We start from the raw sequence: 83425 nt of genomic DNA, 5'->3' as shown, positions 1-83425 counted from the left end.
CCACGAAAACGATCGCGGCCAGCACCTCCCGGTCCCCGTAGCGCCGCCGTCCACCGCCCTGCGGCCGCGTCGGCGCCGGCGGCACCACGCGCTGGAACAGCTCCCACAACCCGTCCGGCACCATGCGTTCGACCATCGTCACCATGGCACCAGACTAGCGATCACGCCAAATGAGACGTCCTGTAAGACCGTGTCCTATGCAGTGAGGCGGAGGAGTCGCTTGGAGCAGCAGAGGGCTGCGGCAAGGCCGAGGAAGGCCAGGTAGTTGCGGGGGTGGCGTTCGTAGCGGTGGCTGAGCCGACGGTATCCGGTGAGCCAGGACATGGTCCGCTCGATCACCTACCTGCGGCGGCCGAGTCGTGCTGACGACTCGATGCCCTTGCGGGCGATGCGGACGCCGACACGTTTCCCGCGGAGCCATGTCCGCAGGTGAGAGATGTCGTAGGCCTTGTCCGCGTGGAGGCGATGGGGCTTGAGATGACGGCCGCGGTGGGGGTGGTGTCTCGTTTTGTGGCCCTGGACCATGGGCTTCAGGGCCTGGCTGTCGTGGGTGTTGGCGGCCGAGAGGCCGACGAGGAGGCGCAGCCTGTTCGCGTCCGACAGGACGAGCGTCCTGGAACCCGGCCTGCCCCGGTCCACGGGGCCCGAACCGGTGAGCTCGCCCCCTTTTTGGCCCGGACGTGCGCGGAGTCCAGGACGACACGGGAGACATCGAGCAGGCCGGCGTCGTCCAGGCGGTGCAGGACCGCCTCGTGCAGCCGACCCCACACCCCGGCCCTGGACCAGATCGGGAACCGGCGATGCGCGGTGGACTCCGACATCACGAAGCAGGGCGGCAGCGCCCGCCAGGCGCAGCCGGACACCAGCACGTAGACGATCGCGGCGCACACCGTCTCATCAGGCGTGTGCTGCGTCCCGCCACCCTGCGGCCGCACCCGAGAGGGCGGGATCAGCGGCTCCGTGATCTCCCACAACCCCTCCGGAACGATCCCCAACTCCACGCACCCCGCCCCATGACGTTCCCAACGACCGGCCCGCCACGCAGGACATGGTCCAAGGACCCGGAACCCCATGCCTCGCTTGGCGAAGGCCATGGAGGCACCACCCTCCGGGCTCCACCGGACCCACAGCTCGTCCGTGACCGTGGGAACAAGCGGGCGGAAGGCTTCCGATGGGGCGCGCATCACACGTCTCTTTAATATGTATTTGATATGCAACATTGATAGCGTGTCGATACGTCGTCGGCCGGTGGCCGACTGGCGCACCGTTCTGTTCCTGCCGCCACGGTTGCAGGGACGAGGGCCTCACGCCTCATCACGGTGCGGCGCGCGGCGCGCCGATAGTGGTGTGGCGCCGGTCCGTCCGTGTCGGTCCCTGGAGCCCTGATGTCCTACGACAACCTCGTGATCGTGCTGGCCACAGCGGCCGGCGTGCCGCTTCTGCTCTCCGTCGTACCCCGCCTGCCACTGCCGGGCGCGGTGCTGGAGATCCTGGCGGGCATCGTCCTGGGTCCGGCCGTGCTGGACGTCGTCACGGCGGACAGCGCCGTAGAAATGCTGTCGGTGATCGGGCTGGGATTCCTGCTCTTCCTGGCCGGACTCGAGATCGACATCCAGCAGCTCCGCGGGCCCCGTGCGCGCCTGATCGGCGTCGGCCTACTGGTGTCCGCCGTCCTGGCCCTGTCGGTCGGCCTGCTCATGCACCTCGCCGGCCTGGTCGAGAGTCCCCTGTTGATCGGCACAGCGCTCATGGCGACGGCACTCGGGCTGCTGGTTCCCATCCTGAAGGACTCCCGCGCGATCGACCAGCCGGTCGGGCAGCTGGTGATCGGCGGCGCCTCGGCAGGCGAGGTGGGCGCCGTCGTCCTGCTGTCGCTGCTGTTCTCGGAAAGGTCGTCCGACGCCGGTTCCAAGATCCTCCTGCTTCTGGTCCTCATCGGCGTCGCAGCGCTCATCGTCACAGCGTCCCTGCGTGCCGGGCGCCGACGCTGGCTGTCGGACACACTCGACCGGCTGGCCGACACCAGCGCCCAGATCCGCATCCGACTGGCGATGCTGCTAGTCGTCGGGCTCTCGGCGATGTCGCTCCATCTGGGCTTCGAAGCCATCCTCGGCGCCTTTGTCGCGGGAGCCGTGCTCCGACTGATCGACCCGGATGCCGAGCGCTCCCACCCGCGCTTCCATATGAAGCTCGCAGGGCTCGGCCACGGATTTCTCGTCCCGGTGTTCTTCGTGGCCAGCGGTGTCCAGTTCAACCTGGGCGCTCTGTTCGAGAACGCAGGAACCGTCCTGCGGGTTCCGATGTTCCTGGCCGCGCTGCTGCTGGTACGGGGTCTCCCGGCCCTGCTGTACCGGGCCGCCGGTCTGTCCTGGACCGAGGTGGCGGCCACCGCGCTGCTCCAGGCCACCTCGCTGCCGGTCATCGTGGCCGCAGCGACCATCGGCCTGAGACTGCACGCCGTACGGCCCGAGAATGCCGCCGCGCTGGTCGCCGCCGGACTGCTCTCGGTCGTCGTCCTCCCGCTCGTCGCCCTGCCCCTCCTCCAACGATCGAACGACCCGCAGACCCGGCTGCCGGCCGTGCTGGACTGATTCGGGGCCGCCGCCCGCCGTAAGGTTTCTCCGTGCCGTGATCCGTACCATCGGCGGGCACACCGCGACCGCCCCCGCTCCGCCGCCATCCGTACGGGCGCGAGGCTGGAGAGACCGATTCATGGAAGCGCACCGGAATTGCTCGGAGCCTCAGCGTCCTCGGGTGAGGTACCTGTGGGCCGATCGGCGGACGTCGTGAGGGTGCGCACTGAACCTTCCGCCGCCGTGCCTCGTGTAGGGCTTGGAATGCACGGGCGCACAGCAGCGGGAGGCGGGCATGGCGCGGCTGCACTCGGGCCTGGAGGACTTCCGGCTGGTGGGCATGGACGAGGACCCGACCCCTGGCGATCCCGGGCTGATCCGGGACGTGGCCCGGCGGTACCGGGACGTCGGGGACGCCGCGGAGCGGGCCCTGGGCGTGCTCCGGCGGGACGGGGAGCTCACGCGCGGCCGGGGGGCGGCGATGGACGCCCTGCGGGAGAAGGTCGGCGACGACCTGCCGGAGAAGCTCTCCAGGACCGCGACGTCCTACCACGACGCGGCCCAGGCCTACAGCGACTACGCCCCCCGGCTCCAGGAGGCCCAGGACACCTTCGACCGGGCCGTCGAGCAGGCGCGGAGCGCGTCGGCCCAGGCCGACCGGCCCCCGGTGGCGCTGGGTGAGAACCCCACGGACGAGGAGAGGGACGCGGCGCGCCGGAGGCAGGAGGAGATCGAGACGGGCCGGAGCGGGCTCGGGGCCGCCCGGAACCTGGCCGAGCAGGCGAGGGCGCTGCGCGAGGGTGCCCAGCGGACCTGCGCGGACGTGCTGGACCGGGCGGCGGGCGAGGCCATCCCCCCGCGGAACGTCTTCCAGCGGATCGCCGACTTCTTCAAGGACTTCCCGTTCGTGCAGATCCTCCTGGGACTGCTGGCCGCCGTCGTGGCGGTCTTCTTCCCCGTGGTGGGAGCCCTGCTCGGCGCGGCGCTGTTCGCGTTCACCGAGGTGGTCGCCGTGGCGACCGGGGGCTTCAAACTCGGCGACCTGCTGGTCGGGCTGATCGGGCTGGTCCCGGGAGCGGCGCTGCTCAGGTTCGGGGGCGTGGGGCTCAAGGCCGCCGCGGGTGCCGTAGGGCGGATCCTCCCGGGGGCGGGGAGGACCGTGGGCGGAAGCCTTTCGAGGATCCGGCAGACGCTCGGCAGTCCCCGGACGGTCGGAGCGGTGATCGGAGGCCCGGCCGCCAGGCCTGCGGTCGCGGTCACCGGGCACATCGCCGGGGAAGCCGGACGGGAGGCGGCGACCGAGGCGCTGAACGGGGAGCGGCTCGATGCCGCGGCGATCCTGGGGGCCGGCGTGCTCGGGGGCGCGGTGTCCCGCGGGCGGCTGCCGGGCAGGAGGGGCGCGGAGGGCGCGGGCCGGCCCGGCGGGTCAGCGCCGGGGCGGTCCAGGAGTCTCCCCGGGGGACAGGGCACCGCGGGCCCCGTGCCCCCGGCGCACCCGGTCGGCCTGCCCCCGGCGCGGCAGGACCCGTCGGTCGACCCCCACCTGGTGACGGGGGTGAGGCCCAGCGCGGAGAACCCGGCCGGACTCCCCCAGTTCCGTACCGACAACAACCCGCTCTTCCGCGACGACACGCGGCTCCCCGTGGGCCCGGACGGCATCTTCACCACGGGTTTCGCGCCGAGGGACCCGTCGCACACGGACCTGGCGGACTTCGTGGACCGGAACACCCCGTCGGCGTTCGTGTCGACGACGAGGCGGGAGGACCTGAACTTCCTCGGGGGCACCGGGCCGGGCGGCGAGCACGTCTTCCGGTTCCACATCCAGGCCCCCGGAGGGGTCGACGTGAACAGGACGCTGGGCAGTCACGCGGGCGAGGGGCAGCAGGAGGTCAGCTTCCCCGGCGGCATCAGCGCGGAGAACATCCGGGGCGCCCAGCTGGTGACCGGCGGGTCCGGTCCCTTCCTGCCGGTGACGGTGGGCAGGTTCGTGCCGAATCCGAACTTCAATCCGGCGTTCCTGCCGCTGCCCCCCAGTCCCCCGCCGGGCGGATCCTTCCCGGCCGACATCAGGCCCCACGTCCCCGGCGCGGTGCAGCCGGACGGGCCCGTCCTGCGTCCGCCGCGGATCCGGCCGCTGCCGCCGGCCGGCCGCCCGCCGCACGGCGCCCTGCCCCCGCCGCCGGGCCCGCCGCCGGTCACGGGGCTGCCGCTCCCGCCCCGGCCCAGGCCGACGGGACCGCTGCCCCCACCGCCGCCCGGCCCGCCCCCGGGCCCCCCGCCGGTCACGGGCCTGCCGCTCCCGCCCCGGCCCAGGCCTACCGGGCCGCTGCCCCCACCGCCCCCGCCGCCCCCGGGCGCCTGAGCGGATCCGTTCGCGAGCATGCAGAGGGAGGAAGGAACGACGGTGGAGGACACCCCGGCAGGCGAGACGGGTCCGCCCACGGCCACGGAGGAGGTGCGCGCACGGGCGCGGCGCTCCCCGGGACGGTGGCTCTACCTGGTGGACCCCTCCTACGACCCCGACGGCGCCGTGCCCCCGGACGGGATCGCCGGTGCCTGGGAGGTGGACGGAGAGGGCGCTCCCGTGGGGTTCACCGCCAACCCCGGTTACCGGCCGTCAGCACAGGGCCTGGGCCTCGCCGCACCCACCGATCCGGTGGACGCGGTGATGCAGGACGCCGCGACGGGCCGGGCCGCGTACGCCGAGGTGCTCGACGCGCTGGCGGGAGTCAGCGTGTACGTTCCCGCGGACTCCCGGGGACGACTGACGGCCCACCGGGACGGGGACGGCCTTTTCGTGGCCGTCCTCACCGACCCCCGGCAGGGGCCGGACGACGTGCCGCAACTGCTGCCTGTCGGGTTGGCGGATCTGGTCGCCGCCCTGCCGGAGGAGACCGCCGTGTGGATCAACCCGCACGGGGGCGTCTCCGTCGGCGCGAGCGTCGCGGACCTCCGCGCGGCCCTGGGCGTCCGGAGCGGGGAGCCGCAGACGGCGGAGGTCGGGGCCATCCCTCTCAAGGGCGTCGCGCCCGGGCGTCGCTGAGAGCGGGGGTACGCCCCGGGCCTCCCCGGCAGCCCACCGCGCCCCTCCCGGGATGCGGCACGGCGGCAGCGGGAGGGCGCCCGCCCCGAGGCGTCCGGGCAGGGCGGTGGGCCGGACGTTCGCCGTGGGTGGCCACGGGAGGACCCGGCCTGCACCGGACGAGCGGCGGGAGCCGCTGCGTCAGGCGGCGGACGTCGGCCCGGCCCCGGAGAGCCGGGCCGGGCCGGCGTCCGCCCGGGCTCACCGGGAAAGGCGCCCCTCGACGGCGAGCACGTGCTCCACGGCGTCGACCAGGAGGGCCTTGACCGAGTCGCGCCGCCGCGCGTCGCAGAAGAGCACCGGCACGTGCGGGTCGAGGTCCAGGGCGGCCCGGACCGTCTCCGCGGGGTAGTCGCGGGCACCGTCGAAGGTGTTGACCGCCACGACGAACGGCAGTCCGCGCCGCTCGAAGTAGTCGACGGCGGCGAAGGAGGAGGCGAGGCGCCGGGTGTCGGTCAGGACGAGCGCGCACAGCGCCCCGGCGGCCAGCTCGTCCCACATGAACCAGAACCGGTCCTGGCCGGGTGTGCCGAACAGGAAGAGGTCCAGCCGGTCATGGAGGGTGATGCGGCCGAAGTCCATCGCCACGGTCGTGGTGGTCTTGGCCTCCACCCCTGCGGTGTCGTCGACACCGAGGCTGCTCCGGGTGAGGTTCTCCTCGGTGTGGAACGAGGTGATCTCGCTGATCGCGGAGACCAGCGTGGTCTTGCCCGTCCCGAAGCCCCCGGCGACGAGGATCTTGACGGCCTGGGGCAGGTCGTCCTGGGGCGCCGTTCCCGGGGATCCACCCGGCAGGGCTCTGGTCATGACCACACTCCCACTCCGTTTCTGGGCGTTGCGTGCGCCGGCAGTGGCCGTGGACGGCCGCCGGCGGAGGCCGCTGTTCCGGCACCGCGCGGATCAGAGCGCGCGGAGTCCATCGAGCACCTCCCTGATGAGGTCGAGGCTCGGTCTGCCGCCGGCGTAGGCGGGCTCGCGAAGCCGGATGGCTCCCATGTCCAGCAGGTCGCCGAGCAGGACCCGGACCACCCCGACCGGCAGGTCGGTCCGGGCGGACAGTTCGCCCACGGACAGCGGACGGCGACACAGGGAGAGCAGGGCGCTGTGCTCGGGCTCCACGTTCACCCAGCCGTACAGGGTGTCGACGGCGGCGACGACGAAGGCCACCAGGTCGAAGACCTCCTGCCGGGACCGGGTGCGGCCGCGCACCATGGCGTAGGGGCGGACGAGGGGCCCGGCCTCCTCGTCGACCCATTCGGTGTCGATCACGGGGTCGTCCGCTGCCGTGGCCTCAGCGGCCCCGGGCGTCGACGGACAGGTGCTGGCCGACCCGCTTGACCAGCATGGCCATCTCGTAGGCGACGGCGCCGATGTCGGCGCCCTCGGGGGTGAGCACGGCGAGGCAGGCGTTGTCCCCCGCGGCGCAGACGAAGAGGTAGCCCGCCTCCATCTCGACCATCGTCTGGCGTACGGCGCCGCCGCCGAAGTGGCGGCCGGCCCCCTTGGCCAGGCTGTGGAAGCCGGAGGCCACGGCGGAGAGCTGCTGGGCGTGGTCGAGGGTCAGTCCGCCGGAGGCGGCCAGCATCAACCCGTCCGTCGAGAGCACGACCGCGTGGCCGACGTCCGGCACGCGGTGAGCCATGTCGTTCAGGAGCCAGCCCAGGTTCGCGGTCGTGTCGGTCACGAGTGGCTGCGTCATCGCGTGCTTCCGTTTCCGTGATGGGGGACGTGGGGACGGCGGGGTCGGGGTTCGGGGCCGCCGCCGGGGACCGGCTGCTCCAGCCGTCCGCGGGCGGCGCCGGACTGGAGGGCGGACATCAGCGAACGCACCTGGGTGGGGCGCCCGCCGTGTGCCGCGGGGGCAGGGGGGCGGGCGCCGGCCGAAGAGAACGCGGCCTCGAACAGGGGAGGGGCGCCGCGGTTCCCGTCGGCAGCCGGTGCGGGACCGGCCGGCCGGACCTGCGGCACGGAGCCGAAGGGGTCTCCGGGCCAAGGGCCTGGGTCTGCGGCGGTGCCGGCGCCGCCCGGGAGCGGAGCCCCGGGGTGCGGCACCGGCCCGGCGGGGGCCCGGACCGCGTGGGCGGACGCGCCTCCCCAGTCCAGCGGGCCGGCCGCCGCGGCGGGATCGTCCTTGAGCTGGGGGGCGAGGCTCGCCTGGCGGACGCGGCGCGGCAGGCCGTCGATGGTCTCCGGCTGCCGGGCGGCGGGAACCTGATGGTGACCCTGCCAGGCGTTCGGAACGGTCTCGGGGGCTGCGGAGGCCGCAACGACGGGCGGGGGCGCGGCGTGGACCTGCTGCGCGGCGTGGACCTGCGGTACGGGCGCGGCCAGGGCGTCGGCGACCCCGGGGAGGGGCGGCCCCTCGGGGAACGCGGTCCCCTCGCGGTGCGGCGGCGCGGGCATCGCGTGAGCGGTGGCCCCGGGTTGCCTGTCGTGCCCGTACGGATCGCCGGCGTGTCCGTGCGGACCGGCGGGCGGGAGGGCGGCGGCGGCGGGGGCGAGCTGCGCCGCGTCGCGCGGGGGGAGCTGCTCCAGGAGGGCGTGCGGGATCAGGACGACGGCGGTCAGGCCGCCGTAGGGCGAGGAGCGCAGGGCCACGTTGACCTTGTGCCGCTGGGCGAGGCGCCCGACGGTGATCAGCCCCAGGCGGGTGCTGTCGACGTCGCTGATGTCCACGGGGGAGGTGATGCGGGCGTTGGCGGCCTCGAGGTCCTCCGGGGCCATGCCGAGGCCCCGGTCGTCGATCTCCACGATGAGGCCGCCGGCCCCGGTGCCGACGCTCACCCGGATCTCGCTGTCGGACGGCGAGAAGTTCTGCGCGTTCTCGACGAGCTCCGCGAGCAGGTGGATGACGTCGGCGGCGGCGCGGCCGGCGATGCCGACGTCCGGCACGGGGGGGACGACGACGCGGGCGTAGTCCTCGGTCTCGGCGACGGCGGCGCGCACGACGTCCACGGCCGGGACGGGGCGGCGCCAGACGCGGCCGGGGGCGGCGCCCGAGACGATGATCAGGCCTTCCGCGTAGCGGCGCAGCCGAGTGGCGAGCTGGTCCAGGCGGTAGAGGTTCTCCAGGACACCGGGGTCGTCCTCCTGCCTCTCCATGGTGTCGAGCAGGCTGAGCTGACGGTGGACCAGCGCCTGGCTGCGGCGGGCGAGGTTGAGGAACACCTCGCTGAAGCCGCGGTGCAGGCGGATGTCCTCGGCGGCGAGCTCGACGGCGGTGCTCTGCAGGGCGAGGAACGCGTCGCCCAGCCGGGCCATCTCCCGGTTGACGAATTCCGGGCGTGCCGTGTCGACCGCGACGTCGACCGTCTCACCGCGGCGCAGGCGGCCGACGACGTCGCGCAGCCGGTCGTCGGTGAGGTTGCGCGCGGAGGTGCGCAGGCGGCCGAGGTCGCCGACGAGGGAGCGGGCGATGCGGACCGACAGGACGACGGAGACGACGAGGGCGACCAGTCCGAGGAGGCCGGCGAGGAGCAGCTCGACCAGGGCGCGGGTGGCAGGTGGGCCGGTGAGGGTGAAGACGACGTCGATGTCGTCCAGGGCGAGCCGGTTGGTGGCATTCCACTGGGCGTCGTAGGCGGCGCGCCAGCGGGCGATCGGGAACGGCAGGGCGCGGGCGTCCGGGCCGGCGTCGATGATCTGCTGCTCCATGGCCGCCACCTGCTGCAGGGGCCCGCCGGGCTCGGAGAGCCTGAGGAAAGGGGCCCGCTGGGCCGGAGGCAGGCCGGCCACGGCCGCGCGGTTGAGGTACCGCCGGGGGCCGATGTCCTGGACGACGGCGGCGTAGGCGCTGCGGCCCAGGCGGTGGGAGGGGCCCGCCGCGGCGGCGGAGACCAGGGCGTCCTCCTGGGAGAGGAAGTCTCCGCCGAGGACGAGCGTGTGCAGGGCCCGTCCGAAGTCCTGGGCGTCCTGGTCCGGCAGGACGGTCATGGCGTCGAAGGCCTCGGAGATCGCCGCGTTGACCATGGTGTACGAGGCGAGGACCCGGTCGGCGGCGAGGACACCGGCATCGACGCCCTTCCGGAGGTCGGTGATGCCCTCGAGGGCCTGCCGGGCTGCGTCGACGCTCCGGCGGACGCGGTCGTTCTCGTCCTTGCGGACGTCCGGGTCGTCGGCCTCGGCGAGGAAGGCGGCGACCGCGCTGTCCGTGCCGGCCCGGCTGCGGGCCAGTTCGGGCGGGACCGGGACGCCGCCGGGCCCCTCCTTCCGGACGTTGCCGACGAGGGCGACGAGGGAGGAGCGGCGCTCGGCCTGGAGGCCGATCACGACCTTGCCCAGGGGGCGGGCGAGGTGGGTGCCGATCGTGTTCACGCGGGAGAGGGTGAGGGCGTTGCCCAGCGACAGGTACGCGGCGTAGGCCCAGAGGGCCGCCAGCGATACGAGCGGGAGCAGCAGCAGGGCGGTCAGCTTGCTGCGAATGGTCATCCGACGCGATCTCATGAACATTTCCCCATATCCACTGCGGCAAGGCGCCGCACCGCGCCGGAAGGCGCCTTTCATTTCCGCACCGCATGCTTCCTCCCGACCGGGGGGCACGGGAGGAGCGGAATAGCCGGCGCAATGGCACCGGTTTTGTCAGGCCGCGGGCGCGGCCGGACGGGAATCGCACGGCAGTGGCGTCCGAGGCCGTCGGAAGCATGATTCCGGTGGACCCGGGACCGGGCGGGGCGGGGCAGTGTCCCTCGGCCCGCCCGTGCGTGCCGTTCCCGAGAAAACAGCACGCGGCGGCGTGTACGGTCGCTCAGGCGCCGCCGATTCCGGACGCGGACCCGCACGCAGGTCCGGATATGTCGCCCGGCATCCGGGAGGAGCCGGCCCTCTGCAATTTTCGGCACACGGGCACGGGACACCTGCTTTCTGTACTGCTTCCTGGGACACGCCGGGACGCAGGCCGGAAGTGTCCCGCCTGCCGGGCCCTCGGCCGGAAACGTTGCGCGTGCAGCGTACATGAACGAAACGGCGCCATAAGGTCGAGGAGCCGCCGGGGCGGAAGCACGGTCCTTTCGGACATGGGAAGGCCACGCCGCGTTCTTTTTCGCACCAGGGCGCATCCGTCCCGGGAGCGCGGCGGAAAGGCCGCGTCGGGCCGCCAATGAAGGACAAAAGAGGACACATGTGCGGCGTGCGGAGGCCAGGCCGAGGAAGGGCCCCGGTACGGCCGGCCGGACCGCCGGACGGAGGGCGGGCAAGCGTGCCCTTTCGGGCAGACCCGCCGGGCGGAGCGGCGCCAGCCCCGTCGCCGCGCCGGCGGCGCCCTCCCCGGGCGCCACGGCCACCCGGGGGCCGTCCTGCCGGGGGACGCAGGCGGAGCGGTCCGCCGTCCACGCCGGGAGTTGCGGCAGCTGCGGCAGCAGGGACGAGCCGTCCGCCGCCACCCGGTGCGGTCGTGGCCGGGCCAGGGCCGGTGGTCCGACCGGTCGCCCGCCCTGGACTCCTGCGCCGCCTGCGACCGCTGCACACACGGGAGGACGGGCCGGCCGGTCCCGCCCCGGGCGACCGGTACGGGGCCGGCCGCCTGGCGCACCCTCAGGAACGCGGCCGCGGCCCGGCACCGCCGGCGGACGCGGTCACGCCTCCTGGAGGCAGGCCGCCGTACGGGTGTCTACGGGGGCCCACGCGGGGGCGCCGTCCTTGTCCACCAGGACCGCGCGGACCCCCTCGGCGAAGTCGGGACCCGCCGTGAGCACCTCCCCCAGGCGCAGCTCGCGCTCCAGGCACGCGGCGAGCGGGGAGCGCGCCCCGCGGCGCAGGAGGGCGAAGGTGGCCGCCAGACTGGTGGGCGAGGCACGCCGCAGGTCCGCGAGCGCGCCCCGGGCCCAGGCGCCGCCGTCGGCCTCCAGCCTGGCCACCACCTCCTCCAGGGCGGGGGCGCCGAAGCAGTGGTCGACGCGTTCCCGGTGGTCGGCCAGTTCCGATGCGGGGGCGGGGCGCGCGTGGGAGTCCAGGACCCGGGGGAACTCCCGCGCGTCGGCGCGGGCCAGGTCGCGCTCCAGGGCGGGCAGACCGGCCGAGGGCACGAAGTGGGTGGCGAGACCGCAGGCGACCGCGGCGCCGGCCCCGATGCGGGCGCCGGTCAGCCCCAGGTACATGCCGGTGCCGCCGGGCAGCCGGGGCAGGAAGTGGCTCGCGCCGACGTCCGGGAAGAACCCGATGTGCGTCTCGGGCATCGCGAGGGAGGCCCGCTCGGTGACCACGCGCGCCGAGCCGTGCACCGAGATGCCGAGGCCGCCGCCCATGGCGAAGCCGTCGATGAGCGCCACGTACGGCTTGGGATACTCGGCGATCAGCCGGTTCAGGCGGTACTCCTCCGTGAAGAAGGCCCGCACGGCCTCGCGGTCGCCGGCCAGCACCGCCTCCCGGACCGCCCGGATGTCGCCGCCCGCGCAGAACGCCCGGGGGGAGGAGCTCGCCACCACGACGGCGCCGACGGCCGGGTCGTCGCGCCACCGCAGCAGCGCGGAGGAGAGCGCGCGGACCATGGGGAGGTCCAGCGCGTTGAGGGCCGACGGCCGGTCGAGGACCAGGCGGCCCACGCCGCCGGCCGTGTCCGTCCTGACGCATGAGTTCATCGTGCCTGCATACCACCGCCCCGGCGGGGGCGGAGCGGGAGGGTGCCGGGACGGCGTCAGGAGGGCGGGCCGGGGCGGGAGGACGGGCGGGAGCGGTAGGACGGGCGGGAGCGGCAGGACGGGCGGCAGGCGTCAGATGCGCCAGGAGCGGATGCGCTCGGCGGCCTGGTAGACGTCCGCCTTGCGGGCCTGGATGTCGCGGACGAGGTCGACGAGGGCGCCGTACGGCGGGTCGACGCCCTCGCCGCAGACGTGCATGTAGGCGACGGCGACCTGGCAGGCGTAGAGGCTGTTGCGGTACGGCAGCGGCTCCAGGCGGACCAGGGTGTGCAGGAGGGCCGCCGCCTTCCAGGCCGCGTCGGGGTCGGCGGTGGCCGGGCGGGGGATGCGGGTGCGGTGCCGGGCCACGGCGGCGACGAGGGCGGAGTAGTCGGCGACCGCGAGGTCCTCGGGGACGGCCTGCTCCTGGACGTCCAGCAGCCAGGGCACGTCGATGTGGACGGTCATCAGGCGGCTTCGACTCCCTGCGGGCCCGCGGCGGACGGGGCCTCGTCGGGAAACGCCTCGTCGAACTCCGCACGGTGGGCGTCGCCCCAGGCCGCGGCGTAGCGGACGAACTGCAGGCGCTGCTGCTCGCGCAGCGGGAGGTCGTGGACGTACTGCTTGAGGGACTTGCCCTCCGCGGCCGCGGCGGCGCGGACGGAGGCGAGCTCCTCGTCGGTGAAGGTGATGTTCAAGGACGGCATGCCGGAATGGTACCTGATAGGTACCGGCGCGGGGGCGGAGGCGGGGGATCCGCGGCGCGCCGGCCCGTCCGGCGGACCGGACGCCCTCCCCGGGAAGGGCGGCCGGGGAGGACGGCCGTGGGCCGCGCGGGCGGTCGAGGCGCCTGCGGGCTGCTGCCTGCGGGCGGGGGGCGGCTACCGGTGGCGCCGGTGGGTGGTGAGGCCGTAGCCGTAGGGGAAGAGCGGGTCGTGGCGCGGGTCGCCGGCGTTGACCGGCTCCTGGGCCTCGCTGCGCGGCCAGGAGACCGGGAGCCTGCCGGTGAAGGGGCGCTTGCCGAAGAGCACGTCGGCCACGCCCCCGCCCTCGCTGCCGGGGAGCCAGGACATGACGAAGGCGTCGGTCCTCGGCAGCCGGTCGGTGACGATCTGCGGGCGTCCGGCGACGTCGAGGACGACGCAGGTCCGGATGGCAGCGCACACGCGGTCGACGTTCGCCCGGTCGGCGGCGGAGAGTTCCAGGGTGTGGCCGTTGCCGACGTCGCCCACACCTTCGGCGTAGGGGGTCTCGCCGACGACGACGATGCCGACGTCGTGTCCGGCGGTGGGGGCGGAGGCGTCGGCGCTGTAGGTGACGTGGGCGGCATCCTGCCGGATGCCCTCGAGGATCGTGGTGCCGGGGATCGTGTCCCCGGACCGTCCCTGCCAGGTCACGGTCCAGCCCCCGGACTGGTTGCCCAGGTCGTCGGCATCGGCCCCGGCCACGTAGATGCGGGCGGAGGGCGACAGCGGCAGGGTGCGCTGCCGGTTGCGGAGCAGCACCTGGGAGGCGGCGACGGCGCGGCGGGCCACGGCGCGGTGGGCGGGCGAGCCGATCGCGGGGATGCCGGTGCGGTCGGTGTAGGGGTGCTCGAAGAGGCCGAGGCGGAACTTGGCGCGCAGGATGCGCCGCACCGCGTCGTCGATCCGGGACACGGGCACCCGGCCGGCCTCGACCTCGGCGGTCAGCGTCTGCTCGAACTGCGGGGCGCTGTACGGCTCCATGAACATGTCCATCCCGGCGTCGACGGCGGTACGGACCTGGGCCGGGAAGTCGCCGGGGAGCTGGTGGACGGCCTCCCAGTCGCTGATGAGGAAGCCGTCGAAGCCGTTCCTCTCCTTGAGGAAGCCGGTGAGCAGCTCCCGGTCGGCGCTCATCTTCACCGGGGTGCTGCCGGGCACGTCGGTCCAGCGGACGCTGGAGTAGGACGGCATGATGCTGCCGACGCGGTGCCTGCGGACGGCCGGGACGTACGGCGCCAGGTCGACCTTCGCGAAGTGCGCGTGGTCGGTGACGGTCACGCCCTGGTCGAGGGTGTAGGTGCCGGTGGTCGAGGTGCCGTACGCGGTGTCGCCGTCGCCGGCGAAGTGCTTGGCCGTGGCCAGGACGCGGTCGGGGCGGGCCAGGTCGCCGGGGCGGGTGCCCTGGAAGCCGTCGATGGCGGTCTCCATCCGCTCGACCAGCGCCGGGTCCTCGCCGAAACTCTCGTAGGTGCGGCCCCAGCGGTCGTCGCGGACGACGCACAGGCAGGGGGCGAAGACCCACTGCGGTCCGGTGGCGCGGGTCTCGGCGGCGGTGACGTGCTCGACCTCGCGCACCAGCGCGGGGTCGCGGGTGGCGCCCAGGGCGATGTCGTGCGGGAAGACCGTGGCGCCGACCAGGTTGCCGTCGCCGTGGACCGAGTCGATGCCGTACAGCAGCGGGATGTGCAGCCGGGTCGCCAGGGCCCGCTCCTGGTAGGCGTCGACCATGTCGGCCCACGCCTCCGGCGTGTTGGGGGTGGGTGCGGAGCCGCCGCCGGAGAGGAGGGAGCCGAAGGCGAGGTCGGTGATCCGGGACCGGTCGGCGTCGACCGAGCCGCGCTCGGTCTGCGTCATCTGGCCGACCTTCTCCTGCAGCGTCATGCGGCCGAGCAGGTCGGCGACCCGCCGCTCGACCGGCAGCCGGGCGTCCAGGTACGGCGCCGGCCGGTGGTGCGCGGCGGTCGCCGCCCCCGGCCCGGTGGCGGCGACGGAGGCGCCCGGGGCCGGGGCCGCGCCGAGGGCGGTCGCCGCGGCGGCGAGCAGCGCACCGGCGACGCGGCGCCGGGAGGGGCGCCGGTCCGGCAGGGCGTCCTGCGGGGGATGGTGTCTCAAGCTGCGCTCCTCGGGTGGGCGGCCCGTCCGGGTCCTCCGCGGGCCGGACGGGTCGGTTGGGCCGGACGGGTCGGTTGGGCCGGACGGGTCGGTTGGGCCGGACGGGTCGGGTAGGACGGGCGGGTCGGGCGAGGTTGCCGGGTGCCGATGTCCGGCGTCCGCGCTTCCCCGGAGCGGGTTTCCACCGGGGTACTCCTCGGTGCGGTGCGGCACCTGCGGCGTGGTGTGCTCGGCGGCGTCCGCGGCGGACCGCCGGTCCGGGGGCCGGAGGGCCGGGGGCCGGAGGGCCGGGAACGTCCGGCCCGGGGGGGGTGTCCGGGAGGACGGCCGCACAGTGCGGGGTCGAAGTGGACGGATGGGGGCGGTCGCACTTGGGAGCGCTCCCACCGATGGGCAGGCCGCGCCGATCCTCGCGGCTCTGGCAGGGGTGGCGGCGCGCCGCGCCGCCGGGGCGGCCGCCCGCGGCGAACCATCCTTGATTGGACACGGTCAATTTCTGCAGTCCATCAAGCCACCGGCCCCTCGGAGGTGTCAAGGTGCAGGTTCGCCTTCACCCTCCGAAGGCACGGAGGCGCACGCAGGACCGGGAGGGGGCCGGACGGGGACGGGTCGCGCCACCCGGGCGCCCGCCCGCCCCGTGCGGCCGCCGGTGCCGCGGGGGCGGCCCGGCGCCGTCGTGCGACGGTCCGTCAGAAAGGCAGTTCCGCAGCACGGCCCGGCTTGCTATCGTGCCGATCATGGACATCACCGGGCCCCACTGACAGGTCGTCCACCGCCCCCCGAACGCGTTCTCGTGACGGTTCCTCCGGGGCGGTACGCCGACCCGTCATGTCCGTTCGTGCCCCGGCCGCGCCGCGGCACGTGCACCCCGGAGACACCATGCCACGCCCCGACGGGGGCAGTGCGTCCTACCGCGCTGTCCTCGCACTCCCCCATGCCCGCCGCCTGTTCGCCGCCGCGCTCCTCGCCCGGCTGGGCTACGGCCTGACCGGCCTTCCCCTGCTGCTCGCCCTGCGGGAGGGCACCGGCTCCTACGCCGCCGCCGGTACGGCGACCGGCCTGTACGGACTGGCCGTCGCCCTGCTCGGCCCCGCCCGGGCACGGCTGGTCCGGCGCCGGCGCTCCGCGCTCGTACTGCTGGCCGTGGGCCACGCGCTCTCCCTGGGCGCACTGGCCGCCGCATGCGCCGTCGGCGTCGCGGACCTGCCCGCCGTCGGGCTCGCGGTCCTGGCGGGGCTGTGTCCGCCTCCGGTCGGTCCGCTGATGCGCGCCCTGTGGAGCGGGCTGACCCCCGGCGGGGTGCAGCGGCAGTGTGCGCTGAGCCTGGACACGGCGGCCGAGTCGGCCGTGTTCGCCGTGGGGCCGGTCCTGGGCGGGTCGCTGGCCGCCGCCTCCTCGGCCCCGGCGGTGCTGGCCGGGTGCGGGCTCCTGCTCCTGACGGGGTCCGGACTGCTGGCGGCGGCGCTGCGGCGCGCGCTCGACGCCGAAAACGCCACGCCCTCGGGCGGCGCCGGGGGCTTCGTCCTCGCGGCACGCCTCCCGCGCCTCCTGGCGCTGGTGTGGGCGGCCGCGGCCGCACTGGCCGCGTGCGAGGTCGGGGCCGTCGCCGCCTGGGGGGCGGCGACGGCCGGGGTGCTGACGGCGCTGTTCCCGATCGGCGGTGTCCTCGGCGGCCTGGTGTACGGCCGACGGCGGTGGCGCTCGTCCCTCGCCCGCCGGCCGCTCGCGATGGCGGCGGGTACGGCCGCCTGCTGGGCGCTGCCCGCCCTGGTCCAGGCCCCGCCCGCCGCGGGCGCGGCCCTGCTGGTCGCCGGCGTGTGCACCGACGTGCTGCTGATCGCGGCGTACCAGCTGGTCGACATCCTCGTCCCCGCGGGGTCGCGCACCGAGGCCGGCGCGTGGCTGAACACCGCTTACAACCTGGGCGCGGCCATGGGAGCCGCCGCCGGAGGCGCCCTGGCCGACCGGCCCGGACCGGCGGCGGCGTTCGCCGCCGGTCCGGGGCTCGTCGGGCTCTGCGCGCTGGTCTGCACACCGGGGGCACGGCGTCGCGGTGCGGCGGGGACCGCCGGGGCGGCCGCGGTGCCGCTGGCGGCGGGTGACCCGTCGCGGTCCCGCTGACCGCGTGCCTCCGGGGCCGCGCCGGCGGAGAGGCGGCCCGGGTCCGCGGGTATCGGGCGCGGCGGCCTGGAAGCGGGCGGCGGTGTACCGGGTCGGGCCGCACGGCCCGTATCCGGTCGGCGGCCGGGACGGGACCGGTCCACGCGTGGGACTCCGGCGGTGGGACTCCGGCGGTGGCGCACGGGGGTGCACGCACGGGGCGGGGCTGCGGCGCCGGGCGGCTGGAAACCCGTGGAGCGCACCGTATGGCCTGTGGTACCACTGGCGGGTCCACGAGAGTCGATCATGGAACTGCGCGAGGAGGCGTCCGGCATGGTGCTCGGAGAACTGGTGGGGCTGCGGGCGATGGGTCCGGCAGACGCCGGGGCGCTGTGGCGGTGGAACCACGACCCCGAGGTCATGCGCTGGATGAAGGACGGCTACGCCCAGCCGCTGGCCCGGACGGAGAAGTGGCTGGCCGAACGGCCGGGCAACGCGTACGGCGACCTGCTCCTGGGGATCGAGTCGCTCTCCGACGGGGTGCTCGTGGGCCTGGTCCGGCTGCACGGCGCCGAGCCGGAGACCGGGTGCGCCGAGCTCGACATCTACCTCGGCGAGAAGGCGTACTGGGGGCGCGGCCACGCCACCGACGCCATGCGGACGGTCTGCCGCTACGGCTTCGAGAAGATGCGGCTGCACCGGATCTCCCTCACCGTCGTCGAGGAGAACCACGCCGCCCGGCGCGTCTACCGGAAGGTGGGCTTCGTCGAGGAGGGTCGGCTCCGCCAGTCCTTCCGGCGCGACGGCCGCTGGTACGACAAGCTGGTGATGGGGTTGCTGGAGGGCGAGCTGCGGTAGGCCGCAGCCCGCCCCTCCCCGGTGCTCCGGGGCCGCCGGACGGCTGCCGCAGAGTCACGCACCGCTCCCCGCGCCGCAGGAGGCGGTGGGACCGATGAGTCCGGGCGGCCGCGGCGGTCACCCCTCGGTGACGACCGCACGAGAGGTGAAGGGTGAGGCGATGGGCTGCGCAGAGGTCAACGGGGTGCCGCTGTACGTCGAGGAGCACGGTTCGGGGGAGCCGCTGGTGCTGCTGCACGGCGGCATCGGGTCCGGGGAGATGTTCGCCCCGCTGCTCCCGGCGCTGTCCGCACGGCGCCGGGTGGTCCTGGTCGACCTCCAGGCCCACGGGCGCACCGCGGACGTCGACCGTCCGCTGCGGCCGGAGCTGATGGCCGACGACGTCGCTGCCCTCGTCGCACACCTCGGCCTGCCGCGGGCCGACGTTTTGGGCTACTCCCTGGGCGCGGCCGTCGCACTGCGCACCGCGGTCCAGCACCCCGGGGCGGTGCGCCGCCTGGTCCTGGTCTCGGCCGCCCTCAGGCGGGGCGGCTGGCACGCGGAGGCCCTGGCGGGCATGGACGCGATGAGCGCGGAGGCCGCAGAGGCGCTGAAGCAGTCCCCCGCCTATGCCTCCTACGCCCGGCACGCGCCGCGGCCCGAGGACTGGCCGGTGCTCGTCGGCAAGATCGCCGAGCAGCTCCACCGCGACTTCGACTGGACCGCCGAGGCCGCCCGCATCACCGCCCCGACCCTGCTGGTCTTCGGCGACGCCGACGCGGTGCGCCCGGACCACATGGTCGAGGCCTACGCCCTGCTGGGCGGCGGCCTGCGCGACCCGGGCTGGGACGGGTCGGACCGCTCCACGGCGCGGCTCGCCGTCCTCCCCGGGGCGACCCACTACGACATCCTCACCCACCCCCTCCTGGCCGGCACCGTGCTGCCCTTCCTGGAGGCCCCGGACCCGCAGACCGCCGCCTGAGTCCCGGACCGGGGCGGAAGCACCCCGGGGCGGCACCGGCGCGTTCCCGCCGGGGGCTGCCGCTCCGGAGGCGGTACGGGCCGGGACGTGGGCAGGACCGGGGACGGGGGCATCGGGCGGAGAGGCACGGAAAGGGGTTTCCGCGGGCAGGTGCGGCGGCGCTATCGTGCGGCCCGTGATCGAGAAGAGCGCGGCCCTGCCGCCGACGGTGTACCGGTCCCCCCCGGGGCGTGTCCTCCTCCTGTTCCTCGGATCGCTGGCCTTCTGCGTCCTGGGCACGGTGCTGCTGCTGCGCCACGACTCGGTCAAGGGCGTGGTCGGCGGGGCGGCCGCCGTGGTGTTCTTCGGACTCTGCGCGGTGGCGTGGGGGTCCCGGCTGGTGCGGCGCCGGCCCGAACTGGTCCTGGACGGGACGGGGCTGGACCACGTGCAGCTCGGGAGGATCACCTGGGACGAGGTGGGCGGGGTCCGGATCCGCGAGTTCCAGGTCAGGTCCACGACCCAGCGGGTGGTCGAACTGGTGCTGCACGACTCAGCCGGGTACCTGGCCCGCGCCCCGCGGACCGTACGGACGACCGCGGCGGCCAACCTGCGTTTCGGGTTCGGGCCGGCGAACATCTCCACGGTCTCCCTGCCGGTGGGCCCGGAGGAGGTCGTGCGGGCGATGGTGCGCCACCGCCCCCAGTTGAACGTCTACACGTGACGGGGGCCGGTGGGCACGGTTCCTGCGGAGCCGCTCCGGCCGCCCGGCGGGCCCGCAGCCGGGCGGGGTGCGGGGCCGGCTCGGACGGGGAAGGTGCGGTCGGGCCGGTCAGGTGACGGACCGGCGCTCAGGCCACGCGTCCCCACGCGACCGCACACGCGCAGGGGCGCTTCCCGGCCGCTCCCTGCCGGGACCCGGAGGCCAGGCGTCGCGGGACCGGCGCCGGCTCGGAGCCGCCGTCCGGGCCTCCCCGGCCGCGGCCGTACCGCCCGTGCTCCTTCCCGGACCGGCCGCCGAGGAAGGGGTGAGTCGGGCAAAGGTGAGGTATCGGGGCGGCCCCAGGGGGCATACGCCCCGGTGCACCGAGACGTGGATGAGCACTGAGCAGGACGGACGCCGATGGACCTCCTTTCCGAGCACTCCCCCACCGGGCAGCACGTGTGTGCGGACCTCGACGGCCGCCCCGGCAGCGTCACCCTGGCCCGCCGCACCGCCGAGGCCTTCCTCGCCGCGCTCACCCGCGCCGTCCCGCCCGGCGGCGAGGACACCCGCGACAGTGTGCTGCTGGTTGTCTCCGAACTGGTCACCAACGCGACGCGGCACGCCCCGGGCCCCCTCACCCTGTGCCTGACCCACCTGCGCGACGGTGTCCACGCCGTCGTGTACGACACCAGCACGCTCCTGCCCCGTCCGCGGACGCCCGACCTGGCGCGCGGCACCGGCGGCTTCGGCTGGCCGCTCGTCCAGCGTCTGGCCCGGGACCTGCGGACCGCCGTCCGCCCGGACGGCAAGGAGGTCCACGCCGTCCTCGCCTGGTAGGGGGCCGGTCCCTGCCCGCGGCGCGGGACTCCGTCCGGCGGGCCGGGTGCCGGGAGTGCCGGCCGGGCGGTGCCCGCGCCGCGGGCGGGGGCGTGGGTCAGAGCCGTCCGTACGGGATGTCGGCGGGCACCTCGGCGCGGCGGCGTGCCGCCTGGGGCTCCGCCGCGCGGTGGATCGCGACCATGGCCAGGTCGTCGCCGAGGTGCCCGCCGACGTGGCGCAGCAGGTCGCGGTGGACGGCCGCCAGCAGCTCCCGGGGCGGCAGCGCGAGCGGGGCGAGATCGCGCAGCCGGTCGGTGAGGGGGTAGAAGGCGCCGGTGGCGTCGCGGGCCTCGATGAGCCCGTCGGTGTACAGCAGCAGGGTGGCGCCGGGCGGGAAGGCCGCGGTGTCCACGCGCGGACGGGGGCCGTCGAGGTCGCCCAGGCCGAGCGGGGGCGCGGGCACGGTGGGCTCCAGCGGGGAGACCCTGCCCTCGTGGACGAGCAGCGGCGGGGGGTGCCCGAGGTTGACCATGTGGACCAGCCCTGCGTCGTCCTGCGGGATGTCCAGCACCACGGCGGTGACGAAGCCCTCCTCGCCCAGGCCCGCGGGCCGCGCGCCGGGTTCGCCGGCCTCCGCCGCGGCCGCCTCCTCCCGCAGGTCCTCGCGGTAGTCCTCCTCCAGCTCGGCCGCAAGGTCGCCGAGGGGGGTGCGGTGGCGGGCGGCCCGCCGGAAGGCGCCCAGGACGCAGCCCGCCGTCTCCAGGGCGGCCAGGCCCTTGCCCTGGGCGTCGCCCAGCAGGATGCGCGTGGTGCCCCGGAGGTCCGCGGCCGCGTAGAGGTCGCCGCCGACGGCGGCCTCCTCGTCGGCCGCCCGGTAGAGGGAGGCGAAGGTCAGGGCGCCGATGCGGCGGGGCAGCGGCCGCAGCAGGACCCGCTGCGCGATCGCGGCGACGGAGCGTGAGCGCGCCAGTTCCCGCTCCCGCCGCAGGCGTACGGCGCTGGCGGCCATGGCGGCCAGGCTGATCAGCGCGATCGTGGAGAGCTGGACGGGGAAGTTGGCCGCGTCGAGCAGCTGGTTGGCGCGGGCGGAGAGGACGACGCACGGGATCGTCACCAGGATGACGAGCAGCACGCCGGCGGGGGCGCAGAACACCGCCGCCAGGGTGGGCGCGGCCACCATCAGGGATCCGAACCGGATGTCGGGCGGCGTGACCTCGTCCACGGCGAGGAGGACGAGCGGCAGCGCCGTGACGGCCGCGAGGACCGTGCGCGGATGGCGCCACAGCCCGGCTCGAAGCAGTTCACCGATGCGGACAGGCACCGCAGCCACCTCCGGGAGGCCGTCGTCCCCCGCCTTCCAACCTCGCCCAGGGCCGGATCGCGGCGCAGGGCCCCTTCGGCCCCCGGGGCGGGGCCGAAAGGGCCCCGCGGAAGCCGCCGGTCACCCGATTGTCGCGCGTACCGGCCGGAGGGCGCCCCCCGGGGAGCCCCGGCCGGGCTCGACAGCGGGGCGGTGCGGGGGCGTCACGCGGGGCGGGCCGTGCGGCGCCGGGCGCAACGGACCGGCCGGGCGGGGACCGCGCCGTCGTGCGGGACGGCCGGGCGCGGAGGCCGTGCCGTCGTGCGGGACGTCGTGGAGAGCCGGGCGGGCCGGTGGGACCGGCCGCCGGCGTCTACCGCTCCGCGGGGCCGCCCGGCACGGCGAAGTCCAGGTGCACCACGGACGGGCGCCGGCTCCGGACCACGGGCAGCCGCAGGGCGTACGGGAGGAGCGCGCCCAGGACGCCCCGTCCGGGCGGCGGCACCACGTCCCGCACCGCGGCGATGCCGGGGTGGGCGGTGCGCACCCGCTGCTGCTCGGCGGCGTCCATCCCCCAGGGCATCGGCGGGGCCTGGTAGCCGCCGGAGCGCAGCCGCCCCTCGCGGGCCAGCCGGGCGAACCGGCGGGGCACGGCGTCGAACACCATCCCGCCGCCGGGGAATGCCTCGGCGCAGGCCGCGAGGAGGTCGCGGACCTCCCCGGGAAGCAGGTACATGAGCAGTCCCTGGGCGGTGACGAGGACACCCTGGGAGGGGTCGACCTCCCGGACCCAGCGGTGGTCGGTGGCGGAGCAGGCGAGCAGCCGCTGGCGCGGGCCGGGGGGCAGCAGGCGCTCCCGCAGCTCCACCGACTCCGGCAGGTCGACGGTGAGCCAGCGGGCCCGGCCGTTGTCGACCCGCCAGAACTGGGTCTCCAGCCCCTCGCCGAGGCAGACGACGGTGCCGCGCGGGTGGCGGAGCAGGAAGTCGGCGACCTCGGCGTCGAAGCAGCGCACCCGCAGGGCCTGGAGCTGCCCCTGGAGGCGGACGCCGGCGGAGTCCGGGTCGCCGAAGCGCTCCTCGAAGGGGTAGTCGACCTCCTCGACGAGCCGCACCGCCTCGGGGTCGGGCAGCAGGGTGTCGGGGCGGCGGGCCTCGACCGCGCGGTGGTACAGGGTCCACAGCGCGGTCTCGGGGACCGCCCCGAGCCGGGCCCGGGGGGCGGCGGGCACTCCGTCGGCGGTCATCCGGGTCCTTCCTGACTGCTGAGGGGGCCGCCGCTCCGGTGCGGGGGCCTGCCCGCATTCTGGCACCGCCGGGCCGGGGGGCGCCCCCGGCGTACGGCTGTCCGGCGGGGCCGTCGCCAGGGCCGTCGCCGGGTCCGGGGCCGGGGCCGGGAGGCGGGGAGGCCGCCCCGGGCGGCCGGGACCGTCAGGAGAGGGTGAAGGCGCCCTCCGGGGGTTCCGGGGAGGGGCGGGCGGCGGCGTCGGTGACCGGCGCGGCGGCGCCGGTGAACCGCTCCAGCGCGTCGCCGTCGACGACGCGGGCCGGGAAGGGGTCGGCGGCCAGGCGCCGCGCGAGGTCGGCGGCGGCGAGGGGGCGGGTCGAGCCGACCAGCACGACGTTGCCGAAGCGCCGGCCGCGCAGCACCGACGGCTCCGCCATCAGGCACACCTCGGGCAGCACCGCGCGGACGGTCGCGGCCTGGGCGCGGGCGAAGTCCAGCGGCGGGCCGTCGGCGAGGTTGGCCGCGTACAGGCCGCCCGGGCGCAGCACCCGGGCGGCCTCCCGGACGAACTCGACCGTGGTGAGGTGCGCGGGGACGCGGGAGCCGCCGAAGACGTCGGCGAGCACCAGGTCGGCGGAGCCGTCGGGGGCGGCGGCCAGCGCCTCGCGGGCGTCCCCCACGACGGCGTCGACGTGCACCCCCGGGCCCTGCCAGGGCAGTTCCTCGGCGATCAGCTCCAGCAGCGGGCCGTCGATCTCGACCACCCGCTGGCGGGATCCCGGCCGGGTGGCGGCGACGTACCGGGGCAGGGCGAGGGCGCCGCCGCCCAGGTGCAGGACGTCCAGCGGCAGGCCCGGGGCGGCGGCGGTGTCGACGACGTGGCCGAGGCGCCGGGCGTACTCGAACTCCAGGTGGGCGGGGTCGTCGGGGTCGACGTAGGACTGCGGGGTGCCGTCGAGGGTGAGCAGGCGGGCACGCGGCCGGTCGACGTCCGGGAGGAGGCGGGCGGTGCCGAGGGCGACGGCGCGCTGCACGGGGACGGGCTCGTCGGCGGGCGCGGGCTCGTCGGCGGGGGCTGCGGCGGACCCGGGGGCGTGCGGCTCGGGGGCGTCGGCCGGTTCGGGGTGGGGCACCGCACCATTCTCGGGCACGGGCCGCTCCCGGGCGCGGGGCGGCCCCACCGCCCCGGGCCCGGCCGCCCGCCGCCGGGCACCGGCCCGGCGGCGGGGAGGGGTGCTCAGCCGCGGACGGGGTCCGGCAGGTAGGCGGCCATCCAGCGGTCCAGCTCGCGGAAGACCCGGGCGCGGGGCTCGTCGGCGGAGAGCACCAGGTCGTGCACGCCGTCCTCGACGCGGACGGTGGTGACGTGGCGGCCGAGACGGGGGCCGAGGGCGGCGATGTCGTCGGCGCGCAGCACGGCGTCGGTCCGGTGCAGGGCGGCGTCCCAGCGGGTGGCGGTGCTGGAGGCGGTGGCCGCCATCAGCAGGACGGGGACGTCGATGTCCAGGCCGCGGCGCACCCGGCGGTGGCCCTGCTGGATCGCGGCGAGCCAGGCCGCGTACACGCCGAAGCCCTCGGCGGGCTTCAGGGCGAGGTCGAACTCCCAGGCGCCGCGGAAGTCGCGGTGCAGGCTGTGCACGTAGTGCGGGGCGGGCGGCATGGGCAGACGGCGGGTGCCGGCGAGGCGGCCGAGGGCGTCGACGGCGGGGGCGCCCAGGGTGCGGACCAGGGAGCCCGCCGGCATGGAGAGGAACGGGCTGTTGAGGAAGAGGCCGTCGACGACGCCCTGCCCGGCGCGGCGGTGCGCCCACAGGGCGGTGACGAGGCCGCCGGTGGAGTGGCCGTTGACGAGGAGCAGGTCGTGGCCGTCGACCTCGCGCACGATGCGGACCGCCTCGTCCAGCTCCTCGTCGTAGGCGTCGAGGGTGCGGACGAAGTTGGGCGAGTGGTGGGGGCGCAGCGAGCGGCCGTACTTGCGCAGGTCGAGGGCGTAGAAGTCGTAGCCGCGCTCGGTGTAGAAGTCGGCGAGGTGGGTCTGGAAGAAGTAGTCGACGAAGCCGTGGACGTAGAGCACGGCGCGCCGGGAGGGCCCGGCGCCGTCACCGGGGGCGGCGGCCCGGCGGCGGACGAGCGTGGCGAGGACCTCGCCCTCCTCGTCGGCGGCCAGGGGAAGGTCGACGGCCTCGTAGGGCTCGCCCAGGATGTCGGTACGGAACTCCACGCCGCAGACTGTAGTGACCGGGTCGCGGCCCGTGTCCCCCCTCGGGGCGTGGGCTTGGTCACGCCCGTGGCGGCCCGGCCCCGTCCCCGGCCCCGTGCCGGGCCCTGTGCCCGGCCCGGCGGGGGCGCCCGCCGGGCCGGGGTGACGGTCAGGGCCGGCGGGCGCCCCCCTTGCGCAGGGCCCGCAGGTACTCGCGGTTCATGGCGGCGATGGACGGCAGCGGGATGCCCTTGGGGCAGGCGGTAGCGCACTCCCCCGTGTTGGTGCAGCCGCCGAAGCCCTCCTCGTCCATGGCGGCCACCATGCCGAGCACCCGCGACTCGCGCTCGGGGGCGCCCTGCGGCAGCACGTTCAGGTGGACGACCTTGGCGGAGGTGAAGAGCATCGCCGAGCCGTTGGGGCAGGCCGCGACGCAGGCGCCGCAGCCGATGCACTCGGCGTGCTCGAAGGCGGTGTCGGCGGCCTCCTTGGGGACGGCCGTGGCGTGGGCCTCGGGGGCGGAGCCGGTGGGGGCGGTGACGTACCCGCCGGCGCCGATGATCCGGTCGAGGGCGGAGCGGTCGACGACGAGGTCCTTGACGACGGGGAAGGCGGCGGCGCGCCACGGTTCGACGTCGATGGTGTCGCCGTCGCGGAAGTGCCGCATGTGGAGCTGGCAGGCGGTGGTCCGCTCGGGGCCGTGGGCCTGCCCGTCGATGACCATGCCGCAGGAGCCGCAGATGCCCTCGCGGCAGTCGTGGTCGAAGGCGACGGGGTCCTCGCCGCGCAGGACGAGCTCCTCGTTGAGGACGTCCAGCACCTCCAGGAAGGACATGTCGGGGCTGACCCCCTCCACCCGGTAGGTGGTCATGGCCCCCTGCTCCTCGGGGGAGCGCTGGCGCCAGATGCGCAGGGTGAGGTTCACGCGTAGCTCCGCTGGGTGGGGTGGACGTACTCGAAGACCAGCTCCTCCTTGTGGAGGACCGGGGGGCCGCCGCCCGTGTGCTCCCAGGCGGCGACGTAGGAGAAGTGCTCGTCGTCGCGGAGGGCCTCGCCGTCGGGGGTCTGCGACTCCTCGCGGAAGTGGCCGCCGCAGGACTCGGTGCGGTGCAGGGCGTCGAGGCACATGAGCTCGGCGAGCTCCAGGTGGTCGGCGACGCGGTTGGCCTTCTCCAGCTGCTGGTTGAGCTCGGCGCCGCCGCCGGGCACCCGCACGCGGCGCCAGAACTCCTCGCGCAGCCCGGGGATGCGCTCCAGGGCCTCGCGCAGCCCGGCCTCGGTGCGGGCCATGCCGCAGTGCTCCCACATGATCTGCCCGAGCTCGCGGTGGAAGGACTCGGCGGTGCGGTCGCCCCCGACGGCCAGCAGCCGGGCGAGGCGCTCGCGGGTCTCGGCCACGGCCGCCGCGGCGGCCGGGTGGGAGGGGTCGGGCTCGTCGTGGGGGTGGCGGGCCAGGTAGTCGGCGAGGGTCGTCGGCAGGACGAAGTAGCCGTCGGCGAGGCCCTGCATGAGGGCGCTGGCGCCGAGGCGGTTGGCGCCGTGGTCGGAGAAGTTGGCCTCCCCGACGGCGAAGAGTCCGGGGACGGTGGTCATGAGGTCGTAGTCGACCCACAGGCCGCCCATCGTGTAGTGGACGGCGGGGTAGATGCGCATGGGCCGGGTGTAGGGGTCCTCGGCGGTGATGCGCTCGTACATCTCGAAGAGGTTGCCGTACTTCTCGGCGACCTTCTCCCGGCCCATGCGGGCGATGGCGTCGGCGAAGTCCAGGTAGACGCCCTGGCCGCCGGGGCCGACGCCGCGGCCCTCGTCGCAGACGTTCTTCGCGGCGCGGGAGGCGATGTCGCGGGGCACCAGGTTGCCGAAGGAGGGGTAGATCCGCTCCAGGTAGTAGTCGCGCTCCTCCTCGGGGATCTCCGCGGGCGGGCGGGTGTCGCCCTTGGCCTTGGGCACCCAGATGCGGCCGTCGTTGCGCAGCGACTCGCTCATCAGGGTGAGCTTGGACTGGTGGTCGCCGGAGCGCGGGATGCAGGTGGGGTGGATCTGGGTGAAGCAGGGGTTGCCGAACCAGGCGCCGCGGCGGTGGGCGCGCCAGACGGCCGTGGCGTTGGAGTTCTTGGCATTGGTGGAGAGGTGGAAGACGTTGCCGTAGCCGCCGGTGGCGAGCACGACGGCGTCGGCGAGGTGGACCGAGATCCGCCCCGTCACCAGGTCGCGGGCGACGATGCCGCGGGCGCGGCCGTCGATGACGACGAGGTCGAGCATCTCGGTGCGCGGGTGCATCTCGACGGCGCCCGCGTCGATCTGCCGGGACAGCGCCTGGTAGGCGCCGAGGAGCAGCTGCTGGCCGGTCTGGCCGCGGGCGTAGAAGGTGCGGGAGACCTGGACGCCGCCGAAGGAGCGGGTGTCCAGCAGGCCGCCGTACTCGCGGGCGAAGGGGACGCCCTGGGCGACGCACTGGTCGATGATCTGCAGCGAGACCTGGGCGAGGCGGGCGACGTTGGACTCGCGGGCGCGGAAGTCGCCGCCTTTGACGGTGTCGTAGAAGAGGCGGTGCACGGAGTCGCCGTCGTTGCGGTAGTTCTTGGCGGCGTTGATGCCGCCCTGCGCGGCGATGGAGTGGGCGCGGCGGGGCGAGTCCTGGTAGCAGAACTGGACGACGCGGTAGCCCTGTTCGGCGAGGGTGGCGCCGGCGGATCCGCCGGCCAGGCCGGTGCCGACGACGATGACGGTGTGCCGGCGGCGGTTGGCGGGGTTGACGAGCTTCGCGGTGAAGCGGCGGGTGTCCCAGCGCTCGTGGACGGGGCCGGCGGGGGCCCTGGTGTCGGCGAGGGGGTCGCCGACGGTGTAGGCGCCGACGGCGGGGGCTGGGGCCGCGGGGGCCTGGGCGGGGGCCGCGGGGCCCTGGGCCGGGGTCGCGGGGGCGGGGGTCGCGGTCGTGTCGGTCATGTCAGTCCACCAGTCCGGTCATCACGGCGACGGGCACGGAGACGAAGCCCGCGGTCAGCAGCACCGCCAGGACGTTCGCGGTCGCCTTCAGGGCGCGGTCGCGGCGTCGGTTGTTGGCGCCGAGCGTCTGGGCCGCGCTCCAGAAGCCGTGCCGGACGTGCAGGCCGAGGGCGAGCATCGCGGCGATGTAGAAGACGTCCGCGTACCAGGTGCGGAAGTCGGCGACGACGTTCTGGTACGGGTGGCCGTCCTCGCCGAGGGGGTTGACGACGCCGGCGGTGAGGTCGAGCAGGTGCCAGACGACGAACAGCCCGAGGATGACGCCGCCCCAGCGCATGGTGCGGGTGGCGTAGCTCGCGCGCGGCCTGCGGTGGGCGTACCGCTGCGGGCGGGCCGCGAGGTCGCGCCGGCTGAGCTGGTAGGCGGCGACGCCGTGCAGGACGACGCAGAGGGCGAGGACGGCGCGCTGGATCCACAGGAACCACGCCTCGTGCAGGGCGGGCTCGCCGAGGGTGCGCAGCCAGGCGGCGTACCCGTTGAACTCGGCCGGCCCGAAGAAGATCTTGAGGTTGCCGAGCATGTGGGCGGTGAGCCAGAGGAGCATGATCACGCCTGTGGCCGCCATGACCGCCTTCTTGCCGACGGTCGAGCCCCACAGCGTGCCGAGTGCGGACGTGCGCGCCGTCCGGGTCGCCAGTGCCATGGACGGGACGCTACGGCCGCCGGGGCTGACAGGTCCAAGACATGAACGGGCTCGTTCCGATAGGCGGGGGCTATCGTGGGAGCGTGCAGCTCCAGCAGCTCGTGTACTTCGTGGCCGTCGCCGAGACCCGCCACTTCACCCATGCGGCGGAGCGGACGCACGTCGCGCAGCCCTCGCTCTCCCAGCAGATCCGGGCGCTGGAGCGGGAGCTGGGCGCCGAGCTGTTCAGCCGCGCCCGCGGCAACATCGCGCTGACGGACGCGGGCGAGGCGCTGCTGCCGCTGGCCCGCCGCATCCTGGCCGACGCCGAGAGCGCCCGCCAGGAGGTGCAGGAACTCGCCCAGCTGCGCCGGGGCCGGGTGCGCCTGGGCGCCACGCCGAGCCTGTGCACCGGCCTGCTGCCGGAGGTGCTGCGCGCCTACCACCGCCGCTACCCCGGCATCCGGCTGGTGGTGCAGGAGGGCGGCTCCCGGGACCTGGTGCGCGGGCTGGCCGACGGCAGCCTGGACCTGGCGCTGATCATCCTGCCGCTGCACGGCAACGACCCCGCCCTCGCCACGACCGAGCTGCTGCGGGAGGACCTGGTGGTGGCCTCCGCGGCGGGCTCGCCGCCGCCGGGCGGCGGGCGGCCGGTGCGGGTGGCGGACCTGGAGGGCCGGCCGATGGTGATGTTCCGGCACGGCTACGACCTGCGGGACACCACGGTGGCGGCCTGCCGGGCGGCCGGGTTCGACCCGGTGCTGGCGGTGGAGGGCGGCGAGATGGACGCGGTCCTGGGGTTCGTGGAGGCGGGCCTCGGGCTCGCGGTGGTGCCGAGCATGGTGGCGGAGCGGCGGCCGTCGGTGCAGGTGACGCCGTTCGCCGGGGCGGTCCTGCAGCGGACGGTGGGGCTCGCGCACCGCAGGGACGTGGAGCCGCCGCGGGCCGCCCGCGAGCTGCGGCAGGTCCTGCTGGAGCACCTGGACCGGGCCGCCGCCGCAGGGACCCTCCCGCAGGGGACGCGGCGGGCGGGGCCGGCGCCGGGCGGGGCCGCGGACCGCGCCTGAGGGGGACGGATGCGCGGCGGCGCGTCAGCGGGTTTGCCGGGCAACGCCGTTGGAGCCCGACGCTGCCCCCGTGACGCACCGGGAGGCCGGAGGGGCGGACGACGGGGACGTGCGGCGGAGCAGGGCGGCGGGACGCGGAACAAGCGGCGGCGCGGCGGTGCTGAACCAGAGGAGACCGGGTGCGAGACCGGGTGCGCCGAGAGAACGTGAGGACGCCATGACCACCGCCGGGCCCCAGCGCGAGCCCCTCCCCCGTGACACCGCCCCCGTGGACGCGCCGCCGGACCCCGGCCGGGCGCCCGCGTCGCTGGTGACGGCCTGCGGGCGGCGGATCTCCGTCGCCGCCCTGTGCCTCGGCGGCGCCGGCGGCCCCTTCCCGCGGATCGCCCTGGACGTCGGCCCCGAGCGCGACGGCGCCTCCCGCGCCTGGGCGGGCCTCAGCCCGCAGGAGGCGCGCAGCCTGGCGTTCCTGCTGCTGGAGCAGGCCGCCGGCGCCGAGCACCGCGCGGCCGGGCGGGGCTGACCCGCCGTCCTGCCCTGCCGGGGCGCCCTCCGCGCCCGGCGGGACCGGCGGGACCGGCACCCCGGCACGGATCCCGCGACACGGACGGCACCTGTCCGCGAGGGCTGGCAGAGTCGGACCCGTGCTCCGGACCTCCGCACGCCTGCTGCGCCTGCTGTCCCTGCTCCAGTCCCGCCCGGACTGGACCGGCCCCGCCCTCGCCGAGCGCCTCGGCATCACCGCGCGCACGGTGCGGCGGGACGTGGACCGGCTCCGCGAGCTCGGCTACCCCGTGCACGCGACGCCGGGCGCGGCGGGCGGCTACCGGCTGGGCGCCGGGACGGCCCTGCCACCGCTCCTGCTGGACGACGACGAGGCGGTGGCCGTCGCCGTGGGCCTGCGGACGGCCGCGCACGGCACGGTCGCCGGGATGGCGGAGTCCTCGGTGCGCGCGCTGGCGAAACTGGAGCAGGTGCTGCCGTCCCGGCTGCGCCGCCGGGTGGCCGCCCTGCACGCCGCGACGGTCCCGCTGCACGGCGAGGGCCCCGCGGTGGACCCGGAGGTCCTCACGGTGCTCGCGGGCGCCTGCCGGGACCGGATGCGCACGCGGTTCGGCTACCGGGACCACGGGGGCGCGGGGAGCGCCCGGGTGGCGGAGCCGCACCGGCTGGTCTGCACCGGGCGCCGCTGGTACCTGGTGGCCTGGGACACGGACCGGGCGGACTGGCGCACCTTCCGGGTGGACCGGATCACCGGGCCGCTGCCGACCGGTCCGCGCTTCGAGGCCCGTGAACCGCCGGAGGGCGCGGCGGAGCGGGTGTCGCGCGGGGTCTCCACGGACGTGTACCGCTACCGGGCCCGGGTCACCCTGCAGGCCCCGGCGGAGGTCGTGGCCGCCCGGACCAGCCCGACGTCCGCCCGGGTGGAGCCGGTGGACGGGAACAGCTGCGTGCTGCGCGCCGGTGCGGACTCGCTGGACGGGCTGGCGGTGCACCTGACGATGTTCGGCGTGGACTTCGAGGTGCACGAGCCCCCGGAGCTGGCGGCACACCTGCGGACGCTGGCCGCCCGGCTGGAACGGGCGGCGGACGCGGGCGCGGACAGGGGGCCGGGCGGGGTGCAGGACGGGGGGCCGGGCAGCGACGTCGGCCCGGCTGCGGGTCAGGCCGAGGGTCCGGCGGGCAGTGCGGCCGAGGGCGGCTGAGGGCTCACCCCGGCGGTCCGGCCGCCGCGGCGGCGTCGATCAGCGCCCGCAGCACGCCGATGCGGTTGCTGGTGAGGGAGACCACCCCGGTGCGCAGCACCCGGGCCATGGTGCGGCGGACGTCCACCGTCCAGGCGCTGACCTGGAGGCCCGCCCCGCGGGCGCGGTCCACCAGGACCGGCGTGACCAGGCCGAACGGCAGGTTGAGCAGGTGCGGCCGCAGGTCCGCGAGCAGCGACGGCGGGGGCGCGAGCGGCGTCCGCCAGGTCAGCGAGACCTCGGCGGCGGGCGCGTGGCGGCGCACGGCGAGCATGGCCGAGGGCGGCCCGCAGTACACGACGCGGTCGGCCGCGCCGCACCGCGCGGCCTCGGCACAGGCGGCCGCGGCCGGTCCGGCGTCGTCGAGGTCGACCATGAGCAGGGGCGGCCGGCCGGCCGGGGTCGGCGGCGCCGCGGCGACCAGCGCGAGGGCCTCGGCGAGGGTCGGTACGCGCAGCGGCGCGGCCGGGCCCTCGATGCGGCGCAGGTCGGCCAGGGTGAGGGCGGCGAGCGGCCGGTCGAGGCCCCACAGGCGCTTCAGGGTGGGGTCGTGGAGGAGGACCGGCACGCCGTCGCGGGTGAGGCGGACGTCGACCTCGACCGCGTCGGCGCCGGCGGCCAGGGCGGAGCGCAGCGACGGGAGGGTGTTCTCCCGGTGGCGGTAGGGGTCGCCGCGGTGGGCGACGGCGCGGGGCGCGGCGGGGACGGCCATGGTGGGGACGGCCGTGGTGGGGAGCGGCACGGCGGCGCGGGGGGCGACGGCGCGGGGCCGGGCGGGACGGGGCCGGGGGCCGGAGGGCGCGGGGTGCTGCACGGGTGCGCCTCAGCCCTGCTCGACGACGACGTTGGTGGACTTCACCACGGCGACCGCCGGGGAGCCGGGCTCCAGGCCGAGCTCCTCGGCGGACTCCCGGCTGATGAGGGAGACCACCCGGAACGGACCGGCCTGGATCTCCACCTGGGCGGCCACGTCGCCGAGGACGACCTCGGTGACGATGCCGCGGAAGCGGTTGCGGGCCGAGGAGGGCAGGCCGGCCGCCGCGGCGTTCTCCGGACGGGCCAGCTCGCGGGCGAAGGCCGCCAGGCGGGCGCCGGGGACGATGCGGTGGCCGTGCTCGTCGCGTTCGGCGGCGAGCCGCCCGGCGTCGATCCAGCGGCGCACGGTGTCGGGGCTGACGCCGAGCAGGGCGGCGGCCTCCCCGATCCGGTAGCTGTTCGCGGGCCGGCCGGGCTGCGGCATCGGGGCCCCTCCTCGGTGGTGCGGGCGCCGGGGCGGCGCGGGCTGCGGGCGGATCGGCGGCCGGGCGCGGGGCCGCGGTGACCGGGGCCATCCTGCCGTACGGCCGGGGCGGGCGTGCGGCGCGCCCCGGTGGCGGGCGTGTGGCGCATCGGGGGGACACGGGACGGGCCGGGGACGCGATCCGGGTTGAAGTCCCGCGATCCGGGCAAGCGGCGGATCAGCGCTCGTCCGGAAGGTCCGGGAGGCGTCCGGTCCGCGGCGGTGTGCACCGCTGCGCACTGGAACCCGGGGAAGGGACCGGAAAGCGCGGGATGTACGGTACGGCTGTTATGCACAGGGAGCAGGGCATGGAGCAGGGCAGGGGTCCGGCGGAGGAGTTCCTCGGCGACGCGGCGGTGCCGCCGCAGCAGGGGCCGACGGTGCGGCAGGTCGTCGGGCGGGCCGCCTTCGGCGTGGCCGCGGCGGCCGGGCTGGTCGCGGCGGTGGTGCTGGGCACGCCCGCGCTGCAGACGCCGGAGGCCGCCCACCACGGCGGCGGCAGCGGCGTGCACCGGGCGGCGGACGCCCCCCGCTGAGGGCGGTCCCGCGGACGGCCCCGCGGGTGGCCCCGTCCACGGGTGGCGCGGGCCTGCGGGTTCGTGTGGCCGGCGGGCGTCCGGATGTGCGGGTGTGCGGGTTCACATGGCCGGCGGACGTCCGGAGGAGCCGCGGGCGCGGCTCAGGGGCCGCCGAAGAGGTCCTGGTGGACGGCGTCCAGGGCGGTGAGCACGGCCCCGCCGAGGACGGCGCTGCCGGCGACGGTGCCGAACCGGACCTCGGTCCGCAGCGGGAGGAGGTCCGCCAGGCGGGCCGCGACCCGGTCGGCGAGGGCGGTTCCCCCCGCCCGGCCGACCTCCCCCCCGAGGACGACGCAGCCGGGGTCGAGGACCGCGCAGACCGCCGCGGCGCCGACGGCCACCCGTGCGGCGAGGGCGTCGAGGAACGGCCCGCCGGACTCCCCGGCGGCCAGGGCCGCGCGCACGGCCGCCTCGGCGGCGGGCGCGTCGTCGGCCGGACCGGCGGGCAGGCCGTGGTCGCGCGCCAGGGCGCAGACGGCGGCGGCGCCGGCGGTGCTGTGGAATCCCCCCTGGCAGTCGGTCGCGTTGGGGAGCCGTGAGGTGCCGGGCACGGGCAGGAAGCCGATCTCCCCGGTGCCCCCGGACGCACCCCGGCGGAGCCTGCCGTCGAGGACGGCGGCGGCGCCCACGCCGTGGCCGAGCCAGAGCAGGACGAAGGTGTCGCGGTCGCGGACCGCGCCGAGGCGCCGTTCGGCGATGCCGGCGAGGTTCACCTCGTTCTCCAGCAGGACCAGGGAGCCCGCGAACGGTCCGGGGGCGGCGGTGCGGGCGCGGAGCGCCTGCACCAGGTCGGCGTGCCAGTGGGGCAGTTCGGCGGTGGCCCGGAGTTCGCCGGTGGCGGGGTCGACCAGCCCGGGTGCGCCGACGGCGACGGTGTGGAGGGAGCCGGCCCCGGCGCGGCGGGCGGTGTCGGCGAGGGCCTCCAGGGCGGCGTCGACGAGGGCGGCGGGCGGGGTGCCGGGCGTGACGGGCAGGTCGGCGGTGGCCAGGGTGCGCCCGGCGAGGTCGGCGACGGCGATGCCCACGCCGACGGTGCGGACGTCGACGCCGGCGACGTGGGCGCGGTCGGCGACCAGCCCGTAGAGACGGGCGTTGGGGCCGCGGCGGGCCTCGCCCGCCTCCCCCACCACCGCGACCAGTCCGCTCCGCCCGAGCCGCTCCAGGAGGTCGGAGACGGTGGGGCGGGAGAGGCCGGTGAGGTCCCTGAGCCGGGCGGCGGTGAGCGGGCCCTGTTCGAGCAGCAGGCCGAGGGCCAGCCGGTCGTTGATCGCGCGGGCCGTGCTCGGGGTGGCCGTGCGGGCGGTGGTCATGGGGCCGCATCCTCCCAGAAGGTGCGCGCTGTTTCTATCAGGGACCCTTCCTGATAGTTTTCCGTCCGCACCGCCACCACCGCCCGCCCGCACCGGCCCGACCGTGCGGGCCCCGACCGCGCGCCCGCACGGCGGACGCGGCCGGGACACCAGCACCGCGCCCCGGCGGAACCGCAGGACCGCGGCCCGCCAGGACCGCAGGGCGCCGGCCGCACCGGACCGGCGGCACCGCACCAGCCGCACCACACCGGGCCGGAACCGCACCGGACCGACGACAACCACCGCGGGGCCGCCCGGCCGCGCACCGGGGAGGACACGCACGCATGGACCAGCACGCCGTCCGCAGGGCCAGGGTCGCCGTGGCACTCGTCTTCGCCCTCCACGGGGCCGTCACGGGGAGCTTCGCCACCCGCATCCCCTGGGTGCAGGAGCGGCTGGGCCTCGGGGCCGGCGCCCTCGGCCTGGCCCTGGTCATGCCCGCCCTCGGCGCGTCGCTGGCGATGCCGCTGGCCGGCCGGATCGTGCACCGCTACGGCGGCCGGGCGGCGGTGCGCGGGCTGCTCGCCCTGTGGTGCGCCTCGCTGGCGCTCCCCGCCGCCGCGCCCGGCCTGCCGGCGCTCTGCGTGGCGCTGCTGGTCTACGGCGGCACCGCCGGAATGGCGGACGTCGCCATGAACGCCCAGGGCGTCGAGGTCGAGCAGCGGCTCGGGCGGTCGATCATGTCGGGGCTGCACGGCATGTGGAGCGTCGGCGGCCTGGCGGCCTCGGGCTTCGGTGTGCTGGCCGCGCACGCGGGGGTCGACGCCCGCCTGCACCTGGGGGTGATGGCCGCGCTGCTCGTGGTGGGCGGACTGGTGGCCTGCCGCGGCCTGCTGGACGTGCGCCCCGCGCCCGGGGAGGAGGCCCCGCCGCGGTTCGCGCTGCCGCCGCGGGCCGCGCTGGCGATCGGCCTGGTGGGCTTCTGCGCGGTCTTCGCCGAGGGCGCCAGCGCCGACTGGTGCGCCGTCTACCTGAAGGACGTCACGGGCGCCTCGGCGGGTGTGGCGGCCGCCTGCTACTCCGGCTTCGCCTTCACCATGGCCGGGGCCCGCCTGGCGGGGGACGCCGTGGTGCGGCGGACCGGCCCGGTGCGGGCCGTGCGGCTGGGCGGGGCGACGGCGGCGGCGGGCGGCCTCCTGGTGGTGGCGGCGGACACGCCGGCGCTGGCCGTGCCCGGGTTCGCGCTGCTGGGCGTCGGCGTGGCGGTGGTCGTCCCGCTGGCGTTCGCGGCGGCCGGGCGCAGCGGTCCCAACCCCAGCCAGGCCATCGCGGGTGTGGCCACGATCACCTACACCTCCGGCCTGGTCGCCCCGGCCGCCGTGGGCGCGCTGGCCCAGGCGACGTCGCTGACCGTCTCCTTCGGCCTGGTCACCGTCCTGGTGGCGGCCCTGGTGGTGTCCGCGGGCGCTCTGCGGGGCGCCGCGCTCCCCGCGCCGGCGGGCGCCGTCCCGGCCGTTCCCGACCCCGTCCGCTGACGCCGGTGCCGGCGGGCCCCGGCCTGCGGGGCCCGGGGCGCCCGGCGGTTCAGCCGAGGAGCCCCTTGGCCAGGACGGCCAGGGCGCCGGCGAGGGCCAGGCCGAGGACGAGCTGCCGGGCCCGGCGCTCGGGGATCCGGTCGCCCAGCAGGCGTCCGGCCAGCGCGCCGCCGCCCACCCCCGCCGCCGGCAGGAGCCACACCGGGGCGGGGAGGCGGGGCAGGCCCTTGGCGGCGACCGAGGAGAGGTTGACCAGCACGCCGTAGAACTGCGCGTTGGGCACGAACTCCCGCACCGGCCAGCGGGCGTTGACCGCGTAGAGCGAGAGGGCGGGGCCGCCCACCCCGGCCGAGGCGTTGAGGAAGCCGCCGGCCGCCCCGGCCGCGACCGCGCCGCCCCGGCCGCGCAGCGCCGCGACGCGCACCCCGCAGGCCACGAGCAGCACCGCGGCGGCGACCGCCGTGCCGACGGCGGTGAGCAGGACGTCCCCCGGCAGCCGGTCCGCGACCCAGGCACCGGCCGGTACGGTGCAGGCCGCCGCGAGGACCAGCGGCACCATCGACGCCGTCCGGACCCGGCGCCGGCCCTCGCACAGGCCGAGGGCGCTGACGGCGCCCGAGGCGCAGTTGGCGACCAGCACCCCCTGGGCGGGGCCGACCAGGAGCGCGAGGACGGGTGCGGCGACCAGGGCGAAGCCGATGCCGGTGAGGCGCTGGACGGACGCGCCGAGCAGGACGGCGGCCCCCAGCAGCAGGTCGTCGGCGGTCATGCGGCAGGGTCCTCTCGTCCGCGCCCGTCCGCGTGCGGCGGGAGCGTCCGGGGCGGCCGCCCCGGCCGCGACCGCCGCACGCGGACGGGCGCGGGCCCTCCGGCGGACGGACGACGGTACTGCACGGGCGGTCCCCGGCGCCCGCGGAGGGACCGGAGGGGGCCGGTCGCACCCCCCTGGGGTGCGGCCGCGGTCACCGGTCCGCCCCGCCGCGGCCGTGTGCGCGGCGGCGCCCCGGGGGCCGGCGGGCCGGCAGCAGGGCGGCGGGGACGCCGGCCGGGCGACGCCGGTCCCGCCCGCAGCGCCGCCGCGCACGTCGCCGCCGTCAGGCGAGCAGCCGCAGCCGGGTGGCGGAGACGCCGACGCGGACGGTCTGCCCCCAGGTGAGCTCCAGGGCGTCGGACTCCACGCCGTCGCCGAAGACGACCAGCCGGTCGGACTCCGCGGTGAGGGCGAGCCGGTCCCCCGGGCCCAGCAGTCCCTGCACCTGCGCGGTGCCGGTCGCGGGCGACGGCCACGCCTCGCGGACGAACCAGGCGAGCGCGGCGGCGGACGGCGCGGGCAGCGGCAGCTCGCTGCGCCGCTCCAGCCAGGCGGAGCGGCACCAGCCGGTGGCGCCGGTGCCGGTGCCGACCAGCACGCCGGAGGAGGCCTGCGCCTCCTCGCGGCCGCCGCCCGCGGCGAGGCGGTAGCGGGAGGTCTGGTGGCCGGGCTGGCCGAGGTAGACCTCGTTGAGGGCCAGCAGCCGCTGGGTGTCGTCGGCGACCGCCTCGACCATGGTGCGCTCCTCCAGGCGGCGGCCGGCCGCGGGGCCGACGGCCGCCCGCAGCAGCGCGGGCGCGTCCTCGGGCTGGTGGCGCACCAGGACGCCGGGGTTGCGGCCCGGGTCGGTGTCGACGCCGACGACGGGCTGCCCGTCGAGGTACTTGGCGGTGTTGGCGACCAGGCCGTCCTGGCCGACGACGGCGACGACGTCGTCCGGGGCGAAGAGGAACCGGGCGAGGTCGCCGCGCTCGACGCGGGTGCGGCGCCAGTCGGAGGGCACGGCGGCGGCGACCTCGGCGAGGGCGGCCAGGGTGCGGTGGTGGCGCCGTTCGGCCTCGTCGAGGGAGCGGCCCCGGGAGGCGAGGAAGAACGCGGCCTGGCCGGGGGTGCCGTGCCGGGCGACCAGCTCCTCGTACTCGGTGCGGCGGTGGACGACGACCACCCGCGGGGCGAGCGCCATCAGCCGCGCCCCTCCCCCGGCACGGCCTTCCCCGGGATGGACGCCCCCGGCACTGCCTCCGCCGGGGCGGCCCTGCCCGGTGCGGCCTCCGCCGGGGCGGCGCCGAGGCGGGAGAGGAGGCCGGTGACGAGGTCGGGGGTGAGGGTGACGCTGTCGATGCGCGGCAGGTGCTCGGCGAGCCGCAGGAGGGCGAGGGCCCGGAGCGTGGCGGGGTCGGCCTGCTGGTGGGCGGTGAGCCAGGCGGCCTCGGCGGCGGCCCTCGCGTCGCCGAGGACGCGGGCGGCGTCCGCCTCGGCCTCGGCGAGGCGGGTGCGGCGGGACGCCTCGGCCTCGGCGCTGATCCGGTCGGCGGCGGCGCCCTCCTCGGCCTGGAGGCGGGCGTTGGCGCCCTGCTGGGCGAGGAGCTGCTCCTCGCGGCGGGCGAGTTCGATCCTGCTGCCGAGTTCGTTCTCGGCGATGGCGCGTTCGCGTTCGACGGCGACGGCGCGGCGCTCGTAGGTGGCGCGGTCGGCCTCCTGCTGGACGAGTTCGCGGGCGGGGGTGCGCAGGGCGCGCTCCACCTCGGGCTCGGGGCGCAGGGCGACGACGCGGACGGCGATGACGGCGAGGCCGGTCTCGGCGAGGCGCGGGTCGGCGGCGAGGCCGGCGGTGACGCGTTCGCGGACGGCGGTGACGCCGTCGGTGAGGGCGGCGGCCAGCGGCGTGCGGGCGAGCAGGTCGAGGGCGTGCTGCTGGGCGGTCTCGGTGAGGAGGGTGCCGAGCTGGTCGAGCGGGGCGGCCCGCCAGGCGCCGGTGTCGGGGTCGACGGAGAAGTCGACGCGGGCGGCGGCGACGGCGGGGTCGGTGATGCGGTAGGTGAGGGTGGCCTGGACGGTGACGTCCTGGAAGTCGGCGGTGCGGGCGTGGAAGAGCACGGCCAGTTCGCGGTCGTCGACGGGGACCTCGGAGAGGGCGGCGTCCAGCGGCCGGAACCAGAAGGCGAGGCCGACGCCGTCGTGGGCGAGGGTGCCGCCGCGCAGGTGGCGGATGTGGGCGGTGGGTGCGGCGCGCAGGTGTCGGAACCCGAGGCGCCTGGTGATGTCGGCCATGTCGCTCCCCTTTTCGTCATGATGACGATAGAGAGCCCGCCCACTTATCGTCAAGTGGACGACAATAGGCGCGGCGGTCCGGCCCGCTATAGGCTCCACGGATGCTCCAGGAACGGACATCCCGCGAACGGACGCCCGGCAGCCCCGTACCCGGTGGACAGGCGCCCGGTGGCCCCGCGCCCGACGCACCGCCGCCCGGCGGACCGGCGGCCGACGGGCGGCCCCCCGGCGGGGCCGCGCACACCGCACCCCGCGGCGGCCCGGCGTCGCCGCGCGCACGCCTGGCCCTGCTGGTCCTCGTGCTCGCCGCCGCGGCCTGCTCGCTGCTGCTGTGGAGCCCGCAGCAGGTCTTCTCCCAGGGCTTCGCCACGCTCGTGCCGGCCCCCTGGACGGGCCCCGCCTTCGCGGCGCTCTTCGCCCTCGGCACGCTCGCCTTCGTGCCGAAGCCCGCGCTCAACGCGGCGGCCGGCGCGCTCTTCGGCGTCCACGAGGGGCTGGCACTGGCCGTGGCGGGCACCACCCTCGGCGCCTGGCTGGCCTTCGGGCTGGGGCGCGCCCTGGGGCGCGACGCGGTGCGGCCGCTGCTGCGGGGCAGGGCGCTGACCGCCCTGGACCGGCTGCTGACCCGCCAGGGCTTCCGCAGCGTGCTGCTGCTGCGGATCGTGCCCGGGGTGCCGTTCCAGGCGGCCAACTTCGGCGCCGCCTTCTCCGGGGTGCGGGCGCTGCCGTTCACCGCGGCGACGGCGCTCGGGGTGATCCCGGGGACGGCCGCGTACGTGGTCGCGGGCGCCTCGGCGTCCTCGCCCGGCTCCCCCGCCTTCCTGCTCTCCGTCGGCCTGATCGCCGTCACGGGGCTGCTGAGCGCCGCCTCGCTGTGGCGGGCGCGGCGCCGGGCGGCCGCCTGACGGACCTGCGCCGGGGACCGCACGGGGGAAGCGGACCGCCGGGGCGCACCGGGCCGGACCGGCAGGTCAGGGCGGGGCGCGGCAGGACGCGGCGCGGCGCGGCAGGACGGGGCGCGGCAGGACGGGGCGCGGCAGGACGGGGCGCGGCAGGTCAGGGCACGGCAGGTCAGGGCACGGCAGAGCGGTCGGCGGCCCGCCGTCAGAGGCCGGGCAGCGGCTCCGCGTCGGGGGCGGGGGCGGTCCCGTCGGCGGCGGCGCGCAGGCGGGCGAACTCCTCGGCGAGGGTCTGCGCCGTCCAGTGGGCGTTGAGTCCGCTGGGGTTAGGCAGCACCCAGACCCGGGACCCCCCGATCCGCCCGGGCTGCGGCCCGACCGCCGCCTTCGGCGCGGCGAAGGCGGCCCGGTACGCGGTGACGCCGACGACGGCGAGCCAGCGCGGCCGGTACCGCTCCACCCGGGCGGTGAGGAGGCGGCCGCCCTCGGTGTACTCCTGCGGGGCGAGTTCGTCGGCGCGGGCGGTGGCGCGGGCCACGACGTTGGTGATGCCGAGCCCGAGGCCGAGCAGCTCGCGCTCCTCCTCGGGCCGCAGCAGGCGCGGGGTGAAGCCGGAGCGGTGCAGGGCGGGCCAGAAGCGGTTGCCGGGGCGGGCGAAGTGGTGACCGGTGGCGGCCGACCACAGGCCGGGGTTGATGCCGCAGAAGAGCACCCGCAGGCCGTCGGCGACGACGTCGGGGACGGTCCGGTCGCGGGCGGCCTCCAGCTCGGCGCGGGTGGGGCGCGCGGCGCGGCCGGGGGGCGCGGGGCGTACGGCGTCCATCAGTGCGCCCCTCCCTCGGCCGCCTCGCGCCGGCGGTCCAGCCGCAGCCGCTCCAGCTCCTCGGTCATCCGCTCCAGGAAGCGCGCCACCACCCGCAGCTCCGCCGCGTCGAACTCCGCCCGGACGGTGTCGGTGCACTCGGCCACCGGGGTGAACCACTCCATCGCCACCCGGCTGGCCCCGGGGGTGTAGTGCACCCGGACCTGCCGGCGGTCGGCGCTGTCGCGGGTGCGGTGGACGTGCCCGGCGCGCTCCAGGCGGTCGAGGACGGCCGTGACCGCGCCCGAGGTCAGGCCCAGCTCCTCGCGGAGCCGCCCGGGCGTGGCCGCCCCGCCGGCCTCGGCGGACGGTCCGGCCGAACCGCCCATGACGGCGAGCAGCGCCTGGACGTCGGTGGCGTGCAGCCCCTGGGACGCGGCGAAGTCGTGGCCCAGCAGGTTCATCTCCGACGCCAGGGCCTGCAGCAGCCGGCCGAAGGTGCGGCGGTCCGGGGCGGGCGGCGGGGCGTGGTCGTCGGCGGGCAAGGGTCCCCTTCCGGTGGTGGCGGACTGCGGCGGCGGACTGCGGTGGACTGGCTGACGGGACCAGCTTAGGCTCGGCGGCATCGGGTAGGTAGCTCAGGCGTTAAGCTTCTCAACGATTGAGAGATACCTCCCTCCGGATCGAGGACTCCCCCTGCCATGCCCAAGAACATCCGCAGAACGCGGCTGCTCCTCCCCCTCCTGCTGCTCGTGGCCTGGCTCGCCCTGGGCGGCGGGCTCGGCTCCTTCGCGGGGAGGCTCGGCGAGGTCGCCACCAACGACAGCACCCGCTTCCTGCCGCAGAGCGCCGAGTCCACCGAGGTCGCCGCCGCCCGGCGGGCCTTCGAGAAGGACGCCGGCCTGCCGGTCGTCGTCGTCTGGGAGGCGAAGGACGGGCGCGTCACCGACGCCCAGCGCGCCGCCGCCCAGCAGGCCCTGCAGAAGGCCGCGCAGGTCCCCGGCGCCACCGGCAAGGCCACCCCCGCGCTGCCGTCGAAGGACGGGAAGGCGCTGGAGGGCGTGGTGGAGCTCCGCTCCGACCTCGGCGAGAAGGTGCCCGACAGCGTCGACGCCGTCCGCGCCGCCGTGGCGCAGGTGCCCGGCGCCACGGCCGGGCTCGCCGGACCCGCCGCCGTCCAGGCCGACCTCGCGGGCGCCTTCGCCGGCATCGACGGGCTGCTGCTCGGCGTCGCCCTCGGCGTGGTGCTGGTGATCCTCCTCGCGGTCTACCGCAGCGTCCTGCTCCCGCTGCTGGTGATCATGGGGGCGGTCTTCGCCCTCGGGGTGGCCTGCGCGATCGTGTACGCGCTGGCGAAGCAGGGCCTGGTCAAGGTCGACGGGCAGATCCAGGGCCTGCTGTCCATCCTGGTGATCGGCGCCGCCACCGACTACGCCCTGCTGCTGTCCGCCCGCTTCCGCGAGGAGCTGGAGCAGCAGGCCGACCGCTTCGCGGCCATGCGCACGGCCTGGCGGCGGTCGGTGGAGCCCATCACGGCCTCCGGCCTGACCGTGGCCCTCGGCCTGCTGGTGCTGCTGCTCTCCGACCTCAGCAACAACCGGGCGCTGGGCCCGGTCGGCGCCATCGGCATCGCCTGCGCGGTGCTGTCCGCCCTGACCTTCCTGCCGGCGGCGCTCGTGCTGCTGGGCCGCACGGCGTACTGGCCCGCGAAGCCCGCCCACGGCGACGGCGCGCCGGTCCACGGCGTGTGGCGCCGCGTCGCCGCCCTGGTGGGGCGCCGGCCCCGCGCCGTGTGGGCGCTGAGCCTCGCGGTGCTCGCCGTGTTCGCGGCGTTCTCGCCGCTGCTGAAGTCCGGCGGCGTCCCGCAGAGCGAGCTGTTCACCACCGCCCAGCCGTCGGTGGCGGCGCAGGAGATGCTCACCCGGCACTTCCCCGGCGGCTCCGGCAACCCCGCCGTCGTGATCGCCGAGGCGGGCGCGGCCGACCGGGTCGCCGCGGCGGCGAAGGGCGTCGACGGCGTCAGCGGCGTCGCCCCGTGGACCGGCGGGAAGCCCGGCGGCGCCCCGGTGCAGGTCGAGGGCCGGGTGCGGCTGGACGTCACCCTTGCCGACGCCGCCGACAGCAACGCCGCGGTGGACACCGTCAAGCGGCTGCGGAGCGCGGTGCACGCCGTGCCGGGCGCGCAGGCGCAGGTCGGCGGGTTCACCGCCCAGCAGTACGACACCCGGGTCACCGGGGAGCGCGACCGGGCGGTGATCACGCCCGTGGTGCTGCTCTGCATCCTGGCGATCCTGGTGGTGCTGCTGCGCTCCCTGCTGACGCCGGTGCTGCTGGCGGCGACGGTCGCCCTCTCCTACCTGGCGACGCTCGGCGTGTCGGCGCTGGTCTTCCGCCACCTGTTCGACTTCACGGCCACCGACCCGGCGGTGCCGCTGTACGGGTACGTCTTCCTGGTGGCGCTCGGCGTGGACTACAACATCTTCCTGATGACCCGGGTCCGCGAGGAGTCGAAGCGGCACGGCACCCGGGAGGGCGTGCTGCGCGGCCTGACGGCGACCGGCGGGGTGATCACCTCGGCGGGCGTGGTGCTGGCGGCGACGTTCGCGGCGCTCGGCGTGATCCCGCTGGCGTTCCTCACCCAGATCGCCTTCATCGTCGCCTTCGGCGTCCTGCTCGACACGCTGCTGGTGCGGTCGCTGCTGGTGCCGGCCCTGGTGTACGACCTGGACGAGCGGGCCTGGTGGCCGGCCCGGCTGAGGCGCGACGCGTAGCGGGCACCGCAAGGACCGGTACCGGGCCGCCTCCCCGCCGCGGGGAGGCGGCCCGGCCGCGTGTCCGGCCGCCTGCCCGGCCGTGCGCCCGGGCCGTCGCGGCCGCCCGTGCGGGGCCGTCCCGGGCGCGCGGCCGCAGGTCACCCCTCGGTGCCCCGGGCCACCAGGAACTCGCCCCACACGCACTTGCCGGCGCCCCGCGGGTCCACCCCCCAGACGTCGGCCACCCGGTCGACCAGCAGCATGCCGCGGCCCGAGGTGGACTCCCAGCCCGGCTCGGTGCGCCGGGGCAGCGCGCTGGAGCGGTCCTGGACCTCGATCCGCAGCCGGGGGCGGCCCCCGGCCAGCAGCCGCAAACTCAGCAGGGCGCCGCCGTCGGTGTGCCGCAGCGCGTTGGTGACCAGTTCGTCGGCGACCAGCTCCACCTCGTCCGAGCGCTCCGGCACGCCCCAGCTGTGCACCGCCTCCCGGATCAGGTGGCGGGCGGCGACGAGCGCCTGGGGGTCGGCCGGGGCGACGTACTGGTGCAGGAGGCGGGCGGGCCCGGCCGCGCCCTCCAGCCGGGTGAGGAGCAGCAGCGCCATGTCGTCCTCGCCGCCGGTCTGCTCGGCCATCACCTCGCACAGCCGGTCGGCCAGCTCCTCCGGGTCGCGCGGGCCCTCGTGCACCGAGCGGCCGAGCAGGGCCATGCCCTCGTCCAGGTCGGCGCCGGGGCGCTCCACCAGGCCGTCGCTGCACAGCAGCAGGGTCTCGCCGGCGGCGAGCTCGACGCAGGTGACCGGGTACTCCAGGTCGCCGAACTGGGCGGACAGGCCCAGCGGCAGCCCCACCGGGCCGGGCACCTGGCGGCACCAGCCGTCGGCGTGGCGCAGCATGGGCGCGAGGTGCCCGGCACGGACCAGCCGCACCGTGCCGGTGGCGGCCTCGACGTCGGCGTAGACGCAGGTGGCGAAGCGGTCGGTGTCCAGCTCGCAGAGGAAGACCGAGGCGCGTGCCATCACGGTGGCCGGCGAGTGCCCCTCGGCGGCGTAGGCGCGCAGGGCGATGCGCAGCTGGCCCATGACGGCGGCGGCGTGGGTGTCGTGGCCCTGGACGTCGCCGACCATCACGCCGACGCGGCCGCCGGGCAGCGGGACGGCGTCGTACCAGTCGCCGCCGATGTCGCGGCCGGTGCGGGCGGAGCGGTAGCGGGCGGCGACCGTGAAGCCCCCGACCTCGGGGAGGCTGCGCGGCAGCATCGCGGTCTGCAGGCTCTTGGCCAGGTCGTGCTCCTGGTCGAAGAGCATGGCCCGCTGCAGGCTCTGGGCGATGCCGCTGCTCAGGGCGAGCAGCAGGTCCCGCTCCTCGGCGGGGAAGGCGTCCTTGCCGTGGTAGAGGAGGCCGAGGCCGCCGATCGGGCGGCCCTGGGCCACCAGCGGCAGGTAGGCGGCGGCGGTGGCGCCGAGCGGGCGGATGTACGGCCACAGCCTCGGGTAGCGGGCGGCGAACTCCTCGGCGGAGGTGAGGAAGAGCGGGTTCCTGGTCCGGATGACCTCGCTGAGCGGGAAGTCGTCCTCGACGCGGGTCCACTCCAGCTCGGGCACGTTGCTGCCCTCGCGCCCCTCGGCGAGGACCCGGACGCGGCCGTTCTCGACCACGCCCAGCACCAGGCTGGCGGCCCCGAGGCGGCCCAGGCCGTGCGGGTCGCTGAGGACGGCGGTGACGTCCTGGACGGTGACGGCGTGGGCGAGGGCGGCGGCGGTGCCCTGCACCACCTCGGCCCGGCGCGCGCGCTCGCGCTCGAGGGCGAGGCGGTCGGCGGCCTGCGCCAGCTCGTCGGTGGCGTCGCGGAGGATGCCGATGACCCGGCGGGGGCGGCCGAGGGCGTCGCGGTGGATGTGGCCCTGGGTGTGGACCCAGCGGTCGGCGCCGTCGCGGGGCAGGACGCGGAAGTAGTAGCCGTAGGTGGAGCTGCCGTCCTTCATCGCCCGGGAGACGTGGGCGTCGACGGCGGCGCGCTCCTCCGGGGGCATGCGTTCGCCCAGCTGGAGCGGGTCGGAGCGGTACTCCTCGGGGGCGAGGTCGTAGATGCCGAGGGCGACCGGGTCGAGGTGGAGCAGGCCGGTGTCGAGGTCCCAGTCGAAGCTGCCCATCCGGTTGAGGGCCAGGCTGGCGTCGGGACCGGCGGGCCACGGGGCCGGCGGGTCGGGCCGGGACCCGGCTGGGTGCTCGTCCATCTCGCCTCCCGGTGCACAGGCCGCCGCCGGCGGCGCTGCCGCCCTGCGGACCCGGTCTCAGCCTAACGTCGCGGAGCCGGTCACGGGGTCCGCTCCCCCGTACAGCTCCGCCAGGGCGCGGGCGGCGGCGGCCATCTCGGCGCGCAGTTCCGGGGGGCCGAGGACCTCGGCGCCGGCGCCGAGGCGCAGCAGGTCGGAGGCGGCGTGGCGGAGCGACTCGACGGGGAGCGCCACCCGCAGGCGGCCGTCGGGGCGGGGGGCGCCGGGGGCAGGTGTGCCGGGGGCGCGGAGCCCCGGGGGGCAGGGGGCCTCCGCGGGACGCGGGGCGGGGACCGGTCCGGGGGCGGGGCCGCCGGGGCCCGCGGCGGCGCGCGCGGCGGCCTCGGCCGCGTCGACGGCGCGGGCCTGGACCGGCGCGAAGATCGCCCGGACGCGTGCGGCGGCCTCCGCGGTGAGCAGCACGTCGACGGTGCGGCCGTGGGCGGTCTCCTGGAAGCGCCGGGACCAGCCGTCCCAGAAGGCGGCCAGGTCGAACCCGGCGGGCCGCTCGAAGGGGCCGCCGCCGGGGACGCACTCCAGGATGCGGGAGACCTTGTAGGTGCGGGGCGGCCCGTCGGCGCCGGCCTGCGCCACCAGGTACCACTCCCCCGCCTTGAGGACCACGCCGAGCGGGCGCACCTCGCGGTCGACCTCGGCCGGGCCCCACTTGCGGTAGCGGATCCGCAGCCCCTGCTGCCGCCAGACGGCGTCGGCGACCGCGCCCAGGTGCGGCACGGGCGTCGCGTCGGCGAACCAGCGTCCCGGGTCGAGGTGGAACCGCTCGCGGACCCGCTCGGCGCGGGCCGCGTTCTCGGCGGGCAGGGCGGCGAGCAGTTTCAGCCGCGCTCCGGCCAGTTCGGCGCCGAGGCCGAGCTCGGCAGCCGGTCCGGGCAGTCCGGCGAGGAAGAGCGATCCGGCCTCGTCGGCGTTGAGGCCGGTGAGGCGGGTGCGGTAGCCGTCGAGCAGCCGGTAGCCGCCGTCGGGGCCGCGGTCGGCGTAGACGGGCACCCCGGCGGCGGCCAGCGCCTCCACGTCCCGGTAGACGGTGCGGACGGAGACCTCCAGCTCGGCGGCGAGCTCCCCGGCGGTCATCCGGCCGCGGCCCTGGAGCAGCAGGAGGAGGGAGAGGAGGCGGTCGGCGCGCATGACGCGATTGTGCCGCCCGCCGGGCCGTGCGGGGGACGGCCCCGTTCCGTATCGGGCTACCCGCCGGTAGGGTCCCGCCATGGCCGACATCCACGGCGTCTGCGCCGACCGGTTCCAGGGCGTGCGCGACGCGCTCGCCGCCTCCCTCGACCGCGGGTCCGACCTGGGCGCCTCGGTGGCCGTGCAGCTCGACGGCGAGACGGTCGTCGACCTGTGGGGCGGCTGGGCGGACGAGGGGCGCACCCGGCCCTGGGAGCGGGACACCCTGGTCAACACCTGGTCCACCACCAAGACCATGACGGCGCTGTGCGCCCTGGTCCTCGCCGACCGGGGCGAGCTGGACCTGCACGCGCCCGTCGCCCGGTACTGGCCGGAGTTCGCCGCCGCCGGCAAGGAGGAGGTGGAGGTGCGGCACCTGCTGGGCCACACCGCGGGCCTGCCGGTGTGGACCGAGCGGCTGGAGGTCGCCGACCTGTACGACTGGGAGAAGGCCACCGGGCTGCTGGCCCGCCAGGCGCCCGCCTGGAAGCCCGGCTCGGAGTCCGGCTACCACGCCCTGACCCAGGGCTACCTGGTCGGCGAGGTCATCCGGCGGATCACCGGCCGCACCCCGGGCGCCTTCCTCGCCGAGGAGGTCACCGGACCGCTCGGCGCGGACTTCCACCTGGGGCTCGCACCGGAGGACGACGCGCGGGTGGCGCCGGTCTCCTGGGCACCGCCGGAGCCCGGCGCCCCCGCGGACCCGCTCGCCCGGGTCGGCAACCCGCGCGTCGGGCCCGCGGACGCCTGCACGGCCGCGTGGCGCCGCGCCGAGGTCCCGGCCGCCAACGGCCACGGCAACGCCCGCTCGGTGGCCGCCGTCCAGTCGGTGCTGGCCTGCGGCGGCGAGGCGGGCGGGGTGCGGCTGCTGTCGGAGGCGGGCTGCGCCCGGGTCTTCGAGGAGCAGGCGTACGGGCCGGACCGCGTGCTCGGCGCGGTGCTGCGCCTCGGCATGGGGTACGGGCTCAACTCCCCCGAGCTGCCGGTCTCCCCCAACCCGCGGGCCTGCTTCTGGGGCGGCTGGGGCGGGTCGCTGGTGGTGGTCGACCTCGACGCGCGGCTGACCGTGGCGTACATGATGAACCGGATGCACCCGGGCGCGCTGGGCGACGCGCGGGGCGCGTCCGTCGTGCTCGCCGCCTATGGGGCGCTGGCGGGCTGACCGCCGTCCCGGCGGTCGGCCCGCCCGCCGGGGCCGGGGCCGTCGCCGGGGCGGGGAGCGCCGCCGGGACGGGGCGCGTCGCCGGGACGGGGCGCGTCGCCGGGACGGGGCGCGTCGCCGGGACGGGGCGCGTCGCCGGGGCGGGGCGGGTGCCAGGAGCCCACGGCGGCCAGCATCGCGGTGTTGGCGACCACGAGCACGGCGAAGCCGGCGGCGGCCGCCGGGTGCCCGGTGGCGGCCAGGGCCGCGGCGGCGGCGCCCATGACGGCGAGCTGGGTGGCGAGCCAGGCGGGGGCCGAGCGGACGACCGCGCGGGGCGAGGCGTAGCGGCCCCAGAGCCAGGCCGCGGCCGCGGGGAGCAGCACCGCCAGGGCGATCCGGAGCGGCAGGGGCGCAGGGGCGTGGTAGCCGCCGTAGGCGAGTGCGGCGAACGCCACCAGCTCCAGCAGGAACCGCAGGGCCAGGTTGGCCCCCTTCACCGCACCGCGCATCGCCGTCCCCCTCGTCGTCCCCCGCCGCCGGGGTCCGGCCACCACGCGGTCCGGCCTCCGGTCGTCGGGGGCGCCCCACCGTAGCGCGGCCCGGGGTCCGGGCGCCCGGAAAAGTGCTCGCGCCCCCGGGAGCGGGCCGCCAGGATGTCCGGCATGACCGAGGCACGCACAGACCCGTCCTTCGTCTCCGACGAGCGCACCATGCTGGACTCCTGGCTGGACTACCACCGCGCCACGCTCGCCCTCAAGTGCGAGGGGCTGGACGCCGACCAGCTGCGCCGCCGCTCGGCGGAGCCGTCCAACCTGTCCCTGCTCGGCCTGGTGCGGCACATGGCCGAGGTGGAGCGCCACTGGTTCCAGGGGATCCTGGGCGGCGAGGAGTTCACCCGGGGCCGCTACTGGAGCGAGGAGCGGCCGGACGGCGACTTCGACGACGTGGACACCGCCGACCCGGCCGAGGCCTTCGCCACCTGGCGGGCGGAGTGCGAGGGGGCGCGGAAGGCGGCAGCCGGCCTGCCGCTGGACACGGTCGGCAGGAGGCAGCGGCGCGGCGAGGACGTCTCGCTGCGCTGGATCCTCGTCCACATGATCGAGGAGTACGCGCGCCACAACGGCCACGCCGACCTGCTGCGCGAGCGGATCGACGGCGCCACCGGGGAGTGACGACCGGAAGGGTGACGCCGGGTCACGCCGGATTGACGTTCCCGTCCGCGGAACCGGGCGCCGGGCTGCGGCGTCGCAGGAGACGACCGGTGTCGCACGCGCCACGACCCGTACGGCGGTCCCGTGCGGGCGCGGATGGACTGATCAGTGCGATACTCGGACAGTTCCGGCGAGTGGATGACACGTCAGAAGACGGGTAGGCCGCCGGAACAGGATGTGACGGGATGAGGAGGCGCGGCATGGGAGCACTTCGTGACGAGCACCACGGGTGGCTGATGCCCTCCGGCGGCTACGCGGTCCCCGTCCACGAGGATCCGTGGGCCACGGAGGCGGTGGCGGCGCCCGCCCCGGCCGAGGCGGCGCGGATCGTCTCGGTGCGCCCGAGCGGGTTCGAGACCGCCCGGGTGGTCGGCGAGCACGTGCGGTCCGGCACGCCGGTGGTCATGGACGTCTCGGAGATGCCGGACGCCGACGCCAAGCGGCTGGTCGACTTCGCCTCCGGCCTGGTCTTCGGCACCCGCGGCTCCATCGAGCGGATCGCCCGGCGGGTGTTCCTGCTGACGCCGCCGGAGGTGGAGGTCATGGTGATCGACCGGCCGCTGGACGACACCGGGTTCTACAACCAGAGCTGACGCCCCGGGGCGGCCGCGACTGCGCCCCGTCCCGCTCCCGTCCCCTCCCGTCCCCTCCTGATCCCTCCCCTCCCGAGCCTCCGGCCCCGAAGCCGGCGGGCGGCCCCGTGCCGCACGCCGGCTTCTGCGCGTTCCCGGCCGCCCCCGCGCGGGCGTGTCGGCGGACCGGCCGGGCCGCGACCGGGCGCAGGGACCGCGCGGTCACCGGACCCGCGCGCGTCGGACGCGGTCCGGCCGGTCCCGGCGCACCCTCCCCCAGTGCCCCTCCCCCGCGCGAGCGCTCCGAGAAGGTCTCAGCGGATACGTCGCGATCACTGATGAGACAGTTGTGTCTCAGATGGGCTATGGTTGACTCATGGCCATCGACCGCGACTCCGTGCTCAACGCCGCCGTCGGCGTCCTCTCCCGGCAGCCGAACGCCGCCATGGACGAGATCGCCCGCGCCGCGGGCGTCAGCCGCGCCACCCTGCACCGGCTCTTCCCCGGGCGCGACGCCCTGGTGCGGGAGGTCGGCGCACTGGCCCTGCGGCGGTTCGCCCAGGCCCTGGACGACGCCCGGATCGACGAGGGCGACGCGGTGGCGGCCGTCCGCCGGCTGGTCGACGCCGTCATCCCGCTCTCGCAGCTCTGCGCCTTCCTGACCGGCGAGAGCAAGCTCTACGAGGACACCGGGATCAACGAGGCCTGGGACCGCCTCGACGCCCGCGTCCGCGCCCTGTTCCTGCGCGGTCAGCAGGAGGGCGCCTTCCGCATCGAACTTCCCGCCGCGTGGCTGAGCGAGGCCTTCCTCGACCTCGTCGCGGGCGTGGGCTGGGCCGTCCAGGACGGCCGGCTGGCCCCCCGCGACAGTGCCCACGCCCTCGCCGAGCTGTTCCTCGGCGGAGCCACCAGGAGACCCGCACCATGACCGCCCCCCGCACGCAGCCCACCCCCGCAGCCCCCGCCACCACCGGCACGCGCCCCATCGCCGCCCACCCCACCCCCGCGGCCCCCGCCACCACCGCACCGGCCCTGACGGACCGCGGCCGGTGGACCGCCCTCGGCGTGCTCGTCCTCGGCGTGCTGCTGGTCGCCGTCGACGCCACCGTGCTCTCCCTGGCCGTCCCCTTCATCAGCGAGGACCTGCGGCCCGGCGGCACCCAGCTCCTGTGGATCGGCGACGTCTACTCCTTCGTCCTGGCCGGCCTGCTGGTCTCCATGGGCTCGCTCAGCGACCGCCTCGGGCGCCGGCGGGTGCTGCTCTGGGGCGCGGCCGGTTTCGGCGCGGCCTCGCTGGCCGCCGCCTACGCGCCGGGCCCCGGCGCCCTGATCGCCGCCCGCGCCGTGCTCGGCGTCGCCGGCGCCGCCATCATGCCGTCCACCCTGTCGCTCATCCGGGTCCTCTTCCCCGACGACCGCGAGCGGGCCACCGCCATCGGCGTCTGGGGCGCCGCCGCGACCGCGGGCGCCGCGGCCGGTCCGCTGCTCGGCGGCCTGCTGCTGGAGCACTTCTGGTGGGGCTCGGTCTTCCTGGTCAACCTGCCGGTGATGGCTCTGCTGCTCGTCCTCGGGGCCCGGCTGCTCCCCGAGTCGCGGGACCCGCGGCCCGGCGCGTGGGACCTGCCGAGCGTGGCCCTGTCCCTGGCGGGCGTCGTCGGCACCGTGTACGCGGTGAAGGAGGCCGCCGTGCACGGCCCCGGCCGCGCCGACGTCCTGGCCGCGGGCCTGGCCGGTGCAGCCGCCCTGGCCGTGTTCGTCCGGCGGCAGCTGCGGCTCGCGGTGCCGCTGCTGGACGTCCGCCTCTTCGCCGACCGCCGCTTCACCGCGGCGGTGACCGCCGCGCTGGTCGCGCTGGTCGGCCTGTCCGGCGTGGTCTTCTTCGTCTCACAGTACTTCCAACTCGTCCGGGGCTGGTCGCCGCTGCGGGCCGGCATCGCCGAGCTGCCCGCCTTCGGCGGCGCGATCGCGGGCGGCCTGCTCGCCGGACGGCTGGCCCGGCGCTCCGGCCCCCGCGCGGCCCTGGCCGGCGGCCTGCTGCTGATGGGCGCCGGACTCGGCTCCCTCGGCTGGACCGGCACCGGCACCCCGTACCCGCTGCTCGGCGCGGCCTTCCTCGCCGTCGGCGCGGCGGAGGGCGTCGTCTACACCCTGGCCACCGACCTGGTGCTGGCCGCCGCCCCCGCCCGCAAGGCGGGCGCCGCCTCCGCGGTCTCCGAGACCGCGTACGAGCTGGGGGCCGCCCTGGGCATCGCGCTGATCGGATCGGTCCTGACCGGCCTGTACCGGGCCGGGGTCGCCGTGCCGGCGGGCGTCGGCGGCGGTGCCGCCGACCGGGTGCGCGACTCCCTGGGCGGTGCCGCCGAGGTCGCCGCCGGACTGCCCGGCCCGGCGGCCGAGGCGGTCATGGCGGCCGCCCGGCAGGCCTTCGTCGAGGGCATGGGCACGGCCTCGCTCCTCGCCGGGGCGCTGCCCGCGGCGGCGGCCGCCGGAGCCTGGCTGCTGCTGCGCCGCACCGGGCGGCCGTCCGCCGCGGAACGGGTCGGCGCACAGCGGGCCGGTGTGGAGCGGGCCGGTGTGGAGCGCCACGGCAGGGAGGCCGCCGGCGTGGACCGCGCTGCCACGGAGCGGCCCGGCGGGCTCACCGCCGCCCCGGCGGTCGGCCGGGAGGCGGACCCGGCGGACCGGTGCACCGTCCACCGGACGGCCGCCTGACGGCCGGCGGGGCCGGGCCGTCCCGGGACGGCCCGGCCCCGCCCCACCGGGCGGGACACGCCGCCAAACCCGGCCGGACCTGGGCGGACCCCGGCCGGGTCCGGCGTCACACCGGCAGCGGCAGGAAGCCGGAGATGCGCGCGCGCAGGGAGCGGGGGTCCAGACCGTGGGCCGCGAGGTGGTCGGCCATGGTGCCGTAGCGGCGCAGTTCGGCACGGGCGACGCCGAGGCCGAGCAGCCGGTGCGGACGGTCCTCCAGCGCCTGTGCGGCGAACGGGACCGAGGTGCCCGCGAGGTACGGCTCCACCAGCACCACGTCGGCCGCGCCCTCCGTCGCGGCACGCAGCGCGGCGCCGTCGAAGGGCCGCACGGTGGCGGCGTAGAGCACGGAGACGTCCAGCCCCTCGACGGCGGCGAGCACCGCGTCGAGCATCGGTCCGACCGCGACAACCGTCCCGGCCGAGCCCTGCCGCACCGGGGTGAACCGGCCGGGCGCCACGGGCCGCGCGGCGGCGTTCTGCTGGGCGGAGAGCCGCACGTAGACCCGGTCGTCGGAGGCGACGGCGTCCCGCAGCAGCACCTCGGCCTCGTCGGGGTGGCCCGGCACGTGGACGGTCCAGCCGGACAGGGTGTCCATCAGTGCCACGTCGCCGGGCGCCTGGTGGGTGCGGCCGCCCTCGGGCCAGTCGTACGAGCCGAGGGCGCTGACCAGGACGGCGGCGGCGTCCTGGTGGTCGAGGTCGAGCTTGACCTGCTCGAAGGCGCGCTCGACGAGGAAGCTCGCGAAGGTGTGCACGACCGGCCGGAGGCCGGTGAGGGCGAGGCCGCCGGCGACGGAGACCATCAGCTGCTCGCGGATGCCGACGTTGAGGACCCGGTCGGGGTGGGCGGCGGCGGCTGCGGTGAAGCGGTCGGCGGAGATGTCGGCGAGGACGAGGGCGAGGCGCGGGTCCTCGTCGAGCAGGCGGGTGGTGACGGCGGCGAAGCGGTCGCGCATGGTGGGCACGGCGGGGTCTCCTGATCGGGCGGGCAGGCGGACGGAGGGACGGGCGGGCGGGCGGGCAGGTGGGACGGTCAGGGGCGGGGCGTACGGGGCGGGCCGGCGGGCGGACCGGTCAGTGCTTCGGCTCGACGACGGCGACGACGGCGTGCGGCCGTCCCGGGTGCGGGGCGGTGAACGCCTCCGCCAGGGCCTCGTGGTCCCGGCCGTCCGCCGTGAGCACCGACCAGCCCTCCGCCGCGAACCGGGCGGCGATGCCGCCGCGGCGGCCGTGGGTGGCGGAGGAGTTGTCGACGACGACGGTGTGCAGGGCCTCCAGGCCGACCGCGCCCGCGTAGGCGGCGGCCTCCTGGTTGGATCCCTCGTCGAGCTCGGCGTCCCCGGTGAGGACCCAGACCCGGGAGTCGGTCAGACCCTGGGCGCGCAGTCCGAGCGCGGTGCCCACGCCCAGCGGCAGGCCGTGGCCGAGGGAGCCGCTGCTGATCTCCACGCCGGGCACCAGCACCCGGTCGGGGTGGTACCCGAGCGGCGAGTCGAAGCCGCCGAAGCCGGACAGCAGCGCCGGGTCGAGGAACCCCTTGGCGGCGAGCACCGCGTAGTAGGCCATCGGGCCGTGGCCCTTGGAGAGGAGGAAGCGGTCGCGGTCGGGGGCGTCGGCGGTCTCCGGCGTCACGCGCAGCACCCGGTCGTAGAGGACCCACAGGACGTCGAGGGTGGAGGTGGCGGCCGGGCCGTGCTTCTCGTCGCCGGTCATCAGGGCCATCAGGCGGGGCAGGTCGCGGTGGCCGAGGCGTGCGCTCTCACTGGTCAGCGTCATGGGACGATGCTGCAACCTCAAGCGCGCTTGAGGTCAAGAGGCCTAGGATCGGCGATGTGACCGCACTCCGTGACCGCCTCACCATCGGGGAGCTCTCCGCCCGCAGCGGACTCGCCCCCTCCGCCCTGCGCTACTACGAGGAGCTGGGCCTGATCCACTCCGAGCGGACCGCCGGCGGGCAGCGCCGGTACGCGCGGGCGGCGCTGCGCCGGGTCGCGTTCGTCCGGGCGGCGCAGCAGGTCGGCCTGTCGCTGGAGGAGGCGCGGCGGGCGATGGGCGGACTGCCGCAGGACCGGTCGCCGAACGCCCGCGAGTGGGCGCGGGTGGCGTCGACCTGGCAGCACCGCATCGACGCCCGGATCGCGGAGCTGGAACGGCTCCGCCGGAAGCTCGACGGCTGCATCGGCTGCGGCTGCCTGTCGCTGCGCACCTGCCGGCTGTACAACCCCGACGACGCGGCGGCGGACGGCGGCCCGGGAGCCCGCTACCTGCTCGGCGACGAGCCGCCGGAACCGGCGGAGTCGGCGGAACCGGCGGAACCGGCGGGGGGCTGAGGGGGCCGCGGCGGCCGTCCCGGGTGCGGAGGAATCCCGGTGCGGGCGGCCCGTGCGCCCTGCTAGCGTCGGCCGCATGTCCAGGCCGCCCGCGCACCAGCCGATGATGCCCCGCTCCAGGGGCTGCTGAATCCGGACGACCACACCATCCGAGGCCCCGCACCGGGGCCTCGGCGCGCACCGCGCACCCGGAGCCCCGCCGCCCGACGACGAGGAGCTCCCCGACCGTGGACGACACCCAGGCGCACCAGCCGCAGGAAGCACACGAGCCGGACGAGGCGCACGAGACGGACCGGCCGTGCCCGGCCCATGCCGGATCCCCGGGCTCCGGGGCGCCCCGCCACTACCTGACGACCACCATCCCCTACGTCAACTCCCGCCCGCACCTGGGCTTCGCCCTGGAGCTGGTGCAGGCCGACGTGCTGGCCCGGCACCACCGCCGGCTCGGCCACCGGGTGCGGCTGCTCACCGGCACCGACGAGAACTCGCTGAAGAACGTGCTGGCCGCCGAGTCCCTGGGTGTCCCGGTGCGGGAGCTGGTGGACCGGAACGCGGACGCGTTCGCCGCACTGCACGGCCCGCTCTCCCTCTCCCCGGACGACTTCCTGCGCACCAGCAGCGACCCGCGCCACCGGCCCGGGGTGGAGCGGCTGTGGCGGGCCTGCGCGGCCAACGGCGACCTGTACCGGAAGCACTACGCGGGCCTGTACTGCGTGGGCTGCGAGCAGTTCTGGTCCGAGGAGGAGCTCGACGGCGGCCGCTGTCCCGAGCACGGCACCGAACCGCACCCGGTGGTGGAGGAGAACTGGTTCTTCCGCCTCTCCCGCTACGCGGAGCGGCTGCACGCCCTCGTCGCGAGCGGCCGGCTGCGCGTCGAACCGGAGGCGCGCCGCAACGAGGTGCTCGCCTTCATCGCCTCCGGGCTGCAGGACTTCTCGGTCTCCCGCTCCCGGGAGCGGGCCCGCGGCTGGGGCGTGCCGGTACCGGACGACCCCGGCCAGGTCGTGTACGTGTGGTGGGACGCCCTGGGGAACTACATCACCGCGCTGGACTACGCCGCCGACGGCCCGGCCTACCGCACGTGGTGGGAGGGCGGCGACCGGCGGGTGCACCACGTCGGCAAGGGCGTGGTGCGCTTCCACGCCGTGCACTGGCCCGCGATCCTCCTCTCCGCCGGGCTGCCGCTGCCGACCGACGTGCTGGTGCACGGCTACCTGACGGCGGACGGGCGGAAGATCAGCAAGTCGGCGGGCGGCGGCGCGGCCGACCCGGTGGAGCTGGTCGGACGGTACGGGACGGACGCGGTGCGCTGGTGGCTGCTGCGCGAGGTGCCTCGGACGGGAGACGTGGACTTCACGGAGGAGCGGCTGGCGGCCCGGTACGACACCGACCTCGCTGACGGGGTGGGGAACCTGGTCAGCCGGACCGTGGCCATGGTCCACCGCTACCGGGGCGGGGCCGTGCCGCAGGCACCGCTGCCGGACTGCGCGGCGGTGGCGGCGTGCGGGGAGGTGGCCGTGCAGGTGTCGGCGGCGCTGGACGCGTTCGACCTGCGGCGGGCGACCGGGGCGGTCCTCGGCGTCGTCGAGGAGGCCAACCGGTACGTCGAGTCCGTGCGGCCCTGGGAGCTCGCCCGCGCCGAGCGGGGCGGCGACCGGAGGGCGGGCGGACGGCTGGACGAGTCCCTGGCCGTCCTGGTGCACTGCTGCCGGACCCTGGGGAGGGAACTGGCGCCCTTCCTCCCCGACGGTGCGGCGCGGATCGCGGCGCGGTGCGCGGGGAGCACACTGGCGCCTCCGGCGCCGCTCTTCCCCCGGCTCTCCGGCCCGGGCGGTGGTGGCTGACCGACGGGGCGGCGGCGACTGCCGGGCGGCGGGCCGACGGGCGGCGGCCGGTCTCAGAACGGGTCGGCGAGCAGGCGGGGGCGGGCGCGGGGCGCTGCGGCGGGGCGGGCGGCCGGGCCGGGGTGGTGCAGGAACCACTCGGTGCCGAGGCAGAGCCGCCGCAGCCGGGGCTCCTGGAAGGCGGAGATGCGGGCCCCGCGGGCGAACTCCGAGGCGTGGGCCCGTACCGCCTCCCACTTGACGTCCAGCCAGGGCCGCACGTCGACCGCCGCCGAGATCCGGTCGTCGGGGGTGCAGGGCAGGGGTGCCTCCAGGCCCAGTGCGGTCAGCTCCCGGACCAGCGACTCGGGGACGGTGGCCAGCCAGACCGAGTGGACCTCCCACGGGGGGCCCGCCTCCGGCTGCACGCCGCCGTGGGCCGCCGCGTGCACCGCGGCCAGGACGGCCCGGTGCACGCGGACGTGGTCGGGGTGGCCGTAGACACCGAACGCGTCGTAGGTGGCCACAGCGGCGGGGCGCAGCAGGCGGATGCGGGTGACGAGTGCGGCGACCAGCGCGTCGAAGGGGGCCGCGCAGAGCGAGCCGTGCCCGCGGCCGAGGGGTCCGGAGTCGCGGTAGGGGAGGATGTCCGGCCTGCCCGCCCGGAGGACCGTCAGCGCCCGCGCCAGCTCCTCGGCCCGGGTGCCCGGCGGGGCGAACGGGGCGCCCTCCGCGACCTCGCCGTCGGTGCAGGTGACCACGGCGGTGGGGATGCCCTCGGCGGCGTGCTGGGCCAGCACGCCGCCCGTGAAGAGCGACTCGTCGTCGGGGTGCGCGTGCACCGCGAGCAGTCCCCGCCGCAGACCCATGCTGCCTCCCCCGCCGCCGCCCCTGGGTGGCCCCTCAGCGTAGCGAGCCGCCTGCGGCGGCGGCAGGCCGCCTGACGGCAGGATCCGGCGGGATCCGGCGGGGCGGCCGGGATCCGGCCGGGCCGGCCCGGCTCAGCCGCCCCCGGCGGGGCCGGGGCCGGCGCTGGCACCCGGGGCGGCGGCCCGGTCGGCACCCGCGGCACCCTCGGCACCCGGCAGGACCTGGCCGGCGGCGGTGCGCAGGGCCTCCAGGACGGGCCGGATCAGCGGGTGGTCCTCGGCGCCGCGGCGCACGGCGGCGAAGACCCGGCGGGTGGCGGCGACGCCGTCGACGGGCCGGACCACGACGCCGGTGAGGTCCATGCCGCGCAGCGCGGAGCGCGGCACCATCGCGACCCCGGCCCCGGCGCCCGCCAGGGCGACGACGGCGCGGAAGTCGTCGGAGGAGTGCTCCATCCGGGGCTGGAAGCCGGCGTACTCGCAGGCGAGCACCACCACGTCGTGGCAGGGGTTGCCCGGGTAGGGGCCGATCCACAGCTCCTCGGCGAGCTCGGCGACCGGGACGCGGCCGGAGCCGGCGAGGCGGTGGGCGACCGGCAGGACCGCGTCGAAGGGCTCGGCGTACAGCGGCACCCGGGCGAGCCGCTGGTCGTCCTCGCGCGGCGCGCCCCGGTACTCGACGGCCACGGCCAGGTCGGCGCGGCCGTCCAGCACCATGGGCAGGCTCTCGTCGCCCTCGGCGTCGCGCACCCGCACCCGGATGCCGGGCGAGGTGCGGGCCAGCCCGGCGAGGGCCGGGGCGAGGACCAGGCCGATGCCGGTGGCGAAGGAGGCGACGGTCAGCTCGCCGGCCGCGCCGGAGGTGTACGCGGCGAGCTCGGCCTCGGCCCGCTCCAGCTGGGCGAGGACGGCGTTGGCGTGGCTGAGGAGTATCTCGCCGGCCGCGGTGAGGCGGATGCCGCGGCCGTGGCGCTCGAGCAGCCGGTGGCCGGTCTCCGCCTCCAGCGCGGCGAGCTGCTGGGAGACGGCGGAGGGGGTGACGTACAGCGCGGCGGCAGCGGCGGTCACCGTCCGGTGGTCCGCCACCGCCCGGAGGGTCCGCAGCCGCCGCGCATCGATCACACGGTCATCCTGCCAGGGCGGCGCGCGCGGCGACGAACGCGGCCACCGCCTTCTCCACGTCGTCGGCCGAGTGGGCGGCCGAGAGCTGGACGCGGATGCGGGCCTGGCCCTGCGGCACCACCGGGTACGAGAAGCCGACGGCGTACACGCCGTGCTCCAGCAGCAGCTCGGCCATCCGCCCGGCGACGGCGGCGTCTCCGATCATGACGGGGGCGATGGGGTGGTCGCCGGGGAGGATCTCGAAGCCCTCCTCCGTCATCCGGGAGCGGAAGAGCGCGGTGTTGTCGCGCAGCCGCTGCCGCAGGCCCTCGGACTCCTCCAGGAGGTCGAGGACCTTCAGGGAGGCGGCGGCGATGACCGGCGCGAGGGAGTTGGAGAACAGGTACGGGCGGGAGCGCTGGCGCAGCAGGGCGACGATCTCGGCGCGGGCGGCGACGTAGCCGCCGGAGGCGCCGCCGAGGGCCTTGCCGAGGGTGCCGGTGAGGATGTCGACGCGGTCCATGACGCCGTGCAGCTCGTGGGTGCCGCGGCCGCCGGGGCCGACGAAGCCGACGGCGTGCGAGTCGTCGACCATCACCATGGCGTCGTACCGGTCGGCGAGGTCGCAGATCTCGCGCAGCGGGGCGACGTAGCCGTCCATGGAGAAGACGCCGTCGGTGACGATGAGGCGGCGGCGGGCGCCCGCGGCCTCCTTGAGCTGCTTCTCCAGATCGGCCATGTCGCGGTTGGCGTACCGGTGGCGGCGGGCCTTGCACAGGCGGATGCCGTCGATGATCGACGCGTGGTTGAGGGCGTCGGAGATGACGGCGTCGCGCTCGTCGAGGAGGGTCTCGAAGACGCCGCCGTTGGCGTCGAAGCAGGACGAGTAGAGGATGGTGTCCTCGGCGCCGAGGAAGCGGGAGAGGCGCTCCTCCAGCTCCTTGTGGACCTCCTGGGTGCCGCAGATGAAGCGGACCGAGGCCATGCCGTAGCCCCAGCGGTCGAGGGCCTCGTGGGCGGCGGAGACGACCTCGGGGTGGTCGGCGAGGCCGAGGTAGTTGTTGGCGCAGAAGTTGAGGACCTGGCCGGGACGGCCGCCGGCGGTCACGTCGACGGCGGCGCTCTGCGGCGTGCCGATGACGCGCTCGGGCTTGTGCAGGCCGGCGGCGCGGATCTCGTCCAGGGTGGTGCGCAGGTCGTCGCGTACCGAGTCGAACATGGCGGGGGCTCCCGGGGTGCGCAGGGGCTTGGCGGCGGTGGGCGGCCGCGGGGCGGCCGTGGGGAGGGCTCAGGCGGTCCAGTCGAGGATGACCTTGCCGCAGCGTCCGCTCGCGGCGTCGTCGAAGGCGGCCTCGAAGTCGGCGGCGGCGTAGCGGCCGGTGATCACCGGACTGAGGTCGAGGCCGCCCTCCAGCAGCACCGACATCGCGTACCAGGTCTCGAACATCTCGCGGCCGTAGATGCCCTTGATGGTGAGCATCGAGGTGACCACGCGGGCGAAGTCGACGGGGAACTCCTCCGACGGCAGGCCCAGCATGGCGATCCGGCCGCCGTGCGTCATGTTGGCGATCATGTCGCGCATGGCCTCGGGGCGGCCGGACATCTCCAGGCCGACGTCGAAGCCCTCGCGCAGGCCGAGGGTGCGCTGGCCCTGGGCGATGGAGGTCTCGGCGACGTTCAGGGCCAGGCTCACGCCGACCTTGCGGGCCAGCTCCAGGCGGTACTCGCTGACGTCGGTGATGACGACGTTGCGGGCACCGGCGTGGCGGGCGACGGCGGCGGCCATGATGCCGATCGGGCCGGCGCCGGTGATCAGCACGTCCTCGCCAACGAGGGGGAAGGACAGCGCGGTGTGCACGGCGTTGCCGAACGGGTCGAAGATCGCCGCGACGTCGAGGTCCACCGGGGCCCGGTGCACCCACACGTTGGACGCGGGCAGCGCCACGTACTCGGCGAACGCACCGTCCCGGCCGACGCCGAGGCCGACGGTGGCGCGGCACAGGTGGCGGCGGCCGGCCAGGCAGTTGCGGCACTTGCCGCACACCAGGTGGCCCTCGCCGCTCACCAGGTCGCCGGGCGCGACGTCGACGACGTCCGCGCCGACCTCGGCGACCTCGCCCACGAACTCGTGGCCGAGCACCAGCGGGGTGCGCACCGCCTGCTGCGCCCAGCCGTCCCAGGCGCGGATGTGCAGGTCGGTGCCGCAGATGCCGGTGCGCAGCACCTTGATCAGCACGTCCCCGGGGCCGACGGACGGCTCCGGCACGTCCATCATCCACAGCCCGGGCTCGGCCTTCTCCTTCACCAGTGCCTTCACGGCTGCGGCTCCTGTGCGTGCGGTCCTGCGCGCGGGGGCCCGCGCGTGCGGTTCTGCGGGTGCGGGTGGTCCCCGGCCCGGTGATCCACCGGGCAGAGAGCAATCTGCCCGGTGGCGGGGTTTAAGTCCATCGAGGTTTTCTTAAGCGGAACCGCAGCAGCGCTTCACGGTCGCAGGCTCAGCCCTGCTGCTCCCAGTCCTGGTACCGGATCCGGGCCAGTTCCCGGATGCCGCTCGTCAGCCCCCACTCGTTCCGCCCGAGACGGGACAGCGGCTGCATCCGGGTGATCTCGGGGTGCCCGTCGACCACGACCTCCTCGCGCACGGCGGCGTGCACGACCTGCCCGAAGACCACGGTGGAGTTGCCGAGACGCAGCGTGCTGTGGAGCCGGCACTCCAGCGCCACCGGCGACGCCGCCACCCGCGGGGGCTTCACCCGCATACTGGGCTCCCGCTCCACCCCCACCGCGTCGAACTCCCCCACGTCGCCGGGGAAGTCGGTGGCGGTGGCGTTGACCTGCTCGAAGAGCGGCTCGGGTGCGAAGTTCACCACGAACTCGCCCGTCGCCTCCACGTTCCGCAGCGAGTCCTTCCGCCCCACGGAGGTGAACTGGACGATCGGCGGCTCGGTGCAGGCGACCGTGAAGAACGAGTGCGGTGCGAGGTTCGCCGTCTGCCCGTCGCCGGCGAGGGTGGACACCCAGGCGATGGGCCGGGGGACGACGACGGCGGTCAGCAGCTTGTAAAAGGCCCCCGCGTCCATGGCCTCGGGGTCGTAGTCGATGCGCATGCCGCCAGTATCCACACCGGCGGGCGGCGGACCGCGGCGGCGCAACCCGGTCCGGCCGAGCCGGGCGTGCCGCGGAGCGTGCCCGCGGTGCCGGCAGGCAGGGCATCCGGAGCCGAGCCCCAGGTCCACCCCGTCCTTCCGGGACGGCTTCGCGGTCCCCCGCAGGCGCCCGGTGGCCGCGCCACCCAGGACCTCCCCGACCACCTGCCCGCCCACGCCCCCGACAGGCGCCGCTCGGCGATCCCGGCGTGGAGCAGGAAGCGTTTCGACGCCGAGGAAGCGGCGACCTTCCCGCAGCGCCGTGACGCCGGTCGAGCCGGAGCCGGTGAAGGGATCGAGGACGGTGCCGCCCTCGAGGCGGAAACGCCGGATGAGCCACTGCACGATCTCAACGGCTTCCGGGTGGTGTGGACGCGGCCCTTGCGCAGCTGAAAAGCGGTCCAGCAGCCGGTCAGGCGGATGGCCCGGCTCCGGTCAGAGAGCCTTTCACGCCCCGGACGAGGAACTCGGCGGACTGCTTGAGCCACCCTTGCCAGGCCGGCCGGCGGGATTGACCCAGGGGGGTGCCGCTCCAGGTCCAGCCGGCCACCTGCAGGGCATCGGACATGGGGGCTCCTGACGCCGGTGCGAGAAGGCCACGGCGACCGCATGCCCGGTAGGGGCCCTGCACGCCTCGGCGATCAGCTCGACGGGCAGCGAACGACAGGACCACTGGTCACGGTTCACGCCGGAAAAGCCCTCAGGTCACAGAAGGATTTTGACGCCACGTCCTTGGCACGAGCATCGCGGCCGGTGCGCTCCGAACTCGGCCGGCCTCCGCTGTTGCACCGGGGATCCGTGATCACCGCGTTCACGCTCTCGCCGGGCAGGGACTTCAGAAGGATCAGGGCGCCACTTCGGTGGAGCGTGCAGCTCAGGGGGGCCTTGAGGAATAGTCGAGACCTGTGGATCGGGGCGCGTCAGTGGTAGCGCGAGAGGCCGCCGAGATCGGGAAGCTCGCTCTCGAAGTCACAGGCGGCAACGGCGTCGTAGCCGCGGTCCCAGGTGGCTGTGAGCAGGTGTGATACCGGCTCGACGAGGGAGGGTCCGTCTTCGTCGGCTTCGGCATCGATTTTGAGCGGCCAGCCGATGAAGTCGTCGGCAAGTCCGGCGTCCGGGTTCGGCCGGGTGTCGAAGACCATCCGGCCCGCTCGGACGCTGTAGTGGTCGTCGACCTGGGCTCCGAGAGTTACCGCGACGAGCTCGGCCAGGAACTGCCGGCCAGTGCCTCGGACAAAGATCTGGCAGCTGGCGTAGTCCTTCTTCCTGGTCACGCAGCCTCCTCCTGGCGCTCGACCAGCGCGCCGTTCTCGAACCGCGCCCTGGCGCGGACCAAGGGTACGAGGTGGGCTCCGGTGATCGCGCGCCATCGGGCCTGGGCGGACTCGACGAGCTTGAACACCATGGCGAGGGCCGCGGCAGGGCTGCCGGCCCCTCGGGTGACCTTGGTCCGCAGCTTGACCGTGGAGAACGTCGAGTCGATGGGATTCGTGGTCCGCAGGTGGATCCAGTGCTCGGCCGGGAAATCGTAGAACGCCAGCAGCTCCTCCTGGTCGTCGATGATCTTCGCGACGGCCTTGGGCCACTTCGTGCCGTAGGTCTTCGCGAACGCCTCGATCGCCTTCTCCGCGTGCGCGCGATCCTCGGCGTTGCAGATCTCCTGCATCGCCTTCGTCGCGCTCGGCTGTGCTGACTTCGGCAGGGCGTTCGTGACGTTTCGGGCTTGGTGGGCCCAGCAGCGCTGGTGCCGTGCGGCAGGGAACACCTCGGCCAGGGCCTTCCACAGGCCCCTCGCTCCGTCGCCGACGACCAGCTCGGGGGCGCGCATGCCGCGGCGGCGGCAGTCACGCAGCAGGTCGGCCCACGACTCGGTGGACTCGCGCAGGCCCTCGGCCAGGGCGATCAGCACCTTGGTGCCGTCAAGGCGGACGCCGAGCAGGACCAGCACGCAGGAGTGGGCCTGGCCGAGCCTCACCTTGGGAGGGATCCCGTCGGCCCATACGTGGACGAAGTCGCGGCCGGACGGGTCGCGGTCCTGGAAGGCGGCGTGGTCATCGCTCCACTGCTTGGTCAGTCTGGTGACCGTCGCCGGCGACGGTCCGGCCGCCGAGCCGAGGAACTGCTCCAGCGTGGGCACGAAGTCACCTGAGGAGAGTCCGTGCAGGTAGAGCAGCCTGCGCCGGGCCATGGCCGCCACGACAGGCGTGCTCGCCCGGACCTACGGACTCCGCCGACGCCGGGACGCGCGTCCGGCGCCGGCCTGCCGCGGGGCTCCGGCAGGCGGCGGTCCTCAGGCACCGCGGACGGGTTGACACCGGTGTCGCGGGTAGACGGTGGGCCGGGGACCCTCTGCTCGAGCGAGAGGACAGGCCATGGCTGATGCGGGGCAGGTGGGACGCATGCTCGGCGGCCTGATGCAGGCCGGCCACACCGTCACCCTGGAGCGGCTGCCCGACCTGGTGGCCGCGCACGCGGAGACGGCGGGCATGCGCCGGGCGGCCGTATTCGTGGTCGACCTGCGGGAGACGGTGCTGCGGGAGCTGACCGGGCGCGGGCCGAGCGCCGGCGCAGGGGGGCCTGGAGGTACCGGTGGAGGGCACCCTACCGGGGCGTGCCTACCAGCGGGTGGACCTCGTGCGCGAGGCGGGCGGACAGGGTGCACGCAACGGCCCGTACCGTTGGTGGACGGCGGTGACCGACGGGGTCGAACGCCTGGGCGTGCTGCGGGCCGACACGGACGGTGACGACGCGGGGACCCGGGAGGCGCTGCGGGCCCTGGCCTCCCTGGTGGCGCTCCTGCTGCTGAGCAAGCGGTCGTTCAGCGACTCCTTCGCACGCCTGGTGCGCACCGCGCCCATGAACGTGGCCGCGGAACTGCAGTGGAACCTGATGCCGCCGCCCGGCTACGCCGGACACGACGTCACGGTGGGCGCCCTGATGGAACCGGCGTACGCAGTGGGAGGCGACGCCTTCGACTACGCCGTGGCGGACGGCACACTGCACCTGTCGGTCTTCGACGCCATGGGGCACGACACCACCGCAGGCATCACCGCCAACGTCGCCGTGGCGGCCTGCCGCAACGCCCGCCGCCGCGGCACACCGCTCGCGGAGACCAGCAAGGCGGTCGAGTGCACGCTGGTCGAGCAGTTCGGCACCAGCCGCTACGTGACCGGGATCCTGGCCGGCCTGGACCTGGCCACGGGAGAGCTGACGTGGGTGAACCGCGGCCACCACCCACCGGTCCTCATCCGCGGCGGGCGGTGGGCGATCCCGCTGTCCTGCCCGCCGGCCGGCCCGATGGGCTCCGGCCTCGAGCTGCCGGTGCGCACGTGCCGGGAGCAGCTGGAGCCCGGCGACAGCGTCCTGATGTACACCGACGGCGTCGTCGAGGGCCGGGGGCCGGACGGCGCCGAGTTCGGCCTGGACCGATTCACCGACCTCGTCCTGCGCCACCAGTCCGAACAGCACACCCTGCACGAGACCCTGCGCCGCCTGATGCGCGCCGTCCTGGAGCACCACGGCGAGACCCCGGACGACGACGTCACCGTGCTGCTCGCCCGGTGGCGCGGCGGCGACCACGGCGTCCTCACCCCTTGAGGGCACGGCCGGAGCGCGGTCCGGCCGGTCAGGCACGGGCTCCCTGCCGACGACAGGGGCGACAGGGACGACAGGGACAGGAGAGGCGGCCGAGGGGCGGGGACGCGGTCCGCGCGCCGGGCCGCCGTACGGAAGGGCGGCAGCGGCCGCCGGGCTCCGTCGCCGGCCCGGCGCCTGCGGGGCGGGTCAGCCGGCGGCCGCGGTGACCACCGGCGCGCCGGCCCCTAGGAAGAAGACACCGGGGAAGTGCGGGGTCTCGAACCCCGCACTGGTGTTGCGGCGCAGGATGGACCCGCCGATGCGCAGGGTGCCACTGCGGTCGTTGCTGACGAAGAACACGGCACCGCCGCCCTCGGCGGCGCGGTTGTCCTCCAGGACCGATCCGGCGATGCGGACGCTGTAGCGGTTCCCGTCGGTGTACACCGCGCCGCCGCTGCCGCCGCCGGAGGTCCCCGGGCGCGCGGGGTTGGCGCCGTGCCCGACGGCCGCGTTGCCGGACATCAGGCTGTTGAGGACGACCCAGGAGACCCCGATGCTGCTGAGCGCCCCGCCGTTGGAGCAGCGGCCGCCGGTGAAGGTGCTGCCGCTCACGTACACCGGGAGGTCCCGGTACTGGTCGAGGACGCGGACGGCGGCTCCCCCGAGGTCCTGGCCGGTGGCGTCGCACCGGTTGCCCGTGAACCGCGAGTGGACGATCGCGAGCCTCCCGCCCCGGACGAACAGGGCTCCGCCGCCGCCCCCGTCGGTGCGCTGCCCGGTCGCGTCGCCGTCGGCGAAGGCGAGGTTCTGCACGGTCAGCCGCGGCTCCGCCTGGTCGGCGCAGTGGGAGGTGGTCCACTGCTGCCGCTGGTCGCAGGTGTTCATGTAGAGGATGCGGCGGACGCCCCCGCCGCTGAGGGTCACCCTGCCGCCGCCGTCGAGGACGACCCGGCTGCTGGTGTTGCGCACCTTGGCGGTGGCCTTCATCGCGATGGTCACCGGGGCCGGGCCGCAGGAGAAGGTGATGACCCCTCCGGCGGCGACCGCGTCCACGACCGCCTGCGAGGTGCAGCCGGCCGGGGTTCCGTCGCCGACCACCCGGGTGGGCCGGGAGGTGTCCACCGCCGCCGCCTCGGCGGGTACGGGAGCCCTGCCGGCCGGGTTTCCGGCGGTGAACGTGCGGGAGGGGGCCGCACCGGTCCGGGATGCCGGACGGCGGGGGGCGGAGGGGGATCCGTGGCGGGCGTGCGCGCCGGGACGGGCCACGGCGTGCGGGCGGCGGGTCGGCGCGGGTGCGGCGGCCGCGGTCGTGGGCGCCGCGGCGGCGGTCGCGGGCCGCGGTGCGGCGGCCGTGCCGGCGCGCACGTCCGGCGACCCGCACGCCGACAGGAGCAGGGCGGCAGCGGCGGTGGCCGCTGCGGCTGTCGCGGTGCCGCGCATCAGTCGCATGCCACGGGAGGGTAGCGGTCCGGGCGGGGCTCCGGTCCGGCGGGGGCCGGGGTCCGGACGCGCGGCACGACGCTCCCGGTCCGGGGCGCGCCGGCCCGCACCCGCGCTCGCCCGGACCCGCCCGTGCCCGCCCGGACCGGGCGGCGGGGAGGCCGGCTGCCCCTGCCGTCCCGCCCGGGCCCCGGCGGACGCCGCGCGCACGGGGCGGCGGGTTCCGTCTATCCCTCCCTGGCCGGGAGGAGGCCGTGGAGGACGAGGTCGACCCAGTCCTCGGACAGCTCCCGGAGGCTGCCGGCGCCGGGCAGGTCCTCAGGGTCGGCCAGGCGCGTCGTCGAGGTCTCCCAGACGGCGGCCAGCAGGGCCGTGTTGACGGGGCGGAAGGCCCCCACCGCGATCCCGTCGTCGAGGACGGCCCGCAGCACTTCGGTGTAGTAGTGCGAGTAGGCGTGGACGATCGCGCGGATGGCCTCGTGCGACTCGGCGTCCTGCCAGAACCGCCGGGACGTCCTCGTCACGCCTGCCACGCCGAACTGGGTCCACATCCGCAGGCGTCCGACCGGTTCGGTCTCCTTCTGGAGCCGCCGGACGGCCAGGGCGCAGACGTTCGCGTACCAGCGCCTGACCACGAGGGCGATCAGTTCGTCCCGGGACGGCGCCAGCTGGTACAGCGTGGCGAAGGAGGTGTTCAGCTTCTTGGCCACCGCCGCGAGGCGGAGGAAGCGGAAGCCGTCCGCGAGCACCAGCGCCTCGATGCCGTCCAGGATCTCCTCCTGGCGTGGTGAGTACGTGCGTACGGCGGCGGCAGGCGGTCGTGGGACGGTGAACCGTCCCGCGGTGTCGGTCATCACTCTCCAGGAAAAGGCCCGAACGTCGACGGCCAGTCTAGGACGGGCGCCTGCTCCGGGAGCCGCCGCGTGCGGGGCCCGGCCCGGGTGTGCCCGGGCCGGGCCCCGCACGCGTCACGGCGTGGAGACGACGAGGAACGCGTCGCGGACGGCGGTCTCGCCCGACTCGTTCAGCACCGTGAAGTGAGCGGTGAGCGTACCGTCGTCGGCGCTTCCGACGGCCTCGAGGACGGGCCGGATCGTGCCGGGCACGGCCACCGTGGCGCGGAACGAGCAGCCCAGGCGGGTGACGTGCTCGGGCCGGGCTCCGAGCGTGTCCAGCACCCAGTCGACGCCGTGGGCGAGGGTGGCCGACCCGTGGAGGATGAGTCCGGGGAGCGCGACGCCGCGGGCGACGGCCAGGTCGGTGTGGATGGGGTTCCACAGGCGCCCGCACTCGGAGTACACGTGCGGCTCCCCCGCGGGGACGGCGCGGGTGCCGCTGCGGGTGTCCGGGACGGCCGCGGCCGGATCGGGGAGGCCGGGGAGCGGGACCTCGCCGGTCCCGGGTCCGGTGACCTCGACCCCCCGGTACAGGGAGGACATCCAGCTGGTCCAGAGGGGTCCGTCGTCGGACGTGCCGTCGAAGCGGACGGTCAGCAGTGCGCCCGCGCGGGTGCGGACGACGGCCACCACCCGGGCCTCCACGGTGACCTCGGCACCGGCCGGGACGGTGCGGTGCAGGTGGAGGTCGTGGCGGGCGTGGACCCCGCGCAGCGACTCGTCCGGCGGGAGGCCGAGACCGGTCCGGCCGGTGTCCGGCTGCGTGAGCAGGGCCCACTCCGGGCAGATCGGGAAGAGGGGGTGGCTGACGATCCCTTCAGGCCGGGTGGTGTCGAAGTAGGCGGGGTCGCTGTGGCCGAGCCCGGCGGCGTAGGCCATGAGCCACCGGGCGTCCACCGTGCCCTTCCAGGCAGGGAACTCGTGGCCGACGTATGACGTGTCGAGGGGCAAAACCGTGTCCTCGGGGTCGGTGCGGATGAGGGCGGGGGAAGGGGCTGGGCGTCAGCCGGCGGCGGGGACGCGGACGGGCCGGCCGGGGCCCTCCTTGTCGGCGCCGGTCATGTCCGCGTTCGGGCGTGCCTCGGCCATGAGCGCGGCGACCGTGGCACCGAGCAGCGCGGGGTCCGCGACCGGCTCCGCGGTGGGGCCGCGGTGCCAGCCCTCGGAGACGGCGAGCGCCTGTCCGGAGACGTCGAACACGCGGCCGGTGACGTGGCGCGACTCTGCGGAGGCGAGCCAGGTGACGACGGGGGCGATCCAGCGGGGGGCGAGCAGCTCGGCGGTCGCGGCGTCGACCTCGATGAGGTGCTCGGTCATGCGGGTCAGGGCCGCGGGCGCGACGGCGTTGGCGGTGACGCCGTAGCGGTGCAGCTCCTCCGCGACGATCGTGGTGAACGCGGCGATGCCCGCCTTGGCCGCACCGTAGTTGGCCTGCCCGACGTTGCCGTACAGGCCCGAGGGGGAGGTGGTGTTGATGATCCGGGCGTCGGCCGGCCGCCCTGCCTTGGAACGGTCGCGCCAGTACTGCGCGGCGTGCCGGGTGACGTTGAAGGTGCCGCGCAGGTGGACGGCGACGACCGCGTCCCACTCCTCGGGGGACATGTTCACCAGCATCCGGTCGCGCAGGATCCCGGCGTTGTTGACGACCACGTGCAGGTCGCCGAAGTGCTCCACGGCGCGGTGGACCATCTCCCGGGCCTGGTCCCAGTCGGAGACGTCGCCGTGGTCGGCGACGGCCCGGCCGCCGAGTGCGGTGATCTCGTCGACGACCTGCTGGGCCGCGCCGGTGTCGGCGCCGTCGCCGCTCACCGCGCCGCCCCGGTCGTTGACGACGACGGCCGCGCCGTGCCGGGCCAGGGACAGGGCGTGCTCCCGTCCGATCCCGCGGCCGGCACCGGTGACCAGTGCGACGCGTCCTGAGCAGAGCTGGGTCATGGGGTTCTCCTGTGCGTGGTGTCCGACGCCGGGCGTCCGGACGTGTGACGTCCTGATGGGTACTGCCTGATGGGTACTGGAGGGGGTGCCGGGAGGTGCGGCCGGGCCTCAGGCGCGCTCGGCCGCGAGCGCCGAACGCCGGACCTTGAACATCTCGCTCCGGGGCATCCGGTCCACGAACTCGACGGTCTTCGGCGCCTTGTAGGCGGTGAGCCGCTGCCTGGCGAAGGCGATCAGCTCGGCCGCGTCGGGGGCCGCCTGCGCGGGGTCGAGCTGGACGAGGGCGTGGACGCGACGGCCCCACTCCTCGTCGGGGACACCGATGACGACGACGTCGGCGACGGCGGGATGCTCGCCCAGGGCGGACTCCACCTCCGCCGGCACAACGTTGGCACCGCCCGTGATGATCAGGTCGTCCTTGCGGTCGGCGGAGAAGACGTAGCCGTCCGCGTCGCGTCGCCCGAGGTCGCCGACCGACACGAAGCCGCCGTCGATCACCTTCGGGCGGTCCTGCCCCAAGTAGTCGAACAGGGGCTTCTCCACGCCGGTGAGGCGCATGTAGATCTCGCCCACCTGCCCGGGCGGCACCTCGCGGAGCCGGTCGTCGAGGATGCGCAGTTCGGTGCCCGGTGCGGGTCTGCCGATGGTGCCCGGCCGGGCGAGCCACTCGTCGCCGCGGACGATGATGCTGCCGACGAGTTCGCTGGAGGCGAAGATCTCCCAGAGCCGTTCGGCGCCGACCAGGTCGATCCAGCGGCGCTTGAGCCACTGCGGGCAGGGAGCGGTGCCGTGCAGGACCATGCGGAAGCAGGACCAGTCGGCCTGCTCGATGCCAGGGGTGTCCAGCAGCCTGCGCATCATGGTCGGCACCAGCGTCATGAACTGCGGGCGGTCCTCACGGACGACGCGCAGCAGCAGGGCCGGGTCGAACTTCTCCATGAGGAGGATGTGCTGCCCGTCGAACAGCCCGCAGTGCAGCATCATCAGCGGGTTGCCGTGGTACAGCGGCGCCATGACGACATGTCGATGGACGGGTTCGATGCCGAACAGCGTGTAGTTGCCGCCGAACGCGGTCCCCGGCACGATCTCCCCCGGGACCGGCAGCACCACCGCTTTGGAGGAGCCGGTGGAGCCGCCCGTGGGGATGGCCATGGCCCGGGTCGGCGGGACGATCTCGGCGGGGTGGGCGGGAAGGACCGCGGCGTCACCGATGTCGATCACCGGTACGGGCGCCGCGGGGTCGGTGCGGTCGGTCAGGACGACGGCCGGTCCGGTCGCATCGAGAAGCCGGTCCCGTTCCCACTGCGGCACGTCCCAGCGCATGGTGACGATGCCGGCTCCGGCCTTCCAGGCCCCCAGGGCGGCGGCGACGTGCTCGGGGCTGTTGCGCAGCCCGATCGCCACGCGCTGCCCGGCCCGGACGCCGTGGTCGCGGAGCAGGGCCGCCACCTGGTCGGAGCGGCGGTCGAGGTCGGTGTACGTCAGGTCCTGGCGCGGACCGCCGCAGGGGAGGAAGGACAGCGCCACGGTGTCGGGGGCCTCGCGGGCGAGCTGACGGATCCGTGCGCCCAGGGAGACGGGCGGGCGGTCGGTCATCGGTGTGCGCTCCTTTCGGGGGCGGCAGGGTGTGCGTCGTGGGGGGACGGGTCCCCGGTCGCCGTCACGAGAGGCGTTCGACGATCATCGCCATGCCCTGGCCGCCGCCGACGCACATGCTCTCCATGCCGAAGGTCCTGTCGCGCTGCTGCAGGGAGTGGACGAGGGTGGTCATGATGCGGGCGCCGGTCATGCCGAACGGGTGCCCGAGCGCGATGCCGCCGCCGTTGACGTTGAGCCGGTCCCAGCCGATGCCGAGCTGGTCGGCCGAGGGGACGACCTGGGCGGCGAAGGCCTCGTTGATCTCCAACAGGTCGATGTCGGCGGCGGTCAGACCGGCGGTCTTCATGGCGCGGCGGCAGGCCTCGACCGGGCCGAGCCCCATGACCTCGGGGTTGAGGGCGGAGACGGCCGAGGCGACGACACGGGCCAGCGGCGTGAGCCCGAGCGCGGCGGCCCGCTCGGCGCTCATCACGACGACCGCGGCGGCACCGTCGTTGAGCGGGCAGGAATTGCCCGCGGTGACCCGGCCGTCCTCCCGGAACCGGGGAGGCAGGGCGGCGAGCTTCTCCAGGGTGGTGTCGGGCCGGGGGCCGTCGTCGGTGTCGACGACGGCACCGGACGGTGTCGTGACGGGGACGATCTCCTCCGCCCAGAATCCGGAGTCCCGCGCCGCGAGGGCCCGCTGGTGGCTCTGCAGGGCGAATTCGTCCATCGTCCGCCGTGACACCGAGCAGAGGTCGGCGACGTTCTCGGCGGTGTCGCCCATGTCGATGTAGGCGTCCGGCAGGCCCTCGGTGTCAGGTGTCCATGTCCCGCCTTCGGCCTTGAGCCGCGCGGTGCGGGCCTTCGCCGGGCCGAACCGGGGGTTGTCCGTCGCCGGCCGGAAGGCGTCCGCGGAGCCGTGAACGTAGCGGCTGACCGTTTCCACGCCGGCGGCCACGAAGCAGTCGCCCTCGCCGGAGCGGACGGCGTGCACCGCCGTGCGGATCGCCTGGAGCGAGGAGGCGCAGAACCGGTTCACCGTGGTGCCGGGCGTGGTGGTCCAGCCGAGCAGCAGGGTGGCGACGCGGGCGATGTTGAATCCCTGTTCGCCTCCGGGCAGCCCGCAGCCGACGATGACGTCGTCGACGTGCTCGCCGGTCAGGCCGATCGTGCCGGCCGTCTCGCCGATGACGTGGGCCAGCAGGTCGTCGGGGCGTACGTCGGCCAGGGCTCCCTTGCCGGCCCGGCCGATGGGACTGCGGCGGGCGGCGACGATGACCGCTTCAGGCATGAGGTGGCACTCCTTTTCCCGGATGGCGGGATGACGTGTGCTGTAGAAAAAGAACTGATTCTTTACAGTCCGCGGGCGGGATGCGGCCCCGCCCTCCCGGACTCCGCCGGGTGCGGGGCCGCAGTGATGCCTGCCGTGCTCGTTCAGGCCGGACCGGAGGCGGTCTCGCGCGCCCGGGGATCCCGGGCGGGGTCGCCAGGGGGCGCGTCCCCGCCCAGCAGCCGCCCGACCCTCAGGGCGGCCGCGTCGAGGGCCGTCCGCAGGAGCGCGGTCGCCTCGGCCCGCGCCGCGGGTTCCGTCGGCAGCGGCGTACCGACGCGCCGCAGGAAGTCCAGCCGCGACCCGGCCAGCCAGGCGTCGAGCTCCGCGTCCTCGGCCCAGCGCCGCCCGTTGCGCAGGTCGGCGAGCAGGGTGTGCAGCAGGTCGACGTCGTGGTAGGGGTGCGGAATCGGCTCGCACAGCCGGTTCTTCTGGTCGTCGCCGTCGTAGGCGGCTTCGACATGGGCGATGAGCGCGGCGCTGAAGACCTGCTGGCAGGTCCGCACGGCCTGCAGGGTGATGTGGTCGCCCTGGAACACGGGCACCGCCGGCCGCGGCGCCAGGCCGTCGGCCGTGCAGTCGACGTGCACGGTGCCCGGTGTGGTCGGCAGCAGGCCGTCGTCGAGCACGATCGCGTCCGCGCCGATGGACCGCACCCGCCCGAGCCGGACCACGTGCCGGATGCGCCGCAGCCGGTCGAGCTCGGCCCGGGAGACCGTGGCGCACCGGAAACGGGTGGGGCGCACGGACGGGTCGAGCCGCACCAGCCTGCCGCAGGCCTCCAGCCGGTCGAAGAGGTCCTCGACCGAGTCCGCCTCCATGACCGCCCGGAGCTGGCCGGTCATCACCGTGGTGACGTGCTCGGCGAACCGCGGACCCGGCTGCACGAGCGCGCGGTCGTACAGCCATGCGTCGTTGGGCACGATCCAGGTGATGCGGTCCGGATCCGTGCCGTGCTCCAGCAGCCACAGGCAGGCGTCCATCGCCGTCTTGCCGCCGCCCACGACCGTGAAGCGGTCGGGCGGCACGGGCAGGGAGACGAGCGCGTTGGGAGGCACGCACGTGACGCCCGGGGCGACCTCGTAGCCGGGTGCCCGCATCGCGGGCACGCTGACCCGCTGGTACGTCGCGTCCACCGTCCTGACCCGGGCGGAGATCCGGTACTCCTCGCCGGTCACCAGCGAGCGGCAGCGGCCGTCGCCGAGGTACTCGGTCCTCCGGTGGTGGTCGACCCGCCCGGTGGGCAGCAGCGTGTGCGTCATCACCTGCTCGTAGTACGCCCGGATCTCGTCGACACCGGCCAGTTCGTACAGGCCGGCGTTGGTGCCCGACCGGTCGATCCGGTCACTGCCCAGAGGAAGGGAGTTGACGCCGTACCCGGCCGACGGCTGGTGCAGGCGGCAGAAGGGGTAGGCGAGCTGCCAGTGCCCGCCGGGCCGGTCGTGGCGGTCCACGATCGCCACGCTCGCGCCCGTCTCGGCGACCAGCGTGTCGGCGAAGGCGAGGCCCATGGCCCCGGCGCCGACCACCAGGTAGTCGACCTCCGAGTCGCCCATCACCGCTCAATGAGGACGTCGGGCGTGCCGTGGCCGTCGGCCTCGCACAGCGCGGTGTAGATCGCCAGCATGGTGGGGGCGTCCAGCACCCACTGGATCTGCCCGTCGGCGTCCAGGTTCAGGTTCGAGCCGTGGATCAGGAACCACACGTCCGCGGGCCCGTCGCTGTCGTCGGCCACCTTGAGGGTGTGCGTGGAGCCGGCCGGCTCGAACAGGTAGGAGCCGGGGCCGTTGACCTGCTCGGGCGACTCCAGGTAGGACCAGGAGCCGCTGACGGTGAACGCGAACACCGGGCCGTTGTGCCTGTGGGTCTGCACCTGCGTGCCGGGCTTCATGCGGTTGCGCACGACCCACATGCCGGTCCTGAGGTTGACGTGCGTCACCTTCGCATCGGTGTTCTCGTCCAGCGCCACCCAGGGCAGGTCCTCCTCTCGGCGGTTCTCGGTGTTCAGCGCGGCGGGAAGCTCGATCCGCGACCAGTCGACATCGGTGGCGTACGTGGCCATGGCAGGTGGTTCCTCTCGTGCGGGGTGAGTCCGCTCACCCGGAGGCGTGCTCAGCGGTTGGGGTGGACCAGGACCTTGCAGTCGTTGTTCGGCTCCATCAGCGACTCGAACCGCTGCGGCAGTTCGGCGAGGCCGATCCGGTCGGTGACGAGCCGGTCGGCGGCGAGCCGGCCCGCGGCCAGCTGCGCGATGGTGCGGGCGAAGTCGCGGCGCCGGTAGTAGGCGACGAACCGGTACGACAGCTCCTTCGCCACCGAGACCGCGGGGGAGAAGGTGTCCGGCTTCAGGCACACCCCGACCACGGTCACGTGGCCGTCGGTGCCGACCACCTCCGAGGCGTGCTGGATGAGGCCGGGCGCTCCCGCGCATTCGATCACCACGCGCGGAGCGGACCCGGTGATCCCGGCGAACTCCTCAGCCACGGCCTCCTTGGCCGGGTCGACCGTCGCCGCGCCCAGGGACTCCGCGAGGCGGCGCCGGCCCTCCACCGGGTCGCTCACGACCACCTCCCCCGCGCCCAGCGCCCTGGCCCACAGCGCCACCGCGCACCCGACCGGGCCCGCACCCAGGACCAGCACCGGCTCGCCCGCCTCGCGCGGCGTCCGGTCGAGCGCGTGCAGTGCCACGGCCAACGGCTCGACCAGGGCGCCCAGGTCGGGATCGACCGGCTCGGGGAGCAGGAACGCCTCGAGCGCCCCCACCGCCACGTACTCGGCGTACCCGCCGGGACGCTGGACGCCGTTGAGCGTCATCGACGGGCACTTGGCCACGTCGCCCGACAGGCACGCCGCACAGCGGCGGCAGCCGGCCAGGGGGAAGCCGATCACCCTGTCGCCGGGGCGGTAGCCCTCGGCCTCGGAGCCGACGGCCACGACCTCCCCGCAGAACTCGTGCCCGAACACGACCCCGGGGTACTGGGCCTTGTAGGCCTGCGCCAGGTGCAGGTCGGATCCGCAGATCCCGCAGGCATCGACGCGCAGTACCAGCTCGTGCGGCCGGGGCGTGGGGTCCGGAACCTCCCGGACGAGGAGTGATGGCTCGTCAACCGTCAGTACAGCGGCACGCATTGCTGCGTCCCTCCTTCTTCGCAGGGGCCTTGCGCTGTAGCGTAGGGCGAAATATTTTACAGAACAAGACCCTGCGGAAAGGCTTGGACCTTGTTGAGACCCGACACCCGCACGATGCACGGCCGGACGACGGCCCACCTGGGGGGCGGCCCGTCCGACGCGCCGCTCGCCCTCCTGCTGCACGGCTTCCCCGACACGCCCCACTCCTGGGAGCCTCTGGCCCGCGGGCTGCTGGACGCGGGCTTCCGCGTGGTCGCGCCCTGGCTGCGCGGCTACGCGCCCAGCAGTCCGGCCGCGGACGGCGACCACGGTCCGAGCGCGCACGTCGGCGACATCGTGGCCCTGGCGGAAACGGAGGGAGCGGACGAGCGCACCCTGCTGATCGGGCACGACATCGGAGCGGTGATCGCCTACGGGGCGGCGGCGCGCCGACCCGACCTGTTCGGCCGGGTGGTGACCCTGTCGGTACCGCCGGCCCCCGCGCTGGCCGCGCTGGCGGCCACGTACGGCCAGCTCAAGCGCTCGTGGTACACGTTCGTCTTCCAGCACCCGGCCGCGGAGGACCTCATCGGCCTCGACGGCTTCGCGTTCCTGCACGGCCTGTGGCGCGACTGGTCACCGGGGCTGGACCCCTCGCCCCACCTGGAGCACGTGCGGGCCGCCCTGCCCGACCGTGCGCACCTGAGCGCCGCCCTCGGCTGGTACCGGTCGGTGTTCGACCCCCACGCCGCCGACCGGGCGCTCGCCGCCGAGCAGGCCGCGGCAGGCGGCCGCCTCCCCCAGCCGTGGCTCTACCTGCACGGCGCCGACGACGGCTGCGTGGGGGCCGAGGTGCTCCGCCACGTCCCCGGCGGCGTCCCCCTCGAGGGCGTGGGCCACTTCCCGCACCTCGAAGCGCCGCAGCAGGTGATGGCCCACCTGCGACGGTTCCTCGACCACCGGGGGTGAGCGGCGTCGCGCCGCCCCGGGACCGGCCCGCAGGTCCGACCCTGCGGGATTTGTCTTCCCGCGCTGCGGACCGGACGGGCGTGCGTCCGGGCGTGACCTGGCGGCGCCCTGCACCCGGCGGGCGCCGTCCTGCTCGCGCGGAGCGTGCCGGCCGAGCGCATCCACCGCGGCCGACTGATCGGCCTGGACACCGCGGCCGTCGCCGTCAGCCTCCTCGCCCTGCCCTGAGACCACCGCGCCCTCCTCCGGAGGGACCCCGGGGCGCCCGGCCTGCGGTCCGCCACAGGGTCGCGTCGGACTCGCTGTGGCCCGGGAGGCGGGGTGCCGGGGGCGGGGTGCCGGTGGGGGGGGCCGTCAGCGGGGGGAGACGGGTGCCTGCAGGCGGACCAGGCCGGCCACTCCGAACTCGAGCAGGAACGGTGCCGCGTGTCCGGGCTCCAGACCGTGGGGGTGCTCGAGGACGAGGCGGGGGCCGTGTCCGCCGAAGGAGACCTCCCCGTGGGGCGGCAGGGAGACCCCTGCCGTGGACGGGACGTCCCCGGGCCCGGCGCCCTCGACCGCCACGTGCGTCGCGTGGGGCGTCTGCACGAACGCCAGGTGCTCGGGGGCCCGGCCGTCGTTGTGCACGGTCATCACGAGCTCCTCCCGGCCCTGCGCGTCGCGCCGGACCGCCGCGCGGGTGATCGTGAGCGCGGGCCCGTAGGGGCCTGCGGAGGAGGTGATGCGGACGGTGCCCGGCACCGGGGGGCCCGCCGCCGTCCCGGAAGGGCCGTCCGGCGGCGGCGCGTGGCCGGAGCAGGCCGTCAGAACGGCCGCGCCCGCGAGCAGGGCGGGGAGTACGGCCGACGTGCGGGAGGATCGGAGCCCCATGTCTGCATGATGCACGACCGCTCCTCCGGGCGGCACCTCCGCCCGGGCCGGCCCGTTCGCGGCCGGCGGGCAGGGAGCCGGAGGGGAGCCGGATCGTTACGTCCCCGACGGGCCGGGTACGCGTCCGGGAAACAGGCATAACGGACGATCCGAAGGGGAACCGCATGTCGCAGAAGGACCGGAAGCCGCGCCCCGGCGACGAAGTCTCCTGGAAGAGCCACGGCTCGGAGGCGGTCGGCAGGGTGGAGAAGGAGATCACCTCCCGCAGCGAGGAGGCCGGCCGCACCGTCGACGCCTCCCCCGAGGACCCGCAGTACCTGGTGCGCAGCGACAAGTCCGGCCGCACCGCGGTCCACCGCCCGGACGCACTCAGGAAGAAGAAGGGGTCCTGACCGTGGCCGGCGGCCAGGACCGCGACGGGACGGTCTCCGCCTTCAAGGACCTGGTCAACATCCCTCCGGCCCAACTGGAGAAGTGGCTGGAGCGGGACGAGTCCAAGAAGGCCGGCCAGCACCGCGACGGCGGCGAGAGCACCGGCCACGCCTCGGGCCGCCGGATCGTCGGGCTGCTGCGCACGAGGAAGGCGGACCTGAGCGAGGACGACCTGGCACACATGCGCAAGGTCTGCGGCTACATCAGGCGGCACCTCACCCAGCGCCCCTCCGGCGACGTCACCGACACCACGTGGCGGTACTCCCTGATGAACTGGGGCCACGACCCGCTGAAGGACTGAGGCCGGAGACCCTGCGGACCGGCGGTCCCCGCCGGTCCGCACGCCCGGGCAGCCGGCCCGCGTCCGGTGGCGCTCCTCCGGCAGGAGGCGGTGCCCTTCCGGCCTCGGGGCCGCCCTCCGGCCCGCTCCGCTTCCGGCCCCATGCGTCCGGGCGGCCCCGCAGCCCCGTCGGCGGACCGGACCGCCCGCCTGCCGCCTACCGCTCGTCGTCCACCCCGTCCGCACCGCCCGTGCCGCGCGCCGGACCGGCCGTGAGGGCGGCGATCCGCCGCCGCTGTGCATCGGTGGCCGGCATCTCCACCCGGTCGCCGGTGTACCAGGCGCTCAGCGCCGACCGCAGCCGCGCGCGGCGGGGCGCCGCCGCGCCCCCGGGCGGCGCGGGCAGCGGCCGCGGCAGCCTGCGGGCCATGAGGACGTACGCCCGGTCGGCCCCGATCCGGCGGTGCGAGCCCTCGTAGGCACCCTGCACCTCCTGCCGGACAAAGCCGGCCTCCTCCCCCTCCTCCAGCAGCTCGCGGTCGTGCGCCTGGAGCGCCAGGGCTGCGCGCCGGGCCAGCCAGAACGCCGCCGGTGGGACCACGAGGAAACAGACCCGCAGGAACCGGTTCAGCGCGTCGACGGACACGTGCAGCGTGTACGCGAGGACGTCCTGCCCGCCGGCCAGCAGCAGCACCGTGTACCAGGACAGGGCGGCCACGCCGATCCCGGTCCGTACGGGCTGGTTGCGGGGGCGGTCCGCCAGGTGGTGCTCGCCCGTGTCGCCGGTCACCCACCGCTCGAAGAAGGGGTAGGCGTACAGCAGCAGGAAGAGCACGCCGGGCAGGACCACGGCCGGCAGCAGCGGGTTCCAGGAGACCGTGTGCCCCCACAGCCGGGTCTCCGCGCCGGGCATGAGCCGGATAGCCCCCTCCAGGAAGCCCATGTACCAGTCCGGCTGGGCGTCCGTGGAGACCTGGTCGGCCCGGTAGGGCCCGTACGCGAACACCGGGTTGACCTGGGCGACGGCCGACAGCAGCGCCAGCACGCCGAAGACCGCGAAGAAGAACCCGGCCGACTTCGCCGCGTACTGCGGGAACAGCGGCTTGCCCAGCACGTTGCGCCCCGTCGCACCCCGCGCGGCCCACTGGGTGTGCTTGAGGCGCACCACCAGCACCAGGTGCGCGGTGACCAGCGCCACCAGCAGGCCGGGCAGCAGCAGGACGTGTGCGGCGTACAGGCGAGGGATGATCTCGTGCCCCGGGTACTCGCCGCCGAAGAGGAGGAAGCTCAGGTACGTGCCGGCGACCGGCACCGCCAGGACGAAGCCCTGGGCCGTGCGCAGCCCGGTGCCGGACAGCAGATCGTCGGGGAGCGAGTAGCCGGCGAAGCCCTCCAGGAGCGCGAGCAGCAGCAGCGTCACGCCGATCGTCCAGTTGAGCTCGCGGGGGCGGCGGAAGGCCCCGGTGAAGAAGATCCGCAGCAGGTGCACGCCGATCGACGCGAGGAAGAGCAGCGCCGCCCAGTGGTGGACCTGCCGGATCAGCAGCCCTCCGCGCACGTCGAAGCTGATGTGCAGGGTCGAGGCATAGGCCTCCGACAGCCGCACGCCGCGCAGCGGCGTGTACGCGCCGCGGTAGACCGTCTCCGTCATGGAGGGGTGGAAGAAGAACGTCAGGAAGACCCCGGTGAGCACCAGGATCGCGAAGCTGTAGAGGGCGATCTCCCCGAGCAGGAAGGACCAGTGGTCGGGGAAGGCCTTGCGGAGCAGGGACCGGCCCGCCTCCATCAGCGGCAGCCGCCGGTCGAGTGCCGTCGCCGCCCCCTCGGCTGCACGTCCGGCGCGGCGCCCCGGCCGCGTCCTCGTCCGGAACAGCACCACGGCTCCCTCCGTCCTTCCTGCGGGCGGCCTGCCGACGGCTGCACGGCCGCCGTCGGCGGGACCGTGCCCCGTGCCGTCGGCGCCGCCCCGGAGCGCTCCGGGACTCCGCCTGAAAGAGGGCGTCGGTGTGGGCCGCCCGGCCGTCCCGGGCCGCACGGCCCGGGGCCTCCGGGTGCCCCCTTCCGGGCGGACGACGCACGGCCGTCCGGCTCCCGCGCGCCGCCGGCCCCCTTCCGCTGCGTTTCGCCCGGGGGACCCGGTGGAACCCATCGCCCGTTCCGCGGGCCGACGGCCCCGCCCGCGGACCGACGGAGGGAGACCGCGGTGGCGCTCGTCGACAGGCCGTCGCAGCGGACCGCCGGGGAGGCGACCGCCCGGCGGGTCCGGCAGGGGTCGACCGTCACCCGGTGGCTCACCACCACCGACCACAAGACGATCGGCAACCTCTATCTGGCGACCGCCTTCGGGTTCTTCCTGGTCGCCGGGGTCCTCGCCCTGGTGATGCGGGCGGAGCTGGCCCGTCCCGGCCTCCAGGTGGTGAGCGCCCAGCAGTACAACGAGCTGTTCACGATCCACGGCACCGTCATGCTGCTGCTCTTCGCCACGCCCACGTTCACGGGCTTCGCCAACGTGGTGATGCCGCTGCAGATCGGCGCGCCCGACGTGGCCTTCCCCCGGCTGAACGCCTTCACCTACTGGGTGTTCCTCTTCGGCGGGCTCACGGTGCTGGCCGGTTTCCTCACACCCGAGGGCGCGGCCTCGTTCGGGTGGTTCGCCTACACGCCGCTGTCGGACGCGGTCCGCACGCCGGGCCCCGGCGGCGACCTGTGGGCGATGGGCCTGGTCGTGGCGGGCCTGTCCACCATCCTGGGGTCGGTCAACTTCTGAGGTTGCACCCCAAGTGTGGACACCGGGTTTCATGCTGCGAGGTCGAGGCTAGCGGAGTCGATCAAGCGCTGTTCGAACTCGATGGGTGTGAGGTACTGCAGAGCTGAATGCCGGCGGCGGTGGTTGTAGTACGCGAGCCAGCGGAACAGGTCGAGCCGTGCCTCGTCCTTCGAGGTCCACCGGCGCCGGTGCGCCAACTCCCGCTTCAGGCCCTGGAAGAACGACTCGGCCAGGGCGTTGTCGTAGCTGGATCCGACCCGTCCCATGGATCGGCGGATGCCGTGCCGGCGGCAGGCCGCGGCGAAGGCCCGGCTGGTGTATTGCGCTCCGCGATCGGTGTGGAACGCCACGCCTGCGACGTTCCCGCCGCGGGCGGCCACGGCTGCCTCGATGGCATCGACGACCAGGTCCACGCGCATGTGGTCGGCGATGGACCAGCCGATCACCCGGCGCGAGCAGATGTCGATCACCGTGGCCAGGTAGAGCCACGACGATCCGACGGGGATGTAGGTGATGTCGCCGCACCAGCGGACATCGAGCGCTGCGGCGGTGAAGTTGCGCTCGAGCAGGTCCGGTGCCGGCGGCGCGGTGTGGTCCCGCACGGTTGTCCGCTTGCGTCTGCGCAGGTGGAGGCCGACGATCCCGTGCTCGCGCATCAGCCGGGCCACCCGTTTGCGGTTGATGAGCCGGCCGCGGGCCCGTAGCTCGGCGTGGACCCGCGGAGCCCCGTAGGCGCCGGCGTGCTCCGCATGGACTGCCCGGATCTCCGCGGTCGCCTCGGCGTCGGCCCTCTCGCGGGCCCGGCGGGCCTCCACGCCGGCCTGCCACCGGTAGAAACCGGACCGGGAGACTCCCAAGACCCGGCACAGCCGCTGGACGCCGAACTCCCCGGCGACGGTGGAGATGAAGGTCCAGCGGCGGCTCACTTCATCTCCTTCGCGAAATACTGGGCCGCCCGGCGCAGGATCTCCCGCTCCAACTGCCACTCCTTCTCCGCCTTGCGCAGGCGGGCCAACTCGGCCCGCTCGTCCGCGCCCAGGCCACCGGAGGCCGTGTCCGCCTGCTCGGAGCGGCGTACCCACGTCCGCAGCGTCTCCCGGTTCACCCCGAGCTCCACCGCCACCGACTCGACCGTCCGGCCCGTGGACCGGACCAGCGTCACCGCATCCCACCTGAACTCGTCGCTGTACTTCGACGGACGTCCCACCTGGACTTCCCCTCCCGGATCCTCGGATCCGATTGTCAGGGGTGTCCACACTCAAGGGGCAACCTCAAGATCGAGTTGTCCCGTCCGCGCGAACACGTGGGTCTCGATCTCGCTCGTCTCGAGCGGACCGTTCATGCGCCACCCGTTGTCGGTCGGGTAGAAGTAGTGGGACGAGATGAAGACCTCGTATCCGCCCGCCCTCGCCGCCTCGAAGATCCTCTCCATGTTCCCGACGGTCCTGTTCTCCGTGACACTCGCCCCGACCGCCTCCCAGGCCGCCCCGTCCTCGCTCAGCACGTCGTTCTGCGGGTCGTTCTGCGGGTCGATGAACACCACCGCCGTATCAGCCCTGCTGATCTCCACCCGGCACTCCCCAGAAGACGAAGAAAACTGCTGCGCCAGGTTTCCAGAGCAGAGGACCTCCCTTCAGGGCTCATCGAGGCCCGTCGGTACGGGATTTCCTCCTGGTCCGGCGGGCTGTTCCGACAATGGACGGCAGCGTCCAGGCTCGCCGTCCACCCCAGGGTGTGCATTCCGACGAGGCGATGGCGCTGCCGGTCGGCCCTCCATGAGCGACTCTGTCGGGGATCTTCGATGGTCGGTTACTTGCCCTGCCGCCACCAGCATTCCCAGCGCAGCCCGTGGGAGTCGAGGTAGTGCTGGAAGGCCGTGGGGTAGCGGGGGCGGTGGGCGCGT

Annotated in this window: 74 protein-coding genes and 6 pseudogenes; 28 read left to right on the top strand and 52 right to left on the bottom strand. The window is 75.8% G+C overall.

From position 1 onward, the window contains the following. Both LO771_RS24695 and LO771_RS24690 read right to left on the bottom strand, forming a co-directional pair. Positions 1–145 (bottom strand): annotated as a pseudogene (locus LO771_RS24695) (IS5/IS1182 family transposase); the annotation flags it as partial. Between the two features lie 50 nt (positions 146–195). Next, positions 196–1015, bottom strand: a pseudogene (locus tag LO771_RS24690) (IS5 family transposase). Between the two features lie 370 nt (positions 1016–1385). Here LO771_RS24690 and LO771_RS24685 point away from each other — a divergent pair. From LO771_RS24685 to LO771_RS24675, 3 genes are all read left to right on the top strand, one after another. Beyond that, positions 1386–2591: a cation:proton antiporter gene (locus tag LO771_RS24685; RefSeq protein WP_230746649.1), complete on the top strand. Its 1206-nt coding sequence runs from the start codon at positions 1386–1388 to the stop codon at positions 2589–2591. Positions 2592–2868: 277 nt separating this feature from the next. Next, positions 2869–4935, top strand: a complete 2067-nt coding sequence (locus LO771_RS24680) for a putative T7SS-secreted protein (protein WP_230746654.1) — start codon at positions 2869–2871, stop codon at positions 4933–4935. Between the two features lie 42 nt (positions 4936–4977). Then, entirely contained in the window at positions 4978–5616 is a 639-nt protein-coding gene (locus tag LO771_RS24675; protein WP_230746648.1) for a type VII secretion system-associated protein, read from the top strand. Positions 5617–5856: 240 nt separating this feature from the next. Here the strand turns inward: LO771_RS24675 and LO771_RS24670 are convergent, their stop codons facing one another. From LO771_RS24670 to LO771_RS24635, 8 genes are all read right to left on the bottom strand, one after another. After that, positions 5857–6462, bottom strand: a complete 606-nt coding sequence (locus LO771_RS24670) for an ATP/GTP-binding protein (RefSeq protein ID WP_230746647.1) — start codon at positions 6460–6462, stop codon at positions 5857–5859. A 93-nt stretch (positions 6463–6555) separates the two neighbouring features. Beyond that, on the bottom strand, positions 6556–6924 hold the full coding sequence (locus tag LO771_RS24665; protein ID WP_308188994.1) for a DUF742 domain-containing protein: 369 nt from the start codon (positions 6922–6924) through the stop codon (positions 6556–6558). A gap of 22 nt (positions 6925–6946) precedes the next feature. Continuing rightward, entirely contained in the window at positions 6947–7354 is a 408-nt protein-coding gene (locus LO771_RS24660; RefSeq protein WP_230746646.1) for a roadblock/LC7 domain-containing protein, read from the bottom strand. After that, a complete protein-coding gene (locus LO771_RS24655) occupies positions 7351–10083 on the bottom strand; it encodes an ATP-binding protein (protein WP_230746645.1) in 2733 nt (910 codons plus the stop codon). The genes LO771_RS24660 and LO771_RS24655 overlap by 4 nt, the downstream gene beginning before the upstream one ends. A gap of 1142 nt (positions 10084–11225) precedes the next feature. After that, the gene (locus tag LO771_RS24650; protein WP_230746643.1) at positions 11226–12227 is read right to left on the bottom strand and encodes an enoyl-CoA hydratase/isomerase family protein; all 1002 of its coding nucleotides are present in this window, start codon (positions 12225–12227) and stop codon (positions 11226–11228) included. 132 nt (positions 12228–12359) lie between these two features. Further along, positions 12360–12734: a toxin Doc gene (locus LO771_RS24645; RefSeq protein WP_230746642.1), complete on the bottom strand. Its 375-nt coding sequence runs from the start codon at positions 12732–12734 to the stop codon at positions 12360–12362. Continuing rightward, a complete protein-coding gene (locus LO771_RS24640; protein ID WP_230746640.1) occupies positions 12734–12973 on the bottom strand; it encodes a hypothetical protein in 240 nt (79 codons plus the stop codon). Before LO771_RS24640 ends, LO771_RS24645 begins: the two co-directional genes overlap by 1 nt. 174 nt (positions 12974–13147) lie before the next feature. Then, positions 13148–15124 (bottom strand): glycoside hydrolase family 3 protein, encoded by a 1977-nt coding sequence (locus tag LO771_RS24635; RefSeq protein WP_374228232.1) that lies wholly within the window; start codon positions 15122–15124, stop codon positions 13148–13150. An 879-nt stretch (positions 15125–16003) separates the two neighbouring features. Here LO771_RS24635 and LO771_RS24630 point away from each other — a divergent pair. The 5 genes from LO771_RS24630 (at position 16004) to LO771_RS24610 (ending at position 20565) form a co-directional block, all read left to right on the top strand. After that, positions 16004–17245, top strand: a complete 1242-nt coding sequence (locus LO771_RS24630) for an MFS transporter (protein ID WP_230746637.1) — start codon at positions 16004–16006, stop codon at positions 17243–17245. A gap of 285 nt (positions 17246–17530) precedes the next feature. Then, positions 17531–18082: a GNAT family N-acetyltransferase gene (locus LO771_RS24625; RefSeq protein ID WP_230746635.1), complete on the top strand. Its 552-nt coding sequence runs from the start codon at positions 17531–17533 to the stop codon at positions 18080–18082. Between the two features lie 127 nt (positions 18083–18209). Next, on the top strand, positions 18210–19043 hold the full coding sequence (locus tag LO771_RS24620) for an alpha/beta fold hydrolase (RefSeq protein WP_230746634.1): 834 nt from the start codon (positions 18210–18212) through the stop codon (positions 19041–19043). A 175-nt stretch (positions 19044–19218) separates the two neighbouring features. Continuing rightward, on the top strand, positions 19219–19746 hold the full coding sequence (locus LO771_RS24615) for an STM3941 family protein (RefSeq protein WP_230746632.1): 528 nt from the start codon (positions 19219–19221) through the stop codon (positions 19744–19746). Positions 19747–20145: 399 nt separating this feature from the next. Further along, entirely contained in the window at positions 20146–20565 is a 420-nt protein-coding gene (locus tag LO771_RS24610) for an ATP-binding protein (RefSeq protein ID WP_230746630.1), read from the top strand. A gap of 97 nt (positions 20566–20662) precedes the next feature. Here the strand turns inward: LO771_RS24610 and LO771_RS24605 are convergent, their stop codons facing one another. From LO771_RS24605 to LO771_RS24575, 7 genes are all read right to left on the bottom strand, one after another. Further along, positions 20663–21868 (bottom strand): PP2C family protein-serine/threonine phosphatase, encoded by a 1206-nt coding sequence (locus tag LO771_RS24605; protein ID WP_230746622.1) that lies wholly within the window; start codon positions 21866–21868, stop codon positions 20663–20665. A gap of 352 nt (positions 21869–22220) precedes the next feature. Further along, positions 22221–23093: a class I SAM-dependent methyltransferase gene (locus tag LO771_RS24600; protein ID WP_230746621.1), complete on the bottom strand. Its 873-nt coding sequence runs from the start codon at positions 23091–23093 to the stop codon at positions 22221–22223. Positions 23094–23277: 184 nt separating this feature from the next. Continuing rightward, positions 23278–24108: a spermidine synthase gene (locus LO771_RS24595; protein ID WP_230746652.1), complete on the bottom strand. Its 831-nt coding sequence runs from the start codon at positions 24106–24108 to the stop codon at positions 23278–23280. Between the two features lie 203 nt (positions 24109–24311). Continuing rightward, on the bottom strand, positions 24312–25295 hold the full coding sequence (locus tag LO771_RS24590; protein ID WP_230746620.1) for an alpha/beta hydrolase: 984 nt from the start codon (positions 25293–25295) through the stop codon (positions 24312–24314). 148 nt (positions 25296–25443) lie between these two features. Then, positions 25444–26199: a succinate dehydrogenase/fumarate reductase iron-sulfur subunit gene (locus tag LO771_RS24585; protein WP_230746619.1), complete on the bottom strand. Its 756-nt coding sequence runs from the start codon at positions 26197–26199 to the stop codon at positions 25444–25446. Beyond that, a complete protein-coding gene (locus LO771_RS24580) occupies positions 26196–28220 on the bottom strand; it encodes a fumarate reductase/succinate dehydrogenase flavoprotein subunit (protein WP_230746617.1) in 2025 nt (674 codons plus the stop codon). The genes LO771_RS24585 and LO771_RS24580 overlap by 4 nt, the downstream gene beginning before the upstream one ends. 1 nt (position 28221) lies before the next feature. Beyond that, positions 28222–28923, bottom strand: a complete 702-nt coding sequence (locus LO771_RS24575; RefSeq protein ID WP_230746615.1) for a succinate dehydrogenase cytochrome b subunit — start codon at positions 28921–28923, stop codon at positions 28222–28224. 83 nt (positions 28924–29006) lie between these two features. Here LO771_RS24575 and LO771_RS24570 point away from each other — a divergent pair, with 83 nt between their 5' ends. The 3 genes from LO771_RS24570 to LO771_RS24560 all read left to right on the top strand — a co-directional run bounded on the left by LO771_RS24570 (position 29007) and on the right by LO771_RS24560 (position 31675). Continuing rightward, entirely contained in the window at positions 29007–29969 is a 963-nt protein-coding gene (locus tag LO771_RS24570; RefSeq protein WP_230746613.1) for a LysR family transcriptional regulator, read from the top strand. Between the two features lie 217 nt (positions 29970–30186). Further along, positions 30187–30492 carry a hypothetical protein gene (locus LO771_RS24565; protein WP_230746610.1) on the top strand — a complete coding sequence of 102 codons (306 nt, stop codon included), beginning with the start codon at positions 30187–30189 and terminating at the stop codon, positions 30490–30492. 121 nt (positions 30493–30613) lie between these two features. After that, positions 30614–31675: a YafY family protein gene (locus LO771_RS24560; RefSeq protein ID WP_230746608.1), complete on the top strand. Its 1062-nt coding sequence runs from the start codon at positions 30614–30616 to the stop codon at positions 31673–31675. A gap of 4 nt (positions 31676–31679) precedes the next feature. Here the strand turns inward: LO771_RS24560 and LO771_RS24555 are convergent, their stop codons facing one another. Continuing rightward, on the bottom strand, positions 31680–32426 hold the full coding sequence (locus LO771_RS24555) for a glycerophosphodiester phosphodiesterase family protein (protein WP_230746651.1): 747 nt from the start codon (positions 32424–32426) through the stop codon (positions 31680–31682). Between the two features lie 111 nt (positions 32427–32537). After that, entirely contained in the window at positions 32538–32954 is a 417-nt protein-coding gene (locus LO771_RS24550) for a molybdopterin-binding protein (RefSeq protein ID WP_230746605.1), read from the bottom strand. A gap of 329 nt (positions 32955–33283) precedes the next feature. On the opposite strand from LO771_RS24550, the gene LO771_RS24545 reads away from it, so the two are divergent. Beyond that, positions 33284–33529: a hypothetical protein gene (locus LO771_RS24545; protein ID WP_230746603.1), complete on the top strand. Its 246-nt coding sequence runs from the start codon at positions 33284–33286 to the stop codon at positions 33527–33529. Between the two features lie 143 nt (positions 33530–33672). On the opposite strand, the gene LO771_RS24540 is transcribed toward LO771_RS24545, so the two are convergent. Then, positions 33673–34881 (bottom strand): ROK family transcriptional regulator, encoded by a 1209-nt coding sequence (locus LO771_RS24540; protein WP_230746601.1) that lies wholly within the window; start codon positions 34879–34881, stop codon positions 33673–33675. A gap of 323 nt (positions 34882–35204) precedes the next feature. On the opposite strand from LO771_RS24540, the gene LO771_RS24535 reads away from it, so the two are divergent. After that, positions 35205–36395 (top strand): MFS transporter, encoded by a 1191-nt coding sequence (locus tag LO771_RS24535; protein ID WP_230746599.1) that lies wholly within the window; start codon positions 35205–35207, stop codon positions 36393–36395. A gap of 49 nt (positions 36396–36444) precedes the next feature. Here LO771_RS24535 and LO771_RS24530 read toward each other — a convergent pair whose 3' ends face one another. The 3 genes from LO771_RS24530 to LO771_RS24520 form a co-directional block, all read right to left on the bottom strand. Then, entirely contained in the window at positions 36445–37164 is a 720-nt protein-coding gene (locus tag LO771_RS24530) for a TSUP family transporter (protein WP_230746597.1), read from the bottom strand. A gap of 325 nt (positions 37165–37489) precedes the next feature. Continuing rightward, entirely contained in the window at positions 37490–38389 is a 900-nt protein-coding gene (locus LO771_RS24525; protein WP_230746595.1) for a hypothetical protein, read from the bottom strand. Further along, positions 38389–39477, bottom strand: coding sequence for an SPFH domain-containing protein (locus LO771_RS24520; RefSeq protein ID WP_230746590.1), 1089 nt, complete (start codon positions 39475–39477; stop codon positions 38389–38391). The genes LO771_RS24525 and LO771_RS24520 overlap by 1 nt, the downstream gene beginning before the upstream one ends. Before the next feature lie 101 nt (positions 39478–39578). Between LO771_RS24520 and LO771_RS24515 the strand changes: the two genes are divergently transcribed. Continuing rightward, on the top strand, positions 39579–40382 hold the full coding sequence (locus LO771_RS24515) for a TVP38/TMEM64 family protein (protein ID WP_230746589.1): 804 nt from the start codon (positions 39579–39581) through the stop codon (positions 40380–40382). A gap of 199 nt (positions 40383–40581) precedes the next feature. Here the strand turns inward: LO771_RS24515 and mug are convergent, their stop codons facing one another. Both mug and LO771_RS24505 read right to left on the bottom strand, forming a co-directional pair. Next, positions 40582–41199, bottom strand: coding sequence for a G/U mismatch-specific DNA glycosylase (gene mug / locus LO771_RS24510; protein WP_230746588.1), 618 nt, complete (start codon positions 41197–41199; stop codon positions 40582–40584). After that, on the bottom strand, positions 41199–41723 hold the full coding sequence (locus LO771_RS24505; protein ID WP_230746587.1) for a MarR family winged helix-turn-helix transcriptional regulator: 525 nt from the start codon (positions 41721–41723) through the stop codon (positions 41199–41201). The genes mug and LO771_RS24505 overlap by 1 nt, the downstream gene beginning before the upstream one ends. 156 nt (positions 41724–41879) lie before the next feature. Between LO771_RS24505 and LO771_RS24500 the strand changes: the two genes are divergently transcribed. Further along, positions 41880–43949 (top strand): MMPL family transporter, encoded by a 2070-nt coding sequence (locus LO771_RS24500; RefSeq protein WP_230746586.1) that lies wholly within the window; start codon positions 41880–41882, stop codon positions 43947–43949. Between the two features lie 140 nt (positions 43950–44089). Here the strand turns inward: LO771_RS24500 and LO771_RS24495 are convergent, their stop codons facing one another. Both LO771_RS24495 and LO771_RS24490 read right to left on the bottom strand, forming a co-directional pair. Further along, positions 44090–46165, bottom strand: coding sequence for a SpoIIE family protein phosphatase (locus LO771_RS24495; protein ID WP_230746585.1), 2076 nt, complete (start codon positions 46163–46165; stop codon positions 44090–44092). 57 nt (positions 46166–46222) lie between these two features. Next, positions 46223–47350: a YafY family protein gene (locus LO771_RS24490; RefSeq protein WP_230746584.1), complete on the bottom strand. Its 1128-nt coding sequence runs from the start codon at positions 47348–47350 to the stop codon at positions 46223–46225. A gap of 79 nt (positions 47351–47429) precedes the next feature. On the opposite strand from LO771_RS24490, the gene LO771_RS24485 reads away from it, so the two are divergent. After that, on the top strand, positions 47430–48551 hold the full coding sequence (locus LO771_RS24485) for a serine hydrolase domain-containing protein (RefSeq protein WP_230746581.1): 1122 nt from the start codon (positions 47430–47432) through the stop codon (positions 48549–48551). Here LO771_RS24485 and LO771_RS24480 read toward each other — a convergent pair. Then, positions 48530–49042, bottom strand: coding sequence for a YrdB family protein (locus LO771_RS24480; RefSeq protein ID WP_230746580.1), 513 nt, complete (start codon positions 49040–49042; stop codon positions 48530–48532). The genes LO771_RS24485 and LO771_RS24480 overlap by 22 nt on opposite strands. A gap of 153 nt (positions 49043–49195) precedes the next feature. Between LO771_RS24480 and LO771_RS24475 the strand changes: the two genes are divergently transcribed. From LO771_RS24475 to LO771_RS24460, 4 genes are all read left to right on the top strand, one after another. Continuing rightward, entirely contained in the window at positions 49196–49705 is a 510-nt protein-coding gene (locus LO771_RS24475) for a DinB family protein (RefSeq protein ID WP_230746578.1), read from the top strand. 239 nt (positions 49706–49944) lie between these two features. Continuing rightward, positions 49945–50337, top strand: a complete 393-nt coding sequence (locus LO771_RS24470) for a cell division protein SepF (protein WP_230746577.1) — start codon at positions 49945–49947, stop codon at positions 50335–50337. A gap of 355 nt (positions 50338–50692) precedes the next feature. Then, positions 50693–51244 (top strand): TetR/AcrR family transcriptional regulator, encoded by a 552-nt coding sequence (locus LO771_RS24465; RefSeq protein ID WP_230746576.1) that lies wholly within the window; start codon positions 50693–50695, stop codon positions 51242–51244. Further along, positions 51241–53028, top strand: coding sequence for an MFS transporter (locus LO771_RS24460; protein ID WP_230746575.1), 1788 nt, complete (start codon positions 51241–51243; stop codon positions 53026–53028). The genes LO771_RS24465 and LO771_RS24460 overlap by 4 nt, the downstream gene beginning before the upstream one ends. 106 nt (positions 53029–53134) lie before the next feature. On the opposite strand, the gene LO771_RS24455 is transcribed toward LO771_RS24460, so the two are convergent. Beyond that, entirely contained in the window at positions 53135–54034 is a 900-nt protein-coding gene (locus LO771_RS24455; protein WP_230746574.1) for a transketolase family protein, read from the bottom strand. 109 nt (positions 54035–54143) lie between these two features. Continuing rightward, complete coding sequence (locus tag LO771_RS24450) at positions 54144–54845, bottom strand: transketolase (RefSeq protein ID WP_230746573.1); 702 nt, start codon at positions 54843–54845, stop codon at positions 54144–54146. A 56-nt stretch (positions 54846–54901) separates the two neighbouring features. Between LO771_RS24450 and soxR the strand changes: the two genes are divergently transcribed. Together soxR and LO771_RS24440 are read left to right on the top strand one after the other, a co-directional pair. Further along, a complete protein-coding gene (gene soxR, locus LO771_RS24445; RefSeq protein ID WP_230746572.1) occupies positions 54902–55399 on the top strand; it encodes a redox-sensitive transcriptional activator SoxR in 498 nt (165 codons plus the stop codon). Between the two features lie 227 nt (positions 55400–55626). Then, positions 55627–57243 carry a methionine--tRNA ligase gene (locus tag LO771_RS24440; RefSeq protein WP_230746570.1) on the top strand — a complete coding sequence of 539 codons (1617 nt, stop codon included), beginning with the start codon at positions 55627–55629 and terminating at the stop codon, positions 57241–57243. A gap of 53 nt (positions 57244–57296) precedes the next feature. On the opposite strand, the gene LO771_RS24435 is transcribed toward LO771_RS24440, so the two are convergent. The 9 genes and pseudogenes from LO771_RS24435 to LO771_RS24395 all read right to left on the bottom strand — a co-directional run. Further along, entirely contained in the window at positions 57297–58091 is a 795-nt protein-coding gene (locus tag LO771_RS24435) for a PIG-L family deacetylase (protein WP_230746568.1), read from the bottom strand. A gap of 132 nt (positions 58092–58223) precedes the next feature. After that, positions 58224–59213, bottom strand: a complete 990-nt coding sequence (locus LO771_RS24430) for a LysR family transcriptional regulator (protein ID WP_230746567.1) — start codon at positions 59211–59213, stop codon at positions 58224–58226. A gap of 4 nt (positions 59214–59217) precedes the next feature. Beyond that, positions 59218–60411, bottom strand: a complete 1194-nt coding sequence (locus LO771_RS24425) for a glycine C-acetyltransferase (protein WP_230746566.1) — start codon at positions 60409–60411, stop codon at positions 59218–59220. A gap of 69 nt (positions 60412–60480) precedes the next feature. Next, positions 60481–61509, bottom strand: a complete 1029-nt coding sequence (gene tdh, locus LO771_RS24420; protein ID WP_230746565.1) for an L-threonine 3-dehydrogenase — start codon at positions 61507–61509, stop codon at positions 60481–60483. Positions 61510–61687: 178 nt separating this feature from the next. Continuing rightward, entirely contained in the window at positions 61688–62299 is a 612-nt protein-coding gene (locus LO771_RS24415) for a flavin reductase family protein (RefSeq protein ID WP_230746650.1), read from the bottom strand. Positions 62300–62620: 321 nt separating this feature from the next. After that, a pseudogene (locus LO771_RS31460) lies at positions 62621–62683 on the bottom strand (hypothetical protein); the annotation flags it as partial. A gap of 67 nt (positions 62684–62750) precedes the next feature. After that, on the bottom strand, positions 62751–62906 hold the full coding sequence (locus tag LO771_RS24405; protein ID WP_230746564.1) for a hypothetical protein: 156 nt from the start codon (positions 62904–62906) through the stop codon (positions 62751–62753). A gap of 352 nt (positions 62907–63258) precedes the next feature. Beyond that, positions 63259–63612: a hypothetical protein gene (locus LO771_RS24400; protein WP_230746563.1), complete on the bottom strand. Its 354-nt coding sequence runs from the start codon at positions 63610–63612 to the stop codon at positions 63259–63261. Continuing rightward, positions 63609–64553, bottom strand: a pseudogene (locus LO771_RS24395) (IS256 family transposase); the annotation flags it as partial. The pseudogene LO771_RS24395 and the gene LO771_RS24400, both read right to left, overlap by 4 nt. Before the next feature lie 374 nt (positions 64554–64927). On the opposite strand from LO771_RS24395, the gene LO771_RS31455 reads away from it, so the two are divergent. Next, positions 64928–65935: a PP2C family protein-serine/threonine phosphatase gene (locus tag LO771_RS31455; protein ID WP_230746561.1), complete on the top strand. Its 1008-nt coding sequence runs from the start codon at positions 64928–64930 to the stop codon at positions 65933–65935. Positions 65936–66121: 186 nt separating this feature from the next. Here LO771_RS31455 and LO771_RS24385 read toward each other — a convergent pair whose 3' ends face one another. The 9 genes from LO771_RS24385 to LO771_RS24345 form a co-directional block, all read right to left on the bottom strand. Beyond that, the gene (locus LO771_RS24385; protein ID WP_230746559.1) at positions 66122–67363 is read right to left on the bottom strand and encodes a hypothetical protein; all 1242 of its coding nucleotides are present in this window, start codon (positions 67361–67363) and stop codon (positions 66122–66124) included. A gap of 218 nt (positions 67364–67581) precedes the next feature. Further along, a complete protein-coding gene (locus LO771_RS24380; RefSeq protein ID WP_230746557.1) occupies positions 67582–68208 on the bottom strand; it encodes a TetR/AcrR family transcriptional regulator in 627 nt (208 codons plus the stop codon). Positions 68209–68322: 114 nt separating this feature from the next. Next, complete coding sequence (locus tag LO771_RS24375) at positions 68323–69201, bottom strand: MaoC/PaaZ C-terminal domain-containing protein (RefSeq protein WP_230746555.1); 879 nt, start codon at positions 69199–69201, stop codon at positions 68323–68325. A 51-nt stretch (positions 69202–69252) separates the two neighbouring features. Continuing rightward, a complete protein-coding gene (locus tag LO771_RS24370) occupies positions 69253–70185 on the bottom strand; it encodes an SDR family oxidoreductase (protein ID WP_230746553.1) in 933 nt (310 codons plus the stop codon). Positions 70186–70293: 108 nt separating this feature from the next. After that, positions 70294–71781, bottom strand: coding sequence for a class I adenylate-forming enzyme family protein (locus LO771_RS24365; RefSeq protein ID WP_230746551.1), 1488 nt, complete (start codon positions 71779–71781; stop codon positions 70294–70296). A gap of 64 nt (positions 71782–71845) precedes the next feature. Next, the gene (locus tag LO771_RS24360; protein WP_230746550.1) at positions 71846–73057 is read right to left on the bottom strand and encodes an acetyl-CoA C-acetyltransferase; all 1212 of its coding nucleotides are present in this window, start codon (positions 73055–73057) and stop codon (positions 71846–71848) included. A 143-nt stretch (positions 73058–73200) separates the two neighbouring features. Further along, a complete protein-coding gene (locus tag LO771_RS24355; RefSeq protein WP_230746549.1) occupies positions 73201–74652 on the bottom strand; it encodes an NAD(P)-binding protein in 1452 nt (483 codons plus the stop codon). Next, positions 74652–75158 (bottom strand): 2,4'-dihydroxyacetophenone dioxygenase family protein, encoded by a 507-nt coding sequence (locus tag LO771_RS24350; protein ID WP_230746548.1) that lies wholly within the window; start codon positions 75156–75158, stop codon positions 74652–74654. The genes LO771_RS24355 and LO771_RS24350 overlap by 1 nt, the downstream gene beginning before the upstream one ends. 50 nt (positions 75159–75208) lie before the next feature. Further along, positions 75209–76225: a zinc-binding dehydrogenase gene (locus LO771_RS24345; protein ID WP_230746547.1), complete on the bottom strand. Its 1017-nt coding sequence runs from the start codon at positions 76223–76225 to the stop codon at positions 75209–75211. A 90-nt stretch (positions 76226–76315) separates the two neighbouring features. Here LO771_RS24345 and LO771_RS24340 point away from each other — a divergent pair, with 90 nt between their 5' ends. Beyond that, positions 76316–77173 (top strand): alpha/beta fold hydrolase, encoded by an 858-nt coding sequence (locus tag LO771_RS24340; RefSeq protein WP_230746546.1) that lies wholly within the window; start codon positions 76316–76318, stop codon positions 77171–77173. A 105-nt stretch (positions 77174–77278) separates the two neighbouring features. Next, a pseudogene (locus LO771_RS31450) lies at positions 77279–77401 on the top strand (EamA family transporter); the annotation flags it as partial. 126 nt (positions 77402–77527) lie between these two features. Here the strand turns inward: LO771_RS31450 and LO771_RS24335 are convergent. Next, a complete protein-coding gene (locus LO771_RS24335; protein ID WP_230746544.1) occupies positions 77528–78043 on the bottom strand; it encodes a hypothetical protein in 516 nt (171 codons plus the stop codon). A 164-nt stretch (positions 78044–78207) separates the two neighbouring features. Here LO771_RS24335 and LO771_RS24330 point away from each other — a divergent pair, with 164 nt between their 5' ends. Next, positions 78208–78435: a DUF2945 domain-containing protein gene (locus tag LO771_RS24330; protein WP_230746542.1), complete on the top strand. Its 228-nt coding sequence runs from the start codon at positions 78208–78210 to the stop codon at positions 78433–78435. 2 nt (positions 78436–78437) lie between these two features. Then, the gene (locus tag LO771_RS24325; RefSeq protein WP_230746541.1) at positions 78438–78776 is read left to right on the top strand and encodes a DUF3140 domain-containing protein; all 339 of its coding nucleotides are present in this window, start codon (positions 78438–78440) and stop codon (positions 78774–78776) included. Between the two features lie 196 nt (positions 78777–78972). Here the strand turns inward: LO771_RS24325 and LO771_RS24320 are convergent, their stop codons facing one another. Continuing rightward, positions 78973–80634: a cytochrome bc complex cytochrome b subunit gene (locus LO771_RS24320; RefSeq protein ID WP_230746540.1), complete on the bottom strand. Its 1662-nt coding sequence runs from the start codon at positions 80632–80634 to the stop codon at positions 78973–78975. Positions 80635–80958: 324 nt separating this feature from the next. On the opposite strand from LO771_RS24320, the pseudogene LO771_RS24315 reads away from it, so the two are divergent. Then, positions 80959–81519: pseudogene (locus tag LO771_RS24315) on the top strand (cbb3-type cytochrome c oxidase subunit I); the annotation flags it as partial. Between the two features lie 32 nt (positions 81520–81551). On the opposite strand, the gene LO771_RS24310 reads toward LO771_RS24315, so the two are convergent. Next, positions 81552–82729 (bottom strand): IS3 family transposase gene (locus tag LO771_RS24310; RefSeq protein WP_230746539.1). Its coding sequence is split into 2 segments (ribosomal slippage): positions 81552–82513 and positions 82513–82729, totalling 1179 coding nucleotides; the frame shifts between segments, so codons are not numbered across the junction. A 51-nt stretch (positions 82730–82780) separates the two neighbouring features. After that, complete coding sequence (locus LO771_RS24305; protein WP_230746538.1) at positions 82781–83092, bottom strand: isochorismatase family protein; 312 nt, start codon at positions 83090–83092, stop codon at positions 82781–82783. Positions 83093–83425 lie beyond the last annotated feature (333 nt).

The sequence above is a fragment of the Streptacidiphilus sp. ASG 303 genome, from assembly GCF_020991365.1.
GTDB lineage: Bacteria > Actinomycetota > Actinomycetes > Streptomycetales > Streptomycetaceae > Peterkaempfera.
The sequence above is the reverse complement of the archived record's forward strand: the minus strand, read 5'-3'. Positions and strand labels throughout refer to the sequence as shown.

Bases quoted from the DNA above. Each gene is read 5' to 3' on its own strand.
- LO771_RS24685 (WP_230746649.1), top strand. From the start codon at position 1,386: ATGTCCTACGACAACCTCGTGATCGTGCTGGCCACAGCGGCCGGCGTG.
- LO771_RS24680 (WP_230746654.1), top strand. From the start codon at position 2,869: ATGGCGCGGCTGCACTCGGGCCTGGAGGACTTCCGGCTGGTGGGCATG.
- LO771_RS24670 (WP_230746647.1), bottom strand. From the start codon at position 6,462: ATGACCAGAGCCCTGCCGGGTGGATCCCCGGGAACGGCGCCCCAGGAC.
- LO771_RS24660 (WP_230746646.1), bottom strand. From the start codon at position 7,354: ATGACGCAGCCACTCGTGACCGACACGACCGCGAACCTGGGCTGGCTC.
- LO771_RS24655 (WP_230746645.1), bottom strand. From the start codon at position 10,083: ATGACCATTCGCAGCAAGCTGACCGCCCTGCTGCTGCTCCCGCTCGTA.
- LO771_RS24650 (WP_230746643.1), bottom strand. From the start codon at position 12,227: ATGAACTCATGCGTCAGGACGGACACGGCCGGCGGCGTGGGCCGCCTG.
- LO771_RS24645 (WP_230746642.1), bottom strand. From the start codon at position 12,734: ATGACCGTCCACATCGACGTGCCCTGGCTGCTGGACGTCCAGGAGCAG.
- LO771_RS24640 (WP_230746640.1), bottom strand. From the start codon at position 12,973: ATGCCGTCCTTGAACATCACCTTCACCGACGAGGAGCTCGCCTCCGTC.
- LO771_RS24630 (WP_230746637.1), top strand. From the start codon at position 16,004: ATGCCACGCCCCGACGGGGGCAGTGCGTCCTACCGCGCTGTCCTCGCA.
- LO771_RS24625 (WP_230746635.1), top strand. From the start codon at position 17,531: ATGGAACTGCGCGAGGAGGCGTCCGGCATGGTGCTCGGAGAACTGGTG.
- LO771_RS24610 (WP_230746630.1), top strand. From the start codon at position 20,146: ATGGACCTCCTTTCCGAGCACTCCCCCACCGGGCAGCACGTGTGTGCG.
- LO771_RS24600 (WP_230746621.1), bottom strand. From the start codon at position 23,093: ATGACCGCCGACGGAGTGCCCGCCGCCCCCCGGGCCCGGCTCGGGGCG.
- LO771_RS24580 (WP_230746617.1), bottom strand. From the start codon at position 28,220: ATGACCGACACGACCGCGACCCCCGCCCCCGCGACCCCGGCCCAGGGC.
- LO771_RS24575 (WP_230746615.1), bottom strand. From the start codon at position 28,923: ATGGCACTGGCGACCCGGACGGCGCGCACGTCCGCACTCGGCACGCTG.
- LO771_RS24565 (WP_230746610.1), top strand. From the start codon at position 30,187: ATGACCACCGCCGGGCCCCAGCGCGAGCCCCTCCCCCGTGACACCGCC.
- LO771_RS24555 (WP_230746651.1), bottom strand. From the start codon at position 32,426: ATGGCCGTCCCCGCCGCGCCCCGCGCCGTCGCCCACCGCGGCGACCCC.
- LO771_RS24550 (WP_230746605.1), bottom strand. From the start codon at position 32,954: ATGCCGCAGCCCGGCCGGCCCGCGAACAGCTACCGGATCGGGGAGGCC.
- LO771_RS24545 (WP_230746603.1), top strand. From the start codon at position 33,284: ATGCACAGGGAGCAGGGCATGGAGCAGGGCAGGGGTCCGGCGGAGGAG.
- LO771_RS24540 (WP_230746601.1), bottom strand. From the start codon at position 34,881: ATGACCACCGCCCGCACGGCCACCCCGAGCACGGCCCGCGCGATCAAC.
- LO771_RS24535 (WP_230746599.1), top strand. From the start codon at position 35,205: ATGGACCAGCACGCCGTCCGCAGGGCCAGGGTCGCCGTGGCACTCGTC.
- LO771_RS24530 (WP_230746597.1), bottom strand. From the start codon at position 37,164: ATGACCGCCGACGACCTGCTGCTGGGGGCCGCCGTCCTGCTCGGCGCG.
- LO771_RS24525 (WP_230746595.1), bottom strand. From the start codon at position 38,389: ATGGCGCTCGCCCCGCGGGTGGTCGTCGTCCACCGCCGCACCGAGTAC.
- LO771_RS24520 (WP_230746590.1), bottom strand. From the start codon at position 39,477: ATGGCCGACATCACCAGGCGCCTCGGGTTCCGACACCTGCGCGCCGCA.
- LO771_RS24515 (WP_230746589.1), top strand. From the start codon at position 39,579: ATGCTCCAGGAACGGACATCCCGCGAACGGACGCCCGGCAGCCCCGTA.
- mug (WP_230746588.1), bottom strand. From the start codon at position 41,199: ATGGACGCCGTACGCCCCGCGCCCCCCGGCCGCGCCGCGCGCCCCACC.
- LO771_RS24500 (WP_230746586.1), top strand. From the start codon at position 41,880: ATGCCCAAGAACATCCGCAGAACGCGGCTGCTCCTCCCCCTCCTGCTG.
- LO771_RS24495 (WP_230746585.1), bottom strand. From the start codon at position 46,165: ATGGACGAGCACCCAGCCGGGTCCCGGCCCGACCCGCCGGCCCCGTGG.
- LO771_RS24490 (WP_230746584.1), bottom strand. From the start codon at position 47,350: ATGCGCGCCGACCGCCTCCTCTCCCTCCTCCTGCTGCTCCAGGGCCGC.
- LO771_RS24485 (WP_230746581.1), top strand. From the start codon at position 47,430: ATGGCCGACATCCACGGCGTCTGCGCCGACCGGTTCCAGGGCGTGCGC.
- LO771_RS24480 (WP_230746580.1), bottom strand. From the start codon at position 49,042: ATGCGCGGTGCGGTGAAGGGGGCCAACCTGGCCCTGCGGTTCCTGCTG.
- LO771_RS24475 (WP_230746578.1), top strand. From the start codon at position 49,196: ATGACCGAGGCACGCACAGACCCGTCCTTCGTCTCCGACGAGCGCACC.
- LO771_RS24470 (WP_230746577.1), top strand. From the start codon at position 49,945: ATGGGAGCACTTCGTGACGAGCACCACGGGTGGCTGATGCCCTCCGGC.
- LO771_RS24465 (WP_230746576.1), top strand. From the start codon at position 50,693: ATGGCCATCGACCGCGACTCCGTGCTCAACGCCGCCGTCGGCGTCCTC.
- LO771_RS24460 (WP_230746575.1), top strand. From the start codon at position 51,241: ATGACCGCCCCCCGCACGCAGCCCACCCCCGCAGCCCCCGCCACCACC.
- LO771_RS24450 (WP_230746573.1), bottom strand. From the start codon at position 54,845: ATGACGCTGACCAGTGAGAGCGCACGCCTCGGCCACCGCGACCTGCCC.
- LO771_RS24435 (WP_230746568.1), bottom strand. From the start codon at position 58,091: ATGGGTCTGCGGCGGGGACTGCTCGCGGTGCACGCGCACCCCGACGAC.
- LO771_RS24425 (WP_230746566.1), bottom strand. From the start codon at position 60,411: ATGTTCGACTCGGTACGCGACGACCTGCGCACCACCCTGGACGAGATC.
- LO771_RS24415 (WP_230746650.1), bottom strand. From the start codon at position 62,299: ATGCGCATCGACTACGACCCCGAGGCCATGGACGCGGGGGCCTTTTAC.
- LO771_RS24405 (WP_230746564.1), bottom strand. From the start codon at position 62,906: ATGTCCGATGCCCTGCAGGTGGCCGGCTGGACCTGGAGCGGCACCCCC.
- LO771_RS24385 (WP_230746559.1), bottom strand. From the start codon at position 67,363: ATGCGACTGATGCGCGGCACCGCGACAGCCGCAGCGGCCACCGCCGCT.
- LO771_RS24380 (WP_230746557.1), bottom strand. From the start codon at position 68,208: ATGACCGACACCGCGGGACGGTTCACCGTCCCACGACCGCCTGCCGCC.
- LO771_RS24370 (WP_230746553.1), bottom strand. From the start codon at position 70,185: ATGACCCAGCTCTGCTCAGGACGCGTCGCACTGGTCACCGGTGCCGGC.
- LO771_RS24365 (WP_230746551.1), bottom strand. From the start codon at position 71,781: ATGACCGACCGCCCGCCCGTCTCCCTGGGCGCACGGATCCGTCAGCTC.
- LO771_RS24360 (WP_230746550.1), bottom strand. From the start codon at position 73,057: ATGCCTGAAGCGGTCATCGTCGCCGCCCGCCGCAGTCCCATCGGCCGG.
- LO771_RS24355 (WP_230746549.1), bottom strand. From the start codon at position 74,652: ATGGGCGACTCGGAGGTCGACTACCTGGTGGTCGGCGCCGGGGCCATG.
- LO771_RS24350 (WP_230746548.1), bottom strand. From the start codon at position 75,158: ATGGCCACGTACGCCACCGATGTCGACTGGTCGCGGATCGAGCTTCCC.
- LO771_RS24345 (WP_230746547.1), bottom strand. From the start codon at position 76,225: ATGCGTGCCGCTGTACTGACGGTTGACGAGCCATCACTCCTCGTCCGG.
- LO771_RS24335 (WP_230746544.1), bottom strand. From the start codon at position 78,043: ATGGGGCTCCGATCCTCCCGCACGTCGGCCGTACTCCCCGCCCTGCTC.
- LO771_RS24330 (WP_230746542.1), top strand. From the start codon at position 78,208: ATGTCGCAGAAGGACCGGAAGCCGCGCCCCGGCGACGAAGTCTCCTGG.